At 71.1% G+C, this 93,175-nt stretch carries 79 protein-coding genes, 3 tRNA genes and 1 other RNA gene; 42 read left to right on the top strand and 41 right to left on the bottom strand.

Annotated features, from left to right (window positions below; translation table 11 throughout):
• Positions 1-266 precede the first annotated feature (266 nt).
• Positions 267-2,087: a VanW family protein gene (locus tag ABZ406_RS04405; protein ID WP_357755899.1), complete on the bottom strand. Its 1,821-nt coding sequence runs from the start codon at positions 2,085-2,087 to the stop codon at positions 267-269.
• Positions 2,088-2,269: 182 nt separating this feature from the next.
• Between ABZ406_RS04405 and nudC the strand changes: the two genes are divergently transcribed.
• The gene (nudC, locus tag ABZ406_RS04400) at positions 2,270-3,187 is read left to right on the top strand and encodes an NAD(+) diphosphatase (RefSeq protein ID WP_357755898.1); all 918 of its coding nucleotides are present in this window, start codon (positions 2,270-2,272) and stop codon (positions 3,185-3,187) included.
• On the opposite strand, the gene ABZ406_RS04395 is transcribed toward nudC, so the two are convergent.
• Complete coding sequence (locus ABZ406_RS04395) at positions 3,084-4,424, bottom strand: polysaccharide biosynthesis protein (RefSeq protein WP_357755897.1); 1,341 nt, start codon at positions 4,422-4,424, stop codon at positions 3,084-3,086. The genes nudC and ABZ406_RS04395 overlap by 104 nt on opposite strands.
• On the bottom strand, positions 4,421-8,782 hold the full coding sequence (locus tag ABZ406_RS04390; protein WP_357755896.1) for an alpha-(1->3)-arabinofuranosyltransferase: 4,362 nt from the start codon (positions 8,780-8,782) through the stop codon (positions 4,421-4,423). Before ABZ406_RS04390 ends, ABZ406_RS04395 begins: the two co-directional genes overlap by 4 nt.
• A 269-nt stretch (positions 8,783-9,051) precedes the next feature.
• On the opposite strand from ABZ406_RS04390, the gene ABZ406_RS04385 reads away from it, so the two are divergent.
• Genes ABZ406_RS04385 through ABZ406_RS04375 form a run of 3 tightly spaced genes read left to right on the top strand, consistent with a single transcriptional unit; the run spans position 9,052 to position 12,803 of the window.
• Entirely contained in the window at positions 9,052-10,827 is a 1,776-nt protein-coding gene (locus ABZ406_RS04385; protein WP_357755927.1) for a hypothetical protein, read from the top strand.
• On the top strand, positions 10,828-12,573 hold the full coding sequence (locus tag ABZ406_RS04380) for a hypothetical protein (RefSeq protein ID WP_357755895.1): 1,746 nt from the start codon (positions 10,828-10,830) through the stop codon (positions 12,571-12,573). It begins immediately after the preceding gene.
• A 35-nt stretch (positions 12,574-12,608) separates the two neighbouring features.
• Entirely contained in the window at positions 12,609-12,803 is a 195-nt protein-coding gene (locus ABZ406_RS04375; RefSeq protein WP_355432343.1) for a hypothetical protein, read from the top strand.
• Here ABZ406_RS04375 and ABZ406_RS04370 read toward each other — a convergent pair.
• Together ABZ406_RS04370 and ABZ406_RS04365 are read right to left on the bottom strand one after the other, a co-directional pair.
• A complete protein-coding gene (locus ABZ406_RS04370) occupies positions 12,788-13,966 on the bottom strand; it encodes a glycosyltransferase family 4 protein (protein WP_357755926.1) in 1,179 nt (392 codons plus the stop codon). The genes ABZ406_RS04375 and ABZ406_RS04370 overlap by 16 nt on opposite strands.
• A gap of 109 nt (positions 13,967-14,075) precedes the next feature.
• The gene (locus ABZ406_RS04365; RefSeq protein WP_357755894.1) at positions 14,076-15,341 is read right to left on the bottom strand and encodes an acyltransferase; all 1,266 of its coding nucleotides are present in this window, start codon (positions 15,339-15,341) and stop codon (positions 14,076-14,078) included.
• A gap of 111 nt (positions 15,342-15,452) precedes the next feature.
• Here ABZ406_RS04365 and ABZ406_RS04360 point away from each other — a divergent pair, with 111 nt between their 5' ends.
• On the top strand, positions 15,453-16,649 hold the full coding sequence (locus ABZ406_RS04360; protein ID WP_357755893.1) for a DUF3068 domain-containing protein: 1,197 nt from the start codon (positions 15,453-15,455) through the stop codon (positions 16,647-16,649).
• Positions 16,650-16,763: 114 nt separating this feature from the next.
• Here ABZ406_RS04360 and ABZ406_RS04355 read toward each other — a convergent pair whose 3' ends face one another.
• A complete protein-coding gene (locus ABZ406_RS04355; RefSeq protein WP_357755892.1) occupies positions 16,764-18,434 on the bottom strand; it encodes a DUF885 domain-containing protein in 1,671 nt (556 codons plus the stop codon).
• Between the two features lie 131 nt (positions 18,435-18,565).
• Between ABZ406_RS04355 and ABZ406_RS04350 the strand changes: the two genes are divergently transcribed.
• Positions 18,566-19,588: a DMT family transporter gene (locus ABZ406_RS04350; protein ID WP_357755891.1), complete on the top strand. Its 1,023-nt coding sequence runs from the start codon at positions 18,566-18,568 to the stop codon at positions 19,586-19,588.
• Positions 19,589-19,709: 121 nt separating this feature from the next.
• Here ABZ406_RS04350 and ABZ406_RS04345 read toward each other — a convergent pair whose 3' ends face one another.
• Both ABZ406_RS04345 and ABZ406_RS04340 read right to left on the bottom strand, forming a co-directional pair.
• Positions 19,710-20,783, bottom strand: a complete 1,074-nt coding sequence (locus ABZ406_RS04345) for a PHP domain-containing protein (RefSeq protein ID WP_357755890.1) — start codon at positions 20,781-20,783, stop codon at positions 19,710-19,712.
• A 1-nt stretch (position 20,784) separates the two neighbouring features.
• Positions 20,785-21,546, bottom strand: a complete 762-nt coding sequence (locus tag ABZ406_RS04340) for a M23 family metallopeptidase (protein ID WP_357755889.1) — start codon at positions 21,544-21,546, stop codon at positions 20,785-20,787.
• 64 nt (positions 21,547-21,610) lie between these two features.
• Between ABZ406_RS04340 and ABZ406_RS04335 the strand changes: the two genes are divergently transcribed.
• The 4 genes from ABZ406_RS04335 to ABZ406_RS04320 all read left to right on the top strand — a co-directional run bounded on the left by ABZ406_RS04335 (position 21,611) and on the right by ABZ406_RS04320 (position 23,532).
• Positions 21,611-22,000, top strand: coding sequence for a hypothetical protein (locus ABZ406_RS04335; protein WP_357755888.1), 390 nt, complete (start codon positions 21,611-21,613; stop codon positions 21,998-22,000).
• Between the two features lie 127 nt (positions 22,001-22,127).
• Positions 22,128-22,295, top strand: coding sequence for a hypothetical protein (locus tag ABZ406_RS04330; RefSeq protein WP_354972608.1), 168 nt, complete (start codon positions 22,128-22,130; stop codon positions 22,293-22,295).
• Between the two features lie 117 nt (positions 22,296-22,412).
• Complete coding sequence (locus ABZ406_RS04325) at positions 22,413-22,940, top strand: tRNA adenosine deaminase-associated protein (RefSeq protein ID WP_357755887.1); 528 nt, start codon at positions 22,413-22,415, stop codon at positions 22,938-22,940.
• Positions 22,941-23,085: 145 nt separating this feature from the next.
• Positions 23,086-23,532: a nucleoside deaminase gene (locus ABZ406_RS04320; protein WP_357755925.1), complete on the top strand. Its 447-nt coding sequence runs from the start codon at positions 23,086-23,088 to the stop codon at positions 23,530-23,532.
• Between the two features lie 104 nt (positions 23,533-23,636).
• On the opposite strand, the gene deoD is transcribed toward ABZ406_RS04320, so the two are convergent.
• Positions 23,637-24,344, bottom strand: a complete 708-nt coding sequence (gene deoD / locus ABZ406_RS04315) for a purine-nucleoside phosphorylase (RefSeq protein ID WP_030328147.1) — start codon at positions 24,342-24,344, stop codon at positions 23,637-23,639.
• Positions 24,345-24,419: 75 nt separating this feature from the next.
• Between deoD and ABZ406_RS04310 the strand changes: the two genes are divergently transcribed.
• Positions 24,420-24,506: transfer RNA gene (locus ABZ406_RS04310), tRNA-Ser, on the top strand.
• Positions 24,507-24,562: 56 nt separating this feature from the next.
• On the opposite strand, the gene ABZ406_RS04305 is transcribed toward ABZ406_RS04310, so the two are convergent.
• Entirely contained in the window at positions 24,563-25,312 is a 750-nt protein-coding gene (locus ABZ406_RS04305) for an SDR family oxidoreductase (protein WP_357755886.1), read from the bottom strand.
• A gap of 137 nt (positions 25,313-25,449) precedes the next feature.
• On the opposite strand from ABZ406_RS04305, the gene ABZ406_RS04300 reads away from it, so the two are divergent.
• The gene (locus ABZ406_RS04300) at positions 25,450-26,082 is read left to right on the top strand and encodes a TetR/AcrR family transcriptional regulator (RefSeq protein ID WP_357755885.1); all 633 of its coding nucleotides are present in this window, start codon (positions 25,450-25,452) and stop codon (positions 26,080-26,082) included.
• Positions 26,083-26,193: 111 nt separating this feature from the next.
• Here ABZ406_RS04300 and ABZ406_RS04295 read toward each other — a convergent pair whose 3' ends face one another.
• Positions 26,194-26,688 (bottom strand): hypothetical protein, encoded by a 495-nt coding sequence (locus ABZ406_RS04295; RefSeq protein WP_357755884.1) that lies wholly within the window; start codon positions 26,686-26,688, stop codon positions 26,194-26,196.
• Between the two features lie 92 nt (positions 26,689-26,780).
• The gene (locus ABZ406_RS04290) at positions 26,781-27,335 is read right to left on the bottom strand and encodes a hypothetical protein (RefSeq protein ID WP_357755883.1); all 555 of its coding nucleotides are present in this window, start codon (positions 27,333-27,335) and stop codon (positions 26,781-26,783) included.
• A gap of 310 nt (positions 27,336-27,645) precedes the next feature.
• Here ABZ406_RS04290 and ABZ406_RS04285 point away from each other — a divergent pair, with 310 nt between their 5' ends.
• Positions 27,646-29,163, top strand: coding sequence for a hypothetical protein (locus ABZ406_RS04285; protein WP_357755882.1), 1,518 nt, complete (start codon positions 27,646-27,648; stop codon positions 29,161-29,163).
• Positions 29,164-29,522: 359 nt separating this feature from the next.
• Here the strand turns inward: ABZ406_RS04285 and ABZ406_RS04280 are convergent, their stop codons facing one another.
• Positions 29,523-29,714: a DUF397 domain-containing protein gene (locus ABZ406_RS04280; RefSeq protein WP_357755881.1), complete on the bottom strand. Its 192-nt coding sequence runs from the start codon at positions 29,712-29,714 to the stop codon at positions 29,523-29,525.
• A complete protein-coding gene (locus ABZ406_RS04275) occupies positions 29,705-30,472 on the bottom strand; it encodes a helix-turn-helix transcriptional regulator (RefSeq protein WP_357755880.1) in 768 nt (255 codons plus the stop codon). Before ABZ406_RS04275 ends, ABZ406_RS04280 begins: the two co-directional genes overlap by 10 nt.
• Positions 30,473-30,662: 190 nt before the next feature.
• Here ABZ406_RS04275 and ABZ406_RS04270 point away from each other — a divergent pair, with 190 nt between their 5' ends.
• The gene (locus ABZ406_RS04270) at positions 30,663-30,905 is read left to right on the top strand and encodes a flavin reductase (RefSeq protein WP_357755879.1); all 243 of its coding nucleotides are present in this window, start codon (positions 30,663-30,665) and stop codon (positions 30,903-30,905) included.
• A 105-nt stretch (positions 30,906-31,010) separates the two neighbouring features.
• Here ABZ406_RS04270 and ABZ406_RS04265 read toward each other — a convergent pair whose 3' ends face one another.
• Both ABZ406_RS04265 and ABZ406_RS04260 read right to left on the bottom strand, forming a co-directional pair.
• Positions 31,011-31,847, bottom strand: a complete 837-nt coding sequence (locus tag ABZ406_RS04265; protein ID WP_357755878.1) for a class I SAM-dependent methyltransferase — start codon at positions 31,845-31,847, stop codon at positions 31,011-31,013.
• A gap of 101 nt (positions 31,848-31,948) precedes the next feature.
• Positions 31,949-32,033 (bottom strand) — tRNA-Ser (locus ABZ406_RS04260).
• Between the two features lie 82 nt (positions 32,034-32,115).
• Here ABZ406_RS04260 and ffs point away from each other — a divergent pair.
• Together ffs and ABZ406_RS04250 are read left to right on the top strand one after the other, a co-directional pair.
• Positions 32,116-32,205, top strand: an RNA gene (ffs, locus tag ABZ406_RS04255) — signal recognition particle sRNA small type.
• Between the two features lie 203 nt (positions 32,206-32,408).
• On the top strand, positions 32,409-35,678 hold the full coding sequence (locus ABZ406_RS04250) for a DNA polymerase III subunit gamma and tau (RefSeq protein ID WP_357755877.1): 3,270 nt from the start codon (positions 32,409-32,411) through the stop codon (positions 35,676-35,678).
• 40 nt (positions 35,679-35,718) lie between these two features.
• Here ABZ406_RS04250 and ABZ406_RS04245 read toward each other — a convergent pair whose 3' ends face one another.
• Positions 35,719-36,591: a DUF998 domain-containing protein gene (locus tag ABZ406_RS04245; RefSeq protein ID WP_357755876.1), complete on the bottom strand. Its 873-nt coding sequence runs from the start codon at positions 36,589-36,591 to the stop codon at positions 35,719-35,721.
• Positions 36,592-36,794: 203 nt separating this feature from the next.
• On the opposite strand from ABZ406_RS04245, the gene ABZ406_RS04240 reads away from it, so the two are divergent.
• From ABZ406_RS04240 to ABZ406_RS04210, 7 genes are all read left to right on the top strand, one after another.
• Entirely contained in the window at positions 36,795-37,103 is a 309-nt protein-coding gene (locus tag ABZ406_RS04240) for a YbaB/EbfC family nucleoid-associated protein (protein WP_030489880.1), read from the top strand.
• A gap of 8 nt (positions 37,104-37,111) precedes the next feature.
• Entirely contained in the window at positions 37,112-37,705 is a 594-nt protein-coding gene (gene recR, locus ABZ406_RS04235; protein ID WP_124856597.1) for a recombination mediator RecR, read from the top strand.
• Positions 37,706-38,018: 313 nt separating this feature from the next.
• A complete protein-coding gene (locus tag ABZ406_RS04230) occupies positions 38,019-39,680 on the top strand; it encodes an ABC transporter substrate-binding protein (protein ID WP_357755875.1) in 1,662 nt (553 codons plus the stop codon).
• 85 nt (positions 39,681-39,765) lie between these two features.
• Positions 39,766-40,770: an ABC transporter permease gene (locus ABZ406_RS04225; protein ID WP_145778530.1), complete on the top strand. Its 1,005-nt coding sequence runs from the start codon at positions 39,766-39,768 to the stop codon at positions 40,768-40,770.
• Positions 40,767-41,729: an ABC transporter permease gene (locus ABZ406_RS04220; RefSeq protein ID WP_238657999.1), complete on the top strand. Its 963-nt coding sequence runs from the start codon at positions 40,767-40,769 to the stop codon at positions 41,727-41,729. Before ABZ406_RS04225 ends, ABZ406_RS04220 begins: the two co-directional genes overlap by 4 nt.
• A gap of 122 nt (positions 41,730-41,851) precedes the next feature.
• On the top strand, positions 41,852-42,865 hold the full coding sequence (locus ABZ406_RS04215) for an ABC transporter ATP-binding protein (protein ID WP_357755874.1): 1,014 nt from the start codon (positions 41,852-41,854) through the stop codon (positions 42,863-42,865).
• Complete coding sequence (locus ABZ406_RS04210) at positions 42,862-43,965, top strand: oligopeptide/dipeptide ABC transporter ATP-binding protein (protein ID WP_357755873.1); 1,104 nt, start codon at positions 42,862-42,864, stop codon at positions 43,963-43,965. Before ABZ406_RS04215 ends, ABZ406_RS04210 begins: the two co-directional genes overlap by 4 nt.
• A gap of 15 nt (positions 43,966-43,980) precedes the next feature.
• Here ABZ406_RS04210 and ABZ406_RS04205 read toward each other — a convergent pair whose 3' ends face one another.
• Together ABZ406_RS04205 and ABZ406_RS04200 are read right to left on the bottom strand one after the other, a co-directional pair.
• On the bottom strand, positions 43,981-44,421 hold the full coding sequence (locus tag ABZ406_RS04205) for a hypothetical protein (RefSeq protein ID WP_357755872.1): 441 nt from the start codon (positions 44,419-44,421) through the stop codon (positions 43,981-43,983).
• Between the two features lie 14 nt (positions 44,422-44,435).
• Positions 44,436-45,074: an HNH endonuclease family protein gene (locus ABZ406_RS04200; RefSeq protein ID WP_357755871.1), complete on the bottom strand. Its 639-nt coding sequence runs from the start codon at positions 45,072-45,074 to the stop codon at positions 44,436-44,438.
• A 107-nt stretch (positions 45,075-45,181) separates the two neighbouring features.
• Here ABZ406_RS04200 and ABZ406_RS04195 point away from each other — a divergent pair, with 107 nt between their 5' ends.
• Entirely contained in the window at positions 45,182-46,675 is a 1,494-nt protein-coding gene (locus tag ABZ406_RS04195; protein ID WP_357755870.1) for an MFS transporter, read from the top strand.
• 29 nt (positions 46,676-46,704) lie between these two features.
• On the opposite strand, the gene leuA is transcribed toward ABZ406_RS04195, so the two are convergent.
• Together leuA and ABZ406_RS04185 are read right to left on the bottom strand one after the other, a co-directional pair.
• Positions 46,705-48,456, bottom strand: a complete 1,752-nt coding sequence (gene leuA / locus ABZ406_RS04190; RefSeq protein ID WP_357755869.1) for a 2-isopropylmalate synthase — start codon at positions 48,454-48,456, stop codon at positions 46,705-46,707.
• A 238-nt stretch (positions 48,457-48,694) separates the two neighbouring features.
• Entirely contained in the window at positions 48,695-49,966 is a 1,272-nt protein-coding gene (locus tag ABZ406_RS04185; protein WP_357755868.1) for an MFS transporter, read from the bottom strand.
• Between the two features lie 77 nt (positions 49,967-50,043).
• Here ABZ406_RS04185 and ABZ406_RS04180 point away from each other — a divergent pair, with 77 nt between their 5' ends.
• Positions 50,044-51,030: an ArsR family transcriptional regulator gene (locus ABZ406_RS04180; RefSeq protein ID WP_357755867.1), complete on the top strand. Its 987-nt coding sequence runs from the start codon at positions 50,044-50,046 to the stop codon at positions 51,028-51,030.
• A 5-nt stretch (positions 51,031-51,035) separates the two neighbouring features.
• Here ABZ406_RS04180 and ABZ406_RS04175 read toward each other — a convergent pair whose 3' ends face one another.
• Entirely contained in the window at positions 51,036-51,566 is a 531-nt protein-coding gene (locus ABZ406_RS04175; protein ID WP_357755866.1) for a nitroreductase family protein, read from the bottom strand.
• An 84-nt stretch (positions 51,567-51,650) separates the two neighbouring features.
• The gene (locus ABZ406_RS04170; RefSeq protein ID WP_357755865.1) at positions 51,651-52,439 is read right to left on the bottom strand and encodes a hypothetical protein; all 789 of its coding nucleotides are present in this window, start codon (positions 52,437-52,439) and stop codon (positions 51,651-51,653) included.
• 260 nt (positions 52,440-52,699) lie between these two features.
• Between ABZ406_RS04170 and ABZ406_RS04165 the strand changes: the two genes are divergently transcribed.
• Both ABZ406_RS04165 and ABZ406_RS04160 read left to right on the top strand, forming a co-directional pair.
• Complete coding sequence (locus tag ABZ406_RS04165; RefSeq protein WP_357755864.1) at positions 52,700-53,965, top strand: aspartate kinase; 1,266 nt, start codon at positions 52,700-52,702, stop codon at positions 53,963-53,965.
• A 5-nt stretch (positions 53,966-53,970) separates the two neighbouring features.
• The gene (locus tag ABZ406_RS04160) at positions 53,971-55,032 is read left to right on the top strand and encodes an aspartate-semialdehyde dehydrogenase (RefSeq protein WP_357755863.1); all 1,062 of its coding nucleotides are present in this window, start codon (positions 53,971-53,973) and stop codon (positions 55,030-55,032) included.
• A gap of 179 nt (positions 55,033-55,211) precedes the next feature.
• On the opposite strand, the gene ABZ406_RS04155 is transcribed toward ABZ406_RS04160, so the two are convergent.
• A complete protein-coding gene (locus ABZ406_RS04155) occupies positions 55,212-56,621 on the bottom strand; it encodes a sensor domain-containing diguanylate cyclase (RefSeq protein WP_357755862.1) in 1,410 nt (469 codons plus the stop codon).
• 193 nt (positions 56,622-56,814) lie between these two features.
• Between ABZ406_RS04155 and ABZ406_RS04150 the strand changes: the two genes are divergently transcribed.
• Entirely contained in the window at positions 56,815-57,594 is a 780-nt protein-coding gene (locus ABZ406_RS04150) for a phosphodiesterase (RefSeq protein ID WP_357755861.1), read from the top strand.
• A gap of 7 nt (positions 57,595-57,601) precedes the next feature.
• Entirely contained in the window at positions 57,602-58,252 is a 651-nt protein-coding gene (locus ABZ406_RS04145) for a histone deacetylase (protein ID WP_357755860.1), read from the top strand.
• A gap of 23 nt (positions 58,253-58,275) precedes the next feature.
• Here ABZ406_RS04145 and ABZ406_RS04140 read toward each other — a convergent pair whose 3' ends face one another.
• On the bottom strand, positions 58,276-59,055 hold the full coding sequence (locus ABZ406_RS04140; protein ID WP_357755859.1) for an alpha/beta fold hydrolase: 780 nt from the start codon (positions 59,053-59,055) through the stop codon (positions 58,276-58,278).
• A 287-nt stretch (positions 59,056-59,342) separates the two neighbouring features.
• Between ABZ406_RS04140 and ABZ406_RS04135 the strand changes: the two genes are divergently transcribed.
• Positions 59,343-61,049 carry a bifunctional metallophosphatase/5'-nucleotidase gene (locus tag ABZ406_RS04135; RefSeq protein WP_357755858.1) on the top strand — a complete coding sequence of 569 codons (1,707 nt, stop codon included), beginning with the start codon at positions 59,343-59,345 and terminating at the stop codon, positions 61,047-61,049.
• A gap of 373 nt (positions 61,050-61,422) precedes the next feature.
• Here the strand turns inward: ABZ406_RS04135 and ABZ406_RS04130 are convergent, their stop codons facing one another.
• Positions 61,423-62,706 (bottom strand): MFS transporter, encoded by a 1,284-nt coding sequence (locus tag ABZ406_RS04130; RefSeq protein WP_357755857.1) that lies wholly within the window; start codon positions 62,704-62,706, stop codon positions 61,423-61,425.
• 152 nt (positions 62,707-62,858) lie between these two features.
• Between ABZ406_RS04130 and ABZ406_RS04125 the strand changes: the two genes are divergently transcribed.
• A complete protein-coding gene (locus ABZ406_RS04125) occupies positions 62,859-63,332 on the top strand; it encodes a hypothetical protein (RefSeq protein ID WP_357755856.1) in 474 nt (157 codons plus the stop codon).
• A gap of 127 nt (positions 63,333-63,459) precedes the next feature.
• Here the strand turns inward: ABZ406_RS04125 and ABZ406_RS04120 are convergent, their stop codons facing one another.
• The 3 genes from ABZ406_RS04120 to ABZ406_RS04110 all read right to left on the bottom strand — a co-directional run bounded on the left by ABZ406_RS04120 (position 63,460) and on the right by ABZ406_RS04110 (position 65,808).
• Entirely contained in the window at positions 63,460-63,861 is a 402-nt protein-coding gene (locus tag ABZ406_RS04120; protein ID WP_357755855.1) for a hypothetical protein, read from the bottom strand.
• Between the two features lie 788 nt (positions 63,862-64,649).
• Positions 64,650-64,726 (bottom strand) — tRNA-Pro (locus tag ABZ406_RS04115).
• A 188-nt stretch (positions 64,727-64,914) separates the two neighbouring features.
• The gene (locus ABZ406_RS04110; RefSeq protein WP_357755854.1) at positions 64,915-65,808 is read right to left on the bottom strand and encodes a metallophosphoesterase; all 894 of its coding nucleotides are present in this window, start codon (positions 65,806-65,808) and stop codon (positions 64,915-64,917) included.
• Between the two features lie 25 nt (positions 65,809-65,833).
• On the opposite strand from ABZ406_RS04110, the gene ABZ406_RS04105 reads away from it, so the two are divergent.
• Positions 65,834-66,289, top strand: coding sequence for a GatB/YqeY domain-containing protein (locus ABZ406_RS04105; RefSeq protein ID WP_357755853.1), 456 nt, complete (start codon positions 65,834-65,836; stop codon positions 66,287-66,289).
• A 118-nt stretch (positions 66,290-66,407) separates the two neighbouring features.
• Here the strand turns inward: ABZ406_RS04105 and ABZ406_RS04100 are convergent, their stop codons facing one another.
• Positions 66,408-68,852: a transglycosylase domain-containing protein gene (locus ABZ406_RS04100; RefSeq protein ID WP_357755852.1), complete on the bottom strand. Its 2,445-nt coding sequence runs from the start codon at positions 68,850-68,852 to the stop codon at positions 66,408-66,410.
• Between the two features lie 407 nt (positions 68,853-69,259).
• Here ABZ406_RS04100 and ABZ406_RS04095 point away from each other — a divergent pair, with 407 nt between their 5' ends.
• The gene (locus tag ABZ406_RS04095) at positions 69,260-69,580 is read left to right on the top strand and encodes a WhiB family transcriptional regulator (RefSeq protein WP_210780772.1); all 321 of its coding nucleotides are present in this window, start codon (positions 69,260-69,262) and stop codon (positions 69,578-69,580) included.
• A gap of 6 nt (positions 69,581-69,586) precedes the next feature.
• Here ABZ406_RS04095 and ABZ406_RS04090 read toward each other — a convergent pair whose 3' ends face one another.
• Genes ABZ406_RS04090 through ABZ406_RS04080 form a run of 3 tightly spaced genes read right to left on the bottom strand, consistent with a single transcriptional unit; the run spans position 69,587 to position 72,314 of the window.
• Positions 69,587-70,738 (bottom strand): ArsA-related P-loop ATPase, encoded by a 1,152-nt coding sequence (locus ABZ406_RS04090; protein ID WP_357755851.1) that lies wholly within the window; start codon positions 70,736-70,738, stop codon positions 69,587-69,589.
• A 53-nt stretch (positions 70,739-70,791) separates the two neighbouring features.
• Positions 70,792-71,769, bottom strand: a complete 978-nt coding sequence (locus ABZ406_RS04085; protein WP_357755850.1) for an ArsA-related P-loop ATPase — start codon at positions 71,767-71,769, stop codon at positions 70,792-70,794.
• 26 nt (positions 71,770-71,795) lie between these two features.
• On the bottom strand, positions 71,796-72,314 hold the full coding sequence (locus ABZ406_RS04080) for a hypothetical protein (RefSeq protein ID WP_357755924.1): 519 nt from the start codon (positions 72,312-72,314) through the stop codon (positions 71,796-71,798).
• A gap of 671 nt (positions 72,315-72,985) precedes the next feature.
• Here ABZ406_RS04080 and ABZ406_RS04075 point away from each other — a divergent pair.
• The 7 genes from ABZ406_RS04075 to ABZ406_RS04045 all read left to right on the top strand — a co-directional run bounded on the left by ABZ406_RS04075 (position 72,986) and on the right by ABZ406_RS04045 (position 81,021).
• A complete protein-coding gene (locus tag ABZ406_RS04075) occupies positions 72,986-73,468 on the top strand; it encodes a hypothetical protein (protein ID WP_357755849.1) in 483 nt (160 codons plus the stop codon).
• A gap of 44 nt (positions 73,469-73,512) precedes the next feature.
• The gene (locus ABZ406_RS04070; RefSeq protein WP_007466198.1) at positions 73,513-73,668 is read left to right on the top strand and encodes a DUF4177 domain-containing protein; all 156 of its coding nucleotides are present in this window, start codon (positions 73,513-73,515) and stop codon (positions 73,666-73,668) included.
• 55 nt (positions 73,669-73,723) lie between these two features.
• Positions 73,724-74,185, top strand: coding sequence for a RidA family protein (locus tag ABZ406_RS04065; protein ID WP_357755848.1), 462 nt, complete (start codon positions 73,724-73,726; stop codon positions 74,183-74,185).
• Positions 74,186-74,308: 123 nt separating this feature from the next.
• Complete coding sequence (locus ABZ406_RS04060; protein ID WP_357755847.1) at positions 74,309-75,145, top strand: MBL fold metallo-hydrolase; 837 nt, start codon at positions 74,309-74,311, stop codon at positions 75,143-75,145.
• A complete protein-coding gene (locus ABZ406_RS04055; protein WP_357755846.1) occupies positions 75,142-78,807 on the top strand; it encodes an adenylate/guanylate cyclase domain-containing protein in 3,666 nt (1,221 codons plus the stop codon). Before ABZ406_RS04060 ends, ABZ406_RS04055 begins: the two co-directional genes overlap by 4 nt.
• 183 nt (positions 78,808-78,990) lie before the next feature.
• Positions 78,991-79,494 carry a hypothetical protein gene (locus ABZ406_RS04050; RefSeq protein WP_357755845.1) on the top strand — a complete coding sequence of 168 codons (504 nt, stop codon included), beginning with the start codon at positions 78,991-78,993 and terminating at the stop codon, positions 79,492-79,494.
• Positions 79,495-79,524: 30 nt separating this feature from the next.
• On the top strand, positions 79,525-81,021 hold the full coding sequence (locus ABZ406_RS04045; RefSeq protein WP_357755844.1) for a serine/threonine-protein kinase: 1,497 nt from the start codon (positions 79,525-79,527) through the stop codon (positions 81,019-81,021).
• Here ABZ406_RS04045 and ABZ406_RS04040 read toward each other — a convergent pair.
• Entirely contained in the window at positions 81,008-81,349 is a 342-nt protein-coding gene (locus ABZ406_RS04040) for a hypothetical protein (protein WP_357755843.1), read from the bottom strand. The genes ABZ406_RS04045 and ABZ406_RS04040 overlap by 14 nt on opposite strands.
• 168 nt (positions 81,350-81,517) lie before the next feature.
• On the opposite strand from ABZ406_RS04040, the gene ABZ406_RS04035 reads away from it, so the two are divergent.
• Positions 81,518-82,459: a transporter substrate-binding domain-containing protein gene (locus ABZ406_RS04035; protein WP_357755842.1), complete on the top strand. Its 942-nt coding sequence runs from the start codon at positions 81,518-81,520 to the stop codon at positions 82,457-82,459.
• Positions 82,456-83,661 carry a hypothetical protein gene (locus tag ABZ406_RS04030; protein WP_357755841.1) on the top strand — a complete coding sequence of 402 codons (1,206 nt, stop codon included), beginning with the start codon at positions 82,456-82,458 and terminating at the stop codon, positions 83,659-83,661. The genes ABZ406_RS04035 and ABZ406_RS04030 overlap by 4 nt, the downstream gene beginning before the upstream one ends.
• A 116-nt stretch (positions 83,662-83,777) precedes the next feature.
• Here the strand turns inward: ABZ406_RS04030 and ABZ406_RS04025 are convergent, their stop codons facing one another.
• From ABZ406_RS04025 to ABZ406_RS03995, 7 genes are all read right to left on the bottom strand, one after another.
• Positions 83,778-84,959, bottom strand: a complete 1,182-nt coding sequence (locus tag ABZ406_RS04025; RefSeq protein ID WP_357755840.1) for an acyl-CoA dehydrogenase — start codon at positions 84,957-84,959, stop codon at positions 83,778-83,780.
• Entirely contained in the window at positions 84,956-86,953 is a 1,998-nt protein-coding gene (locus ABZ406_RS04020; protein ID WP_357755839.1) for a biotin carboxylase N-terminal domain-containing protein, read from the bottom strand. The genes ABZ406_RS04025 and ABZ406_RS04020 overlap by 4 nt, the downstream gene beginning before the upstream one ends.
• A gap of 12 nt (positions 86,954-86,965) precedes the next feature.
• Positions 86,966-88,567: a carboxyl transferase domain-containing protein gene (locus ABZ406_RS04015; RefSeq protein WP_357755838.1), complete on the bottom strand. Its 1,602-nt coding sequence runs from the start codon at positions 88,565-88,567 to the stop codon at positions 86,966-86,968.
• 114 nt (positions 88,568-88,681) lie between these two features.
• Complete coding sequence (locus tag ABZ406_RS04010) at positions 88,682-89,878, bottom strand: acyl-CoA dehydrogenase family protein (protein ID WP_357755837.1); 1,197 nt, start codon at positions 89,876-89,878, stop codon at positions 88,682-88,684.
• A 37-nt stretch (positions 89,879-89,915) separates the two neighbouring features.
• Positions 89,916-91,580 (bottom strand): acyclic terpene utilization AtuA family protein, encoded by a 1,665-nt coding sequence (locus tag ABZ406_RS04005; protein WP_357755836.1) that lies wholly within the window; start codon positions 91,578-91,580, stop codon positions 89,916-89,918.
• A complete protein-coding gene (locus ABZ406_RS04000) occupies positions 91,577-92,374 on the bottom strand; it encodes a TIGR03084 family metal-binding protein (RefSeq protein ID WP_357755835.1) in 798 nt (265 codons plus the stop codon). Before ABZ406_RS04000 ends, ABZ406_RS04005 begins: the two co-directional genes overlap by 4 nt.
• A 37-nt stretch (positions 92,375-92,411) precedes the next feature.
• Positions 92,412-93,017, bottom strand: coding sequence for a TetR/AcrR family transcriptional regulator (locus ABZ406_RS03995; protein ID WP_357755834.1), 606 nt, complete (start codon positions 93,015-93,017; stop codon positions 92,412-92,414).
• Positions 93,018-93,175 lie beyond the last annotated feature (158 nt).

The raw sequence follows: 93,175 nt of genomic DNA, 5'->3' as shown, positions 1-93,175 counted from the left end.
GTACTGCACTCGTGAGGGTGTGGGAGAGTAGGACGCCGCCGGACAATCTTCCAGATAAGGCCACCCCTAACGGGGTGGCCTTATCTGCGTTTCCCAGGTCCCCGGTGATCGCCGAGACCTCGACCCATCCTGATCAGCGATCTTGCACTTTCTGTTGCGACACGACAGGCATTCCACTCATGTCGACGACCGAAAGTGCAAGATCGGCGCAATATCCCCTGCTCGACGACGGTGCCGTCGCCGGGCGGCGAGCGCAACGGGGAGACTCAGGACGACTTCGGTCCGCAGACGTAGCGGGGCTCGGCGTCGTAGCGCCAGGTGAACTTCTCCCGCTTGACCACCGCGCCACCCTTCCTGATGACCCGGAAGGCGTCCTGGGTGAAGCCGTTGATTCCGTTGGTCTCGATGCAGGACGGGCCGGGAGTCAGGTGGATCTGCCTCGGCGTCGTGATGTTGCGGCGCGGCCCGTACTCCGTTTTCACGCTGTCGTAGATCTTCGTGCTCCAGATCGACACGGTGATCGTGCTCGACGTGTACGACGTGTCGATGAGTACGCCGTACTCGGTGTTGTTGCGGAACTTGAAGTCGAGGCTGGGCCAGAAGATGGTCGACTCGATGACCGCCGGGTACCTGTCGAACCAGTACGAGTGCGGCTTGTGCTCGACGTCTTCCAGACCGGCGTAGTAGGTCGCGTTGAACAGCGTGGTGGTGAACTGCGAGGTGCCGCCGCCGACGCCCGGCACCAGTTTGCCGTCGAGGATGACCGGCGCGTCCCGGTAGCCCTGGGCGTAGCCGCGCTCGCCGGTGTGCCCGTTGAGCGAGAACGTCTTACCCGGCAGCACGACAGTGCCGTCCACCTTCCTGGCGATCGTCGCGATGTTCTGGCTGCGCGACGAGGCCATGCCGCCGGTGAACCGGGTGGTGAAGGTCGACACCCGTTCCTTGATGCCCAGGCCGGCAAGTTTTTCCCCGGTGAGCTGCGGCGGCGTCGGCTTCAGCTCGCCTGTCACCTCGCGGCCGTCCGCCTTCGGTAGCACGGCGAGCAGGTCTCGACCGAGGGCCGCCGTGTCCAGTTGCTGCCCGGACCGTCCCTCCTTGGCGGTGGGCCGGCCACCGGCGATCGTCATGGTGGCGTCCTTCGGCGGAACCTCGATGGCGGCCAGCTTGTCGCCGAGCGCCGCGCGCAACCGTTTGACGTCCACCGACGGGGTCAGCTTGCCGGTCTTGTCGGCGCCGAACCGGAGGCTCTTCGCGATGGCGGCGGGCGGGATTGCCACCTGGCCCTTGCTGGTGCGCACTGTGACCGGTGCGGCCACTGCTGGCTTCGCCAGCTCGCTGACGAGCCGGTCCAACTCCTCGGGCGTGGTCGCCGGGTGGGTCTCCACCAGCGGCACTGTGACGGGTGTGCCGGCCAACCAGCCGGCGCGGACCACCTCGGCGGAGCGCTGCGGGTTCAACGCCAGCCCGGGCTTGGGCTGTACGACCTTCGGCGTGGTGCCCTGATAGGTGATCGCCGGCATCGTCATGCCCTGGGCCTGGGCACCGAGCACCTTACGGAGCGCGTCGTCCAACCGGCCCTCGTCGACAGTGACGACGGGGTCGACGGTGCGGGAGCCGACCAACCGGCTGACCGGGTGCGCGTCTGCCTCAGCCGCTGCCGCGACGGTCGCCGGCACGTCGACTGTCAACCCCACGTCGGCCGGGTTGATCTCGGCGGTACGCCCGTCGACGGTGACCTTCAACGGCGTGGCGAGCGTTGCCGCCCGTCGGTCCAGTTCGGCCCGCAACTCGCGGTCGGCGTCCGCGCGGCTCCGGCCGCCCAGCTCGGTGCCGAGCACCGTCGTGCCACGGGGGACGTCACCGGCGTACGCCCAGACGCCGGCGCCCGCCACGGCGGCGAGGACGCCGGAGGTGATGCCGGCGGCGAGCACCATCCGCCCCCGGCGCGGGGGGCGCGGGCCGCCGTCGAGGTCCCCGGGGGTGGCTGCGGTGACCGGCTCAGATCCGTCGTCCGGCCAGGTGACCGCGGTGACCTGCACGGTGGGCCGGTCGTCGGCGGGTGGACTCTTTTCGCCGTACAGCGTCACTGCAACCTCGATCGCCAGGGTGCCGCGGGAGGTCCTCCCTCCCGGAGGCACCTACGGTAACCAATGCCCGGCCGTCCTCGTGGGCTGCGCCCACCAGGCGCTGCTACCGCGTGTCGTTCGGCGTGTCGCGTCAGACCGGGGTCGGTGCCGACGGCCGGTCGCCGACATGGCACGGTGGCCGGGTGGGCACTGCGGAGCGGGTGTTGGCGTACGGGGGCGGTTGGCTGGACCGGGCGGGCCCGTTGCGCGCCGATCCGACAACGTTGGATGCCCTGCTCACCGAGTCGACGACGGTGCTGCTGCCGATGTGGCGGGACCGTTGCCTCGTCGACGGCCACGGGCCGGTCCGGCTCGGTGCGGAGCGCGCCGCGCTGGTCCGGTCCGCCGCCGGTGAGACGGTCTTCCTGGGCCTCGACGGGGAAACCGCCGTGTTCGCCGCAGACCTCTCCGAGCTCCCCGAGCGGTCCGCCGTCGAGATGGCCGGTGCGGTGCGGTCCGTCGACGTGCGGGCACTCGTCGGGCGGCTCGAACCCGGCGACGCGGCCGTCCAGGCGTACGCCAGGGGCTTGTTGCACTGGCACCGGCAGCAGCGATTCTGCGGGACGTGCGGTGCGCCGGCCGTCGCCGGCGGCGGCGGGCACCTGCGGACCTGCGCCGGCGCGGGGTGCGGACGTCTGCTGTTTCCCCGGATCGAGCCGGCGATCATCGTGTTGGTCGAGGCACCCGGTCGGTCGGGGCGGTGCCTGCTGGCCCGGCACGCGGGCGCGGCCGAGGGTGCGTACTCGACGCTGGCCGGCTTCGTCGAGGTCGGCGAGAGCCTGGAGGACGCGGTCCGTCGGGAGATGACCGAGGAGGCGGGTGTGACAGTCGCCGACGTGACCTACCAGGGGTCGCAGGCGTGGCCGTTCCCGGCCGGGCTGATGGTGGGTTTCCGGGCCACCGCCACGACCGACGAGGTACGGGTCGACGGCGAGGAGTTGCTGGAGGCGCGCTGGTTCACCCGGGCGCAGTTGCGGGACCGGGTGGCCTCGGGTCGTCCGCTCGGTCGGGCGGATTCGATCGACCACCGCCTCCTGACGGACTGGCTCGCGGAGGGCTGATCGGCTCAGCCACCGGTGCCCGGGCGGGGTGACGGGCCACCACCGCCATCATCGCTGTGGTGACCGCAGCAGTGCCCAGTGCCGCGAGAAGCAGACCACTGACGGTGTGCGGTCGGAGGATCACAGTGCCGGCGACCAGACCGGCCACGCCCACCCACAGCGGTGCCGCCGCCCATCGTGCGCCCGCCGCGAGACGGTCGTTGAGCAGCACGAACGTCACCGCGTAGAGCGCACCGACCGCCGCGAACACTGGCGCGTACCGGCCGAGGTGGTCGTAGTCGGGCCCACCGGCGAGGCGGAAGGCCAGCCCTCCGGCGACTGTCGACGCGAGGACCAGCACCGTGCCGCATCCGCCCGTCACCGCCAGCGCGACGGTGCGGCTGCGCCGGTCGCCTCGGGCCAGCCGCGGGAGGGCGAGGACGGCGGCGACCTGCGGCGCCCAGAGCGCGCCCTTGCTCAGGACGGTGCCCACCGAGTACGCCCCGGCATCCGACGGGGACAGCAGTTGCCGGGCCAGCAGCAGGTCGGCGTAGGAGACGACGAGCATCGCCAGTGTCGCACCGCAGCCGGCAACCACCTGGGCTGCCCTCAGTCGTGGCGCGGTGGACTGTCGTCCGGGCTCGCGGGCGAGTCGGGCCAGCACCGCCGGGGCGAGCGCGGCGGTGACCGCGCCGACCGCCAGCGCACCGGTCGGTCCCGTACCGAGCAGCAACCCGGCGATGACGCCGCCGTAGCGGCAGGTGGCGAGCACTGTCATCCCGACGGCGAGTCGTACGAAGCGCTGACCACCCTGCAACTCGCCGAGAGGCCGGGAGGAGAGCACGATCGCCGCCGTGGTGACCGCCAGCAGCACCGGCATCTCCACCGGAAGATCCAGGGCGGCGACGAGCAGCGGCGTCGCCGCGACGAGGGTGCCGGCGCACACGGCGGCGGTGACCGCGGTGAGCCGTCGGGTGTCGGAGGTTCCGTGCCGGGCGTGGTGCACGGCGACGGCCAGTTGCAGACCGAGCCCGGGCACACCGACGATGGCCACCAGGCCGAGGGCCGCGGCGAGCGCGCTGAGGTCGGCCGGGTCGAGCCGCCGAGCGGCCAGCACCGGCACCAGGTAGGCCAGGCCGTTGACGAGAACCCCGGCCAGCGTGACGCTGATCCCCGCGGCGCCGAGACCCGTACTCCAGCCGCGTGCCAGCTCCGTCTGCGCCGTCCCCTTCGGACGGACCGATCGGCGAGGGCTCATGTGATCTCGGAGAGGGTCGGACGCTGCCCGTCGGCTGGCACCTCAGCCGTGTCTGGTGGCGTCTGCTCGGTCGAGTCCGAGTCCGAGTCCGAGTCCGAGTCCGGTGCCGCCACGACCTCCGGGACGGCTGGGATGATGGTGGTCGGCGCGGCCCGGCGTACCGGGCGTCGTCGGGCGGCGGTGGTGAGCCACAGGGCACCCAGGGCGACGACCATCGTGAGCTGCACGAGCGCGTCGGTGTTCCGTTTCGTCGAGTCGAGGTACAGCCATCCGGCGAGCAGGACGAGCGCGCCGGGGAGCCAGGTCTCGACGGCCCGACTGATCGTCCGGGCCCGGCGGGGGTCGGCCGGCCAGGGCAGGCGGCGTGGGCCGGGTACCGCAAGCAGGAAACCCGCCGCCACCAACAGACCGCCGATGAGGCCGCTCCACAGCACAAGCGCGGCGGCCCCGACGGCCAGCAGCGGCAGCGAACGGGTGACACGGCGTCGACCCCGCGGTACGGCGGTAGCCGCGCTGCTCCGGGCGGGCAGCACCGCGAGCAGGACCACCACCGCGAGCAGTATGCCGCCGAGGAGAAGCCCCGCCCGGTACGGGGTGTCCGGGGCGAAACGCAACAGCACCTCCCCGGACGCGCCGGCGGGAAGAATCCAGCCCTGCTGCCAGCCGTCCACGACAAGTGGTGTGAGCGTTCGCCCGCCGAGGGTCGCCTGCCAGCCGGTGTTGGTGTTCTCCCGAACGGCGAGCACCCGGTCGACTGGGTGACTGGCGACGCGTACCCGCCGCTCGGTGGGTGCCCACGTCGCGATCTCGATGGCACTGGCGGTTGCCGTGGTCGGCGAGGCCGGCGTGGGCGTCCGGGGCACCAGGGCGACCCGGGTGGGCGAGGCCAACCGGCCCGGGGTGGCGACGACGCGGTGCTCCCCGCCGCCCAGGTCGAGCTGCCGGGGCGTGTTCCTGCCGCACAGCGTCACCGGCATCTCGCGCATCTCCAGCAGATCGCGGAGCGTGCCGCGCAGCGTCGTGGTCACCCGCGCCGCGCCGACCTGGAGCGTCGGACCCGAGCCGCAGGCCAGCGACACCGGTGTGTCGAGGCTCGGCCCGACGGTGGGCGCTCCGGGCAGCACCGTCACCTCACCCACCGCGACCGGCAACTTCTCCGGCAACCGCCGCTTGTACGGGTCGGTGCTGGTGGCGGATGGCTTGTCGAGGAACTGGATGGTGATCTCGTCGCTCCGCATCGGCGGGTCCAGACGGAGTAGCCCGTCGTCACCGAGCAGGCTGCTGCGGAAGCCGTCGTCGCCGACCACCCGGACACTGCCGAGCCGGGTCGCTGGTGTCTCGTCGTCGACGGTGAAGCGGAGACCGGTGATGGTCTGCGGCTTGAGCCACTTGAGTCGCAGGATCGGTGCCTCGTCGTCGATCGCCGGTGACCAGCTGGTGGCCGGGTTCCCGTCGACTGCCGCGCCGGCCCGGCCGGTCGGGTCGGGCACGGCAGTCGAGGAGGCGCTGATCTGCGCGGCCAGCCGTAGCGGCTGCGCGTCGGTCACCAGCTTGTCGAGGGCGTTGTCCAGGTCGGGGCCGGCCGTCGGCCGCGCCCACAGCCTGGTGTCGTACGCGGCGGCCGCCGGCAGGGTGAGGGTCCGGTCGATGGTGGACGCGTCCTCGGAACCACGGATGGCGTCGGTGGAGCAGCGGGGGTGCCCGTCGACGGAGAAGCAGGCCGGGGTGGTGGATGCCGCCGAGACGACGACGGTCGCCGGTCGGCCGGTCGCCGGTGCGGCGGGAAGGACCAGGGTGCGGCTGGTCTGGATGCCCGGAATCTTGATCTCGGCGATGCCGACCGCGCCGTCTCCGAACGGGCGGAGGTCGTACGCGCCGTCGACCGAGACCCGGACCTCGCGGGTGGCGTGGACGCCGGGCAGCTCGAACACCATGTGGTCGCTGAACTGCTCGACGGTGCTGCTCTCGTACCCGGCGCTCACCGTCACGGTCGTGGGCAGGGCGTCGGCCTTCAGGTCGAACCACACCTCGACCCGGGTGACAGTCGTCGGGTTCGCGAGACCCACCTCGATCCACTGCTGGTCGCTCGGCGAGAACGGTGCGGACTGCCAGGAGGTCGCCGGGTTGCCGTCCATCGCCGCGTACGGCTGGTGCTCGGGGCGGGCGCCGCCGGGGGCGTCCACCTGCGAGCGGGCGGTGGAGGTGCGGATCGCGCTGATGCCCTCGAAGCGGGCGACCGTGGAGTGCTGCTCCCCCCACTCGGGTAGGTAGTCGTGGGCGGGTGCGGTGACCTCGAAGGTGTCGTCGGCGGTGAGCGTCTGCGAGGTGTTGTCGCGCAGCCCGCCGAACGACACGTCGCGCCGGCGCAGCCCGTCGGTCATCGCCACCGGCCCGGTGACGTCGCCGGTCGACGCGTCGCCGGCCAGCACTGTGGGCGCCGAGCCGAGTTGCCCCGCCGCGGCGAGGTCGAGGAGCGACTCGGGGCCGCCCACCACGGTTGTCACGTCGCTTCTGTCGTACGCGACCACCGGCTCGACGGGCCGGTCGACCCGGTAGACCTCCAACGCCCGTACGGGCACGTCGAGCCCGTGGTCCCGGAACTCGTCGGGCGACGAGGGCCCGCCGCGTACGGGGCCGAAGGACGTGACCCGGGTCAGTCCCGGTGAGCGCTCCAGCGCCTGGCGGACCACCGCCGGGCGGGCCGTGTCGGAGCGGCCGTGGTCGAGGTCGGCGCGGAACAGGACGTGACTGATCCCGGATCGAGCCAGCAGGTCCGCCAGGCCGGTCGACCCGGAGCCGGTGGCGAGCGTCGACTCGATAGCGTCCAGCAGCCGGATCGTGGTCGGTGGGGTGAAGGGGATCGCGTTGCGTACCGCCCACCGGCTGTTGAGCAGCGGCTGGGTGATCTCGTCGGTGGTGTTTCCCCAGTCGTACGACGGGAAGCGCGCCCCGGGCACGACGAGCACCCGCCCGCGCCCGGTGTTCGCGTCGAGCCAGTCGGCGGCCTCGTGCCAGTAGCCCGGCACCTCCTTGACGCTGCCCGGGGTGGCGAGGCCGCCCGCGAGGGCGGGCGTCGCGACCGCCGTGACGGCGACGATGGCGGCCCCGGCGGTCAGCCAGGCGCGGGCGACGGTTCGCGGACGGTGCCGGGCGGGCGCGGTGCGGGCCGCCCGGACGGCCAACCCGATCAGGTGTGCCATGCCCAGGCACAGGGGTAGGCGGAGCAGGACGTCGAACTTGTGCACGTTGCGCAGGGGTGCGCCGACGTCGTCGAGGAACTCCCGCTGTGGCCCGGCGAGGATGTTCGGCAGGTCGCCGACGTGCCCGAGCCCGACGAGCGCGACGCCGAGCACCAGACCGGTGATGAGGAACCGGCGGTGTGGCATCCCGCGTCGGGACAGCCCGAGCACACCGAGAGCGGCGACAGCCAGGGTGGCGGCGACGAGCACCGCCCCGTTCGCGAGTCGCGCCCCGGACGGGATCGTCGCCCCGAACGGGGAGGCCAGGTAGGCGACCCAGTAGGAGGCGCCGCGCAGCGTGGTCACCGCGTCGGTGACGCTCGTGGTGTTCCGGGCGGTCTCGATGTAGTCCAGGAAGGGCGGGCTGTACCGGCCGAGGACCAGCAGCGGAACCAACCACCACGCGGTGGCCAGGGCCACCGCGCCACACCAGGCGGCGATGGCGGCGACCCGGCGGCGTACGGGCTGAACTGTCGCGAGCCAGAGCAGTGCCAGTGGCACCACGGCGAACACCGCTGTGGCGTTGACCCCGCCGGCGCAGGCGACGGCGAGGGCCGACGCGGCGACCGCGCGTCGCAGTCGCCCGTCGGCGGCGAGACCGACCAGCGGAATGATCACCCAGGGGGCCACGGCGCTGGGCCACGCCTCCACCGAGGACCAGCCGAGCTGGGTGAGGATGCGGGGTGACAGGGCGAAGGCGACGCCGGCGATCATGCGCCCGGCTGGTGTTCCGATGCCGAGCCGGCCCGCCAGACGTACGGCACCCAGGTAGGCGACGCAGAAGAGCAGTGCCCACCACAGCCGCTGCACCACCCACGGCGCGAGGCCGGCCTCCGATCCGAGCAGGAAGAACGGGCCCATCGGCCAGAGATAGCCGTACGCCTGGTTCTGCAGCTGGCCGAACGTGCCGGTGGGGTCCCACAGGTGCAGCGAGCGGAGCAGCCACCCGGCCGGGTTGACGTTCAGGTCGACCTTGGTGTCGGGAACGACCTGGCCGGGAGCCTGCTGGAAGGCGAGGGCGGTGAGCGCGATGCAGATGACCAGGTGCCGGAACCGTCGGGCCGTGTGCCGGCTCCGGCTGGACCCCGGAGCGGCGCCACTGGCCACCTCTGCACGCATGTCGGCTCCTGTCTTCACCGGCCGGACGCGCACCTGCAGCCGACGACTGTCGCGCGACGTTATCCGGACCGGGCACGGACGGGCGACCAGGGGCGCTGCGGTGGCGTTATCGGGAGAACGGCCGTCCCCACGGCGTGTAAGCGTGTGGCAGGCTGCCGACCATGTCAATGCCAGAAGCTGAGGCCGAGACGCATCCGGAACGCGTCGCGTCCGACGGCGACGGGCCTGGGCCGATCGGCCGATGGCTGCGTGCCGACCCCGTCCGCGCCGTGGCGATCGCCCTCATCGCCGTCTCCGTCGCCTGGCGCGCCGGCCTCGCCACCCGTGGGTGGTTCTCGCAGGACGAGTTCGTCATCGCCGCCCAGGTGCTCGACACCGGGCTGGACGCGGACTATCTGCTGCGTACGTTCAACAACCACCTCATGCCCGGCGGCCTGTTGGTGGCGTGGGCGATGGTGCGGGCGGCGGGTTTCGCCACCTGGCCGTGGGTGTTGCTGCTGGCGGTGTGTCAGGCGGCGACCGGGATTGCCGTCTACCGGCTGCTGCGCGATCTGCTCCGGCCCGGCTGGGGCCTGCTCATCCCGCTGTGCCTGTTCGTGTTCAGCCCACTGACGCTTGAGGTCTCCTCGCTGTGGTTGGTCGGGCTGCTCGTGTTGCCGATGCAGTTGGCACTGGTCATGGCGGTGACGGCGCAGGTCCGGTACGTGCGGACCGGTCGCCTGCGGCACCTCGTGGCGGTGGCGCTGTGGCTGGTGTTCGGCCTGTTCTTCGACACCAAGTCCCTGCTGATCGTGCCGCTGCTGTTCCTGCTGACCGTCTTCCTCTTCACGTCCGGTGGAATGTGGCGCAGTCTCGGGACGGCGATCCGCAGGCACTGGCCGGCCTGGCTGATGCTCAGCGTGCTGTCGGGCGGATACCTGGCGTTCTACCTGACCCGTCCCACGGGTGAGTTGCGGGATCCGACGTCTGTCGGTCCGGTCCTCAACTTCCTCGGTGACCTGCTCGGCGAGACCATGGTGCCGGGTCTGCTCGGTGGCCCCTGGCGCTGGACCTACGCCGGGGACGGTCCCCCGCTCGTCGACCCGTACGACATCGCCAAGTGGTTGTCCTGGGCGGTGCTGGCGACGCTCGTCGTGGTGACCGTCCGGCGGCGGCCGTCGGCCGGCCGGGCCTGGCTGTTGCTCACCTCCTACCTCGGGCTGGTCGCCACGCTCTTCGCCGTCACCCGGCTCGGCGGCCCGCTCGGCCCACTGGTCGGCGTCATTCCCCGGTACGTCGCCGACGTGGTGCTCGTCGCCGCTATCTGCATCGGGGCGGCCCTGCTGGGGATCAAGGACACCGACGAGGACGAGGTGTCGGCGTGGCCGGTGCCGACGGTCCTGCGGGAGCCGGGGGCCTTCGCTGTCGGCCTGGTGTCGATGATCGTCGTGCTGGCCACCATCGGTGTGGGCACCCTGTGGAGCACTGCCCGTTTCGGGGACAACTGGAGCGTGAAGTACGGGCGGGACTACCTCGCGACGACACAGGCGGAACTCGCCGCGGCACCGCCGGGGACCGTCTTCTTCGACACCGCGGTCCCGGACCGGGTCGTCGCCGGTTACTTCTGGCCGGACAATCTCCAGTCGCACTTCTTCCGCCCGGCCGAGCGTCGCCCCACCTTCGTGACGGAGGCGGCGCGACCGTCGACGTTCGACGACCTCGGCCGGATCCGTCCGGTGGTGGTCGAGGGGCGGAAGATCGTGCCCGGCCCGGTGGCCGGCTGCGGGCACCTGGCGCAAGGTGGTCGACCCACGCGGATCCCGCTGGACGGTTACCTGGTGGAGTGGCCGTACGTGGTGCACTTCGGCTACCTCAGCTCGGGTGACTCGACGGCCCTGTTCCGGCTCGGGGAGGCCACCCGCGAGATCACCCTGCGGGGCGGGCTGAACGACCTCTTCTTCCTGGTGGAGGGTGCGGGAGACGCCGTCGAGGTCACCGTGCGGACGCCCGGGGTCGGGGTGTGCACCGAGTTGATCACCGTCGGTCGGGCGGTGCCGGCGTCGTGAATGGTTGACCCGACCGACGGCGCGGAGGCCGCACCGGTTCGGCGGAGGCGTGACACGCTGCCGCTGTACGCGGTCGCGGCGGCGGTCACGGTGCTGGTGCTGGCCCCGCTGGCAGCGCCCGGCTACGCGCTGCTGTACGACATGGTGTTCGTACCCCGGCAGCCGTTGACCTGGGATCTCGTCGCCCCGGCGCAGAGCCTGCCCCGGGCGGTGCCGATGGACGCGGTGGTCTCGCTCGTCACCCAGCTCGTGCCGGGCTGGGTGGTGCAGCGGCTGGCGCTCGTCGGGGCGGTCTTCCTCGCGGCGGTCGGCGCCGGCCGGTTGGTGCCCACCGACCGGCGCGTCGTCCGGTTGTTCGCCGCTGTGGCGTACGCGTGGACGCCGTACCTCGCCGAGCGGTTGCTGATCGGGCAGTGGGGGCTGCTGCTCGCGTACGCCGCGTTGCCCTGGCTGGTGCGGGCGGCGCTGGACCTGCGGGCGGGGCGCCCCGGTGCGCTCGCCCGCGTGGTGCTCGCTGCCGCTCCCGCCGCCATCACGCCGACCGGCGGGTTGATCGCGCTCGGCACTGTGCTGGTGCTGACGTCGGACCGGATGCGCGCGTCGCGGTCGTTGCTGGTGTCGCAGCGGGTGCATCCGCACCGGGCCTGGCAGGCGGTGGCCGCGGTCGGGGTGCTCAACGCCCCCTGGGTCGTCGCGGCAGTGGTCACCGGTGCCGGTGGTTCCTCGGACCCGGCCGGGGTGGCGGCGTTCGCGGCGCGGTCGGAGAACTGGGCCGGCCCACTGGTGGCGCTTGCCGGCACCGGCGGAATCTGGAGCGCGCAGGCCACTCCGGCCAGTCGGAGCGCGCCGCTGGTGCCGGTGGCGACAGCGGTGCTGCTGATCCTGGCCGGCGTCGGTGCGAACCTGTTGCGGCGCCGGCTGCCCCCTGGTGCGGCGGCGCGGCTGGCGGTGCTCGCCGGGACCGGTTGTCTGCTCGCCGCGCTCGGGGTGCTCCCCGGCGGGGATGCCGCGCTGCGCTGGGCGGTGGTGCACCTGCCGGGCGCGGGGCTGCTGCGCGACGGCCAGAAGTTCCTCGCCCCGTACGCCCTGCTGCTTGTGCTGTGCGCGGCGGTGGGGGCGGAGCGGCTGGTGGCCCGGATCGACAGTGAGGTGGCCGGGGTGGTCCTGGTCGGGCTGCTGTTCCTGCCGGTGGCGGTCCTGCCGGACCTGGCCTTCGGTGGTGCCGGTCGGCTTCGCCCGGTGAGCTATCCGGCGGAGTGGCAACGGGTTGCCGAGTACGTCGACGAGGAACCGGGGGAGGTCCTCGCGTTGCCGCTGAGCGCCTACCGTGCGTACCAGTGGAATCCCGATCGGGTGGTCCTGGACCCGGCGCCCCGCTACCTGCCGGGGACGGTGCTGACCGACGACACGCTCCGGGTCGGCGACGTCGCGGTGGCCGGTGAGAATCCGCGCGTCCGCGAGATGCGCCGGGCACTGGCCGAGGGGCGACCGGTCTGGAGCACCGGCGTGCGCTGGGTCCTGGTGCAGCACGAGGTCTCCGGCGAGGTGGACCCTCAGGTGCTCAGCGGCCTGGTGCGCGTCCACGACGGACCGTCACTGACGCTGTACCGAAATCCGGCCACGGTGCCCGAAAAGGGCGCCTCCGGAGCCGCCCGACTGGCGGTGGTGGTGGCCCTCGGCGCTGCCCTTCTGGTGGTCGTCGCTGCCGCCGTTTCGGCACTACACCGGCGACCTACCGCGTGGTAACGTCCGCTCGCACGTCTCGCCATTGGAGGATTGGCATGCGTAGAGCTTTGACCCTGGCCGTGTCTGGCCTGGTGGCGGCGTTGCTGGGGATCCTGGCTCTCGGCGGGATCTCGGCCGCCGCGACCGCCACCGACGAGGAGGCCGCGAAAGAGGCCAAGCAGGTCTCGGAGGCGGCCAAGCGGGCCGGTAAGAAGGACCCGTACGCCCCCGCGGTCTACGGCGACAGGTAGGACGGTTCGCCCCGCTGCGGCACTGGGCGGGGCGACTCCACACCCGTGAGGATCGCCTCGAAGCGTCCACCGGCGGCCTGCCAGGTGAAGCTGGCCGCGTGTTCCCGGGCCTGGGCGCCCATCTCCCGCCGCAGCTCATCCCGGTGCAGGAGCGTGCGCACCTTCGTCAGGTAGTCGTCGATGTCGTCGGCCAGCAGACCGGTACGCCCGTCGACGACAGCCTCGGCGACCCCGCCGGCTCCCCGGAAGGCGACAGTCGGGGTGCCCGCCGAACCCGCCTCCACGATCGTCAGCCCCCAGCCCTCCTTGAGGGACGGGGTCAGTGCCACCCAGGCCGAGGCGAGCAGGGCGGCCTTCTCCTCCTCGGTCACGAAGCCCCGGAAGTCCACCCGGTCGGTGATGTCCAGTTCCGCCGCGAGGTCGCGCAGGTGCGACTCCCACCAGCCCTGACCGGCGACGACCAGACGCAGTTGGGGCAGCTCGTCGGCGAGGGCCGCGACGGCCCGCAACGCCACCTCGACCCGCTTGTGGGGCACCAACCGGTTCAGCGTCACGAGCAGCGGGAACGACGACCGCTCGACGTCGGTGGGGGGCAGCGTCGGGGTGCCGTTGTGCACCACCGAGACCTGCTCCGGAGGAACGCCGAGCTCAGCCAGCTCCCGGCGGGTCGCCTCGGAGACGGTGACGTAGCGGCACCGCTGGTAGAGGCGTACGGCGAGCGACGACTCGATCCACCAGCCGAACCGGGCCGCCCACTGTGGAAGCACCACCGGCCACTGCTCGCGGTGCACGTGGTGGATCAGTTTGACCACCGGGCGTCGGGCCCACAGCGGGGCGAGGAACGGCAGGCCGTTGCAGACGTCGACCAGGACGTCGGGCCGGCCCCCTCGGCGGGCCGCCAGCGGGCCGACACCCAGTGCGCCCGCTACGTAACAGAGGGCCGCCCAGAGGTAGACGGTGTGTCGGCCACCGCGCCGCACCAGTCGTACGCCCGCCTCGTTGACCTCGTCGGCGGGTGCCTGACTGTGGGCGGCGCAGAAGAGAGTGGCACGGAAACCGCGCGCCACCAGCTCGGCGGCGATCCGCTCGACGTACACCTCGGAACCGCCACCTTCGGGGTTGCGGGTGTCTCGCCAGTTGAGGAACAACACGTGTCCGGGCATGCCGAAGCGACGCTCCACGCGAACCCTACTCTCAAGTAATTTAGCGACCCGCGTCACATTAGGGGCTGCCGTGCCGGCCGGCAATGCCCCGATGGGCCAGCGCTGGGTGCTACCCGCCGACAGTGGTCACCGGCGTGCCAGCCGCGACGGTCGGCGAGGTGGCGGCCGGTGCGGGCACGTCTGCGGCGGGGGCCCCGGATGCCTTGCCAGGCCCTGTCGATCGGCGTCGACCCTGCGACCCGAGCACGTGCAGAGGCCGCTCGACGCCGTAGTAGCTGACCGCCGCGTACACCAGGCCGAACGCCATCGTGAGGGCGAACGTGCTGAGCAGCCCGCCGGTGAAGAGCGGTCGGTCGTCGACCAGGTAGATCAGCTCGATGACCATGGGGTGCCACAGGAACAGCCCGTAGGAGACCGCGCCGAGCCAGCGGGCCTGCGAGCTGCCGAAGACATCCTTCGCCCGGCTCGGCCCGCCGAAGGCCACCGGGATCAGGATCAGCGCCGCGACCACCAGGTACAGGGCCAGCTTGACGCCGAACTCGGCGGCCGTCGGCTCGGCGAGGTCGCGGGGGCCGGCGACGGGCGTCGTCGCGATTGCCATCAGGCCGACGGCGGCAGCCCAGCAGGTGACCGGCGCCGAGGCCAGGTCGTCGAGGACCCGGAACGCCGCCGGCGCGGTCCCGGTGCGCAGGGCTACGTGCGCCGCGGCCAGCGCCATACCGGTGCCGAACCAGGCGGCGTACGAGGGAAACCACATGGTGTGCAGGGCGGCGTCGAGGTGGCCGAGCCCCATCAGGACGAGCCACCCGGCGGTCAGCAGCGCGCTCCCGCTGATGATCACGACGGTCCGGACCGGGCGCCAGGACCGACCGAGGGCGAGCACTGCCACCAGCGGCAGGATCAGGTAGAACACAACCTCGGTGGCGAGACTCCAGGTCTGGCTGAGCCCGGCGCGCAACTGCCCCGGCTGGTAGATCTGGGTGAAGGTGAGGTGGCGGACCCAGTCGCCGACGGACGCCTTCCCGTTCTGCGGCAGGACGATCAGGCAGACCGCGACCGCCAACCAGTAGGCGGGCAGGATGCGCAGGGCCCGCCGCCACAGGTAGCGCTTCGCACGAGGCCGGGCCCGGCCCGTGGCCGCGCTGAGCGCCCACGGCCGGAACAGCAGAAACCCGGAGAGTACGAAGAAAATGGCGACGCCGACGTCCAGTCGCGCCAGCCAGCCGCCCCAGGTGGTGTTCATGGTGACGGCGGTCTGGAACCCGACGTGGTGACCGACGACCGCCACCGCGCCGATTGCTCGCAGCGCGTCGAGGGCGGGGAGTCGGACGGTTACCGAAGGCTCCGAAACTGTTGGCGCGGCGGCTGTGGACATCTGGACATCCAGGGGGTCGCTTTGAAGGTGACCGGGGAGTAACCTCCCGCCATGTTAAGGATCGGGTGCCCCGGACAACAGGTCGTAGGGCGGCAGGTTACAGGAGGATGAGTGAAGCTTCGCGTGGGCGCCGCGCTCTTCGGGCTTGGCGTCTTATTGCTGGTCTTCGCGGCCGGGCTGCCTTTCTACGTGGCCCCCGCCGTGACCAAGCTCCCCTATGATCTTGAGCCGACGACGTCCGTCGCCGAGGCGAAGAACGCCAGGTTCCTGAAGATCACGGCAACCGGAAGCTCGGTGAGCATCGAGGTCCCGCAGGGCGATCTGGTGTCCAACGTCGAGGTCATTCCCCAGCCCGACGACACCAAGGATCGACTGCCCAAGGACCTGAAGGGCGACGCGGTGATCTGGGACGTCTACCAGACGGTCCGGCGCGTCGACAACCAGGACGTGGTCAGCCAGTACAGCACCGAACTCGCTCTCTACCGGATCTCCGGTGCGGCCGCCTCGTGGAAGGAGCAGTGGCTCAACGAGACGGGGGCGGACGGCACTCCGGTCGGCAACGTGAAGTACTCCGGCCAGATCTACAAGTTCCCGTTCGGCACCGCCAAGCGCGACTACCAGGTCTTCGACCGTGACCTGAAGCGAGCTGTCCCGGCCAGGTTCGTCGGCACCGAGAAGATCAAGGGCATCGAGACGTACCGCTTCGAGCAGCGGATCGAGAACGAGGTGCTGGCGACCCCGGAGAGCAGCATCCAGACGCTCGTCGGCAAGTTCGCGCCCGGCGCCACGAGCGGCCAGGTGGTCTACAGCAACACCCGTACGCTCTGGGTCGACCCGGTCACCGGGTCCTACGTGAACGTGCGGGAGCAGCAGCACAAGGAGCTGCGCCCCAACACCGGCACCCCCACCGTGCTGTTGGACGCGGACTTCAACTACACCGACGACACTGTCAGCCGCAGTGTCGCGACGGTCAAGGACAACCGCTTCAAGATCGGCCTGATCAGTTTCTGGGGCCCGATCGTCGCTGGTGTGCTCGGTCTGCTCGCCGTCGTCCTCGGGGTGTGGCTGGTGACCCGGCCGGAGGGCGGGGCAGCCCGGCACCGCGCCGAGCCGCCGGTCGCCGACTCGACGCCGACCCGGGTGGACCAGGAGCCGGTACGCGACGAGGAGACCGTCGAGCAGCCCAGGCCGCAGCCGGTGGCCGGGCTACTGACCGACGAGATCCCGCCGGCTTCGACGAACTGGCGCTCGGAGGACCCGACGGTGCCGACCCAGCGTCCGGCTCCCGGCGAGGTGGAGCAGCGCTGACAGGCGTACGACAGGACGTGTGACCGAGGGGTGGACCGCGATGCGGTCCACCCCTCGGTGCTGTGGCAGCCTGCTGTCCCCGGACAGCGGAGCCGTCAAAGGCTCAGCAGTGGCTCAGAGCCGGGCCAGCGCCTGACGCAGCGGGTCGAGACCCAGCGCACCCAGGTCCAACGCCTGCCGGTGGAACTCCCGCAGGTCGAAATCGGCGCCCTTGCGGGCCTTGGCGTCCTCGCGGGCCTGGAGCCAGATCCGCTCACCCACCTTGTACGACGGCGCCTGCCCCGGCCACCCCAGGTAGCGGTTCAGCTCGAAGCGCAGGTTCTCGTCCGGAACCCGGCAGTGCGCCCGCATGAACTCCCAGCCCAGCTCGGGCGTCCACCGCTCGCCGGGGTGGAAACCGAAGGGGTTGTCCTTCGGGATCTCCAGCTCCAGGTGCATGCCGATGTCCACGATCACCCGTGCCGCGCGCATCGCCTGACCGTCGAGCATGCCCAGCTTGTCGCCCGGGTCCTCCAGGTAACCCAGCTCGTCCATGAGCCGCTCGGAGTACAGCGCCCAGCCCTCGCCGTGCCCGGAGACCCAGCAGAGCAGCCGCTGCCAGCGGTTGAGCAGATCAGCTCGGACGGCGGTCTGCGCCACCTGGAGATGGTGACCCGGGACGCCCTCGTGGTAGACCGTCGTCACCTCCCGCCAGGTGGAGAAGTCGGTGATGCCCTGCGGCACCGCCCACCACATCCGACCCGGACGGGAAAAGTCCTCACTGGGGCCGGTGTAGTAGATGGCGCCGTCGCTGGTCGGGGCGAGGCAGCACTCGATCCGGCGGACCTGCTCCGGAATGTCGAAGTGGGTGCCGTGCAGTTCGGTGATCGCCTTGTCGGCAAGCGCCTGCATCCAGTCGCGGAACGCCTCCTTGCCCCGGATGGTCCGGGCCGGGTCAGCGTCCAAGGTGGCCACGGCCTCGTCGACAGTGGCACCGGGGCCGACGATCCGCCCCGCCACGACCCGCATCTCCGCTTCCAGCCGGGCCAGCTCAGCGAAGCCCCAGGCGTACGTCTCGTCCAGGTCGACCTTGGCGCCGAGGAAATACTGAGAGGCGAGCTCGTATCGTTCCCGGCCGGCGGCCTGCTTGTCCCGCCCGTGCGGGGCCAGCTCGGCACGCAGGAACTGGCCGAACTCGGCGGTCGCCGCAGTCGCCGCCGCAGCACCCCGCCGCAGCTCCGAGCCGAGCGTGCCCTCCGCCCCCAACCGCTCGACCAACCCGTGGAAGAAGTTGTCACCGGTCGGGTCGACCCAGATGTCGCACTGCTTGGCCACCTCGACCAACTGCACCTTCGAGCTGACCTCACCGGCGGCGAGCGCCTCCCGCAGCGTGGTCTTGTAGCCCTCGAGCGCCGCGCCGAAGCCGTTGAGCCGGGCGGCGATGTTGGCCTGGTCGTCACTGGTGGCCGTCGGCATCAGGTCGAACACCATGCGAATCTCGTGCAGCCCGCTGGTGATCACGCTGACCTCGCTGGTCACCTCGCCGGCGTCGTACCGGGCGAGGTCCAGGCCGAGCCGTTCCTGCATGGCCTCCTTGGCGGTCCGTTCCGATTCGGTATCCGGCTCGGTCACCTCCAACTCGGCGAGCGTGCGGCGGGTGAGGTCCGCGCGGGCCCCGTACCCGTCGGGTGAGAGATCGTCGAGCTGGTCGTCATGGCCGGCGATGCCGACGAAGGTCGCGCCGGTGGGGCTCAACGGCGCCCACTCGGCCACGTAGCGGTTGGCGAGTTCATCAATTCGTCCCACGCTGCGACCCTACGTGACCACCCCACCCCGTTGTCGCCGACGTTTGTCGTGTTCGAGCTGGGGGTTCAGCCACAGCGTGACGGCCCGAAAGCCGGAAGACTTTGTCGTACGGTTGCGGCAGAGTGTCAGGGGTGACCACCGAGACCACTCCTGACAAGGCGCCGGTCCGCGCCTGGCTGCCCGGCTTCCTCGCCCTCGCCGCGATCTGGGGTTCCAGCTTCCTCTTCATCAAGGTCGGGGTGGCCGAGCTGCACCCGGTCCACCTCACCCTCTACCGGGTCGTCGCCGGCGCGTTGACTCTGCTGGTGGTCCTCGCCGTGCTGCGCGACCGGCTGCCCCGCGAGCCCCGGGTCTGGGCGCACCTGACAGTCGTCGCCGCCTTCGGCGTGGCCGTGCCGTTCACCCTCTTCGGCTACGGCGAGCAGCGGGTCGAGTCGATGCTGGCCGGCATCTGGAACGCCACCACGCCGTTGATCGTGCTGCCGCTTGCGGTGCTGGTCTTCCGCACCGAGCGGCTCACGTTGCGTCGTGCCGTCGGGCTCGGGCTCGGCTTCGTCGGTGTGCTCGTGGTCCTCGGGGTCTGGGAGGGCATCGGCGGTGCGCACTTCACCGGCCAGCTCATGTGCCTCGGCGCGGCGGCCTGCTACGGCATGGCCATCCCGTACCAGAAGCGGTTCGTCGCCGGCAGCGCGTACTCGGGTCTGTCGCTCTCCACCGCGCAACTGATGCTCGCCGCCGCGCAGTTGGCCATCGTCGCCCCCTTCGTCGCCGGCCTGCCGCCGCTGCCCACCGAGTTGTCGGCCGAGGTGGTGGCGAGTGTGCTGACCCTCGGTGCGCTCGGCACCGGGCTCGCCTTCGTGATCAACATGCGCAACATCCGGGTGGCCGGCGCGAGTACCGCGTCCACAGTGACGTACCTGATCCCGATTTTCGCGGTGCTGATCGGTGCTCTGGCGCTCGACGAACGCCTCAACTGGCACCAACCGGTCGGCGCGCTGATCGTGCTGCTCGGGGTCGCTGTCTCGCAGGGCATGTTCAGTCGCCGCCGGAGCAGCCCGGTCGTCGGCGTCGGCGCCCCCGCAGCCCCCGCCGCGGAACCGGCCGCACCGGCTGCACCCGCCGCCGCACCTGCCGGGGAACCCGCCCGCCGCTGACAGGGCCGCGCCCGCCCCCGCAGACGGGCCGCTGCGGGGCCGGCGGGCCTCGGCGGGGTCCGATCAACGCGGCGACGAGCGCCGGGCTGGGGTGTTGAGGTTTCCGGGCGGGTTGGGCTGGTCAGGGGCGGCTGTGCGTCCAGGCCACCAGTTGGTCTGCCGACCAGGTGTTGATCACGCGGTCGGCGGGGACGCCGCAGAGGGCGGCGCGTTCGCAGCCGAATCGTTGCCAGTCGAGTTGCCCGGGGGCGTGGGCGTCCGTGTCGATGGCGAAGCGGCAGCCAGCCTCCAGCGCCCGGCGGATCAGGCGTTTCGGGGGGTCCTGCCGCTCCGGCCGAGAGTTGATCTCGACGGCGGTGTCGTGCTCGGCGCAGGCGGCGAAGACGGCGTCCGCGTCGAAGTCGCTCTCCGCCCGGGTACGCGCACGGTGCCCCTTGTCACCCGGACCGGTGACCCCGGCCGGGCGGGACGACACCATCCGTCCGGTGACGTGGCCGAGGATGTCCAGGTGCGGGTTGGCGACCGCCTTCAGCATTCGCCGGGTCATCTTCGACCGCTCGTCCTTCAGGCCGCTGTGCACCGACCCGACCACCACGTCGAGCCGCTCCAGCAGGTCGTCGTCCTGATCCAGCGAGCCGTCGGCGAGGATGTCCACCTCGATCCCGGTGAGGATCCGGAACCCCTCGGGCAGCGCCGCGTTGACCTGCGCCACGTGGTCGAGCTGCCGGCGCAACCGGTCCGCGGTCAGCCCTCGGGCCACCGTCAGCCGGGGCGAGTGGTCGGTCAGCACCATGTACTCGTGGCCCAACTCCACAGCGGCCAGCGCCATCTCCTCGATCGGTGAGCCGCCGTCGGACCAGTCCGAGTGGGTGTGGCAGTCGCCTCGCAGGGCGGCGCGCAGCGCCGTGGCCTCGGCGTCCAGGTCGCTGCCCTCGGTCGCCACCAGTCGGCGAAGGTAGACCGGCTCCTCACCGGCGAGGGACTCCGCCACACAGCGGGCCGTCACGTCACCGACCCCGGCCAGTTCGGTGAGCGTGCCGTTGTCGGCCCGTTCGGTCAGCTCGGCCGCCGACATGCCGGCCAGTGCCTTCGCCGCCGACCGGAACGCGCGTACCCGGTAGGTGGCCTCGTTCGCCCGCTCCAGAAGGAAGGCGATCCGGCGCAGGTCGGCGATGGGATCTCTCGCGCGAGCCATGTCACGGCGCCTTCGGGCAGCCGTGCTTGCGCTGCCACGCGGTGACCTCGGCGGCCGGTTCCCGGTTGTCGCCGCGTCGCCAGGAGTCCAGGTAACGCGCCGGCCAGATCACTCCACGCCGGATCCACCAGCCGTCCTTGCCGGTGCACCCCGGCGAGATGCCGAAGTGCACGTGACACACGTTGTTGGCGTTGCCGGTGCGGCCCACCTTGCCGAGTTGCTGCCCGGCCCGGACCCGCACCCCGGCGTCGACGCCGCCGGCGATGACGCTCAGGTGCGAACCGTAGTAGCGCACCCCGTCGTCGCCGAGGAGGGCGACCGACAGGCCGCCGTTGTCCGGCCCCTGCCGTCCCCGTTTGGTGTACCTGTCGACGCGGCTGACCTCCAGCACCGTCCCGTCGGTCACCGCCACGAACGGTTCGCCGCAGTCGGCGAACAGGTCCGTTGCCGGGTACGCCCCGTGCGTCGGGTGGTAGTCGACGTTGTCGGCGCGTACCGGAAAGACATGCTTCAGCCCGGTGCGGGGTGCCGTCGCGGACGGCCTGGCCGACGATGGCGCCGGAGGGCTCGGGGCGGTCGCGGCCGGCGTGGGCGGCTGCGACGCCGGCTGCTCGGCGGTCGCCCAGACCGCTGGTGGCGTCGGCGCGGCGCCGTCGGGCACCCCCGGCCGGGTGGTCGCGCAGCCGGCGGCCAGCACCGGGGCGAGCAGCAGCAGGATGGGGTACGCCGGACGAGCGCGGCGGCTGATCGTCGGCGAGGACATCCGGTCATCCTGGCAGAGCCGGTACCGTGGGCACGAGCGGCACGCGTGAGGGAGGGCAGCGACGGTGACCATTGCCCGACCCGAACCTGGCCCGGATTTCGGTGCCGCCCGCCCGCTGCCGCGTACCCCGTCGGGTCTTTTTCCCTCCGGGCCACCGGCCCGGCCCACCTATCGCGAGCCGCACCCGATCACCGGCGGTGGGGTCGCCTCCGGCGCCGGCGCGGCCACCGGTTGGCTGCTGCTGTTCGGCCTGCTCGGCACCGACGTGGCCAGCTACGCGTGGTGGACGGTGATCGCCGGTCTGCTGGCCTGGGCCACCGCCCTGGTGCTCGTCCGTCACGGCGACCGAGGGGTGGCCACCGGGGTTGCCATCGTCACTGCCGGCGGTTGGAGCATCGCCGCCGCCGTGGTGGCGGTCCGCTGGGCGACGAGTGGTGACTGGCCGCTGTGGTGACCGGCCGCTGTGGTGACCGGCACGCACCGGCCCCGAAACGGTGTTCGGTGACTGCACGCTGTGCCCGGTTGGCTGCGTAGCGAACGCCATCTTGACGCGGCCGCCGAGACTCGGCACCCTCGGGACTATGGCCTGGACCACTCCTCGGCAGGATCCCGATCGCAGTCGCCGTCGCCTGCAGTTGTTGGCCGAGTTGGCGGGCGCACGGGCGGTCCGCCAGCGCAGCCGACCGCAGCGGCAGCGCACCGAGCATCTGCGCCAGCTCATCGCCACCCGCCGACGGGTCGTCGGCTGATCCGACTTTGTCAGGAATGACAGGCGCTTCGGGGCGTTGACGGGTCGCCCGCCGACGCGACCGGCTAACGTGCACGCGTAACGAGTCGACGCTGTGTCGAGGGCTATTGGGGGGACCGTGTCGTACTTCGCTGCGGCCGTGGTGCGCGACGACAGTGGCTGGACCGCCGCCGAGGTCAGCCTGCGCGGCGCCACCGACATCGACGAGGTCGCCGACCGGCTGCGTGACGTCGACCTGGAGGCCGACGTGTCGCTGCTCTTCGTCGAGGCCGACGACGCCTACCTGGTGATCCTGCGCCTCGACGAGGGTGAGGACCTGCGGGTCTTCGGGTCGGACTCCGCTTTCGCCGAGGAGTCCCCGCTGGGGTCGCTGCTGGTCGGTGACCTGAAGACGTCTGTCACCGGGCTCGACGGTGACGAGGAGCCGCGCCCGGTGAGCACCGGTGACGAGGAGAACGAGCAGCCCGTCGTGGACCCGGAGGCCGACCCGGTCGGTGAAGCCGACCTGTTGGCCAACCTGGGCATCTCCGCGCAGAAGCTGCTGACGCTCTGCTCCCACGAGGGGATGATGCCGGCGGACGTCACAGTCGAGATCTGTCAGGTGCTCGGCTGCGCCGACGAGGTCGAGGAGCTGCGTGAGGTCTGAGCCGGCCGACTCCACCGATCCGTCGTTGGAGTTGATCCGGCCGGGTCAGCCGACCCCCGGTGTGGTGGGTCGCGCCGGGCCCGGCGCCCACGAGGGTCTGGCCGAGCGGGGTGAGGTCGGCCGACGGCAGCGGCACGAGCTGTGGATGCGCCGCGCCCTGGAGATCGCCGTCGCCGGCCCGCCCGTCGACGACACGGTCAGCACCGACGTCGACGACGTGCCGGTGGGGGCGGTGCTCTACGGGCCGGACGGCACCGAGCTGGCCACCGGCCGTAACGAGCGGGAGCTGACCGGCGACCCCACCGCCCACGCCGAGGTGCTGACCCTGCGCCGAGGCGCCGAGCGCACCGGCCGGTGGCGACTGGACGGCTGCACCCTGGTCGTCACCCTCGAACCGTGCACCATGTGCGCCGGGGCCCTGGTGCTGGCCCGGGTCTCCACAGTCGTCTTCGGCGCCTGGGAGCCCAAGACCGGTGCCGCCGGATCGCTCTGGGACGTGCTGCGGGACCGTCGGCTCAACCACCGTCCCGAGGTCTACGGCGGGGTGCTGGAGGCCGAGACCGCCACAGTTCTGCGCGCGTTCTTCCGCTGAAGCCGGGCTGGTGGGTCGGACGCGAAAGAGCGTGATGACTGTGCGGCATATTGATGCCTCACAGTCATCACGCTCTCAGCGGTGCTGCCCGCCGCCGGAAAGGCTCAGGCGATGATCGTGTCGAGGGCGATCTCGACCATCTGACTGAAGGTCTGCTCGCGCTCCTCCGAGGTGGTCTTCTCGCCCGTCTTGATGTGGTCGCTGACAGTCAACACGGTGAGCGCGCGGGCCTTGAACCGGGCGGCGATCGTGTACAGCGCCGCCGACTCCATCTCCACCGCCAGCACGCCGTAGTCGGCCAGGGTGTCGTACAGGTCCGGCCGGTCGGTGTAGAAGGCGTCCGCGGCCAGGATCGGCCCCACGTGCATGCTGATGCCGCGCCGCTCGGCCACCTCGACCGACGTACGCAGCAGCCCGAAGTCGGCCACCGGCGCGTAGTCGATGAGCCCGTCGAAGCGCATCCGGTTCATGTTCGAGTCGGTGGACGACCCGATCGCCGCCACCACGTCCCGCAGTTGCAGGTCGGTGCTGAGGGCCCCACAGGAGCCGACCCGGATCAGCGTCTTCACGCCGTACTCGTTGATCAACTCGTGGGCGTAGATGGAGGCCGACGGCATGCCCATGCCGGAGCCCTGGACGGAAACCTCGACGCCGTTCCAGCGGCCGGTGAAGCCCAGCATGCCCCGAACCGTCGAGTAGCAGGTAGCGCCCTCGAGGTAGGTCTCCGCGATCCACTTGGCCCGCAGGGGGTCACCCGGCATCAGGACCCGCTCGGCGATCTCGCCCGGCTTCGCGCCGATGTGCGTACTCATGGCAAAGATCCTGCCAGGCCGGCCCGGGCGATACCGGTTCGGCGTCCGAACCGGCGGTCCTGTACCCTCGTCGGCGGTGGCGTGTCCGAGCGGCCTAAGGAGCACGCCTCGAAAGCGTGTGAGGGTTAACGCCCTCCGAGGGTTCAAATCCCTCCGCCACCGCTCCGTAGTGCAGGAACGCCCGGTCGATCCGCGAGGATCGACCGGGCGTTTTCGCGTCAGAGCTGTTGCTCGCCGCCGTCAACGAAGATCTCGCCGCCGGTCATGAAGCTGCTCTGGTCGGAGGCGAGGAAGAGCGCCGCGTTGGCGATCTCGTCCGGGTGCGCCATGCGCTGCATGGGTACGCCCGAGGCGATGCTCTGGAGCAGCCCGGGGGCCTCCGCGGGGCTGGGCGCGAGGCCCGCGAGGCCGGGGGTTTCGGTCGAGCCGGGGATCAGGGTGTTGACCCGGATCTTGCGGCCGATCAGTTCGGCGGCCCAGGTGCGGCCGAACGAGCGGATGGCCGCCTTGGACGCGGCGTAGACGCTGAACGCCGGTGTGCCGTTGCTGGCTGCCGTCGAGCCGGTCAGCACGATCGAGGCGCCCTCGTTGAGCAGGGGCAGGGCTTTCTGCACTGTGAAGATGGTGCCGTAGATGTTCGTGTCGAAGGTGCCGGCGACGTGCTCGACCGTGATCGCGTCGAGCGCACGGAACTCGCCACCGCCGGCGTTCGCGAACACGACGTCCAGCCCGGCGCCCCGCTCGTCGATGGCCCGCATGACCCGGTCCAGGTCGTCGAGCTTGCTGACGTCGCTGGCGATGCCTGTGACGTTTGCGCCGATGCTGGCGACGGCCTCGTCCAGCGGGCCCTTGCGACGGCCGGTGACAAAGATGTACGCGCCTTCGGCGGCGAAGCGGCGGGCGGCGGCCAGCCCGATGCCAGTGGTGCCACCGGTGACGAGGGCGGTCTTGCCGTCGAGCTGTCCCACGATGGATCTCCTCTGTGTCAGCCAAATATGTACCGAGCGGTACTGATCTGACCGTAGCAACCGCCGGGCGGGTCGACAAATTTCTGTACCGATCGGTTGCCGATGCCGGTAGGATGCGTTGCGGGAGGTGGTGGGGCGTGCCACAGCGAGGACGACCACGGGGCTTCGACGCCGACGAGGCGCTCGAGCGCGCGGTGGAGGTGTTCTGGCGTCAGGGGTACGAGGGCGCGTCGGTGAACGACCTGGCCGAGGCGATGGGGATCAACAAGCCGAGCCTCTACGCCGCCTACGGCGGTAAGGAGGAGTTGTTCCGCAAGGCCGTCGCCCGCTACGCCGAAACGGACATGAAGTACGCGCGGGACGCTTTCGCCCAACCGACCGCGTACGAGGTGGTTGCCGCCCTGCTCCGCGAGAATGCGATCGCCGTGACCCGGCCCGACCGACCACTCGGCTGCCTGTCGATCCAGGGTGGCGTCGCCTGCGCGACGGAGAACGCGCCAGTCTCCGGGTTCCTCGCCACCAGCCGGTTGGCCGGCGAAGGGGCCCTCGCCGACCGGTTCGCCCGCGCCGTCGTTGAAGGCGACCTACCCGTGCACGCGGACCCTGTCGCACTCGCCCGTTTCGTCATGATCGTGAGCGAGGGGCAGGCGGTGCACGCCGCGGCCGGAGTCAGCAGGGAGGACCTGCGACAGGCAGCGGAGATCGCGCTGGCCGGTTTCGCCGCCGCGTCCGGGGCGCGGATGCCCGAGCAGGCCACCCGCCCGGTCTGAGCGGGTCACCGTCCCAGCACCTGCGCCAGCCCGTCGAGCAGCCGTTGACGGGGCTATGGGCGTCCCGGTCCACTGTGGGCCCAGTTCCCCCGACAGGCCGGCCCCCGTCGGTCAGCACGGGCCCGCTCCCTCGTCGAAGAGGCGGCGGGCCCAGTCCGCGTACCCGGCGATGGTTTTTTGAACCGTGCGCCCGTCGTGCAGGAACAGGTACGCGCGGTCGCCGCTGCGGGCGAGTAGCCCGTCGAGGCGGTGTGTCCCCTGTGGAGCGCGGAGTCGGGTCACCTCCGGGTAGCGGTCCCAGACCTGGTCGACGGGTGAGCCCGCCGTGATGCCCTCCGGTGTCCGCATCGGGTCGCCGACCCAGAGCAGCACGAGTTTGTCGCCCATGAAGACCGGGCTGACCGTGTCGTGGCCGGCGAGCACCGGCCCGCAGGCGTCCAGGCTGGTACGCAGGATGCCGCGCCGGGTCAACTCGTCTTCGGTGACACCGAACTCGATGTTCTGTAGGCCGTTCAGGTCGATGATCTCCACGCTGCCGGCGGGCCGGCCTTCCGGGATCGGCCCGGTTGGCGGTACGCCGCTGCCAGCGATCGAGGCAGCCGTCATGAGCGTGGCTATAAAAGCAAATTGTCGCAATTTCATGGAATCCCCCAGTCCCCAACGGAACGGGAGCGCTCAGGTTGCTGCCGGTGGCCGGATTACTGATTTTCCCACTGTTCGACCAGCTCGTCCCAGTAGTCGGCGCTCAGTCGACGCCTCCCGTGCGTCAGCCAGCCGTCGGTGTTCCGCTCCAGGTGCAACCCCAGTTCGGCGAACGGGTCGATCCACGAGCCGGGCTCGACACCCAACCGGGTCAGTGCCCCGTTGATCGGCCACTGCTCGCGCGGCGTGTCCAACTCGTCGTCGAAGCTCGGGCCCCAGGACAGCGTCCCGCCCAACCACACCGCCGCCGACTGGTAGCCGCCACCACCACCGAACTCCGCCTCCAGGTAGGCCACCGGCCCCGACTGCGACCACCGGGTCAGCACCTCGACAAGCGCCGTCGACAACACCAGGCCGAACGGGCGCGTCGGGCTCCGGTCGTCGGTAGCGAAATCCGGCAGGGACCCGGTCAGTTCGATCACCAACTGCGGGGTGACCGGCAGCAACGCGAAGTCCTGGCGCAGCTCGCCGAGCACGGCATGATCCAGCTCGGCGGTCTGCTCGCGGAGCAGCTCAGCATCCGCGACCACCGCGCTGAGCTGGTAACCCATCAGGTCCCTCCGCTGTCCACAGCCTGTGGATAGAACATGTGTACGACGGTTGCCGGCCCGTCGGCTCCCGGACCGTACCCGCCCATGGCTTCAGCCGACTGCCCGTTCGTCTCATTTCGGCAACCTAACCGTCCGCCTATGGTGTCGAGGCGCCTATCGAAACGGGGTCTCTATGAAGCGAAGCGCAGTTTTTCTCGTTATACCTACCGTCTTGGCCAGCCTGATAATTAGTGCGCCGGCGGACGCGGCGGAGGGTGTTCGGACCATCACCCGGGACGGCGTCGTTCTTCAACACCACACGGTGTCCTGGATGAAGACGCCGACCCGTTCTCGGGGCACGGGTGTAGGCCGCTCCGACTTCGACGGCGACGGTGTCGACGACATCGCGGTCACCGGCGACCCGTTCAATACCAGATTGCCCGTGCCTGCGTCAGGCGTGGTCAGCGTGCGCTACTCCTCGGCCCCGAAGGTCGACTACCTCATGGGCGCTATGCCGGGGGGCGGCTGCGTCTGTTTCGGTATGGCGTTGGTGGCGGGGGACTTCAACGGCGACCGTTTCGACGACCTGGCAATCGGCGACCCTGACGAGCCGGATCCCAAGAACAAGACCTACGCCGGCGGAGTCTGGGTCATCCCGGGCAGCGGTGTTGGTCTGAAGGTCGACTCAGCAATTCACTTCAACCAGGATTCGCCGGGTGTACCGGACAGTCCTGAGGAGTTGGATCGATTCGGTTTCTCGCTGGCGGCCGGTGACATCAACGGGGATGGCCGCGACGACCTCGCCATCGGTGCCTGGGGAGAGTCGATCGGAAGCAAGGCTGAAGCCGGTGCGGTCACTGTCCTCTTCGGTGGGTCGACCGGCCTCACCACCGCCGGCGTGCAGCACCTTCAGCAGGACCAGGCCGCGGTGCCTGGTGCGGCCGAGGCCGACGACCGGTTCGGCTTCGCGCTCGCCATCGGGAAGGTCGACAACAACCGCCACCAGGACCTCGTCATCAGCGCGTGGCTGGAGAACGAACGCGACGGCTTGAGTGGCAGCGGCATGGTCACCCTCATGTGGGGCTCGCCGAGTGGGGTGTCGTCAACCGGCGCCACCTCGGTCACCGGCGCGGCCATCGAACCCAAGGATGGGACCGGCACAATTGCCTGGTACCTGGGTAATGTGGTGGCGGTCGGCGATGTGAACGGCGATGGGCTGGGCGAGGTGATCGTCGGAGCCGCCGCGGCGCAGACCCCGCACATCAATGGTGGCCTCATCGCGGCCTTCACCGGCCGCTCCGGCGGCCTGTCCAGCAGTGCGGTGCAGGTCATCACGCAGCGGACGGCCGGCGTACCGGATGACCCTGAGGCTGGAGACCACTTCGGTGGTGCGCTGGCGGTCGGTGACGTGACCGGCGACGGTAGGGCGGACGTGCTGGTCGGTAGTCCCGGCGAGGCCATCGGCTCGCGAGTCGAGGCCGGCAGCATCACCCTGCTCAAGGGGTCTGCTGCCGGGCTGACGGGGGTCGGTGCGCAAGCTCTCGACCAGAACCACTCGGCCGTCCCGGACGCGTCTGAGAATGGCGACAAGTTCGGCAGCTCCATCGCCCTGCTGAACCTCGACCGCGCCGGCGGGCTCGACGCCGTTGTGGCCTCGCCCGGGGAAGAGGTGAGCGGTGACTTGGCCGGATATCCGTCCGGCGTCGTCAACCCGTTCTACGGTGCCACCAGCGGGCTCGTACCGCAGAACAAGACGTGGAGTGGTCAGTCCGAGCGCACGGAGATCGTCTGGCCCCAGCGTTACGGTCTCCGGATCGCAGGGCCGCAGAGCGGCGGTTTGGTGTTCTGAGTTGCGCACCGCGACGCCCGGTCGGTCTGTCAGGGCCGGCCGGGTGTTCGCGCAAGTGCCGGTCGTGACTGTGTTGACGTCAGCCGAGGGTCGGGTCGACCTGATCGGGATGCGCGCCCTCACCCGGCGTGGGAGACCCCGCCGCTAGTCAGGTCCGCCGATATTGGTGAGAACCTGCTAATCGAAGGTCGCGGGCCGGCCCCGGCTGGCACGACGGGGCCCGCCCACCGATCCTTGCGGCGCATTCCTTAGATCTTGGAAATTTGCGTTCCGCGCCGACGGAAACTGTCCAAGATCTCGACGGGGTTGAGGGCGCGGGCCGCATCGGGGCCGGGTAGCCGACGAGTCGTCGGGGCCGTTCAGGGCCGCCGGGCGAGTTCGGTGACGAACGCGCGCCAGGCCGCGGGCGCGAAGGCGAGCGCCGGGCCGGTCGGGTCCTTCGAATCCCGTACGCCGATGACGCCGGGAAGGTTGTCGGCGACCTCGACACAGGCGCCGCCGTTGCCGCTGCTGCGGCTGCTCTTGCGCCACCGGGCGCCGTTCAGCTCCATGACTCCGCCACTTCCTGGATGAGTTCGACCGACTGCCGGTGGGACAACGCCTCTCCGCGCACGTTCTCCCATGCCACCATCATGGCCGCGATGTCGTCGGGGTCGCTAGCGACTTGTCCCTGAAGTTGGTTGTCGAGGTAGCCGGCGACCCGGTGATCGTGACTGTGCGCGATCACGAACGGCCCGTTGAGGCCGGCGTAGGCGCCGACAGTGCCGGGCACGACGTGCACCCGGATGTGCGGCTCGGCGCACGCCGCCGCCACTGCCAACAGTTGCTCGCGCATCGTCGACCGGCTGCCCACCGGGCGGCGGATGACCGACTCGTCGACGACCGCCGTGAACTGCGGCGGGTCGTCCCGCTTGAGCACACCCTGCCGGCCGAGTCGGACGGCGAGATGTCGCTCGATCTCACCCCGGGGGATCAGGCCCGCGCCGCCCAGCACCGCGCGGGCGTACGCCTCGGTCTGGAGCAACCCCGGCAGGACGGTCGACTCGAACCAGCGAAGTGACACCGCCTCGCGCTCGATCTCCTGCCAGGGACGGAACCAGATGGGGTCACGACGTCTTGAAGTGTCCGGCCAGATGTCCGAAACGTCCTTGTGGAGTGCCTCGGCTGCCGCCAAGCGGTGCCGCGGATGCGGGATGCGGTCCTCCGCCAACCAGCGCCCCACGGTCTTCGGGTCGACGCCGACGGTCTCGGCGAGAGATTCGGTCGTGTGCCCGGTGTCGCTGAGCGCCACCCGAAGCGCGTCGTTCACGGCTCCTCCATCGGATGTCCTAAATATCTGGTGACCATATAGCTACGCGGTGTATCTGTCTCGTAACTCGCCCGAGGGTTGTTCGCAGAAGACGGCGCGACCGGTGGAGGCGCAGGAGCCCGGCGGCCTGCGTCAGTCCGGGGGCCGCCCGGACGGGGCGGCCCCCGTCCACAGCGAAGGAGGTCCGCCCATGCCCCGCCGCCGCTACCGAAACCACCTGCCGACCCGACCCACCTGGCGCTGTGTCGCGTGCGGCATCGCGTGGCCCTGCTCGGCGGCGAAGCTGCGGCTGCTCGGCGAATACCGGCACGACCGGCTGGCGTTGACGGTCTACCTGGCGACGCTACGAACGGAGGCCGGCGAACACCTCACCGACGTCGAGCCGGCCCGACTGACCGACCGCTTCCTCTCCTGGGCCCGCGCCCGCGCCTGACCGAACCGCGTTCGCTCGAACGTGAAGGCGTCACGGGCCCGCGCCCGCTCGCGCGTCAGAGGCCCGCGCTTGCTTTCGCGTGAGAGGCCCGCGCCTGCTCAGGCGTCAGGGGCGCCAGATCGCCACGTCGATGTCGCGTCGCCGTTCGGCGAAGCTGCCGTTCCGCGCGACGGTGGTCAGGAGGTGGCGCAGGTCCGCCTCGAAGGCCGGGAGCCGGTCGGCGAACAGATGTGGTGCCGCGCTGGAGAGCGAGAACACCGCCGAGCGGATCTCGTCCACCGAGCGCTGCACCACCATGCCCTGTTCGACGGTGATCCGGGTGGGGCCGGTGAAGCCCGCCGCGCGCATGATCTCGGCCTCACCGGACGGGGTGCCGGCTGGCAGCAGCCCCTGCCCGGCCCGGCGGACCGGCCCCAGGTAACTCGCCACCAACTCGTCGATCTGCGACCAGGGCGGTCGCGGGTACGGCAGCGGGTCGTCCCCGGTCACGCCCTGGTGGGTGCTCGCGCCGACGTGGACCCAGGCCCCGTCGGGCGTGAGCATGTCGCGGACGCGACCAACCACGAGCGGCCGATCCATCCAGTGGAACGACTGGGCGAACGTGACCACCCGGAACGTACCCAGGTCGGCCGGCAGAGCCTCGGCCCGCAGGTGCCGCCACTCGACGTTGGCGGCCCCTACCTCGCCGGCTCTGCGCTGGGCCTCGGCGAGCATGTCCCGGTCCGCGTCGACGCCCACCGCCGCCTCGAACAGGGGCGCGAGCAGCAGCGTCACCGATCCGGGTCCGCAGCCGACGTCGAGGAGCCGGCCGCCGCCGTCGAGGTCGAGCGCGGCGCTGATCGCCTCGGCGAGGCTCGGCGGATAGGGCAGACGGCCGACGGTGTAGTGGCCGGCGCTGCCCGCGTACAAGGTCTCGTCCCACTCCCACGCCGCATCGGTCACGACGTCGATGAGACCACAGGACCGGGCTGACGCATCGCACCCGACGATTCAGGGCCGGTCCCCGTTGGGGCCGGCCCTGACGTTGGTGCAGCTCAGGCGAGCGGAGGATACGAGATTCGAACTCGTGAGGGTGTAAACCCAACACGCTTTCCAAGCGTGCGCCCTAGGCCTCTAGGCGAATCCTCCGCGAGCCAGAATACAGGCCCGTGTCAGCCGGGCCACCCCACCACCCCCTGAAGATCGACGGGCGGTCGGGTAGGCTGGGCGTCACCTCCCGTGCGGCGGTATCTCGTGAACCTCCCCAGGGCCGGAAGGCAGCAAGGATAAGCGAGCTCTGCCGGGTGCACGGGAGGCCTTTTTGTCTGTGGGCCGGTTGATCCACTCGGCATCCGTGATGTCGCGGTGTCCCGGTCGTGCGGACACCGCGGTTTCCATGAAACCGAGTCGATCAAGGTCGACCGTCGAGTCGATCAAGCCCGAAGGCCCAGGCGCCCCGGGGTGGTGGGTGGTCACCCGCCCCCGACCGGCGCAGAATGGCTCGGTCGAGAGGAGGCGGGACGAGTGACGCTGGCGCTCTACCGCAAGTACCGGCCGCGTACCTTCGCTGAGGTCATCGGTCAGGAGCACGTGACCGAGCCACTGTCGCAGGCGCTGCGCAGCGGACGGCTCAACCACGCCTACCTCTTCTCCGGCCCGCGCGGCTGCGGCAAGACCTCCAGCGCCCGGATCCTGGCCCGCTCGCTCAACTGTGAGCAGGGCCCCACCCCCGAACCGTGCGGCAAGTGTGAGTCCTGCCGCTCACTTGCCACCGACGGCGCCGGCTCGATCGACGTGATCGAGATCGACGCGGCCAGCCACGGTGGTGTCGACGACGCCCGCGAGCTGCGCGAGCGCGCCTTCTTCGCGCCGGCCAGCAGCCGCTTCAAGATCTACGTCATCGACGAGGCGCACATGGTCTCGACCCAGGGCTTCAACGCCCTGCTCAAGCTGGTCGAGGAACCTCCGGAATACGTCAAGTTCATCTTCGCCACCACCGAGCCGGAAAAGGTCCTCGGCACGATCCGGTCGCGCACCCACCACTACCCGTTCCGGCTGATCCCCCCGAAGGTGCTCCGCCCGTACCTGGAGCAACTCACCCAGGCCGAGGGCGTCGCCGTCGAGCCGGCGGTCTTCCCGCTCGTGGTCCGCGCCGGTGGCGGCAGCGCCCGGGACAGCCTCTCCGTGCTCGACCAACTCATCGGCGGCGCCGGCCCGGAGGGGGTCACCTACGCACGGGCCGCCGCCCTGCTCGGAGTCACCGACGCCGCGTTGATCGACGAGATGTGCGACGCGCTGGCCGCCGGTGACGGCGCCGCCGCCTACGCCACAGTCGACCGGGTCGCCGAGGCCGGGCACGACCCGCGCCGGTTCGCCTCCGACCTGCTGGAACGGCTGCGCGACCTGATCGTGATCCAGCAGGTGCCGGACGCCGCCACGAAGGGCCTGATCGACGGCCCGGCCGACCAGATCGAGCGGATGGCCGCCCAGGCTTCGCAACTCGGCCCGGCCACGCTCTCCCGCTGCGCCGACATCGTGCACGACGGCCTGGTGGAGATGCGCGGCACCACAGCGCCCCGCCTGCTGCTTGAGTTGATCTGCGCTCGGATGCTGCTGCCCGGCGTGGACGACTCCACCGGCGGCCTCCTCCAACGCCTCGAGCGGATGGAACGCCGACTCACCCTGGTCGGCACCGACGCGCCGCCGGCCGCCGCCAACCACCCCGGGGTACGCCCACAGCCAGCACCCCCGGTCCCGGCTGCCGCCACCCCGGCACCTGTGAACGCCCCGACCTCCGCACCGCCGTGGGCTGTCGACCCAGTGGCGTCCCCGGCCCAGGGCGGCGCAGCCACTGGCGCTCCCGCGCCGGCCGCCGGTGCACCTGCCTCGCCCGCGCCGACCTCCGGGGCACCTGCCTCGTACGTCTCGGCGGCCGACTCGCCGATCCCGGCGTCCCCCGGCGCGGCGACCGGTCCGGCCCCCGCTGACCAGGCCGCACCCGTCTCGCCCGCCGGGACGCCCCCGCGTCGTGTCGTGCCACAGTCGGCGGTGCTTCCCGACCCGGCGACGCCCGCACCACCCCGACCCGGCGCACCGGCCGCCGCGCTGGACGCCGTCGCGGTCCGCCGCGTCTGGCCCGACGTGGTCGGCAAGGTCAACCGGACCAACAAGCGGATCGCCGCCCTGATGCGCGACGCGGTCGTCCGTGAACTCGACGGCGACATGCTGGTGCTGACGGTGAAGTCCACAGTGCTCGCCAAGATGATGGCCGACCATGCGGCGGTGCTCACCGACGCGCTGTACGAGGAGTTGGGCGGGCGCTGGCAGATCCGCTGCGAGGTGGCCGGCGAGCGCGGTGGCGTGTCGCTGTCCGGCTCACCCCGCTCGCAACCCACCGCACCGGCCCGACCCGCCACCCCGCCAGCCGCCGGCCCGCCAAGTTCGACCCCGGCGCCTGGTTCCAACGCTGCGCCTGGTTCCAACGCTGCGCCTGGCTCGACCGCGGTGTCTGGTTCGAGTGGTGCGTCTGGTTCGAGTGCGGCGTCTGGCTCGACCGCTGTGCCTGGGTCGAGCGCTGTGCCTGGTTCGAGCGCTGTGTCTGGTTCGAGTGGTGCGCCTGGCTTGAGTGCGGCGTCTGGCTCGACCGCCGTGCCTGGGTCGAGCGCTGTGTCTGGCTTGAGCGCTGCGTCTGGTTCGAGTGCGGCGTCTGGCTTGAGTGCGGCGTCTGGTTCGAGTGCGGCGTCTGGCTCGAACGCTGGGCCTGGCTCGAACGCGGAGCCTGGCTTCAGCGCTGCTCCAGGCGCGGCCCCCGCGTCCGGCGCGAATGCTGCGTCCGGCTCGAACGCTGCGTCCGGCGAGAGTGCTGCGCCAGGTGCGAATGCCGCCGGGCCGGGGACTGCGGTGCCCAACGCGCCGACCTCTGCTGCCGGGCCGACGAACACCCCGCCCACTGCGGCGAACCCGACCGGCTTCACCAGCCCGGCTTCGCAGGGCGGGGCCGACGTGGGTTCGGGTGGTCATGGTGCCGGTCGGCAGGGCGCAGTGCCGTCCGCCCCGGCGGTGGCGGACGAGGATGACTGGCCGGAGGCAGCCCGTCCCGGCGGCGGTGCCCCGGCCGCCGAGGCGACTGATGACGAGGACTGGCCGGAGGCCGCCCGACCCGGTGGCGCGTCGGCCGGGAACGAGCCGAGCCCGCACTCCGCGCCGACGTCGACAGGCACGAACGGCAGCGCCACGAACGGCAGTGCCGCGAACGGCAGCGCCGCCAACGGCAGCGCCGCCAACGGGAGCGCCGCGAAGGGCAGCGCCGCGAACGGCGGCCCCCACAGCGGTGGCGGCCCCAACGGCGGTGGCGCGAACGGCGCCGGGCCAGGTGGTTCGGGTGGTCCCGGGGCGGCGGGCGGTGGCAGTAAGCCGGGCGGGCGGGGCAACTCGACGCCTGCGGCCCGGCAGCCGGCGGCAGCCGGTGGTGCACCGGTGAGCAGCGCCATCGCCGCGGCTCGCGCGGCGGCGGCGGGGCGCGGTGCGCGTACCGGAGCGGCAGCCCGGCCGGTCGCGGACGCCGAATGGGCCGGCGAGCCGCCCTACGACCCGGACTTCGACGGCCCGGGGCGGGCCGGTCGGCCCGGCGGTGCGGCGGCGGCCCCGGCATTCGAGGGGTTCGACCCGGGCGACGAGCCGTTGGACGAGATCATCGACGAGAAGACCGCGCGGGAGTCCAGCGAGGAGCAGGCGGTACGGCTGCTCCGGGAGACCTTCGGCGCCGAGAAGATCAACGAAGTCGACGCCCGCTGACAGCCCTGGCGGCTCAGTGCGCCTTGCTCTGGCCCGTCGATCATGGAGTTGTGGTGGCTGACAAATGCCCCAGAAAGCACCAAGCCGGGCACCACAACTCCATGATCGACGAGGTGGAGGTGCCCGTTCCCGCGATCTTGCACTTTCTGTGGCGGCATAAACGGCACTCCGCGCATATCGGCGACCGGAAGTGCAAGATCGGCGGGGGCGGGGGCGGGGGCGGGGGCGCGGGCGCGGGGGCAGGAGCCGGGGTGGGGACACGGGCTTGGCGCGGGGGAGGGGCTTCGGCCAGCAGGACGCCCAGGGCGCAGGCCCAGAGGGGGAACGGGAGTACCGCTACCCGTTCCATGCCGCCCACTCCGATTCCGAGGCCCTGCTGGGCGGCGAACAGCACCGTCCCGACCGGTGCGATGAGCCCGGCGGTGAGGGTGAGGCGTCGCCACCTGCCGAGCGTCGTGCCGCGCGGTGCGCAGCCGGCCAGGAGCAGGCCGATGTTGCCTACCCCCATGATCAGAAATGCGCCGAGGACGTGCAGGTTCTCGTCGACGTCGGCCGGGTAGGCGGCGACCAGGGCGTATCCGCCGGCGGCCAGCAGCAGCAGTGCCTGGGCCGAGCGCACCACCGGGCCGTGACCGAGGATCCGCCAGGTGAGCAGAAGCCCGACGAGGAGTAGGACGGCGGTGGCGAGCATCGCGGTGTTCATCAGGGGATGCCACGGTGAGCAGACGTAGCGGGGGCGGGTGGTGTCCCAGACGCCGCAGTGGGCGTTGCCGAGGTCGCTGATGTTGTGGGTGGCCCAGCTGTAGGTCGGCTCACGCCACCGCAGTCCGGTGACGAGGCTGGCGGCGAGGAAGAGGGGTGCCGCCGCGAGCCAGCACAGCGCGCCGACCCGGCCGGTGCGGTTGAGGTCCATGACCATGAGCAGACCAGTGCGACGGTCCTCGACGCACTACCAGCAGATGGCCGGTTCGGGGTAGGGGTAGCCGTACCCGGAAGGCTCGGCGTGGGCGGACGCACCGGGCAGGGCGAGGTCGGTCCCAGCGGATAGGCTGGTCGGCGGTCGAGCAGACGAGTGCGAGAAGGAGCCATCCCGTGCGCCCAGGTGGACAGCCGAACATGCAGCAGATGCTGAAGCAGGCGCAGAAGATGCAGCAGCAGATCGCCGCCGCCCAGGCGGAGCTGGCCGAGGCCGAGCTGACCGGCACCGCCGGGGGTGGTCTGGTCACCGCTACCGTCTCCGGCTCCGGTGAGCTGAAGGCCATCAAGATCGACCCGAAGGCCGTCGACGCGGACGACGTGGAGACGCTTGAGGATCTGGTCGTCGCCGCAGTGCACAACGCCGCCGAGGCGGCCCGGGAGTTGACCGAGCGCAAGATGGGCCCGGTCGCCGGCGGCATGGGCGGCCTCGGCCTGCCCGGTTTCTGAGCCGGCAGATGTACGAAGGTGCCATCCAGGATCTGATCGACGAGTTGGGTCGGCTGCCGGGCGTGGGCCCGAAGAGCGCTCAGCGGATCGCGTTCTACGTCCTCTCGGCTGATCCGGCCGACGTCAACCGGCTGGCCGGCGCGCTGCGCAAGGTCAAGGAGCTGGTCCGGTTCTGCACTACCTGCTACAACGTGGCCGAGTCCGAGCAGTGCCGGATCTGCCGCGACCCGCGCCGCACCGACGAGGTGCTGTGCGTGGTGGAGGAGCCCAAGGACGTGGTGGCCGTCGAGCGGACTGGTGAGTTCCGCGGTCGCTACCACGTGCTGGGTGGCGCGATCAATCCGTTGGAGGGGATCGGCCCGGACAATCTGCGCATCCGGGAGTTGATGATCCGGCTCGGTGGCGGCGGGGTGCGGGAGCTGATCCTGGCCACGGACCCGAACACCGAGGGCGAGGCGACAGCCACCTACCTGGCGTTGATGGTGAAGCCGATGGGCATCTCGGTGACCCGGTTGGCCAGTGGGCTGCCGGTCGGCGGCGATCTGGAGTACGCCGACGAGATCACCCTCGGTCGGGCGTTCGAGGGGCGCCGCGCGGTCTGATCCCCTGACGTACGGCCGGTGGCCGGCACCCGCCCGGGTGTCGGCCACCGCTGCGTCAGTGCCCGGAAATGATCTGACACCTGTGCCCTCATCGGGCCTGTTCGACGTAACAGTTTGGCATCGCGGGTGCTGATTGATCGGTTTTCGCCGCCGTTTGCCTACGAATCGAATGTCAAGCGGCGGTTGAGGCACGATCCGATACCAACAGTCCACTCGGCGGTTTCCGGGTGGACGCATCGGGAGCTATGGTCACCGCCATCGGTGACCCCTGTCACCACGTTGTCCGTACCCCCAAGGACGAGGTGAAGCACACATGCGTGCACCCAGGCCGAAGGTCGCGATCGCGGCCATCGCGGTCGCGGCCCTCGCGGTAGCAGGCTGCGCCGAGAGCAACCGCGACGACAAATCCGGTGGTAGCAAGAAGGACACCCTCGTCTTCGGCGTCGCCGGAGACCCGAAGGTGCTCGACCCGAGCTTCGCCAGCGACGGTGAGTCGCTGCGCGTGGCGCGTCAGGTCTTCGAGACCCTGGTCCGACCGGAGGAGGGTGGCACGAAGGTCACCCCCGGCCTGGCCGAGACCTGGACCCCGGACGCCGCCGGCACCACCTGGACCTTCAAGCTCCGCTCGGGCGTGAAGTTCCACGACGGCACCGACTTCAACGCCGAGGCCGTCTGCGCCAACTTCGACCGCTGGTACAACGCCAAGGGCCTCATGCAGAGCCCGGACGTGACCGCGTACTGGCAGGACGTCATGGGCGGCTTCGCCAAGAACGAGAACGCGGATCTTCCGCCGAGTCTCTTCAAGTCCTGCGCCGCCAAGGACGCCACCACTGTGGACCTGGCCTTCACCCGGGTCTCCAGCAAGATCCCGGCCGCGCTGATGCTGCCCTCGTTCTCCATCCACAGCCCGAAGGCGCTGCAGGAGTTCGACGCGAGCAACGTCGCGGGCACCGCCGAGGACATCAAGTACCCGGCGTACGCGACGGCGCACCCGACCGGCACCGGCCCGTTCAAGTTCAAGGCCTGGGACGTCGCGAACAAGACGCTGACCCTGGAGCGCAACGAGGACTACTCGGGCCCCAAGGCCAAGCTGAAGACCCTGATCTTCAAGACGATCTCGGACGAGAACGCCCGCAAGCAGGCGCTGCGCTCCGGTGACATCCAGGGCTACGACCTGGTTGGCCCGGCCGACGTCGACCCGCTGAAGAGCGAGGGCTTCAACGTCCTCACCCGCCCGGCGTTCAACGTGCTCTACCTGGCGATGAACCAGAAGGGCAACCCGAAGCTCGCCGACATTCGCGTCCGGCAGGCCATCGCGTACGCCCTGAACCGTCAGCAGTTGGTCACCTCCAAGCTGCCGCCGGGCGCCAAGGTCGCCGACAACTTCATGCCGGACACCGTTGAGGGCTGGAACGGTGACGTCACGAAGTACACCTACGACCCGGCCAAGGCGAAGGCTCTGCTGGCCGAGGCCGGCGCGTCGAACCTGACGCTGAAGTTCCACTACCCGACCGAGGTCACCCGGCCGTACATGCCGAACCCGAAGGACATCTTCGAGTTGCTCTCGGCGGACCTGAAGGCCGTTGGCATCACCGTCGAGGCGATCCCGCTGAAGTGGAGCCCGGACTACCTGAACGCCACCACCTCGGGTAGCAAGCACGACATCCACTTCCTCGGCTGGACCGGCGACTACGGCGACGCCTACAACTTCATCGGTACCTTCTTCGACCGGCCGAAGGACGAGTGGGGCTTCAACAACAAGGCCCTCTTCGACCAGTTCAAGGACGCGGACAGCACCGCCGACATCGCGGCCCGGACCGAGAAGTACAAGGCCCTCAACAAGTCCGTGATGGACTTCCTGCCCGGTGTGCCGATCTCGCACTCGCCGCCGGCGATCGTGTTCGGCAAGGACGTGACCGGCGTCAAGGCGAGCCCGCTCACGGACGAGCGCTACGCGTCCGCCGAGTTCAAGTAAGTCCTGATCTGACGCAGCAAGGAACGCGGGCGGGCGCTGGAGCACAGCGCCCGCCCGTAACCCTCCGCACCCCTTCGAGGCCGCCGTGTTCCGGTTCATCGTCAGGCGCCTGCTTCAGCTGATACCCACGCTGTTCGGGCTCTCCCTCCTGCTCTTCATCTGGCTCCGCCGACTTCCCGGCGGCCCCGAGACCGCCATCCTCGGCGAACGCGGCACCCCCGAGATGCGTGCCGCGATCCGCCGCAACATGGGGCTCGACGAGCCCATCCTGGTGCAGTACGGCCGTTTCGTCCGTCGACTGATCAAGCTCGACCTGGGCACCTCGACCTCCACCAAGCGGGCGGTCACCACGGAGTTCATCGAGCGCTTCCCCGGCACGGTCGAGCTGACCATCACCGCGATGATCATCGCGATCGGTGTCGGCATCCCGCTGGGCTACCTTGCCGCCCGTCGTCGCGGCCGTTTCCTGGACCACGCGTCGGTGGGCGGCTCGCTGATCGGCATCTGCATCCCGGTCTTCTTCCTGGGATACGTGCTCAAAGCGATCTTCTCGGAGAACCTGCACTGGTTCCCGTCCAGCGGCCGGCAGGATCCGACGCTCGGGGCCACCCGGGTCACCAACTTCTTCGTCCTCGACGGGTTGATGACCCGTGAGTGGGACGCTGCCGCCGACGCCCTCTGGCATCTGGTCCTGCCCAGCATCGCGCTGGCCAGCATCCCGCTGGCGATCATCGTCCGGATCACCCGGGCGAGCGTGCTGGAGGTGCTGAACGAGGACTTCGTACGGACCGCCGAGGCGAAGGGCCTGACCGAGCAGACGGTTCGTCGCCGGCACGTCCTGCGCAACGCCATGCTGCCGGTGGCCACCTCGATCGGTCTGCTCGCCGGCGGTCTGCTCTCCGGCGCGGTGCTGACCGAGACCGTCTTCGCCTTCAGCGGCATCGGAGCGTTCGTCGCCGAGGCCATCGGCCAACGCGACTATCCGGTGCTGATGGGCTTCATCCTGATCATCGCGGTGGTGTACGTGCTGGTGAACCTCCTGGTCGATCTCTCCTACAGCTTCATCGACCCGAGGGTGAGGGTGCGATGACACTCAGCCCAGGCAAGAAGCGCGAAAAGATCGACCGGCTCTCCGAGTTGGCCGCCCGGGACGACGAGCGGGGCGTCAGCCTCTGGCAGGAGGCGTTCCGCCGGCTGCGCGGCAACCCGGCCGCGATCGTCGGCGCGGTCATCCTGGCGCTCTTCGTGCTGGTCGCGGTGGTCGGCCCGTTCCTCGTGCCGTACGCGGCGACGGACACGATCGGCATCCGGGAAGGGCTGATCAAGCCGGGTGTCATCCCCGGCCCGACCGGTGACCACTGGTTCGGCTACGACCACCAGGGCCGCGACGAGTTCAGCCGGATGATCGTGGGGGCCCGCCAGACCCTGCTCGTCGGCGTGGTCTCCACCCTGATCGGTCTGGCCATTGGTGCGCTGATCGGTGGCGTGTCCGGTGCCGCGGCCGGTCTCGGCGGCCGGTGGGGTCGGTGGATCGACACCACCCTGATGCGCTTCATCGACATGCTGCTGGCGATGCCGAGCCTCCTGCTGGCGGTGAGCATCGCCGCTCTGCTCGGGGCCAGCCTGACCACCGTGATGATCGCGGTCGGCGTGGTTTCGGTGCCGGTCTTCGCCCGGCTGCTGCGCGGCTCGATGATCTCCCAGGCCAACAGCGACTACGTGCTGGCGGCGACGTCGCTCGGTGTGAAGAAGTCGAAGATCGCGCTGACCCACGTGGTCCCGAACTCGCTCGCCCCGGTGATCGTGCAGGCCACGCTGACCCTGGCCACCGCGATCATCGAGGCCGCAGCCCTGTCCTTCCTCGGCCTCGGCAACCCGGACACCGCCGTACCGGAGTGGGGGGTCATGCTCGCCGACGCGCAGCAGTACCTCGGCATCCGGCCGTCGTTGGCGATCTACCCGGCGGTCGCGATCATCATCACCGCGCTCGGCTTCACCCTGCTCGGTGAGGCGATGCGCGAGGCCCTCGACCCGAAGCTGCGGAAGTAGGCCCTGATGTGTGAAGCGCGAGGAGTGAGCTTGCGAGCCCCGCAGTCGCGAACGGTCGGCTGCTTGTGTGAAGCGCGAGGAGTGAGCTTGCGAGCCCCGCAGTCGCGAACGGAGAGCCGGTAATGGCACTGCTCGAAGTTGAAGATCTGGCCGTCACGTTCGCCCGCCGCGGTCAGCGGGCCGTGCACGCTGTCGACGGGGTGTCCTTCTCGGTCGACGCGGGTGAGGTCGTCGGCCTGGTCGGCGAGTCCGGCTGCGGCAAGAGCGTCACCTCGCTCGCGATCATGGGGTTGTTGCCCAAGCAGCCCGGCCTGCGGGTCGGCGGGAAGGCCGTCTTCGACGGCACCGACCTGCTCCAGCTCGACGACCGGTCGCGGCGGGACATCCGCGGTCGGGACATCGCTATGATCTTCCAGGACCCGCTCTCCTCACTGAACCCGGTGATCCCGATCGGGTTGCAGGTGACCGAGGTGCTCACCCGACACCGGGGGATGAAGGGCGAGACCGCGGCGAAGGAAGCGGCGGCACTGCTGGACCGGGTCGGCATCCCCGACCCGAGGCGGCGGCTCAAGGAGTACCCGCACCAGCTCTCCGGTGGCATGCGCCAGCGGGCGCTCATCGCGATGGCGGTGGCCTGCCAGCCTCGGCTGCTGATCGCCGACGAGCCGACCACCGCACTGGACGTCACCATCCAGGCCCAGATCCTGGAACTGCTCAAGGAACTGGTCCGGGACTCCGGCACCGCGCTGCTGATGATCACGCACGATCTCGGTGTGGTTGCTGGCATGGTCGACACCGTGAACGTGCTCTACGGCGGCCGGGTGGTGGAGACGGCCCGCCGTCGTCCGCTGTTCCGCCAGCCGCGGCACCCGTACACAGTGGGGTTGCTCGGCTCGGTGCCGCGCCTGGACGCCGGGCGGGGCGAGAAGCTCAACCCGATTCCCGGTTCGGTCCGCGACCTGCTGCCCTGGCCGGACGGTTGCGCCTTCGCCCCGCGCTGCGCCCGGCGGACCGACGAGTGCGTGGGTGAGCCGCCGGAACTGGTGCACGCGCACGACGGACGAAGCTACCGGTGCGTCAACCCGGAGCCGCTGCCGGGCATGGTGCCCGCCCCGCGCGAGGAGGAATCAGCGTGAGCGAGAACGACATCCTCGTCGAGGTGCGCGACCTGAAGGTGCACTTCCCGATCAAGCGGGGGGTGCTCTTCGACCGGGTGGTCGGCCAGGTGAAGGCCGTCGACGGGGTCGACCTGAGCATCGCGAGGGGCAAGACGTACGGCCTGGTGGGTGAGTCCGGCTGCGGCAAGTCCACGCTGGGTCGGGCGCTGCTCCAGCTCACCCCGCCGACCACCGGTGAGGTCAGCTTCGACGGTGTCGAGCTGACCACCCTGCCGCCGGGCAAGCTGCGCAGCATGCGGCGTCGGATGCAGATGATCTTCCAGGACCCGATGTCCAGCCTCGACCCCCGGCAGAACGTCGAGTCGATCCTGACCGAGGGCCTCCAGACCCACGGGATCGGCGCCGACCGCACCGACCGCCGACGGATCATCGGCGAGACCCTGGACGCGGTGGGGCTGCCACGCTGGGCGCTGTCTCGCTACCCGCACGAGTTCTCCGGCGGGCAGCGGCAGCGCATCGGCATCGCCCGCGCGCTCGTGCTCGGGCCGGAGCTGATCGTCGCCGACGAGCCGGTCTCGGCACTCGACGTGTCGATCCAGGCCCAGGTGGTGAACCTGCTGGACGAACTCCAGGACAGCCTGGGGTTGACCTACCTGGTGATCGCTCACGACCTCGCGGTGGTCCGGCACATCTCCGACACGGTCGGCGTCATGTACCTGGGGGCACTGGTCGAGGAGGCGCCGAGCGACAGGCTCTACACCGAGCCGCTGCACCCGTACACCCGGGCGCTGATGTCGGCGGTGCCGGTGCCGGACCCGGACGTGGAGGACCGCCGGGAGCGGATCCTGCTCGCCGGCGACCTGCCGTCGCCGGCCAACCCGCCGTCCGGTTGCCGCTTCCACACCCGCTGCCCGTGGGCGCAGCCCACCCGCTGCGCCGACGAGCGTCCCGTACTGCGGGACATCGGCGTCAGCCGGGTGGCCTGCCACTTCGCCGAGCAGATCGCCAGTGGCGAACTGCGCCCGCACGGGGTCAGCGCGCAGATCGTCCGACCCGAGGGCGAGGGAGACGCCCCGGCAGTGGTCTCCGCGCCCACCGAACCCGGCTCGTACGTCTGAGACTGGACGCGGTGCTCAGCCCTCGGGGCGGTTCAGCAGCCCCACCGCGACGCCGTGCACCGCGTCCAGCCCGGCCGGGTCGGCCAACGTGACCGCTGTGCCGGTCACCGCGTACCACTCGTCCGCGTCCTTGTACTGCACCCGCAGGGTGACCTTGCCGTCCGCGTACTCGGTGCGCAGCGTCAGGTCGCCGGTGACGACGCCGACCTCGTCGGTCATCACACCGCCGGGGCCGGGCACGACGTCGGTGGTGCGGTTCTGCGGGCCGGCCGCGCCCCCCGAATCGGCGACCATGCCGGCACCCGGCACGGCGGCGGGGGTCTCGGCGGTGCCGTCCACGGTCATGCCGGCGGCGGCCGGGCCGCTGTCCCCGGCGGCGGCTGGGCTGCTCTCTTCGGCGGCGGCTGGGCTGCTCTCTTCGGCTGCGGCTGGGCTGCTCTCTTCGGCGGCGGTCACGAATCGCTCCCCACTCAACAGCCCTCCAACATGTCGGTCAGGGCGGCCTTCTCGGCGCTTGTCACAGTCAATCGCCAGTAGTGCTTGACCGTCACCCAGTCCTGGGCGTATTTGCACCAGTACGATCGGTTTGCCGGCTTCCACTGGGACGGGTCCTGGTCACCCTTTGCCCGGTTCGACGAGGCGGAAACCGCGAACAGCTGCGGACGGGTGGTGTCGTTGGCGAAATCGCCCCGCTTCGCGTTGTCCCACTCGTCGGCACCCGAACGCCACGCGTTGGCCAACGGCACCGTGTGGTCGATGTCCACGTCGGAGGGATTCGAGAAGCTGCGACCGTCGTACACGCTCTCCCAGCGCCCACCGACCACGTTGCAGCCGGACAGCTTCACCTCCTTGCCGTCGCGTTGCAGGATGCTGTCCCGGACATCACAGTTCTTGCCGGTGTCCCGCCAGTGCGGGAAACGCTCCCGGCTGTAACCCTTCATCGAGCCGGCAGCAGCGACGGTGAGCTGACTAAGCTGCTCCGCGGCGTTGCCGCCGTCGCTCGGCGGCGGTGTGGTCGGCTCATCCTGCGGGACGCAACCGGCCACGCCGAGCGCCAGCGCCGCGGCAAGGGCGGCCACCGCCGCTCGCGGTCCTGATCTGGTACGCACAGACGACACCTCTCCAGCTTGGGGGCTCCCGGCGATTGCGCACAGTACCCGGGCACGGTTTCGGCGTTTCGTGGCGTCTCCCACATGATGCAAGGCACATTGGTGGGATGAGCGCACCTGCACCGGCGACCGCCCTCCGGATGGGCACCACCGCCGGCCGGGGCACGCTGCTCGCCGCCGTACTCGCTTCTGGCATGGTCTTCCTCGACAGCACTGTCGTCAACGTGGCGCTGCCGAAACTCGGCCAGGACCTCGGCGCGAACGTGGCAGATCTTCAGTGGACCATCAACGGCTACCTGCTGATGCTCGCGGCGTTCGTGCTGCTCGGCGGCGCGTTGGGGGACCGCTTCGGCAGGCGACGGGTCTTCCTCATCGGCGTGGTCTGGTTCACCGCCGCGTCAGTGCTGTGCGGGCTGTCCCAGGGCACCGGTTGGCTGATCGGGGCTCGGTTCCTCCAGGGTGCCGGCGGCGCGCTCCTCACGCCCGGGTCGCTGTCGGTGCTCCAGGCGAGCTTTCACCCCGACGACAGGGGCCGGGCGATCGGTGCCTGGGCCGGGCTGTCGGGAGTGTCCACCGCGCTGGGCCCGTTCATCGGCGGCTGGCTGATCGACGCGCTCTCCTGGCGCTGGATCTTCTTCCTCAACCTGCCGATCGCCGTGCTGGTGCTGCTGGCCGCCCTGCGGTGGGTGCCGGAGAGCCGGGACGAGAGCGCCTCCCGGACCCAGGGGCGGGGTCGGAGCCGACGGCGGTTCGACGTCGCCGGAGCCCTGCTCGGCGCGCTCGCACTCGCCGGTGTCACCTACGCCCTGATCGACGCGCCGGCCCGCGGGTTCGACTCCGCCGAAGTGCTGATCGCGGCAGTGGTCGGGGTGCTCTCGGCAGTGGCCTTCGTCCTGCTGGAGCGGCGGCGCGGTGACGCGGCGATGCTGCCCACCGGGCTGTTCAGCAGCCGGCTCTTCTCGGTGCTGAACCTCTTCACAGTGGTCGTCTACGCGGCGCTCGGCGGCTTCACCTTCTTCTTCGCCGTCTACCTGCAGAACGTCGTCGAGTGGTCGGCGTTCCGCACCGGCATCGCGTTGCTGCCGATGACCCTGCTGCTCCTGGTCGGTTCCGCGCGGGCCGGTGCGCTGTCGGCGCGGATCGGCCCTCGGCTGCCCCTCGCCATCGGGCCGGTGATCGCCGCGATCGGTCTGCTGCTGCTGCGCGGGGTCGGACCGGGCGCGTCGTACTGGCGGGACGTGCTGCCCGGGGTGCTGCTCTTCGGCATCGGGCTGACCCTGGTGGTGGCGCCACTCACCGCGTCGGTGCTGGCCGCCGTGCAGGACCGGTTCTCCGGGGTGGCAAGCGGGTTCAACAACGCCGCCTCCCGCGCCGGCGGCCTGCTCGCGGTGGCGGCGCTGCCGCTGCTGGTCGGGCTCTCCGGCAGCGGGTACGCGCAGAAGGACGAGTTGACCGACGCGTTCCGGGCGGCGATGGCGTGGTGCGCCGGGCTGCTCGTGGCCGGCGCGGTGCTGGCCCTCGTGCTGGTCCACCGACCGCCCCGGGAGGCACCGCCGTCGCAGCCCTGCCACTCGCTGCCCGCCGCGACACCCCCGAAGTAGCGAACCACCTCGGGGGTGCCGCGCGTAGGTCAGCGGCGGGCGCGGTTGACGGCGCTGGTGACCGCCTTGATCGACGCGGTGACGATGTTGGCGTCGGTGCCGACACCCCAGACGGTCTTCCCGTCCACCTCACACTCCACGTACGCGGCGGCCTGCGCGTCACCACCGGAGGAGAGCGCGTGCTCGTGGTAGTCGAGCACCCGCACGCCCACCCCCACCGACTGGAGCGCGTTGACGTACGCGTCGATCGGGCCGTTGCCGACCGCCGCGAGGGACCGCTGCTCGCCGCCCACACCGACCTGGGCCTCGATCTCGACCTTGCCGTCCGCAGTGCCGATCGTGTAGCCGGCCAGCCGGACGGCCGGGTCGGGCTGGTGGTCGAGCAGGTAGTGCGTCGCGAAGATCTCCCACATGGCGGCCGGGTCGACCTCGCCGCCGTCGTGGTCGGTGACCTGCTGCACCACCCCGGAGAACTCGATCTGGAGCCGGCGGGGCAGGTCCAGTTGGTGCTCGCTCTTCATGATGTACGCGACGCCGCCCTTGCCGGACTGCGAGTTGACCCGGATGACCGCCTCGTAGGTGCGGCCCAGGTCCTTCGGGTCGATCGGCAGGTACGGCACCGCCCAGGTGTGCTCGTCCACAGGTACGCCGGCCGCCTTCGCGTCGGCGGTGAGGGCGTCGAAGCCCTTCTTGATCGCGTCCTGGTGGGAACCGGAGAAGGCCGTGTAGACCAGGTCGCCCGCGTACGGGTGCCGCTCGTGCACCGGCAGTTGGTTGCAGTACTCGACCGCTCGCCGGACCTCGTCGATGTTCGAGAAGTCGATCATCGGGTCGATGCCCTGGGAGAAGATGTTCAGCCCCAGGGTCACCAGGTCGACGTTGCCGGTGCGCTCACCGTTGCCGAACAGGCAGCCCTCGATCCGGTCCGCGCCGGCGAGCAGGCCCAGCTCGGCGGCGGCCACGCCGGTGCCCCGGTCGTTGTGCGGATGCAGGCTCAGCACCACGCTGTCCCGGCGCGGCAGGTGCCGGTGCATCCACTCGATCGAGTCCGCGTACACGTTGGGGGTGGCCATCTCGACGGTGGCCGGCAGGTTGATGATCAGCGGCCGGTCCGGGGTCGGGTCGATCACGTCGATCACCCGGGAGCAGACCTCCAACGCGTACTCCAGCTCGGTGCCCGTGTAGGACTCCGGCGAGTACTCGTAGAAGATCTCCGTGTCCGGGGTGTGGATCTCCGCGTACTTCTGGCAGAGCCGCGCGCCGCTGGTGGCGATGTCGGCGATGCCGTCCTTGTCCAGGCCGAAGACCACCCGCCGCTGGAGGGTGGAGGTCGAGTTGTAGAAGTGCACGATGGCCCGCCTGGCACCGCGCAGCGACTCGAACGTCCTGTCGATCAGGTGCTCCCGGCACTGCGTGAGCACCTGGATGGTGACGTCGTCCGGGATCATCTCGTCTTCGATGAGCTGCCTGACGAAGTCGAAGTCGGTCTGACTGGCCGACGGGAAGCCGACCTCGATCTCCTTGTAACCCATCTGGACCAGCAGCTGGAACATCCGGCGCTTACGCTCCGGCGACATCGGGTCGATCAGCGCCTGGTTGCCGTCCCGGAGATCCACAGCGCACCAGCGGGGGGCGGCCTCGACGGCGCGGGTGGGCCAGGTGCGGTCCGGCAGCTCCACCCGGAACTGCTCCTGGTACGGCTGGTAGCGGTGGTACGGCATCCGGCTGGGGCGCTGCCGGGCGATCGGATCGGTCTCAGCGTCGGTGACAGGTTGAGCCATCTCAGAGTGCTCCCTGGAACATGTGGCGTCAGCAGATCGGAAGGTGTCGGCGAGATGCCGGGCGACGATGCGCGGCGATGCCGAGAAGAAAACTCGGATGTGCTGGACGGCGCGATGCGACTCCGCGACGAGGTGCCGGCCGGTCAGGCCTCGTCGCGGCGGCTAAGGAGAAGAAGCGCCCGCCACATGACCAGATCACCCTACGTGATGGGACGAGGGGTGGAAAGGCTGGTCCGGACTATGGGACCGGAGTCATGTCCGGCTCTGGGGCCTCGGTACCCAGCCTCGGCGTCCGTTGCGCCCACGCCACAGCGGGCACGATCGCCACCGCCACCAGCACGAAGATCGCTGCCGTGGGTAACCAACCCCACCCTCCGGTGGTCACCCCGAGCGCGGTCAGCCCGGCCGGGGCGATCAGGTACTGCACCTGCGTGCCGAGTTCGAAAGCCCCCACGTACGCGCCGCGCTGCCCGGCGGGCGGCAGGGTGGCGGTGAGCCCCCAACTGCCCGCCGACTCGATCAGCTCGGCCAGGATCAGCAGCAGGGCGGCGGCCACCAGCACCACGACGGTGAGCAGGCCCCGGGTGGCCCCGGAGATCGGCAGCACCAGGCAGGACAGGGCGACCAGCAGCCCGCCCCGGCGGGAGGCCCGGGCCGCGCCCGCCGCGGTGTCCGCGCCTCGGCTGACGCGCACCTGGAGCAGCACGATCAGGACCGTGTTGAGCAGCACCAGCCCCGCGATCACCGTCTTCGGGGCGTCGGTGTGGGTGAGGATCCACAGCGGCATGACCGTCAGGTAGAGCACCCCGTGCGCGGTGAGCAGCCCGGACAGCAGCGACACCGCCATGAACGGCCGGTCCCGGAGCACGGCGAGCCGACTCATCGGCTCCGCCGGTCGGGCCACCTCCGGCAGCCGGGGCAGTCGCCGCACGAAAAGGGCCGTCACCAGGAAGACCGTCGAGATGAACCAGACCATTCCCCGGTACGCAGTGATCGTGTCCACCGCCAGCACCAGGCCACTGATCACCGCGCCGAGCCCGAAGCCGACGTTCAGCGACGAGCGCTGGTACGCCATCGCGGTGACCCGCTCGGCCGGGGGAAGGGCGTTGATCGAGTAGACCTGCCGGGCCACGCCGGAAGCGGCGTCCACGGCGGCCAGCGCCACCACCACGGCGAGGAAACCGGCGAAGCCGCCCACGAACGGGTAGGTCGCGAAGAGCGCCGCGTTCAGCACCAGCCCGACCAGCCAGACCCGCTGCGGTCCGTACCTGTCGGTGAGCCCGCCCAGCGGGACGGTGCCCAGCAGCGACACCCCCGCCGCGACGGAGAGCCCCAGCCCCACCTGGGCGGCGCTGAGCCCGAGCGCCCGGGTGAAGAAGACGGCGCTGCCGGCGTGGAACAGCCCACTGCCGACGGCGTAGACCATGGCCTGGACGGCCAGGGCACGGGTCAGTCCGGGCGGCGGTACGACGTCTCGGACGGCGGTGCGGATGGTCTCTCTGGTCCCCATGGTCGGTGAGTGAATCGGGCTCCCACGACAGCGGTCGAGTCTTTTAGGCTGAACCGAATCCTGCACCTGGGGGGCGTGTGTCCGAGTTGCGCTTCAGCCTGGCCGACGTGGCGGGAGTTCGCCTCGCCGTGTCACCGGCCAACGAGACGGTCATGAGCATGTGGGCGCTGGCCAGTCCGGTCCGCTACCCGGTGCACCTGCCCTGGATCGACCGCGCCCGGGTGACCCTGTGCCGTCCCGAGGTGGCCCTCCGGGTTCGACCGCTGGTGGAGCTGACCTGGCGAGGTTGCCCGCTGCCCGACTTCATCACCCCGGCGGCCCGGCCGAACGTCGAGCTGGCCGACCAGCTCGACCAGATCGCCGCGACACCGCCGGCGGTGGTCGTCCAGGACCTGCTGTCCACCGCCGCGTATCGGCCGCTGAGTCCGTTCGGGCAGGCGCTGCTCGACGACCCCCGCGGGTTGCTGCCGCAGCTCGTCGACGCGATCCGGGTCTGGTACGACGAGGCGATCGCCCCGGACTGGCAGCGGATGCGGGCACTCCTTGACGCCGACGTGGCGTACCGCGCAGCCCAACTCGCCGAGAGTGGCGCGGGTCGGTTCTTCGAGCAACTCCACCCAGACCTGCGTTGGCTCGGCGACCGGGTGGTCAGCGACGACCCGTTCGAGCGGGACTTCGACCTCCGGGACCGCGGGTTGGCGCTGAACCCGACGGTGTTCAGCCAGCGGCGGGTCCTGTGGAACCTCCTGGAGGAGTCGCTGCCGGCCGCCGCGTACCCGGTCCGGGCGGTCGGGACGCTCTGGGAGACGGCCGCGCCGCCGCCGGGCGACCCACTGGCCCGGGTGGTCGGCGTCGGCCGGGCCGCGCTGCTGCACCTGCTCGACAGCGCGACCACCACCACCGACCTGGCCCGACTCACCGGAATGTCCGCCGGAAACGTCTCCCAGCACCTGGCCGCGCTGCACGACGCCGGCCTGGTCGGCCGGTCCCGACAGGGTCGGCATGTGCTCTACCGCAACACCGACGCCGCGACGGTTCTGCTCCGGGCCAGCCGGGGTGGGTGACTCGATCAGGCGAGCAGCAGGTCGGTGACCGGCCGGCGGTGCCGCAGCCCGACTTCCCGGGCGCGTAGGTCGGCCGGGAGGGCGAACGGGTCCCCGAGCCGGCCGACCGCGGCGACCACCAGCGGGCGGACGCCGCCGGGCAGGTCGAGTTCGGTGCAGAGACCGGCCCGGTCGAACCGGGTGAGCTGGTGCACATGCAGCCCGAGCGCGGTGGCCTGCACTGTCAGGTGGGCGATCGCCTGCCCCAGGTCGTACGCGGCCCGCTCGGCGTCGAGGCCGGTGTGAGCCCCGACCACCAGGGTCGCGGCGTGCCGGATCCAGATCTGGTCGTCGACCGGGAGGCTGATCAGGATCCGCTTCCAGGTCTCGTCGTCGCGGTGGCCGAGGGCGAACCGCCAGGGCTGCCCGTTCTCGGCCGACGGGGCCCAGCGGGCGGCCTCGAGGAGCGAGGCGGACTCCGCAGGGGCCAGTTCGGCGCTCGGGTCGAAGGCTCGTGGGCTCCAGCGGTAGGCGAGCAGCGGGGTGAGGTCGGCCATACGTTGGATCGTCCTGTATGGGCGATTCGCCCCTCAGGATGGGGTGCCTAAATGTGGGCAAGAGCACCCGTATCGGGACGAAGATCAGGACGTTCCCGCGCCTGGGCTCTCCGACGGGTCAGGGGTCGGCGGTGCCGCGGTGTCGAGCGGCTCCCGGTCGACCACCACCGGCCCGGGCAACTGCACAGTGGCCGGAGCCGGGCCCGGTGCACCGGCCAGCCGCAACGTCCCGGCAGCGGTTCGGACGCCGGTCGGCGTGCCATCCCGGTCGTAGCAGTAGATGCCCACGTCCAGAGGGGCGTTCAGCGACGCCGAGGTGGAGTCCACCGAGTAACAGCTCCCGGTGAGGCCCTCCGGCGCGGTGGCCGGGGAGACCGCCAACGGGGCGCGTCGGTCGGTCAGCACATCCAGCCAGTCGGTGAGCAGGTGCTGCACCCGGGGGTCCGACCGGCGGGGGACCGCGTCGTCACGGTCACCCAGGCGTACACAGCTCGCCGACTCGCTGTGACCGGCCGACGGCAGGGCGCACTGGAACAATCCGTCGCCCGTGCCGGCCATCGAGACGTCGGCGGTGCCACCCAACGCGCCCCCCGGCACGTCGACCCGCCAACTGCCGTCGTTCGCGCTGGTGAACACGATCGTGCGATCCGGTCTGCCCGCCTGGCCGTACACGTACTGGGCCACCAGGTGCCGGTCCTGGGCCGCCGCGGCCAGCGCGGCCAGCTCATCCCGGGCGGCGTCCACCTCGACCGGCCCCGGATCGGCGGGCGGTGGAGCCGGTGGCTGCTCGGTGGTGCAGGCGACCAGGAGCGCCGGCAGGGCGAGGACGAGCGGCCCGAGCACACGGCCGGCCGAACGGGTGAGGACGGGCACCGGCCCATTCTGGTGGGTGCGGGCGGTTGGCGGGTGCCGACGCGTACCGGGCTTCGCCCCGGCGTGTCGGACCGGGCGTTTCCGGGTACCCGTCCGCCCTGGTGGGACCGCCTCGGCCGGTCCCGGGCGGGCCGGATGGTGGGATCACCTGACCCGGCGTCGTTACCCGCCGGATACCCTCATGGGGTCTGACACGCGCCGCCGGCCCCGGTTCCGGCGGCGTCGGCACGCTCAGGGTCGCTGGGAGGGAGTGCACAGTCGTGGCACTCGTGGTGCAGAAGTACGGCGGGTCCTCCGTCGCCAACGCCGAGCGGATCAAGCGGGTGGCCGAGCGCATCGTCGGCGCCCGCAAGGCCGGCGACGACGTGGTGGTGGTGGTCTCCGCGATGGGCGACACCACCGACGAGCTGCTCGACCTGGCCAACCAGGTCAGCCCGCTGCCGCCCGGCCGCGAACTGGACATGCTGCTCACCGCCGGGGAGCGGATCTCCATGGCTCTGCTGGCCATGGCCATCCACAACCTGGGGTACGAAGCCCGCTCGTTCACCGGTTCGCAGGCCGGCGTGATCACCACCTCGGTGCACGGCCGCGCCCGGATCATCGACGTCACACCCGGGCGGCTCAAGGGCGCGCTCGACGAGGGGTCGGTGGTCATCGTGGCCGGCTTCCAGGGCGTCTCGCAGGACACCAAGGACGTCACCACGCTGGGCCGCGGTGGGTCGGACACCACCGCCGTGGCGCTCGCCGCCGCCCTGCACGCCGACGTCTGCGAGATCTACACCGACGTGGACGGCATCTTCACCGCCGACCCGCGGATCGTGCCCAACGCCCGGCACATCCAGCACATCACCTACGAGGAGATGTTGGAGCTGGCCGCATGCGGCGCGAAGGTGCTGCACCTGCGCAGCGTGGAGTACGCCCGCCGTGCGGGGTTGCCGATCCACGTCCGTTCGTCATACTCGACCAACACCGGCACGATGGTCACCGGATCGATGGAGGAACTTTCCATGGAGCAGGCACTGATCACCGGTGTCGCGCACGACCGCAGCGAGGCCAAGATCACGATCGTCGGGGTGCCCGACGAGCCGGGTGCCGCCGCGCGGATCTTCGACACCGTCGCCGGCGCTGAGATCAACATCGACATGATCGTGCAGAACGTCTCCACCGAGGGCACCGGCCGGACGGACATCTCGTTCACCCTGCCCAAGGCCGACGGCCCCACCGCGATGGCCGCGCTCAGCAAGATCCAGGAGCCGGTCAAGTTCAAGGGCCTGCTGTACGACGACCACGTCGGCAAGGTCTCACTGATCGGCGCGGGCATGCGCTCGCACCCCGGGGTGGCGGCCGGCTTCTTCGCCGCGCTCGGCGCCGCCGGCGTCAACATCGAGATGATCTCCACCTCCGAGATCCGGGTCTCCGTGGTCTGCCGGGACACCGACCTCGACGCCGCCGTCCGCGCCATCCACGACGCGTTCGAGCTGGGCGGCGACAGCGAAGCAGTGGTCTACGCGGGGACAGGCAGGTAGCGCCGATGACGGCGCTGCCCACCCTCGCCGTGGTCGGAGCGACAGGTGCCGTCGGCACCGTGATGTGTGAGCTGCTCACCGGGCGGCGCAACGTCTGGGGTGAGATCCGACTGCTCGCCTCCGAACGCTCCGTCGGGCGCCGGGTGCGCTGCCGGGGCGAAGAACTGGTCGTCCAGGCGCTGACCCCCGAGGCGTTCGACGGGGTCCAGGTGGCCATGTTCGACGTGCCCGACGACGTCTCCGCCGAGTGGGCACCGATCGCCGTCGCCCAGGGCGCGATCGCCGTCGACAACTCCGGCGCGTTCCGGATGGACCGCGACGTCCCGCTGGTCGTCCCGGAGATCAACCCCGAGCAGGTCCGCAACCGGCCCCGCGGCATCATCGCCAACGCCAACTGCACCACCCTCGCGATGATCGTGGCGGTCGCGCCGCTGCACCGCGAGTACGGCCTACGAGAGCTGGTCCTCGCCTCCTACCAGGCAGTCTCCGGAGCCGGCAAGTCCGGCGTCGACATCCTCCACGACCAGCTCGCCAAGGTCGCCGGCGATCGGGCACTCGGCTCACGCACCGGCGACGTACGCCAAGCGGTCGGCGACGACCTGGGCCCCTTCCCGGCACCCATGGCGCTCAACGTGGTGCCCTGGGCCGGCTCCCCGGCGGACAGCGGCTGGTCCTCGGAAGAAATGAAGATCCGCAACGAGTCGCGAAAGATCCTCGGCCTCCCCGACCTCAAGGTCTCCGCCACCTGCGTCCGGGTGCCGGTGGTCACCGCCCACTCGGTCGCCGTGCACGCGGTCTTCGCCAGCGAGGTCGATGCCGAGGGCGCCCGCGAGGCGCTGCGCAACGCCCCCGGGGTGATCCTGGTCGACGACCCGGCAGCCGGGGAGTTCCCGATGCCGATCGACGCCGTCGGCACCGACCCGTCCTGGGTCGGCCGCATCCGCCGCGCCCTGGACGACCCCCGGGCCCTGGACTTCTTCGTCACCGGCGACAACCTCCGCAAGGGCGCGGCCCTCAACACCGCTCAGATCGCCGAACTCCTGGCCAAAGAACTCCGCACCCCCTAACCCCCACCCCCGCACCACCCCTGCCGCGCTCGCCGTCGCGCCACCCCCTGCCGCGCCGATCTTGCACTTTCTGCGCTGACAAAAGGGATTAGAGCGACAAATCCACAACAGAAAGTGCAAGATCGGCGCGGGGCGCGGGGCGCGGGCGGGGCAGGTTAGGGCGAGCGGCTGGGGGTGAGTTAGGCGGCGGAGAGTTGGACTCCGTCTCGGCCTTGGCGTTTTACCGCGTACAGAGCCTGGTCGGCTCTTCTCAGGGTGCGGTCGGGGGTTTCGCCGTGGCGGGGCAGGGCGACGCCGACGCTGATCGTGCGGCCGATGCGTCGGGCGGCCTCGGTCAGCCGTTCGGCGATCCGGACCGCCTCCTCCGGGCGGCTCACCTCGATCACCGCGACGAACTCGTCGCCGCCGATCCGGTACAACTCGTCGCCGTGTCGCAACGCCCCCTCGAGCGCGCGGGCCAACCCGACCAGCACCCGGTCCCCGGCCTGGTGGCCGTACGTGTCGTTGACGATCTTGAAGCCGTCCACGTCGATGGCCAGCAGGGCCGTACGACCGGGGGTGGCCGCCGCGATCCGCTGCCCGAACGGGCCGGTGTGCCGCAACCCGGTCAGCGGGTCCGAGCTGGCCTGCTCCCGCAGCCGGGCCAGCGTGCGCAGCCGGTCCACGCTCGTCCAGGCCTGCCCGGCGAGCAGCTCCATGAGGCTTACCGTGGTGGGGTCCGGACGCAGCGCGCCTTCGTCGGCGACAAGCAGGACCCCACCCGCCTCCGTCGGCCCGACCGGTACGGCGACGAGCGTGCGTACGCCTGCCCGGGTCAGTGGACGGTAGTCCTCGGTCGGGGGATGTTCGACTTCGCCGAGCGTGTATCCGGCGCCGTAGCGGTGTGCCCGGTCGACCATCCGGTCCAGGGCGGCCGGACCTGCCCCGGTCAGCTCGGCACGGATCCGGGTCTCCAGGTCGCTCGGCGTCGCCGGGGACGGGCCCAGTTGACCGCCGATCAGCATCAGCGCGGTGGAGAGGGTGGAGACCTCGCGGGCGGCGCGGGCGGTCGCCCCCATCACCTCTCCCTCGGTCGGTGCGGAGGAGAGCGCGGCGGCGTGCCGGAGCAGCTTCTCGCTGCGGCTCTCCGCCGGGGGGCCACCGAGGGCGGCGATCCGCGCACCGAGCCCGTCGGCCAGCCGCTGCGCGGTGTCCCGCCACGGCTCCAGGTCGGTCGGCTCACTCCACTGGAGGTCGAGTACGCCGATCGCAAGGCCCGTCGGGTCCAGCACCGGTACGCACAGCTCGGCGGTCACGTCCGGGCGTACCGGCAGGTAGTCGGGGTCGACCGTGACGTCCGGGACGACGGCGGGAGCGCCGGTGGCGTACACCCGGCCGACGATGCCGGTCCGCGCCGGCACTGTCGCGAAGACCTGCCATGCCCCGGTCGCCGCGACGCAGCGCAGGCGGTCGTGGGCTGCGAGCAGCACGGAGATGGTGGCCGGGGTGTGGCGGGACAGCGCGGTGACCGTCCACCGGCACGCCTCCGGCGTGCTCGACGCCATCGGCAGGCGGACGGTGACGTCACGGATGACTCGCTGATGATCCACTCGCACGTCGTTCCAGGTAGGGGAGGGGCCGGCTGACGCCGAACCGCTCGATCAAGCGTACTCACGGCGGCGGGCCGGCCGAGCCTCGTACACATGTGCTATCCACAGGCTGTGGACGCAGCCTGTGGACGCCGCCACCGGGAGGCCGCGCCTGGCGATAACCTGAGCGCCCCGGCGCCGAGGAGGCGGGCACATGCTCATCGCTCATCTCAGTGACCCCCACCTGACCACCGGCCTGCTCGCCGCCGAACCGGCTGCCGGGCTGCACCGAGCGCTCGGCCGGGTGCTCGCGTTGCGGCCCCGCCCGGACTGCCTGGTGATCACCGGCGACCTGGCCGACCACGGCCGACCCGAGGAGTACGCGGCGCTGCGCGAGGTGATCGGCGCGTTTCCGCTGCCGGTGCACCTGACCACCGGTAACCATGACGACCGGGAGTCGCTGCTCGACGCGTTCGGGGGCACGCCGTGGCTCGGCGGCGGCTACTCGGCCTACTACCACGTCGACCACGAAGCGGTGTCCCTCGTGGTGCTCGACTCGCTCGTCCCGGGCAGTGACGGCGGCAAGCTCGGCGAGGAGCAGCTCAGCTGGCTCGACGGGGTGCTGGCCGGGCGGCCCGAGGTGCCCGCCGTGCTCTTCCTGCACCACCCGCCGGTCGCGGTCGGCATCCCGGCGGCGGACACCATCCGGCTCGCCGACGGGGACGCGCTCGCCGAGGTCATCGGCCGGCACCGGCACGTCGTCCGGGTCGCCGCCGGCCACCTGCACCGCCCGGTCACCACGGCGTACGCGGGCACTGTCCTCACCGTGGCCCCCAGCACCTGGAAGCAGAGCACGCTCACCATGAGCGCCGACGAGCAGATCGGTTGGGTGCACGAACCCACCGCCTTCCTGCTGCACGCGGTCGAGGCCGGCGGCTGTGTGACCCACACCGTGCAGGTCAGCCACTCCACCGGGCAGACCTGCGGCTTCTGAGGGCGTCATGCTGGTCTGGTACGTCTCGTACGGCTCGAACATGCACGCCGCCCGGCTGGCCTGGTACATCGGTGGCGGCTGCCCACCTGGCGGAAAGCGGACGTACCCGGGCTGCCGGGACCGGCGTCCACCGAGCCGGACCGCACCGGTGTCGCTGCCCGGCGGCATCTACTTCGCCGGCGAGTCCGGTGCCTGGACCGGCGGTATGGCCTTCTACGACCCGCACCTGCCGGGCGAGGCGGCGGCCCGCGCCTACCTGGTCACCCTGGAACAGTTCACCGACATCGCGGCCCAGGAGATGTACCGCCCGCCGGGCGACACGTCCGACCTGATCCCGGCGACCGGCGAGGCCATCGACGATGCCGTCGCCAACGGGCGCGCCACCCTGGGCCCTGGTCGGTACGAGACGCTCATCTGCCCGGGTAGCCGCGACGGCGTCCCGCTGCTCACCTTCACCGCCCCCGAGGGGGCGTCAGCAGTGCGGTGCCGACCACCCGCGCCGATCTACCTCGGCATGATCGCCCGAGGGCTGCGCGAGTCGCACGGCTGGCCGGCTGAGCGGATCACCACCTACCTGGCGGCCCGGCCCGGCGTGGCGGGTGCCTGGCCGCCGGCCGCCGTAGCGGCAGTCGTCGACGAGGCGCTGGTCGACGACTGACCCGCCGGATCTGGTGCCGGACGTCAGCCGAGCAGGAACTCGCGCAGCGCGGGGGCCAGCGTCGTCGGCGGCACGTCGTGGTAGCCGCCGTCGAGGCTGACGGACCGGCCACCCGGGACCGCCTCGGCCGCCGCCCGGCTCGCGTCCCGCAACCACTGTGGACTGCCGGTGCTGTCCACGCCGAGAGTCGGCACGGTGATGGCCGCCAGCCGGTCGGCGGGGAGCCGCCCTCCGGCGGTGATGATCGAGTCATACACCAGGGTGTGCGCGACCGCCGTCAGCCCACCCCACATCGGTTGCGAGCGCATCCCGGTGATCTGCTCCGCCGGCAGGCCCACCGAGGCGCTGAGGAAGGTCTCCACGGCCGTGTCCCGGTCGTCGGCGGCGAGCAGCTCGATGAGCTGCGGGGTGATGTCCGTGCGGACGCCCACGTGCGGCCCGACCTGGAACGGTGGCTCGAACAGGACCAACCTGGTCACCGGCAGGCCCTGGGCGGTGGCGAGGGCCGCCAGGACGGCCCCGGAGGAGATGCCGTAGACGGCGGCGGAACCACCCGCCGCCGCGATCAGGGCGGCCAGGTCGTCGATCTCACGGCCGATCTCGTACGGTGCGGTGTCGCCGCTGAAGCCCCGACCCCGACGGTCGTAGCCGAAGGTGGTGAAATCCGTCGCGAGTGCCGCACCCAGGTCGCGGGTCGCGTTGCGATCGCTGAACGCGCCACCGACCAGGATGATCGCCGGCCCGGCACCCGACCGTTCGAACGCGATGGGTGTGCCGTCGGCCGACCGCACCTGCTCCGTCACCGGTGTCGCTCCGCTCACCATGTCGCCCCCAGCCCTCGATTGTCGTCCCGTCCTTTCTAGACCCTCGGTCGGACACTGTCCGGCGGATCGCGCGATCCCGGCCCCGGCGTACGCGCTGCTCCGGTCTGCTGCCCGAGTCGACCGCCGGGCGTCCGGATGAGAGGCTGTCGGGGCGGGCGGCCATGCTCGATCCACCGCAATCCGCGACCCCTTCGACGGCGTCCGTCGGCGGCCCCGGTCGACTCAGAGGCCGGGCACCGTACGCGCCGATTCTCACGAGGAGATCCATGTACATACCCGGGATGCGTCGGGCCGCAGTTGGCCTGACCGCGCTCGCGGTGGCCGCTTTCGGCGCGGTCGCCACCAGCCCTGAGCAAGCCGACGCGCGGCCGAAGCCGGTCGACGTCACCCTGCTCGCCCTCAACGACTTCCACGGCAACCTCGAACCGCCGAGCGGGTCCAGCGGCACCATCGCCGGGCAGACCGCGGGCGGCGTCGAGTACCTGGCCACCCACCTTGCCGAGCTGCGAGCCGCAGCCAAGAAGAAGAACACCATCACTGTCGCCGCCGGTGACCTGATCGGCGCGTCCCCGCTGCTCTCGGCGGCGTTCCACGACGAGCCGACGATCGAGGCGCTGAGCATGGCCGGGCTGGACTACGCCAGCGTCGGCAACCACGAGTTCGACGAAGGCGCCGCCGAGCTGCTGCGAATCCAGAACGGCGGCTGCCACCCGGTCGACGGCTGCATCGACGGCACCCCGTACCGCGGGGCCGGCTTCCAGTACCTGTCCGCGAACGCCTTCACGACCGCGACCGGCAAGCCGCTGATGGCGCCGTACGCGATCCACAAGGTGCAGGGCGTCAAGGTCGGCTTCATCGGCATGACCCTGGAGGGCACCCCGCAGATCGTCAGCCAGCAGGGCGTCGCCGGCCTCACCTTCGCCGACGAGGCGGACACCGCCAACCGGTACGCCCGTGAACTGCGCCGCAAGGGCGTACAGGCGATCGTCGTCCTGCTCCACGAGGGCGGCACCCAGGCCGCGACCGGCGGGATCAACGACTGCGTCGGCATGACCGGCCCCATTGTGGACATCACCAACCGGATGGACCCGTCGATCGACGTGGTGGTCAGCGGGCACACCCACCAGGCGTACAACTGCGACATCAACGGCAAGCTGGTCACCAGTGCCAGCTCGTTCGGTCGCCTGGTCACCGACATCGACCTCAAGATCGATCGCCGGAGCGGCGACGTGATCTCCGCCGCCGCGAACAACGTCGTGGTCAGCCGCGACGTCGCCAAGGACCCGAGGCAGACCGCGCTGATCAACCGGTACAAGACGGTGCTCGGCCCGGTCGCCGGACGCCAGGTCGGCGAAACCACCACCGCGATCACCAAGACCCAGGAAACCCTCTTCGGTACGAGTCTGGGCGAATCACCACTGGGCAACCTGATCGCCGACGCGCAACTCGCCGCCACCGACGACGAACAGGGTGCCGTCGCCGCCTTCATGAACCCTGGTGGGGTCCGAGCCGACCTGAACGCCGGCCCGGTCACCTACGAGGAGGCGTTCACGGTCCAGCCGTTCGCCAACAACCTGGTCACACTGGACCTCACCGGAGCGCAGCTCTACTGCGTCCTGGAACAACAGTTCGTCACCGGTCGGACCCTGTACCCCTCTGCCACCGTCGGCTACGTTGTCGACCCGAACGGCACCACCGGTACGGTCGCCGACCCCTGCGCCGGCACCCGCGTGGTCCGGGGCAGCCTCACCCTCGGCGGCACCGCCGTCGACACGGCCGCCACCTACCGGGTGACGGTGAACAACTTCCTGGCCGGCGGCGGTGACGGCTTCAGCGCCCTCACCGGCGGGACGAACCTCGTCACCGGCCAGATCGACCTGGACGCCTTCGTGGACTACCTGACCGCCCAGTCGCCGGTCTCCGCGCCGACGCTGGACCGGATCCGCACCACCGCCGAGGTCCCCGCCGCCTGACGGCCGACCCCGTGACAATCGGGCCCCGGAGCTGGTGCTCCGGGGCCCGACCCGTCCCCGCCACCACCGCGACCCGCGCTGCGGCCGACTGCGCGCATACGCAAACGTGCGCGCCTGCGCGCGCTCGCCAAGTAGGCGCCCGAACATGGATGTAGTGGTGTCGAGGGCGCCGGGATGCCACTACATCCAGGTTCGAGCGCGATCTCGGTGCCGGGCAGATCAAGACCCGCGCAACATCAGGGATGTTGCGGCCTCAGCCGGGCGGGAGGCAGCAACATCCGGGAAGGTGCTCGGATCTTGTTGCGGGGTGCGGGGTGCGGGGTGCGTGTCAGAGGGCCGCCGGGTGTCGCGCGCCGAGCGGGGGTGGTCGAGGTCAGGCCGGGGTGGGCGCGGGGGCGGTGGACGCCGGGGCGGTCCTCGCGAGGCCGTCCTGCTCGGTCGTGAGCAGTCGGCGGAGGGAGAGCGCGACAAGCGAGGCGACCAGGCAGCCGCCGACCACTGTGGCCACCCAGACCATGCCGTTGGCGGCACCGATGAGTGGGCCGGCGGTCACCGGGCCGATCACACCGCTGATTCCGAAGATCATCGAACTCATGGCGTTGTACCGGCCGCGTAGTTCGTCGGTGGCCAGCGCGTTTGTCAGTGCGGGCATCACCGGGGACAGCATCGTCTCGCCGAAGCCGAAGATCGCCGAGCAGAGCACCACGCACAGGGCGGCCAGCACGGCGTTCTTCCCGCTGACCAGACCGGCGGCGCCGAGGACCAGCCAGGCGGCGGCGAACACCGCCCCCACCACCGCCAGTGCCCGGGTGCGGCTGCGCCCCTCGATCCGGCGGATCACCAGCAGTTGCGCGAGCACGATCATCATGGTGTTGGCCGCCAGCGCCCAGGCCACGACCCGCGGGTTCACCTCGGCCACCCGCACCGCGTACGCGGCGAAACCCACCTCGACCTGCGCGTACCCGCAGGTGGTGAGGATCAGCCCGAAGATCACCAGTCGGCGGAACGGGCGGTCACGGAGCACTGTCAGGTAGCCGCCGGCCGAGGGTTCGCCGACGCCTCGACGCTTGCCGAGCCGGTGACCCACCCCGGGCAGGGTGAGCAGGATCAGCGCCGGCATCAGGTAGGTCACCGCGTCCAGCAGGTAGATCGTCTGGAACGTGCCGGGCCGGGCGGTGTCGACGATCGCGCCGGAGGTCATGCCGCCGATGCCGATGCCGAGGTTGAGCAGGGCGAAGTTCAGCCCGAAGACGCGTTGCTGCTCATCGTCGTCGGTCAACGACGCGAGGATGGTGTTCTGCCCGGACCAGATCGCCGAGCTGCCGATGGCGATCACCGTCATCACCAGCAGCGCCGAGCCGGTCGAGTGGACGAGCGCGAGCGAGCCGGTGCCGATCGCCTCGATCAGCAGGCAGGGCACCACCACCCGTCGGGCGCCGATCCGGTCGATCAACGTCCCGCCCAGCGGCGACAGGGCCAGCGTGACAACGCCGTACCAACCGATGACGAGCCCGGCGCGGGTGTCGGTGAGCCCGCGTACGTCGGTCAGGTAGATGAAGAGGAACGGCAGGGTCAGCCCTCGCCCGACCGCCGACAGCAGAGTGCCGATGAGAAGACGGCGAGCTTCCGGACGACGGGGCAGGACGCGACGCAGCATTCCGGCATTCTGTTCGGTGGGTCTGACGCCGCGCGAACCGTTTTGGCAAACGCCGCAGGGTCACCGGGACCGTCAGGTGACCAATTCCACGCTGATCCCCTCGCCGTGATCGTGGTCGGTCGGGTGTCCGCCGGGTCTGCGATGCTGGCTGGATGACCGGCACCTGGCGACATCTGCCCGCTACCGCCCGCGCCATCGCGGTGACCGCGACGGCGGCCGTAGCCGCCGCCCAGGCCCGTGACGGTCAGGCGTACGACGAGGCGGTCGGCGGTCTCGCCGCTGACGAGCGTTCCGGGCTGGTCCTCGGCGCGGTGGTCCGTTTGCTGTTGGAGGAGAGCCACCCGGACGGGTTGACCGGCGACGACATCCGCCAGGTGCTGACCCAATGTGTACAGGAGTCGGCGCGGTGGCGGTCGGATGTCGATCCGCACGTGGTGCTCGTACTGCTGGCTGGCGCACTGGGGGTTTACGACCCCGACGGCGACGAGTCGCCGCCGGACGCGTCGGTGCTGGCCCGACACGCCCCGCTGCTGGTGGCCGACCTGTTGGCGGCGACACGTGTGCCGTTGAACGACTACCTGTCCGCCGCGTTCACGGAGATCGAGCGCACCGAGCGGCAGGACTGATCGGCCCACGCCACCTCGACGAGGCGGGGCGCGGACGTGCGTCAGTAGGGTCGAAGGCGGAAGCCGGGTCGCCAGTCGACCCGGCCGCCGTGACATCCGTGGTCGTGCCGTCGCCGGTCAGCACTCGCTACGGGGCGGTACTCGCTGTCGTCGAAGCCCAGACAAGGAAGATGATCGTCGCGACGACCCCGGTGACCGCGACCAGACCGGCCGCCAGGGCCGCACGAGGCGAGTCGCGTGCGCGGAGCTCGAAGGCAGCGGTGATGGTGAACAGCAACGCAAACCCCTCGGATGCGGCGAGAGCCAGTAGTCCGACGAAGCTCAGCATGCCCTCGACCATGTCGTTGCCAAGAAGGATCATCCGGGCGCTGTAGGCCGCTCCGGCCCAGAACACCGCCGCCGCGCTTACCAACAGGTACATGGCCAGGAGGGAGAGGAAGGTGGTGGGGCCGCCCACGGGGTTCGCCAGGGGCGCCGCTGCCGTGGTGTCCGGCGGGATCGACGGTTGAGGCGCCTGCGGGTGGGTCATACGCGGACGTTAATCACGCTGGCGCAGTACGGGAATCGGTCGACAGGGCTTGCCGGACAAGACCAAAAGGGGCCTCGGCGGCTGTACGGCTACCCGCACGCCATGCGGGCCTTCCAGCCCGAGGAAGGTGACCGAGGCGGCCGGCCCACGCTCAGCTTCGGACGCGCCTTGGCTGACGCTCCGGGTAGCTGCGCGGCCGGCAGGCAACACCGAGCGTTCCAGATCGACACCGTGGAAGTCTCAGTGCCGCCACATGCGCCGGGCGCAGGTCGGTTACGCCTATCGCCTCGGTTTCCCCTGGTCAGAGACTCTGCGGCGGCGGCTCCTCGCGCTTCCGACGACTGCTCCGGTGCCAGCAATCAGGAGGAACAGACCAAACGCCAGCCCGAGGTAGAGCAGACGGTCGGCCGCGGCAGCCTCCTTGGCGTACTGCTGCGCCATCTCTGGGGTCGGGTCCTGGTAAGGGATCGTCGCTCCCATGCAGCAGGCGAACAGCGGAAGCACGATTCCCCCGCCGATCATGAGCCAACCAACTACCCCAACAACCCCCGGCCGTCGCATGATTCGATGATCAACGAAGAGGCCCGAAACCTCTACCGGCCGCTCGTGCCGTCTCAAGGACGACCATGGGTCGTCGACCTGTCACCGCCAATTCGCCGACGCGGCTGACATGCTTCCCGCTGACCAGCTCCGACCGGTGCTGCTCCAGGGGCGCGCCGACCGGCGAGGCGTGTCACCCAGAAAACACTTGAGGGCACATCCACGGATCGGATGTGCCCTCATACCTCTGGTCGGGGTGGCCGGATTCGAACCGACGACCTCTTCGTCCCGAACGAAGCGCGCTACCAAGCTGCGCCACACCCCGAGGCGTGCCGACAAATAGTAGCCCACCCGCCCCGATGGTCAAACTCGGTACCCCGCCAGCGCGCTCGACGCACGCGCCGGCTCTTCGATGATCGACTCGGGTTCAAGGAAACCGGGCCTTCGCGGCGACCAGGACACCCCGACTTCCAGGAAATCGACTCGATCAAGGCCCGCGGCCCGTTGCCGGGGTCAGCGGGGGATGAGGGTCAGGATGCTGGCTTCCGGGGGGCAGGCGAAGCGGACCGGGGCGGTCGGGTGGGTGCCGAGGCCGGCGGAGACGTGCAGCCAGGAGTCGGAGCCCGGCCACCGGTGCAGACCCTGGGCCATGGAGCGGGGCAGGCCGCAGTTGGTCACGAGCGCCCCGTAGCCAGGCACGCAGACCTGACCGCCGTGGGTGTGCCCGGCGAGCATCAGGCCGAAGCCGTCGGCGGCCATCTGGTCGAGCACCCGTGGTTCGGGTGAGTGTGTCACCGCGATGGACAGGTCGGCCGAGGAGGAGACCGCACCGGCCACTGAGGGGTAGTTGTCCCGGTCGATGTGCGGGTCGTCGACTCCCACCACATCGAGTTGCCGGCCGCCGGCCTTGAGCATGGTCCGGGCGTTGTTGAGGTCGGCCCAGCCGGCGCCGGTGAAGACCTGGCGCAGTTCCTCATAGGGCAGCTCGACGCCTTCGGTGTACTCCCGGTCGGGCAGGAAGTAGGTGAAGGGGTTCTTGAGCACCGGCCCGGTGTAGTCGTTGGAGCCGAACACGAACGCGCCGGGGTAGTCCAGCAGCGGTTGCAGGGCCCGCAGCACCCCGGGCACGGCGGCCGGGTGTGCCATGTTGTCGCCGGTCACCACCACTAGGTCGGGGTCGAGGGCGGCCAGCGAGGCCACCCAGCGCTGCTTACGCGCCTGGTCGGGCATCATGTGCAGGTCCGACAGGTGCAGCACGCGCAGTGGCTCCGCGTCGGCCGGGAGCACCGGCACGTCGTACCGCCGGAGGGTGAACATGTTGCGTTCGATGAGCGACGCGTACGCGAGGGTGGCCGCGCCGATCGTGGCGGTTCCGGCGGCGAGCCGGAATAGTGTGCGCTTTCGCATGGCGTTCAGGGTAGTTTGACCGTCCATGAGCACGCTGAAGGACCGCCTCACTGCCGACATGCGTTCCGCGCTCAAGGCGCGCGACGAGCTGACCACCTCCACGCTGCGGATGGCCCTGGCCGCCGTTGGCACTGCCGAGGTCGCCGGCAAGGCCAAGCGCGAGCTCACCGATGACGAGGTGCTCGCGGTGCTGACCAAGGAAGCCAAGAAGCGTCGGGAGGCGTCCACCGCCTTCGCCGAGGCCGGCCGCGCCGAGCAGGCCGCGAAGGAGACCGCCGAGGGTGAGGTGCTGGACCGGTACCTGCCGAAGCAGCTCTCCGACGCCGACCTGACCGAGCTGGTGTCGGGGGCGCTCGCCGCTGGCGGCTTCACCGGCAAGACCCAGATGGGCCCGGCGATGAAGGCGGCCCAGGCCGCGGTGGCGGGCCAGGCCGAGGGTGGTCGGGTCGCCGCCGAGGTACGCCGACAGCTCGGTCTCTGACCCGGCAGGGTCGGCGGGCGTGGCACCGGCGGTAGGCGTGGCCGCTCACTGATCCGCACAGACGAAACGGGCGGGCACCCGAGGAGGCTGCCCGCCCGTTGTGTCCTGTGCGGTCGGCTCAGCCGTTCGGACGGCCGTTGCCGGGTCGCCCGGGTTGGTTGCCGGGTTGACCGCCCGGACTGCCACCGGTGTTGCCCGGCGTGCCGCCGCCGCTGCTGACCTGGATGGTGACCACACCATTCTTTATGGTGCGGCCGTCCGGGCTGGTGCCGGCCGCGTCGCCCGCCTTGCAGGAGGACGGCACCTTGGCACTGGAGACGACCGGCTCGAAGCCGGCGCCCTTGAGCCGGGACTTCGCCTGATCCACCGATACGCACTTCACGTCGGGGATGCTGCGCTGGTCACCCTCAGAGATCTTCTGGCCGGGCTCCTCGAACTGGATCCGCGGTTTGCCCTTCATGGCGTCCCGCAGGGTTTCGTAGACCGGCGGGTTGATGCCGTCCTTCTGGGCGTGCTTCATCTTGACGTTCGTCTGCGGCCAGTCCGGGTCGGCCATGATGCCGGCCACCGAGTACTGCTTGGTCATGGCGACCAGGGCGGCCGTCTTCTCCGAGTCGGTGGTGCCGGACTTACCGGCCACCGGCGCGTCGACGATGCTCTTCACGACGCCTGCCGTACGGCTGCCACCGCACTTGGTGGTGTCGGAGTTGTCGCCGACCGGGCAGCGGGCGGCGTCCACGGCGGCTCGGGCCACCTCGGTGCTGAACCGCTTCTCGCAGCGCGGGTTGGCGATGTCGAGCTTGTTGCCCTCCGGGTCCCGGATTTCCTGCACCGGGATCGGCTCGCAGTACTTGCCGTCGGCCGCGAGGGTCGCGTACGCGTTGGCCAGGTCGAGCGGGGTGGTGGAGGAGACGCCGAGGGTGAAGGCACCCCACTGGTGGGCAGCTTCCTTGGTCGCGGCGAACTCGGCGTCCTTGCTCGCCCGGAACTGGATGCCGGCCCGTCGGGCGGCGTCGACCACGTTCTCCGCACCGACCTGCTGCTGCAGCGGGACGAAGTAGGTGTTGATCGACGCGCTGAAGGCGCTCCACATGTTCTGCACGCCGCCGGCCTTGAGGCCGGAGTTGGTCGGGCAGTAGAAGTGGGTGCCCTTGCACGCCGCCGGGCTGCTGCTGTCGATGATGTATTCCGACTTGAACTGCTGCGGCGCGTTCATCGAATAGCCGAGCGGGATGCCCTTCTCCAGTGCGGCGACGATGCTGAAGATCTTGAAGGTCGAGCCGGCCTGGTATCCGGTGATGCCGTTGCCGCCGGTGAGCAGCGGGTTGACAGTCGCCGGGTAGTTGCCCCGAATCTTCTTCTTGCTCTTCGCGGGATCGCTGGAGATCTTGTTCTTCGGGTTCTTCGGGTCGTCGAGCTTGAACTGGCGGTTGACGGCGAGCGCCCGTACCCGGCCGGTGCCGGGCTCCACGACCGCGACCATTGCCGCTTCCTTGCTGTTCACGCTCTTCGCCTTACGGACCGCCTTGTCCGCGCCCCGCTGGGCCTGGACGTCGATCGAGGTCACGACGGTGTAGCCGCCGCTCTTGAGCCGGCGCTCCCGGTCGTACGTGGTCGAGCCGAACGTCTCCTGGTCCATCCACCAGCGGTAGAAGTAGTCGCAGAAGAAGCCCCACTCGTTGACGTTCGCGGCGACGCAGCCGTTCGGGGTGCGCTTGTCCTTCACCACCAGCTTGGTCGCCTTGGCGGCATCCGCCTCCTGCTGGGTGATGGCCTTGGTGTCGACCATGTTCTGGATGACGTAGTTGCGCCGATCCAGCGCGAGCGGGTAACCGGCCTCGGTGGTCGGGTCGTTCGTCGTCGGCGCCTTGACCATGCCGGCCAGCAACGCCGCTTCCTCGATCTTCAGCTTGCTCGGCGGCTTACCGAAGTAGACCTGGCTGGCGGCGTAGATGCCGTACGCGCCGTTGCCGAACGAGGCGAGGTTGAGGTAGCGGGTGAGGATGTCGTCCTTGGAGAATTCCTTGTCGACCTGGAGGGCCAGCCGCATCTCACGGAGCTTTCGGGCGCTGGTGTCCTCGGTCGCCGCGACCACGTCCGCCGGGTGGGTCGCCGAGTAGGCGATGGCCAGCCGGACGTACTGCATGGTCAGCGTCGAGGCGCCCTGCCGGCCGGAGCCCTCGGCCTGGTTGTTGACGAACGCGCGGGCGACACCGTTGATGTCGACGCCGTTGTGTTTGTAGAAGTCATGGTCCTCGGCCGCGATGATGGCCTTCTGCATAGGCACCGAGATGTCGGGGAGCTTCACGTCCCGTCGGTTCTCGTCGTACATCGTCGCGAGCGGTGTCTTGCCGTCCGAGGCCAGCAGGTAACTGATCTGTGGCGCGCGGGCCACCGTCAGCTCCGTGGGCAGGGCACCGAATGTCTCGGCACCGGCCTTCGCGGCCAGGCCGGACATCGCTACCGCGGGGAAGGCCGCCGCAGCGACCACCACGCCGGCCAGCAGGCCACACACGAGTAGCGATGCGGCGTTGGTCAGCACATTGTGGTCACGTTTCCGCATCCAGGTCACCTCGACAGGGTACGCGAGTAGGGAACGAGGGGCGCTGGGGCGTTCTTTCCCCATTTCCTGCGCGCGCTGCCCTCGTTGTGCTAAACGCACGACCCCCGGTACTTGGTTGCGTGTGACCTGGCGCGAGTCTCCTCCGATTCGGTGAGGAGGCGCAGCGTTATCGCCGACCTCGGCGGGGTAACCGGCGGTTGAAGGCCCGGGAAGCCGGGAGTGTCCGGAATGATGGATTTAGCCGACAACGTTGCGTAATCAGTCGACTACAGAGCATGATGGGGGCGGCGACAGCGCCACATGTCGTCCGCGCCGCCTTGGGGAAGGCAGGCCGGGCGATCGGGGGGAATTGCCGGCTGACGTGCATCGACGAGGTCGGTAGGTACTGCAAGGGGGGACGTGTACACATGGGCATGATCACTGACTGGCCGTCGCTGGCGGCATGTCAGAACGGGGACCCGGACGCGTTGTTCGTACAGGGCGCCGAACAGAACGTGGCGAAGCGGATCTGCCGGAGCTGCCCTGTTCGGTACGAGTGCCTGGCCGACGCGTTGGACAACCGGATCGAGTTCGGTGTGTGGGGCGGCATGACCGAACGCGAACGGCGGGCGCTCCTGCGTCGTCACCCGCAGGTGACGAGCTGGCGCAAGATGTTCGAGGCCGCGATGAAGAAGAACAGCAAGGACAAGACCGGCAAGGACAAGATTCTCGTCAGCGCGGCCAACTGACGCCGGTCACGGCCGGCTGATCGCCGCGCCGATCGTCCGTAGCCCGTCGACGTCATGCACGTCGGCGGGCTGCGCCGTGACCGAAACCGCCGGCACGGCCGGGAACGCCTCGGTGAAGCGCGCGGCGACCTGCTGCTCGCGTACCGCCTGGCGGGCAAGCGCCGCGTGCGCCCGCAGCACATCGGCGGTGGCCTCGTGCCCACCCAGCTCGGTCAGCCGCTCGGCGGCGACCCGGCTCTGCTCGGCGTCCAACTCCGGAACTGCCGGGCGGTGCACCCGGTTGAGCACCAGACCGGCGAGCGGCATCCGCTCGTCCCGCAGACGGCCCGCGAAGTAGGCGGCCTCCCGGACCGCGTCCGGCTCCGGCGTCGCGACCAGCAGAAAGGCCGTCTCCCGCGCCTGCAGGATGCGGTACGTCTGCTCAGCGCGCTGCCGGAAACCACCGAACATCGAATCCAGTGCCGCCACGAAGCCGGACAGGTCGGTGAGCAGTTGCGCGCCGAGCACCTTCTGCACCACCTTCGAGAACATCCCGAACGAGGCAGTGACCAGGCTGAACATGCTCCGGCCGCCGCTGCGCGCCGGGGCCAGCAGCAGCCGCAGCATCCGGCCGTCGAGGAAACGGGACAGTCGCGCCGGCGCGTCCAGGAAGTCCAGTGCCGAGCGGGACGGTGGCGTGTCCACCACGATCAGGTCCCATTCGCCCCGGGCGTGCAGCTGACCCAGCTTCTCCATCGCCATGTATTCCTGGGTGCCGGCGAACGTCGAGCTCATCGCCTGGTAGAACGGGTTCGCGAAGATCTCCGCTGCCTTCGTCGGGTCGGTGTGCTGCAAGACCACGTCGTCGAAGGTGCGCTTCATGTCCAGCATCATGGCGTGCAACTCGCCGCCGCTGCTCTCGACGTCGATGCCCTTGACCTGGCGAGGGGTGTTGTCCAGCTCGGTCAGGCCCAGCGACTGGGCCAGCCGGCGGGCCGGGTCGATGGTGAGCACCACCGTCCGCCGACCATGGTGCTCGGCGGCCCGCAGCGCCAGCGCCGCGGCCGTGGTCGTCTTACCCACTCCGCCGGCACCACAGCACACGACGATCCGCACGCCGAGGTCGGCGAGGATCTGGTCGACGTCCAGCTGCGGCGCCGCGTCTTCGGAAGGCACCAATCGAGCGTATCGGGCCGGCGGGTCCGCGCGCCCGTGCTGCGCTCAGGTGTGAGTCAATCGGCGCGAACGAGGGCCCGGGCCAGCGTCGCGAGCCCCGCCCGGTCCACCCCGTCGGGCAGCAACGGCAGCTCGATCATCGGCAGCCCCAACTCCACCAGGTCGGCGCGGAGCGAATCCTCCAGTTCGCGCCGGATGAGCTGGTCACGTGCCTCGTCGTGCAACCCGGCCACGATGTTCCGATCGGCCGGCAGCCCCGCCGCGACCAGCCCGCGCCTCAAGTCCGCGGCGGTGACCGCCGGCCCGGCGGACAGCGGGGGTCGGACACCGTTGACGAGCACCTTCCCGACGCCGAAGCCGAGCGCGGTCAGGTCGGCGATCGCGTCCACCGTCTCCTGGATCGGCATCTCCTCCAGCAGCGTGACCACGTGCACCGCCGTCATCGGGGACCGCAGCAACGCGGCGACCCCCTCGCTCTGGGTCTTGATCGGGCCCACCTTGGCCAGCCGGGCGGTCTCCGCCGTCACGTTGAGGAACCGGCCGATCCGTCCGGTCGGCGGGGCGTCCAGCACCACCGCGTCGTACGCGCGCCGCTGCCCGACGGTGCGGGTGGTGGCCTCCTTCACCTTGCCGGTGAGCAGGACGTCCCGCAGCCCGGGCGCGATGGTGGTGGCGAAGTCGATGGCACCCAGCTTGCGCAGTGCCCGCCCCGCCGCGCCCAGTTTGTAGAACATGTCCAGGTACTCGAGCAGCGCCTCCTCGGCGTCCACCGCGAGCGCGCGGACCTCACCGCCGTCGGGGGCGTCGGCGAGGTGCCGTTCTTCGTAGGGCAGCGGGTCGATGCCGAACAGTTGGGCGATGCCCTGCCGTCCCTCGACCTCGACCAGCAGGGTGCGCCGGCCACCAGCGGCGAGCGCGAGGGCCAGCGCCGCCGCGATGCTGGTCTTGCCGGTGCCGCCCTTGCCGGTCACCACGTGGAGACGGGCGGGCCACCCGGTGCCGGCCGGGTCGATGGGGCGCTCAGCTGCACACACCAGTCGAGCCTATCCAGGCGTGGCGGTCACGCGACCTCGCAGACCCACCAACCCGTCTTCTGCACCACAGTGAAGCGCAACTCCTGGTCGGCGACCTTCTCGTCGGCGGTGGTCATGGTGAGCCGGGTGGAGACGGTGGCCCGTTCCCCGGTCTGGTTGTCCACCTTCGGGGTGGTCCACCGGAAGCGCGGGTTCTGGTAGGTGGAGGCGTACTTGTCGACCTCGGCCACCTTCGCGGCGATCTTGTCCTCGTCGCGGGCGGCGGCGCAGACCCGACTGGCCGCCTTTGTCGCGTCGCGATCCTTGTAGACCGCGGTGAGGAACTCGTCGACGGCGACCGCAGGCTCCTTGGCGCCCTCGCCGTTCTCGGCGTTGCGCAGGGTCAGGAAGGCCACCACACCGCCGCCCACGCAGAGCACCATGATCACAACCAGGGCGATCGCCGCGATCAGCAGGCCGCGCTTCTTCTTCGGTTCGGCAGCGCCCTGGTAGGCCGGGTAGGCGGGTGGGGGCGGCGGAATCGGGGCCCCCGGCTGCGCCGGCATGGTGCCCGAGGCGGGGCCGCCGGGCCCCTCCGGCTGCCCGACACCGCCGGGCTGCCCGGGGAAGGTCGGTCCGACACCGCCGGGCTGCCCGGGGAAGGTCGGTTCGGGGCCGGTCGGCTGGCCGGGGAAGGCCGGTGGGCCGGGGGCGGCCGGGAGCGCCGGCTGGCCGGGGGAGGCGGGGAGAGCGAGCTGCCCGGGCGGCGGGGCGAGGGCTGGCTGGCTGGGGATGGCCGGGGTGCCGGGCTGGCCGGCGGGGTCCGGGTGGGTCGGCGGGTGAGCGGGTGTGCCGGCCTGGTCGCCGCTGGGCGGGTGGGTCATGTCGTTCCCCCAGGGGTGCGGCGCCCGCCGCCACCCCTGGCGCCGAGCGTGATCGAGCGGGCGGCCGGGCGCAGCGCGACCGTCCGACCGGAAGGGTAGCGGTCGATGACAGGTCAGGTGTCGCCCCTGTCGTCCGCGCGGCCCGGGAATCCGGTGAGTGGTACCAGCGTCGGTTCCGGTGTCGGGCCCCCGACCTGCGGTGTGTCGCATATGTGACTGTTGGTGACCTCTTGTGCGCGTCCTGTTGGCGGGACCGTCACCGCAGACCTACCTTCGTCCCCGTGCGGGGGCCGGAACGGACGAATGGGTCCGGGCCGGAAGCATGGTCCGAGAGGTACGACCGGAGGCAGTGCATGCGCGACGCGGACAACATCCCTCGCACCCAGTTCCCGACGAACGACCGGCCCCGCCGGCCCGGGTCCGTGGTCGAGGCCGGCGGGCAGGTCACCAACCAGCCGATCAACGAACGGTCGTACCGCCGGGCGCCGGAGCAGTCGGAGACGGCCCGGGTGCCGAGCCAGCCCGCCGAGCGGACCCGCGAGGACGACGAGCCGGGTTTCGTGATCCACCTGCCGATCCGGGTGCCGAATCTGGCGGCGGCGACAGTGCTGGCCGGTCGGGTCGCGGTGTCCCTGGGCTTCCTGCCCGAGCTGGACGCCGGCGAGACCACCGTCTCCAACGCCGACGACCAGAACAACCGCCACCGGGTCTTCTGTGACCTGCTGCTGCCCGACCGGTCCCGCTGCCCCCAGGGGTACGAGCACGAGGGGCGCTGCGGGGAGGTGCCGGCCGCGCCGGAGCAGCGTCCCGTACCTCGTCCGGCCAGCGGACCGTAGGCTGTCCCTCGAACAATTCCGCACCGAGAGGGAGCCCTTCAGCGATGCAGAAGTGGGAATACTCCACGGTCCCGCTGCTGGTCCACGCGACCAAGCAGATCCTCGACAACTGGGGCGAGGACGGGTGGGAGCTCGTCGCCGTGGTCCCCGGCCCGAATCCGGACCAGCTGGTCGCCTACCTGAAGCGACCCAAGGCGTGAGCGCGAGGAGTGCAGCGAAGCGGAGCCCCGCAGTCGCGAACATCGGGGTGATGCGGTGAGCAACGGTCCGCACGCGAAGCTCGCCGAGCTCGGTCTCGACCTGCCCGAGGTCGTGCCGCCGGTGGCCAGCTACGTCCCGGCCGTGCAGTCCGGGCAGCACGTGTACGTTTCCGGCCAGCTGCCGATGGCCGAGGGCAAGCTGCTCGCGACCGGCAAGGTGGGCGCCGGGATCTCCGCGGACCAGGCGAAGGATCTGGCCCAGCGCTGCGGTCTCAACGCCCTGGCCGCCGTCGACTCGCTTGTCGGCCTGGAGAACGTGGTCAAGGTGGTCAAGGTGACCGGGTTCGTGGCCTCCGCCCCCGGCTTCACTGGTCAACCCGCCGTGATCAACGGGGCCTCCGACCTGTTCGGCACGGTCTTCGGCGAGGCCGGCCGCCACGCCCGCAGCGCGGTGGGCGTGGCCGAGCTGCCCCTGGACGCCCCGGTGGAGATCGAGCTGATCGTCGAGGTCGCCTGACGCGTCACCATCGCCCTGCGATCTTGCACTTTCCGCACTGACGAAAGCCCTGAACCGGGATGAATCAGGGGCGGCAGGTGCAAGATCGTGGGGTGTGGCGGGCGGGGTCGTACGATCGCAGCCATGAGCGGGCACGTGACGGGGGCGGTGGCGGCGCTTGCCGACGAGTTGCCCCGCTGGGTTTCACTGCTGCGTGCGCCGAACCCGGGGCCGATGACCCTCGACGGCACCAACACCTGGGTGCTGCGCGCCCCGGCAGCCGAGTACGCCGTCGTGGTCGATCCGGGGCCGGCCGACGACGGGCACCTGACCCGGATCGCCGAGCACGGCCCGATCGGGCTGATCCTGATCACGCACGGCCACCCCGACCACACCGAGGGCGCCGCCCGCCTGAGCGAACTGCTCGGCGGAGTGCCCGTCCGTGCCGTCGACCCGGCGCACACCATCGGCGCCGAGCCGCTGACCGGGCCTGGTGACCGCTTCGGCGACGTCGGTCTGCACATCACTCTGGTGCCGACGCCCGGGCACACCGCCGACTCGGTCTGCTTCCTGGTCGAGCACGACGACGAGCGGCTGGTGCTCACCGGTGACACGATCCTCGGCCGGGGCACCACGGTTGTCGCCCACCCCGACGGTCACCTCGGTGACTACCTGACAAGCCTGGAGCTGCTGTCCGCGTACCGGGGGATTCCGGCGCTGCCGGGGCACGGCCCGGCGCTCGCCGACTGCGCCGCCGCCGCCGATTTCTACCTCGCCCACCGCCGGGCCCGGCTCGACCAGGTCCGGGCGGCGGTCGCCGCCGGCGCCCACACCCCTGCCGACGTGGTGGCGACGGTCTACGCGGACGTGGACCGCTCACTCTGGTGGGCGGCGGAATGGTCGGTCCGTGCCCAGTTGGAGTATCTGGGCGTCGACACCGGGGAATCCGCGCCCGGGGTCAGTGGGTTGGAGCACATGTGACCTGCCCCGTGTGTGGAACCGTTGCCGTTCCCGGCGCGCGGTTCTGCCACAACTGTGGCGCCGCGCTGCCGGCCGCCGCCACGTTGCCGGCGGCCGAGCGTCGGGTGGTCACCGTTCTCTTCGGTGACCTCTCCGAATTCACCTCCTGGTCCGAGGACCTCGATCCGGAACGCGTCGGCGCGGTCACCGACCGGGTGCTGGCCGCCCTCGCCGGCGCGGTCAAGACGTTCGGCGGGCACGTCGACAAGCTGACCGGTGACGGCATCATGGCGGTCTTCGGTGCCCCGGTGGCGCACGAGGACGACGCCGAACGCGCCGTCCGGGCCGCTCTGTCCATGCAACGGGCCGTCCGCCGGGTGCTCGACGACGAGCGGGGCGGCGGCGCGCCGCTCGGGCTGCGGGTCGGGCTGAACACCGGCGACGTCATCGCCGGCATCCAGGCCGCCATCGAGTACACGGTCATCGGCGACACCGTGAACACCGCGGCCCGGCTCGCCGACGCCGCCGCCGTCGGGGCTGTCTACGGGGGTGGGCGCACCGCTGCGGCCACCCGGCACGTCTCGTCCTGGCGGGCGCTGCGCCCGTTGCGGCTCAAGGGCAAACGGGAACCGGTCGAGGCGTACGAGCTGCTGGGTCTGCTGGACGCGCCGGGCACCCGCTCGGGGCTCGGCGACGAAGCGCCGTACGTCGGCCGGGAGACCGAGATCGGCCGGATCGCCGGACGGCTCGCCGAGGTGATCGACCAGGGTGACCCGCGGGTGCTGCTGATGACCGCCGAGGCGGGTATCGGCAAGTCCCGGTTCGCCGCCGAGGTGGAACGCCTCGCCGCCGGGTACGACGTCGGAGCCGGCCGGTACGCCGCACACACCGGGGCCCGGGTGCTCTCGGTGCGGTGCGCCGCGTTCGGGGAGCGGCGACGGCTGGCGCCCCTGGCCGACCTGGTGCGGGCCGCAGTCGGTCTGCCCAGCGACGCGTCCACCGCGCTGACCCGCCCGGCGGTCGAGGAGCGGCTGCGCCGGCTCGGGCAGCGGCTCGCCCGTTCCGGTACGGAGACCGCGCCGATCGCCATCGAGCAGTTGCTCGCCCTGCTCGGCTACGCCGAACTCCCGGCGCACGCCGGCACCGACGGCGGCGAGTGGGGTGGCTCGGGCACCCCGCCCGCAGACGCCGACGTGGTGCCGAACGCGGTCGCCGACCTGCTCAGCGGGCTCGCCTCGGAGGCGCCACTGGTGATCGTGGTGGACGACCTGCACGATGCGACAGCCGAGACGATCAGTGCCCTCGGGTTGGCCCTGTCCAGGCTCACCGGCCCGGTGCTCGTGCTGCTGCTCGGCCGGCCCGAGTTGGTGCGTACCGCAGGGGCGCTGACCCGGGTCGCGGACGCCGAGGTGCACTCGTTGCCGCCGCTGCGCGGTGCCGACGCGGCCCGGCTGCTCACCAGCTACCTCGGGGGCGGCAAGTTGCCGCAGGCCGACGCCGACCGGTTGCTCGCCACCGCGCAGGGCAACCCGTTCTACCTGGCCGAGCTTGTCACCCTGCTGATCGAGCGGGGAGCGCTCACCACCGAATCGGTGCGGGGTGCCGCTGCCGCATCGGTGCGGGGTGCCGCCGTGGAGCGGCAGGGCTCCGGCGAGCGGGAACAGAGCGGGCCGGCCGGTTGGCGGTTGGTGCCGGGTTCGCTGGGCAGCCGGCTGCTCTCCCGGGACCTCGCCGCCGTGCTGGCGGCCCGCATCGACGCCCTGCCGCCGGACGCCCGGTCGGTGCTACGCGACGCGGCGGTCACCGGTGACACGGTGCCCACCGGCGCGCTGGAGGCGATGCGTGAGCAGCGCAGCGGGCGCGACGGGCGGCCGTCGGCGGTGGTCGCCGTCGAACTCGACCGGGCGGTCGAGGAGCTGCTGCAACGCCGGATGCTGCACCGTTCGCGTACCGGCTACTCGTTCGCGACACCACTGATGCGGGAGGCCGCGTACGCCGGGGTGAGCAAGGCCGAGCTGGCTGAGCGGCACGCCGCGCTGGCCCGCTGGGCGGCACCGGCGGACGAGGCAACGGTCAGCACTGTGGGCGGGTTCACCGACGAGGCCCGCGACGACTTCGTGGCGATGCACGTCGAGCGGGCCTCCACCCTCGCCGACGCGGTGAAGCTGCGCCCGGACGCGCCGGCCCGGGCGGTGGTTCCGCTCGGCGTCGCCGCGCTCGGCCGGGCCGCCCGCCGGTCGCTCTCCGCCGGTGAGCCGGCGATGGCCGTCGAGTACGCCGAGCGCGCCGGCGAACTGGCAGGCGACGGAATGCCGGCAGCCGATCGGGTGGTGCACGCGAGGGCCTTGCTCCAGGTCGGCCGGGTCGCCGACGCCCTGGCGTACGCCGAGAAGATCGCCGCTAACGCGGGGGACGAGGCCACCCGGGTCGCTGCCCTGCTGCTGGCGGGGCAGGCCCAGGAGACCCTTGGCGACCAGGGCCGGGCGGTGACCGCCTGGCAGGAGGCGTTGCAGGTGGCCACCGAGGGTCGGCTGCCCACGCAGCGCGCCACGGCGATGCGCCGGCTCGGCATGGCCGACTTCGTGGCGGGGCGGCTCAGTCAGGCGAGCAGCAGGTTGGCGGCCGCGTACCAGGTCAGCCTCGGCGCGCAGGACCGGCGCGGGCAGGCGTGGTCGCTGCAGAACCTGGCCTGGGTGACCACCACCCGGGGTGACTTCGCCGGCACCGACGCGGTGCTCGGCCGGGCGGCCCGACTCTTCGCCGAGTTGAAGGACCCGTACGGGCGGGCCTGGCTGCGCGGCACCACAGCGTTCGCCCGGTTGCTCGCCGGCCGACTGCGCGAGGCGTGTCGGATGGCGCAGGTGTTCCTGCCGTTCGGTGAGCGGGTCGGTGAGGCGTGGGCGGTGGGAACGTTGCGCGCGGTGGCGGCGTTCGCCACGGCCGAGCTGGGTGACCTGGCCGAGGCGGACCGGGAGGCTCGGCGGGCATACCGGGAGTTCGCCGCCGCCTCCGACGACTGGGGGCGCGGGTTCGCCCTGGTGGTCCGGGCGGTGGTGGCGCGCGGGCTGGGCGAGCCGGAGCACGCGGCGGACCTGCTCACCGACGCCCTGGCGTACGCGGAGCGCACCTCGCATCCGCTGCTCACCGGGATGGCCGGCACGCTGCGCGGCTTCGTCGCGTTGGACATGGGCGACCGGGAGACGGCCGAGCGGGTCGCCCGCGCGGTGCTGACCACTGTGGAGCCGCACAATCCGCAGGCCCCGGCGCAGGTGGCGCCCCGGGTGTTGCTGGCGACCGCCCGTCTCGCCGCCGGTGACTCGGCGACCGCTGTCGGGCTGCTCGCCCCGGTGGCCACGGCCGCCGCGAACGCGCCGTCGCTGCTCTTCTCCCGTCGCCAGACGATGGCCCAGTACGCTGCGGCGCTGCTCGCGCACGGTCAGCGGGAGCAGGCGTTGGACTGGGCTCGCCGCGCGGTCACCGCACCGGCGGAGGACGTGCGCAGCCAGGTGATCGCGGCGAGCGTGCTGGCCGAGGCGCTGGCAGCCTGCGGGCATCCGGCGGAGGCGCTGTCCTGCGCGGAGGAGGCGGTCCGCCTGGCGTACGCCACCGAGCAGCGCAGCGAACGCGCCGCGGCCGACGCCCTCCACGCCCGCCTGACCGCCAACCCCGCCCTCCTGGGGTGATCAAGAGGTTCGGGTCAGAATTCGGGCTGGCGGTGACCGAAAGCTCTTGATCAACTGGCATCAGGGGTGGGGGCGCAGGTTTTGCCGGTTCTGGGGATGTGGTGGTCGGGGTGAAGGGCTAGCGTGTCAGCACCGCGATCGGGTCCACAGTGGTGACCGTCGCCGTGCCTGGGGAGGCCCTTCATGAAGCTGCCGCGATCCATCGCGGGCTGGACCATCGCGGTCTTCGGCGTGTTGGCGCTGGTGATGGGCGCGGTCGGTCTGCTCTGGCCGGAGGCGCAGCTGCGCATGCTCGGGTTCGAGGTGCCGGAGACGCGAGCCGTCGGTGACCACACCGGCACGTTCCTGCTGGCGTCGTCGATGGCGGCCTTCAACATGGGCGTCTACTACCTGCTCGCCACGGTGACCGAGTGGCGGGCGTTCTACCGGTTCACGGTGGTCTTCCGACTTGTCACGTTCACCGTCTTCACCATCGCGGTGCTTGCCGACATCGCTCCCGACCGGTTCTTCGGGGTGGCGGCGTGGGAAGGGCTCGGAGCTGTTGCCACCGCCATCGGTCTGCGCCTGGACTCCCGCCGGGGCACCCCGGCCGGTGGCGTCGAATCGTCCGACGGCACCGGGACGACTGCGGTCGCCGAGGAGGGTACCGGTCCCACCGGTGCGGCTCCGGCGGACGCGGTGCGCTGAGCCATCGGTCGGGTTGGGTATTTTCGAGCGGTGACCGACACCCCGTCCGGCGGCCCGCCAGTGCCGATCGTGCCTGGTCTGACTGATTTGCGGGTCTTTGCCCGTGGCGGGTACGCGACCGTCTACCAGGCCACCCAGATCTCCGTCGGCCGCGAAGTCGCCGTCAAGGTGGAGAACCGGACGCTGGACAGCGAGCGGGACCAGGCCCGCTTCCTGCGCGAGGCGCGGGCGGCCGGCCGGATGTCGTCGCACCCGCACGTCGTGGACCTGTTCGACGTCGGCGTCACAGTCGACCAGCACCCCTACCTGATCATGGAGCTGTGCGACGGCTCGTACGCCGAACGGATGCGCACCTCGCCGCTGAGCCCGGTGGAGGCCCGGGACCTGGGCATCAAGATCGCGGACGCGCTGGCCCACTCGCACGCCGCCGGGGTGCTGCACCGGGACGTCAAACCGGCGAACATCCTCTACTCGCCCTTCAACTCGGCGGTGCTCGCCGACTTCGGGCTCGCCGTCCTCGCCGAGCACCGGGACGCCTCGGTCACCCTGGAGGTGCTCACCCCGGCGTACGCGCCGCCGGAGATGTTCAGCCACAGCCCACCGTCGCCGGCCGTCGACGTGTATGCGCTCTGCGCCACCCTCTACGCGGTGATGCACGGCCGACCGCCACGGTGGCAGTCCGAACGCAATCCGAGCCTGGTGACAGTGCTGGAGATGTTCACCCAGCCGCTGCCCGCCCTGCCCGGGGTGCCGGACGAGCTGATCGACGTGCTGCGCGCCGGCATGGCCAACGACCCGGCCGGGCGTCCCACCGCACTCGAGTTGCACGACATGCTCAGCAGCCTGCCCCTCGGCTCGCCGGCGGCGCCGGTGAGCGGCGCTCCGGTCAGTGGTGGCGCGACGCTCGCCGGCCCGTACGCGGCCACCAAGCCGGTGCCCCGCCCGCCCGTCGAGGACACCCAGCGGGTTCCTCCCACCGTCAGACGTTGGCGGCGCTGGCTCTTCGGCGGTGCCGGGGTGCTCGCGCTGGCCGCCTCCGCGACCGTCGGGGCCTGGGTCGCCGACCGGGCGCCGCCACCCGCCCCGTACCCGTCGGCCACCCAGATCGCCGCACCGGCGACCGGGCCACTGCCCGGCTGTGCGACGGGCACCGGCGCGCCCACCGCGCTGCCCGAGGGTGCCCGGTGCCTGCCCGAGCTGGAGTGCTTCGGCCCGGTACGGATCCGCGGCAGCCGCGCCGAAGCGGCCCGGCTGTCCTGCACCGGCCGACACACCTGGGAGACGTACGCCGAGGGCATCCTGCCGGTGTCGCTGGTCGGCGCCGGCTACGACGAGGTGGCCGCAGCGGAGCCGGTGCGGCAGGTGTGCAGCGCCGTCACGTTCCGCCTCACGACCGGGATCGCCCAGACGACCGGCTGGCACCTCGAGGTGCTACCGCCCGTCGACGGGAGCATCGACCGGGCCTACCGGTGTCTGGCGGGACGCGGAGTGGACGCACTCACCGCGCCGACGCTCACCGGCCGCTGAGCCCGTCCGACCCGCGTCGACGATCACGCACCGCACGCAACGCGTCCCGGCTGTCGAGGGCGTCGAGGGTGTCCGCGTCGATCCCGTACGGCATCAACTCGGGCGGCCCGACGGCTGCCGACCGGTCCGCCGGTTCCGGGTCGTCGCCCTGACGGGCTGCCGAGACGGCCACCCCGGCGACCATCGTCAGGAGCACGCAGAGCAGCGCGAGAACCACGCCGAGTAAATCCTGTCGGCGCCACACGACCAGCATGACCAGCGGCGCAAGGGCTCCCAGCGCCGCGAGCACCGCCACCGTGCGCGCATCGGGTCTGGACAGTCGACTCACCCGTCCAGCATGTCGTGACGGGCCCGGCTGTCAACCGTAGAGCCGACCGCCGCGCCGACTCACGTCGATCCGGGCGACCGGCCCGGCACTGTCCACGGCATCCACACAGACTGGACGGGAACGGCTACTCTCGGTATCCCGCAGGCTCATCCGGCAGCGAGGTCGCCAATGAACTCAGGCAGTTCGCAACCCCGGCTCCGCTCGGTCGCGTCGACGCTGGCCGTCGCCCTCACCCTCGTACTCGCCGCTGCCGCCGGCTGCGACAGCAGAAAGGAACCCGACCTGCTCTCCGTGCAGGAGAAGATGCGCGAGACGCACATCTACGGTCAGTCGAAGCTGCGGGTCGGTGTCGCCACCAACGAGCCGTTGATGAGCGAGCTGCGCAACGGCAAGCCGGTCGGCTTCGACGTCGAGATCGCCAAGTACATCGCCGCGTCCCTCGGCTACGAGGGGGATCAGCGGCTGGAGTTCGTGCCGGTGGCCACCGAGGAACGGATCCCCGCCCTCCAGGGCGGGACCGTCGACCTCGTGGTGTCGAGCTTCTCCATCACCGAGGAACGCAAGAAGGTGGTCAGCTTCGCCGGGCCGTACTTCGTCACCACCCAGGAGGTGATGGTGCCAACACGGCTGAAAGGCAAGATCAGCACCATCGAGGACCTCCGCAACCCGGATTACAAGATCTGCACGAGTGGCGGCTCCACCTCCGAGGCCGAACTGGGCAGCCACCAGGTCAAGGCGCTGGTCGTGAAGACCGTCGGGGACTGCGTCGCCGGCATCCGGACGGGCCGCTACGACGCGGTCAGCTCCGACGAGACGATCCTCGCCGGTTTCCTGGCCCGCCACCCGAAGGAGTTCGAGATCGTCGACATGCCCTTCGGCACCAGCGAGTTGCTGGGCATCGGCGTGCCGATCGGCGACCCCGCGCTGCGCGACCTGGTCGCGTTCTTCCTGCAGCAGAGCTACCTGGACGGGCGTAACGACCAGGCGACCCCCTGGCAGACCGCGTACAACCGGACCCTGGGTCCGTGGCTGAAGGCCGAGAAGCGCCAGCCGCAGCCGCTGGAGGTGCCGAAGCTTGTCGACTTCGACGACAAGGCGCCCGCGAAGTGAGCGCGGCGCCGACCGCCACCGGCGGCGACGGGCCGGTCCCGCCGCCCCGCACGTCAGTGCCCGTCGGCGCCGACCCGACAATCGACGGTATGGCCGAGGCACCGGCTGCCGACCGCCCAGCGGCCGGTTCGGGGAATGAGGTTGCCTGGCCGGCCGCAGTGCCGGTGCCCGAGCCGGCCGAGCCGGTCGTCGCCGATGTCGAGCCGGGACGGGTGCGCTGGGATCCGGCCGAGCGACGCGCCCGGGCCAGCCAGTCGTTCTGGACCGCCGTGGTGGGCGTACCCGCGATCTTCTCGGTGCTCCGCCTCGGCGTCGAGGCCGGTGGTGAACTCCAGACCACGCTGCTGCTGGTGGCCAACGTCGGGCCGGTCAACCTGCTCGCCGGCTTCCTGACCACGGCGGCCCGACTGCTCTCCACCGGCCTGGTCGCCGTCTTCGCGCTCGGCGCGGTGTTGGCGGTCAGCGCGGATCGGCTCCCGCCGGGGGCCCGTCGCCGCCCGCTCTTCGCCCGCTGGGCCGACATCACCCCGGCCTGGGTGGTGCTGGCCAGCTTCCTGCTCGCCCTGATCACCTGGCCGTTGCTCTACCTTCCGCTGCTGCTGCCGGCGTTCGTGGCCGCGTTCCAACTGCGCCCTGGGCGGCTGCACGAGCGGGTCGTGCCTCGACTGTTGCTGATCGGCGTACTGCTCACCGGGTACGGCTGGCTGATGCTGCCCACGCTGCGCGAGGCGATGCAGCAGGGCGACGAGTGGCTGGTGCTGGCGCTCATCGTGGTGCCTCCGCTGCTGGCCCTGTTCATCGCTGGGCCGCTGCCGGGCATGGTGATCAGGCCGCTGGCGTCGGTGACCGAGGTCGCGGTGCTGGCCACCCTGGTCTGGGCGGCGGTGCCGGTGATCAGCACCCCGGTGTTGCCGCTCACCGTCACCACTGTGGGCCCGGAGAGAGGGCCCACGGAGGACGTACGCGGGCACGTGGTCACCACCGACGACGTCAACATGGTGATCCTTCAGGAGCAGGGCGGTGTCCGGTACGTCCCTGTCGGTCTGGTCCGCGCCCAGGTGCTCTGCCCGAGCGAGGAGGAGCTACCCCGGCACCAACTGCGCATTCACGACTTCCACGTCGAGGATTCCCTGTTGGAGGGCATGGGTCGCCGGGTCCGCCCGGTCCACCGCATCGACGCCGCCTGCCGTGCTCCAGCCTGACGACGGCGGCCAGATCGACTCGGTTTTCAGGAAGTCGGGGGGTGATTGATCCGTGGACCCCCCGACTTCAAGGAGACCGAGTCGATCTAGCAGCAGGCCGGCGGGACGGACGGGCGTCAGTAGGACTTGTCCTGGCCCAGGACGTGTTGGGCCACGAAGTTGAGGATCATCTCGCGGCTGACCGGGGCGATCCGACCCGCCCGGACCGCGCCGAGCAGTGTCGCCACCCCGTACTCGGTGGTCATGCCGGCACCGCCGAGCACCTGGACGGCGGTGTCCACGGCGAGTGCGGCGGCCTCCCCGGCCGCGTACTTGGCCATGTTTCCGGACACCCCGGCCTCCAGGTCGCGGCCGGCGTCGTACAGGGTGGCCGCCTTCTGGATCATGAGGCGGGCCAGTTCCACCTGCACCGCCGCGTGCGCCAGCGGATGCGACACCCCCTGGTGGGAGCCGATGCTCCGACCACCCCAGACCTTGCGGGTGGCGGTGTAGTCACTGGCCCGTTCGATGGCGTACCGGCCGGTGCCGGCGCCCATCGCGGCCACCGTGATCCGCTCCGGGTTGAGCCCGGCGAAGAGCGCCGGCAGTCCGGCGTCCAGGGACTCACCGAGCAGCGCGTCGGCGGGCACCCGCACGTCGTCCAGGTAGAGAAGGAACTGGTTCTCCGGAGACACGATCTCCATGTCCAGCTTGGACCGGGTCAGCCCGGCCGCGTCGGTCGGCACGAGGAACAGCGCCGGCTTCAACTTCTGCGCAGATGCATCCGCTGAGCCGTCATCGACGGCGACACGTGCCACCACGAGCACGTGACCGGCCTCGTCGACACCGGAGATGTAGCACTTGCGGCCGTTGAGCACCCAGCCGTCGCCGTCGCGGCGGGCCACGGTGCCGAGCCGGTGGAAGTTCGAGCCGGCCTCCGGCTCGGTGATCGCGAAGACGATCTTCTGCGAGCCGTCGGCGAGGCCGGGCAGGTGGCGCTTGCGCTGCTCCTCGGTGCCGTGCCGGCTGAGGACTGTCGCCGCGATGGCGGGGGAGACCACCAGCAGCAGCAACGGGCAACCCGCCGCCGCCAACTCCTCGCAGACGATGGCGAGCTCGGTGATGCCGCCGCCCCCGCCGCCGTACTCGGTGGGGATGTTGACCCCCAGGTAGCCGAGCTGGCCGGCCTCCGCCCAGAGTTCGGTGGTGTGCTCCCCCGATTTCGCTTTCGCTACGAAGTAGGAGTGACCGTACCGGCGGCCGAGCGCCCGCACGGCGTCGCGCAGTTGGTCCTGCTCAGGGGTGAGATCGAAGGTCATCGGGCGTCCTCTTCGTCGATAACGGCCAGCACGGCGCCCGTCTGCACCTGACCGCCGGTCGGCACCGGCAACTCGGCCACCACGCCGTCGATCGGGGCGAGCACGGGATGTTCCAGCTTCATCGCTTCCAGTGTGAGCAGCGGCTCGCCCGCGGTGACCCGCTGGCCGACCTGGACGTGCAAACGGGTCACCGCACCGGGCAGCGGCGCGAGCAGCGACCCGGCCGCCACCGCCGCGGTGGGCAGCGGGAGACGCGGCGGCTCGGCCAGGCTCGCCGCCCCGTCCGGGCCGTCCACGAACACAGCCGACCCCGCACGGTGTACGCGGTACGCGCGGCGAACCCCGTCGACGTCGAGCACCACCCGGGCCGGGGTGGCGTCGACCAGCGCCACTGTGGGTGCGCCGGGGTCCTCGCCGGTGGACGCGCTGGACCAGTCGGCGAGCCGGCCGGTCCGGTCCAGCCGGTAGCGGATCTCGATCTCGTCGCCGTCCGCCCCGACGAAGCGACTGACCTGCGGGACGGCTGGCACGTTGCGCCAGCCGGAGGGGAGCCCGGCAAGCACCGGTGCGGTCGCCCGGCGGTGTGCGGCGCCCGCCAGCGCGGCGGCGAGGGCGGTGACTGGAACCTGATCGGCGGGGAGGAGCGGGACGAAGACCTCCGGGTGCCGGTCCAGGAAACCGGTGTCGATCTCCGCCGCCGCGAACTCCTGGCTGCGCAGCACCCGGACCAGCAGGTCCCGGTTGGTGGCCACCCCGTGCACCTCGGCCCGGGTCAGTGCGCCCGCCAGTGCCCGGGCCGCCTCGGACCGGGTCGGCGCCCAGGCGATCAGCTTGGCGAGCATGGAGTCGTAGTGCACGCTCACCTCGGAGCCCGTTTCGACGCCGGAGTCCAGCCGCAGACCGGCCCGCTGGAGGCCACCGAACCGCCTGTCCACCCCCGGGATCGTGAACCGGTGCAGCACGCCTGTCGCGGGTCGCCAGCCCTGCGCGGGGTCCTCGGCGCACAGGCGCACCTCGATCGCATAGCCGCGTACGCCGGGCTCGTGCAGGCCCTCTGGAAGCGGCGCACCCTCGGCGACGAGAAGTTGCCACCGGACCAGGTCGAGCTCGACGGGGACGGTCAGCTCGGTGACCGGGTGCTCCACCTGCAAACGGGTGTTCATCTCCAGGAAGAAGAACTCACCGCTCGGGGCCAGGAGGAACTCCACGGTGCCGGCGCCCACGTAGTCGACTGCACGTCCGGCGGACACTGCCGCCTCGTGCAGCGCCGCGCGCAGGTCCCCCGGAACCACCCCGGGGGCCTCCTCGATGATCTTTTGGTGTCGGCGCTGGACCGAGCAGTCCCGCAACCCGAGGGCAGCCACCGTGCCGTGCGAGTCGCCGAGGATCTGCACCTCGACGTGCCGGCCGCGCTCGACGTACCGCTCGATGAAGACAGTGCCGTCGCCGAACGCGGCAGCGGCCTCGCGGCGCGCGGAGGCGACCGCCTCGGCCAGGTCGTCGGCGGTCCGCACGATTCGCATGCCCCGGCCACCGCCACCGGCGGAAGCCTTCACCAGCACCGGGAAGTCAGTGATCCCGCCGGTGTCGGTCCAACTCGGCAGCATCGGCACGCCCGCATCGGCGAGCAGCGCCTTCGCCGCCAGCTTGTCGCCCATCGCGGCGATCACAGTCGCCGCCGGCCCGACCCAGGTCAGGCCGGCGTCGGTCACCGCCGCCGCGAACTCGGCGTTCTCGGCGAGGAACCCGTAGCCGGGGTGCACGGCGTCCGCGCCGCTGCGCCGGGCCGCGTCCAGGATGAGGTCGATCCGCAGGTACGTGTCGGCGGGCGTGACACCGGGCAACCGGACCGCCTGGTCGGCCTCGCCCACGAACGGCGCGTCGGCGTCCGCGTCGGAGTGCACGGCGACCGTCTCCACGCCCATCGCGCGGCAGGTGGCGAAGACCCGGCGGGCGATCTCGCCCCGGTTGGCCACGAGCAATCTGTTGATCATGGGTGGCCCTCTCTACATCCGGAAGACGCCGAAGCCGTCGGCGCCCTTCACCGGTCCGTTGTGGATCGCCGAGAGGCAGAGCCCGAGGACGGTCCGCGTGTCCCGGGGGTCGATCACCCCGTCGTCGTAGAGCCGGCCGGAGAGGAAGAGCGCACCGGACTGCGACTCGATCTGCTGCTCGACCATCATTCGCATCGCCGCGTCGGAGTCCTCGTCGTAGTCACGCCCCCTTGCGGCAGCCGCCTGCCGGGCCACTATCGACAGCACCCCGGCGAGCTGCGCCGGGCCCATCACCGCCGACTTCGCGTTCGGCCAGGTGAACAGGAACCTCGGCTCGTACGCCCTACCGCACATGCCGTAGTTGCCGGCCCCGTACGACGCCCCCAGGTTCACCGTCAGGTGCGGCACCGTCGAGTTCGACACCGCGTTGATCATCAGGGCGCCGTGCTTGATGATGCCGCGCTGCTCGTACTCGGTGCCGACCATGTAGCCGGTGGTGTTCTGCAAGAAGATCAACGGGGTGTCCGAGGCGTTCGCGAGCTGGATGAACTGGGCCGCCTTCTGCGCCTCCGCGCTGAACAGCACCCCCCGGGCGTTGGCCAGCACACCCACCGGGTACCCGTGCAGCTCACCCCAACCGGTCACCAGCGCATCCCCGTACGCCGGCTTGAACTCGTCGAAGTCGCTGCCGTCCAGAACCCGGGCCAGCACCTCCCGAGGGTCGAACGGCACCTTCAGGTCGGCGCTCGTGATGCCGAGCAACTCCTCCGGGTCGTACTTCGGCGGCTGCGGCACCGCCGTACGCGGCGACGGGCCCTGCTTACGCCAGTTCAACCGGCGGACGCACTGCCGGGCCAGCCGGATGCCGTCCCGTTCGTCGACGGCCAGATGGTCGGCCAGCCCCGACGTGCCGGCGTGCATCGCCGCGCCACCAAGCGACTCGTCGTCGGTGACCTCACCGGTCGCCATCTTCACCAGCGGCGGACCGGCCAGGTAGACCTGCGACCGGTCCCTAATCATGATCACGTGATCCGACATCCCCGGCACGTACGCGCCACCGGCCGTGGCGTTGCCGAAGACCACGCTCACAGTCGGAATGCCGGCCGCCGAGAGTCGGGTGAGGTCACGGAACACCCGACCACCGGGAATGAATATCTCCGCCTGGGTGGGCAGATCCGCCCCGGCCGACTCGACCAAATTGACCATGGGCAGCCGGTTGGCCAGGGCGATCTCGCCGGCCCGCCGGGTCTTCGCCAGCGACCACGGGTTGACCGCCCCACCGCGTACCGTCGGGTCGTTCGCGACGATCAGGCACTCCACGCCCTCGACCACCCCGATGCCGGTGACCACGCTGGCCCCGACCGGGAAGTCCGAGCCGTACGCGGCGACCGGCGACAGCTCCAGGAACGGGCTGTCGGCGTCCACCAGCAGCTCGATCCGCTCCCGGGGGAGCAGCTTGCCGCGGGCGTGATGCCGCGTCACGTACTTCTCGCCACCACCCGCCCGTGCCTGGTCCAACGCGGCGTCCAACTCGGCCAGCCGCTCCAGCAACGCCTCCCGGTTCGCCAGGTGTCCGGGCGCCGTCGGGTCGACAGCACTGTCCAGGATGCTCACAGCGACTCCTTCGTTCGCGACTGCGGGGCTCGCAAAACCGGCTCACTCCTCGCGCTCACAGCGACTCCTTCGTTCGCGACTGCGGGGCTCGCAAAACCGGCTCACTCCTCGCGCTCACAGCCCAATGCCTTTCGCGATGATCTCGTTCATGATCTCGGTGGTGCCGCCGCCGATGCCGAGGATCCGCGCGTCGCGGTAGTGCCGCTCGACCTCGGCGTCGCGCAGGTAGCCAAAGCCACCGTGCAGCTGCAACGCCTGGTCGACGACGTGGTCGCAGGCGGCCACCGCCACGTTCTTGGCCATCGCCACCTCGGTCACCACCGGTTCGCCGGCCGCGACCCGAGCCGCGACCGTGTGCACGTACGACCGGGCCGCCTCCGTCCGCGTGTGCATCTCGGCCAACCGGTGCCGGATCAACTGTCGACTGGCCAGCGGACGTCCGAAGGTCTCCCGATCCCGGCACCAGCGCACCGTCAACTCGACACAGCGCTGCGCTGTCGCGTACGCCTGGGTCGCCAGCGAGAGGCGTTCCGCCGCGAAGTGCTGCATGATCGCCAGAAAGCCGGTGTTCTCCGCGCCGATCCGGTTGCCTACCGGCACCCGGACGTCAGTGAAGGACAGCTCGGCGGTGTCCGAGCAGTGCCAGCCCAGCTTCTCCAACCGGCGCCCGACGGTGAACCCGGGAGAGCCCTTGTCGATGACCAGCAGGGTGAGTTCGCCGCTGCCGGGGAAGTCGGTACACACCGCTGTGGTCACGAAGTCGGCCCGGTGGCCGCTGGTGATGTACGTCTTCGTCCCGTTCACCACGTAGTGGTCGCCGTCGCGGCGGGCGGTGGTGCGGATGCCAGCCACGTCCGAACCGCCGTCCGGCTCGGTTATGCCGAGCGCGCCGATCATCGTGCCGGACAGGGTGGGCCGGACGTACCGTTCGATGAGGCTGTCATCGGCCGGTGCCGCGGTGCCGCCGAGCCGACCGCCCAGCGAGCCGCCGGTGCGGGCACCCGCCGCCGCGACCATGTGCGGCAGTGCGATCCCGTGCGTGAACAGGGCCGCCACCAGCCCGGACGAGCCGCCGGAGCGGATCAGCTCCTCGGTCACGATGATCGAGTCGAGCAGGTCACCGCCGCTGCCACCCACCGACTCCGGGAAGCCGATGCCGAGCAGGCCGAGCTTCGCCGCGGTCGCGTGCAGCGCCCGCGGCACCTCACCGGCCCGCTCCCAGTCGTCCAGGTGCGGCAGCACCTCACGGGTCACGAACGCCCTGGTCAGCTCACGGAGCTGGCGGCGCTCAGGAGTGTCCACGATGCTCACGGCAGCACCTCCGGCCGGGACGGCGCACTCCGCGCGGTCATGCCAACACCTCGACGGGTAGGTCGACGATCCGGGCGCGCAGCAACTCACCGAGGGCCTTGGCCTGCGGGTCGAACCGGGTGGACGCGGCCACCCCCGCGCCGAGCAGACCCTCGATCACGAAGTTGACCGCTCGCAGGTTCGACAGCTCGTAGCGCCGCACCGACAACGAGGCGGTCTCCGGCAGCAGTTCGCCCAACCGCTCGACGGTCAGCCACTGCCGCAGCCACGCGTACCCCTCGTCGGAACGCGCCCAGACACCGAGGTTGGCGTCCCCGCCCTTGTCTCCGGAGCGCGCGCCGACCACCTCGCCGAGCGCCCCGCGCCGGGTCGGGCCGGAGCCCGCCGCCTCGCCGCCCGGGGCCGGCTCGTCCCGCACGGTGGGGGCGGTGCGGATCGGCGGGGCGATGGGCACCCGTTCGCCGCCGGGCAGCACCGCGACGTGCGCCACCGCGCCCTGCGGCACGGCGTCGGCGGTGAAGACGCCGTACGGTGTCGCGTCGCCGGGCAGTGTGGTGAGCGTGCAGCCCGGGTACGAGGCCAGGGCCAGTTCCACAGCGGCGGCCGAGAACGCCCGCCCGGCCCGCGTCTTGTCGCCGTCACGCAGGTGTACGTGCAGCAGGGCGCTTGCCGTCTCAGTGTCGGCGGCGTCCTCGTGGTCGGTGCGGGCCAGTGTGAATTCCAGCCCGTCCTTGCCCACCGACTCCTCCACCTGCCCCCGGACCAGGGCCGCCTTCGCCTCGATGTGCAGACCGCAGAGGACGAACGTCATCGAGTTGCGGAAGCCGCCGAGGTTGTTGACGCCCACCTTGAGCGTGGCCGGGGGCGCCGTGCCCCGGACGCCGGAGACCCGGACCCGGTCCGGTCCGTCGGGGTGCAGCGTCACCGTGTCCAGTCGGGTGACGACGTCCGGCCCCAGGTACGCGGGCCCGCCGATCTCGTAGAGCAGTTGCGCGGTGACCGTCTCCACGGTGACCGCCCCGCCGGTGCCCGGATGCTTGGTGAGCACCGATGAGCCGTCGGGGTGCACCTCGGCGATCGGGAAACCGGGCCGGTGCCCTCCGTCCGGCAGTTCGATGAAGAAGCTGAAGTTGCCGCCGGTGACCTGGGCGCCGCACTCGACGAGGTGCCCCGCCACGGTGGCCCCGGCCAGCTCGTCGAGGTCGTCGCGGCCCCACCCGTACCGGGCGATGGCCGGACCGACCACGAGCGACGCGTCGGTGACCCGGCCGGTGACCACCACGTCCGCGCCATCCTCGAGGCAGGCGGCGATCCCGAACGCGCCGAGATAGGCGTTCGCGCTCAACGCGTCCGGCCGTTGGATCGTGTCGCCCTCGACGTACCCGATCCGGGCCGGCAGGCCGAGCCGGGCGGCGAGCTTCTCGATGGCGGTGGCCAGTCCGGCCGGGTTCAACCCGCCGGCGTTCGTGACGATCCGCACCCCTCGGTCGAGGGCGGTGCCGAGGCAGGTCTCCAGTTGCCGCAGGAACGTCTTCGCGTAACCCAGATCGGGGTCGCGGAGGCGGTCCCGGGCCAGGATCAGCATGGTCAACTCGGCGAGGTAGTCGCCGGTGAGCACGTCCAGCTCACCGCCGTCGAGCATCTCCTGCCAGGCGGTGAACCGGTCACCGTAGAAGCCGGAGGCGTTGCCGACGCGGATCACGCCCGTACCCCGTTCCGGCCGGTCGGCTGCCGGCCGTCGCCGGGCGGCCCGGCGAATGCCTGTGCCACGTCGAGCCACTCGTCGGCGACCGGCCCGGTGGCGACCAGAGCGAGGTCCGCGCGGTGCCGGCGTTGGGTGACCAGTTGGCAGAAGTCCCGAGCTGGGCCGGTGACCCGGTCGGCGGCGTCCGCCGGGCCCCAGCTCCAGGTGTCGCCGCCCGGCCCGACCAGCTCGACCCGGACCGGTGCCGTCGGTGCCTCCCGGCCGTGCGCGGCGAAGCCGTGCCCGAGAGTACGTACGCCCAGGTGCGCCACGTGCCGAAGCCGGTCGCTGTCGGGACGGACCACACCGAGGGCGTCGGCCACGTCCGCGCCGTGTGCCCAGGTCTCCATGATCCGGGCGGTCGCCATCGAGATGGGCGACATCCGGGTGCCGTACCAGGGCAGTTTTCCGCCGGCCGGAACGGCGGCCAGTGCGTCGACGAGTGCGGTTCGGCCCGCCCGCCAGCGGGCGAGCAGTTCGGTCGGCGGGGCGAGGAACTCCTCGGCGCCGACGTCGACGAGGCGGGTCACGTCCGGCGCGCCGGTCACCGTCGCGTAGAACGCCTCGGGGTCGGTGGCGGCCAACAGCGCGACGTGGTCGGTCCAGGCGAGGTGGGCGATCTGGTGTCCGATGCTCCAGCCCGGCGCGGGGGTCGGCCTCGCCCAGTCGGCGGTGGGCAACGGCGCCACCAGGGCGTCCAACTGGGCGGACTCGTCGGCCAGGTCCGTGAGCAGGTCGCTGAGGTCGACCATGGTGCCTCCGGTCGGTGGTGGCCGGTGCGGCCGGCGGTCAGGGCGTGAGCAGGGTGGCGAGCTGGCGCTTCCAGGTGGCCAACAGGGCGGCGCGCCGGGCGGAGTCGTCGCTGAGCAGGTTGGCCACCCCGAGCCCACGCAGCAGGTCGAGCGTGGCCTGCACTGCCTCGCGGACGCCGGGTCGACGTTCGTCGACACCGAGCAGGGCAACGGTGAGCCGGTGCATCTCCCGCCCGACTGTCGCTTCCAGCGGCACCAGCGCGTCCCGGAGCTCCCGATCGGTGCGGGCGGCGACCCAGAGTTCGAGCGCGGCCACGAACAGCGGCCCGGTGAACGCCGCGGCGAGCAGGTCGACGACCCGGTCCAACCGTTGTGGGCCGGCCGGCAGTGCCTCGGCCTCGGTGCGCAGCTCGTCGGCCCGCCGCTCGGCCAGATGGGCCACGGCGGCCGTCACCAGCGCCGCCTTCGTCGGGTAGTGGTGCAGCTGGGCCCCTCGCGACACTCCGGCGCGCGCCGCAACGACAGTGGTGGTGGTGCCGGACCAGCCGTGCTCGATCAGGCAGTCGACAGTCGCCTCCAGCAGCCGGGCCTGGGTGGCGCGGCTGCGCTCCTGCTGAGGGATGCGTGTCGATGCGGGGGGCACGAGGACAGCCTGAGCGCTACGAAACAAACAGTCAAGACTGACTTTTTCTGGGCCCCGCAGCGCTCGGGTGGGCCTGCGGTGGGACGGCGCCGGGGAGTGGGCTTGGGTGGTTGGTCGCGCTATGGAGCTGATGTCACAAACGAATCGCCCGTCGACCG

The organism is Micromonospora sp. NPDC005710 (assembly GCF_040630995.1).
Lineage (GTDB): Bacteria > Actinomycetota > Actinomycetes > Mycobacteriales > Micromonosporaceae > Micromonospora.
This window is presented reverse-complemented; position numbering and strand designations above follow the sequence as displayed.

Coding starts and splice junctions, on each gene's coding strand:
- ABZ406_RS04175 (WP_357755866.1), bottom strand. CDS start 51,566: ATGGCCGACCTCACCCCGCTGCTCGCCTACCGCTGGAGCCCACGAGCC.
- ABZ406_RS04185 (WP_357755868.1), bottom strand. CDS start 49,966: ATGGGGACCAGAGAGACCATCCGCACCGCCGTCCGAGACGTCGTACCG.
- ABZ406_RS04215 (WP_357755874.1), top strand. CDS start 41,852: ATGGCACTGCTCGAAGTTGAAGATCTGGCCGTCACGTTCGCCCGCCGC.
- ABZ406_RS04060 (WP_357755847.1), top strand. CDS start 74,309: ATGAGCGGGCACGTGACGGGGGCGGTGGCGGCGCTTGCCGACGAGTTG.
- ABZ406_RS04050 (WP_357755845.1), top strand. CDS start 78,991: ATGAAGCTGCCGCGATCCATCGCGGGCTGGACCATCGCGGTCTTCGGC.
- ABZ406_RS04390 (WP_357755896.1), bottom strand. CDS start 8,782: ATGCGTGCAGAGGTGGCCAGTGGCGCCGCTCCGGGGTCCAGCCGGAGC.
- ABZ406_RS04100 (WP_357755852.1), bottom strand. CDS start 68,852: ATGCGGAAACGTGACCACAATGTGCTGACCAACGCCGCATCGCTACTC.
- ABZ406_RS04395 (WP_357755897.1), bottom strand. CDS start 4,424: ATGAGCCCTCGCCGATCGGTCCGTCCGAAGGGGACGGCGCAGACGGAG.
- ABZ406_RS04345 (WP_357755890.1), bottom strand. CDS start 20,783: ATGGCTCGCGCGAGAGATCCCATCGCCGACCTGCGCCGGATCGCCTTC.
- ABZ406_RS04375 (WP_355432343.1), top strand. CDS start 12,609: ATGCGTAGAGCTTTGACCCTGGCCGTGTCTGGCCTGGTGGCGGCGTTG.
- ABZ406_RS04365 (WP_357755894.1), bottom strand. CDS start 15,341: ATGTCCACAGCCGCCGCGCCAACAGTTTCGGAGCCTTCGGTAACCGTC.
- ABZ406_RS04020 (WP_357755839.1), bottom strand. CDS start 86,953: ATGATCAACAGATTGCTCGTGGCCAACCGGGGCGAGATCGCCCGCCGG.
- ABZ406_RS04245 (WP_357755876.1), bottom strand. CDS start 36,591: ATGGACCTCAACCGCACCGGCCGGGTCGGCGCGCTGTGCTGGCTCGCG.
- ABZ406_RS04340 (WP_357755889.1), bottom strand. CDS start 21,546: ATGTCCTCGCCGACGATCAGCCGCCGCGCTCGTCCGGCGTACCCCATC.
- ABZ406_RS04270 (WP_357755879.1), top strand. CDS start 30,663: ATGCCCCGCCGCCGCTACCGAAACCACCTGCCGACCCGACCCACCTGG.
- ABZ406_RS04025 (WP_357755840.1), bottom strand. CDS start 84,959: ATGACCTTCGATCTCACCCCTGAGCAGGACCAACTGCGCGACGCCGTG.
- ABZ406_RS04295 (WP_357755884.1), bottom strand. CDS start 26,688: ATGACGGCTGCCTCGATCGCTGGCAGCGGCGTACCGCCAACCGGGCCG.
- ABZ406_RS04380 (WP_357755895.1), top strand. CDS start 10,828: ATGGTTGACCCGACCGACGGCGCGGAGGCCGCACCGGTTCGGCGGAGG.
- ABZ406_RS04150 (WP_357755861.1), top strand. CDS start 56,815: ATGCTCATCGCTCATCTCAGTGACCCCCACCTGACCACCGGCCTGCTC.
- ABZ406_RS04075 (WP_357755849.1), top strand. CDS start 72,986: ATGCGCGACGCGGACAACATCCCTCGCACCCAGTTCCCGACGAACGAC.
- ABZ406_RS04160 (WP_357755863.1), top strand. CDS start 53,971: ATGACGGCGCTGCCCACCCTCGCCGTGGTCGGAGCGACAGGTGCCGTC.
- ABZ406_RS04000 (WP_357755835.1), bottom strand. CDS start 92,374: ATGGTCGACCTCAGCGACCTGCTCACGGACCTGGCCGACGAGTCCGCC.
- ABZ406_RS04280 (WP_357755881.1), bottom strand. CDS start 29,714: ATGGAGCTGAACGGCGCCCGGTGGCGCAAGAGCAGCCGCAGCAGCGGC.
- ABZ406_RS04120 (WP_357755855.1), bottom strand. CDS start 63,861: ATGACCCACCCGCAGGCGCCTCAACCGTCGATCCCGCCGGACACCACG.
- ABZ406_RS04130 (WP_357755857.1), bottom strand. CDS start 62,706: ATGCTGCGTCGCGTCCTGCCCCGTCGTCCGGAAGCTCGCCGTCTTCTC.
- ABZ406_RS04070 (WP_007466198.1), top strand. CDS start 73,513: ATGCAGAAGTGGGAATACTCCACGGTCCCGCTGCTGGTCCACGCGACC.
- ABZ406_RS04285 (WP_357755882.1), top strand. CDS start 27,646: ATGAAGACGCCGACCCGTTCTCGGGGCACGGGTGTAGGCCGCTCCGAC.
- ABZ406_RS04135 (WP_357755858.1), top strand. CDS start 59,343: ATGTACATACCCGGGATGCGTCGGGCCGCAGTTGGCCTGACCGCGCTC.
- ABZ406_RS04230 (WP_357755875.1), top strand. CDS start 38,019: ATGCGTGCACCCAGGCCGAAGGTCGCGATCGCGGCCATCGCGGTCGCG.
- ABZ406_RS04080 (WP_357755924.1), bottom strand. CDS start 72,314: ATGCCGGCGCAGCCGGGGGCCCCGATTCCGCCGCCCCCACCCGCCTAC.
- ABZ406_RS04220 (WP_238657999.1), top strand. CDS start 40,767: ATGACACTCAGCCCAGGCAAGAAGCGCGAAAAGATCGACCGGCTCTCC.
- ABZ406_RS04105 (WP_357755853.1), top strand. CDS start 65,834: ATGAGCACGCTGAAGGACCGCCTCACTGCCGACATGCGTTCCGCGCTC.
- ABZ406_RS04195 (WP_357755870.1), top strand. CDS start 45,182: ATGAGCGCACCTGCACCGGCGACCGCCCTCCGGATGGGCACCACCGCC.
- ABZ406_RS04330 (WP_354972608.1), top strand. CDS start 22,128: ATGGCCTGGACCACTCCTCGGCAGGATCCCGATCGCAGTCGCCGTCGC.
- recR (WP_124856597.1), top strand. CDS start 37,112: ATGTACGAAGGTGCCATCCAGGATCTGATCGACGAGTTGGGTCGGCTG.
- leuA (WP_357755869.1), bottom strand. CDS start 48,456: ATGGCTCAACCTGTCACCGACGCTGAGACCGATCCGATCGCCCGGCAG.
- ABZ406_RS04290 (WP_357755883.1), bottom strand. CDS start 27,335: ATGGGTTACCAGCTCAGCGCGGTGGTCGCGGATGCTGAGCTGCTCCGC.
- ABZ406_RS04370 (WP_357755926.1), bottom strand. CDS start 13,966: ATGCCCGGACACGTGTTGTTCCTCAACTGGCGAGACACCCGCAACCCC.
- ABZ406_RS04240 (WP_030489880.1), top strand. CDS start 36,795: ATGCAGCAGATGCTGAAGCAGGCGCAGAAGATGCAGCAGCAGATCGCC.
- ABZ406_RS04125 (WP_357755856.1), top strand. CDS start 62,859: ATGACCGGCACCTGGCGACATCTGCCCGCTACCGCCCGCGCCATCGCG.
- ABZ406_RS04110 (WP_357755854.1), bottom strand. CDS start 65,808: ATGCGAAAGCGCACACTATTCCGGCTCGCCGCCGGAACCGCCACGATC.
- ABZ406_RS04320 (WP_357755925.1), top strand. CDS start 23,086: ATGCGCCGCGCCCTGGAGATCGCCGTCGCCGGCCCGCCCGTCGACGAC.
- ABZ406_RS04095 (WP_210780772.1), top strand. CDS start 69,260: ATGGGCATGATCACTGACTGGCCGTCGCTGGCGGCATGTCAGAACGGG.
- deoD (WP_030328147.1), bottom strand. CDS start 24,344: ATGAGTACGCACATCGGCGCGAAGCCGGGCGAGATCGCCGAGCGGGTC.
- ABZ406_RS04035 (WP_357755842.1), top strand. CDS start 81,518: ATGAACTCAGGCAGTTCGCAACCCCGGCTCCGCTCGGTCGCGTCGACG.
- ABZ406_RS04145 (WP_357755860.1), top strand. CDS start 57,602: ATGCTGGTCTGGTACGTCTCGTACGGCTCGAACATGCACGCCGCCCGG.